The 87,939-nt window shown below is 56.9% G+C and carries 114 protein-coding genes, 2 tRNA genes and 2 pseudogenes (1 of these 118 cut by a window edge); 74 read left to right on the plus strand and 44 right to left on the minus strand.

Going from position 1 to position 87,939, the window contains the following annotated elements; all coding sequences use genetic code 11:
- The 5 genes from HNR55_RS07345 to HNR55_RS07365 all read left to right on the plus strand — a co-directional run.
- Positions 1 to 671: the 3' end of an FAD-binding oxidoreductase gene (locus HNR55_RS07345; protein WP_166113006.1), read on the plus strand. The gene continues 754 nt to the left of window position 1, outside the view; 671 of the gene's 1,425 nt are visible here — the last part of the coding sequence; its start codon lies off the left edge, out of view; its stop codon occupies positions 669 to 671.
- Positions 672 to 849: 178 nt separating this feature from the next.
- Positions 850 to 1,665: a MetQ/NlpA family ABC transporter substrate-binding protein gene (locus tag HNR55_RS07350; RefSeq protein WP_166113003.1), complete on the plus strand. Its 816-nt coding sequence runs from the start codon at positions 850 to 852 to the stop codon at positions 1,663 to 1,665.
- Entirely contained in the window at positions 1,662 to 2,642 is a 981-nt protein-coding gene (locus HNR55_RS07355) for a methionine ABC transporter ATP-binding protein (protein WP_166113000.1), read from the plus strand. The genes HNR55_RS07350 and HNR55_RS07355 overlap by 4 nt, the downstream gene beginning before the upstream one ends.
- Positions 2,623 to 3,294 (plus strand): methionine ABC transporter permease, encoded by a 672-nt coding sequence (locus tag HNR55_RS07360; RefSeq protein WP_166112997.1) that lies wholly within the window; start codon positions 2,623 to 2,625, stop codon positions 3,292 to 3,294. The genes HNR55_RS07355 and HNR55_RS07360 overlap by 20 nt, the downstream gene beginning before the upstream one ends.
- A gap of 483 nt (positions 3,295 to 3,777) precedes the next feature.
- Positions 3,778 to 4,146 carry a helix-turn-helix domain-containing protein gene (locus HNR55_RS07365; protein ID WP_166112994.1) on the plus strand — a complete coding sequence of 123 codons (369 nt, stop codon included), beginning with the start codon at positions 3,778 to 3,780 and terminating at the stop codon, positions 4,144 to 4,146.
- A 130-nt stretch (positions 4,147 to 4,276) separates the two neighbouring features.
- Here HNR55_RS07365 and HNR55_RS07370 read toward each other — a convergent pair whose 3' ends face one another.
- The 3 genes from HNR55_RS07370 to alkB all read right to left on the minus strand — a co-directional run bounded on the left by HNR55_RS07370 (position 4,277) and on the right by alkB (position 8,731).
- On the minus strand, positions 4,277 to 6,661 hold the full coding sequence (locus tag HNR55_RS07370; protein WP_166112991.1) for a TonB-dependent siderophore receptor: 2,385 nt from the start codon (positions 6,659 to 6,661) through the stop codon (positions 4,277 to 4,279).
- Between the two features lie 180 nt (positions 6,662 to 6,841).
- A complete protein-coding gene (locus HNR55_RS07375; RefSeq protein ID WP_166112988.1) occupies positions 6,842 to 8,023 on the minus strand; it encodes a serine hydrolase domain-containing protein in 1,182 nt (393 codons plus the stop codon).
- A gap of 27 nt (positions 8,024 to 8,050) precedes the next feature.
- Complete coding sequence (alkB, locus tag HNR55_RS07380; protein ID WP_184382633.1) at positions 8,051 to 8,731, minus strand: DNA oxidative demethylase AlkB; 681 nt, start codon at positions 8,729 to 8,731, stop codon at positions 8,051 to 8,053.
- A 114-nt stretch (positions 8,732 to 8,845) separates the two neighbouring features.
- Here alkB and HNR55_RS07385 point away from each other — a divergent pair, with 114 nt between their 5' ends.
- The gene (locus HNR55_RS07385; RefSeq protein ID WP_166112985.1) at positions 8,846 to 9,229 is read left to right on the plus strand and encodes a toxin-antitoxin system protein HicB; all 384 of its coding nucleotides are present in this window, start codon (positions 8,846 to 8,848) and stop codon (positions 9,227 to 9,229) included.
- A gap of 86 nt (positions 9,230 to 9,315) precedes the next feature.
- Here the strand turns inward: HNR55_RS07385 and HNR55_RS07390 are convergent, their stop codons facing one another.
- The 7 genes from HNR55_RS07390 to pdxA all read right to left on the minus strand — a co-directional run bounded on the left by HNR55_RS07390 (position 9,316) and on the right by pdxA (position 14,861).
- Positions 9,316 to 10,788 (minus strand): sodium:solute symporter family protein, encoded by a 1,473-nt coding sequence (locus HNR55_RS07390; RefSeq protein WP_166112982.1) that lies wholly within the window; start codon positions 10,786 to 10,788, stop codon positions 9,316 to 9,318.
- Positions 10,785 to 10,982 carry a DUF3311 domain-containing protein gene (locus HNR55_RS07395; protein WP_373318153.1) on the minus strand — a complete coding sequence of 66 codons (198 nt, stop codon included), beginning with the start codon at positions 10,980 to 10,982 and terminating at the stop codon, positions 10,785 to 10,787. The genes HNR55_RS07390 and HNR55_RS07395 overlap by 4 nt, the downstream gene beginning before the upstream one ends.
- 160 nt (positions 10,983 to 11,142) lie before the next feature.
- Positions 11,143 to 11,634 (minus strand): hypothetical protein, encoded by a 492-nt coding sequence (locus HNR55_RS07400; RefSeq protein WP_166112979.1) that lies wholly within the window; start codon positions 11,632 to 11,634, stop codon positions 11,143 to 11,145.
- A 17-nt stretch (positions 11,635 to 11,651) separates the two neighbouring features.
- Positions 11,652 to 12,830 (minus strand): anhydro-N-acetylmuramic acid kinase, encoded by a 1,179-nt coding sequence (locus tag HNR55_RS07405; protein WP_206752449.1) that lies wholly within the window; start codon positions 12,828 to 12,830, stop codon positions 11,652 to 11,654.
- A 7-nt stretch (positions 12,831 to 12,837) separates the two neighbouring features.
- Positions 12,838 to 13,170, minus strand: coding sequence for a hypothetical protein (locus HNR55_RS07410; RefSeq protein WP_166112977.1), 333 nt, complete (start codon positions 13,168 to 13,170; stop codon positions 12,838 to 12,840).
- Entirely contained in the window at positions 13,171 to 13,893 is a 723-nt protein-coding gene (locus tag HNR55_RS07415; protein WP_166112974.1) for a pyridoxine 5'-phosphate synthase, read from the minus strand.
- On the minus strand, positions 13,890 to 14,861 hold the full coding sequence (gene pdxA / locus HNR55_RS07420; RefSeq protein ID WP_166112971.1) for a 4-hydroxythreonine-4-phosphate dehydrogenase PdxA: 972 nt from the start codon (positions 14,859 to 14,861) through the stop codon (positions 13,890 to 13,892). The genes HNR55_RS07415 and pdxA overlap by 4 nt, the downstream gene beginning before the upstream one ends.
- 270 nt (positions 14,862 to 15,131) lie before the next feature.
- Here pdxA and HNR55_RS07425 point away from each other — a divergent pair, with 270 nt between their 5' ends.
- The 5 genes from HNR55_RS07425 (at position 15,132) to HNR55_RS07445 (ending at position 18,403) form a co-directional block, all read left to right on the plus strand.
- Positions 15,132 to 15,497: a lipopolysaccharide assembly protein LapA domain-containing protein gene (locus HNR55_RS07425; protein WP_166112967.1), complete on the plus strand. Its 366-nt coding sequence runs from the start codon at positions 15,132 to 15,134 to the stop codon at positions 15,495 to 15,497.
- Complete coding sequence (gene pyrF / locus HNR55_RS07430; protein WP_166112964.1) at positions 15,490 to 16,203, plus strand: orotidine-5'-phosphate decarboxylase; 714 nt, start codon at positions 15,490 to 15,492, stop codon at positions 16,201 to 16,203. The genes HNR55_RS07425 and pyrF overlap by 8 nt, the downstream gene beginning before the upstream one ends.
- Before the next feature lie 2 nt (positions 16,204 to 16,205).
- Positions 16,206 to 16,850 (plus strand): phosphoribosylanthranilate isomerase, encoded by a 645-nt coding sequence (locus HNR55_RS07435; protein ID WP_166112961.1) that lies wholly within the window; start codon positions 16,206 to 16,208, stop codon positions 16,848 to 16,850.
- 71 nt (positions 16,851 to 16,921) lie between these two features.
- A tRNA-Ser gene (locus tag HNR55_RS07440) sits at positions 16,922 to 17,012 on the plus strand.
- Positions 17,013 to 17,173: 161 nt separating this feature from the next.
- Positions 17,174 to 18,403, plus strand: coding sequence for a tyrosine-type recombinase/integrase (locus tag HNR55_RS07445; protein WP_166112959.1), 1,230 nt, complete (start codon positions 17,174 to 17,176; stop codon positions 18,401 to 18,403).
- Between the two features lie 6 nt (positions 18,404 to 18,409).
- Here the strand turns inward: HNR55_RS07445 and HNR55_RS07450 are convergent, their stop codons facing one another.
- From HNR55_RS07450 to HNR55_RS07535, 17 genes are all read right to left on the minus strand, one after another.
- Positions 18,410 to 18,664, minus strand: a complete 255-nt coding sequence (locus tag HNR55_RS07450; protein WP_166112956.1) for a hypothetical protein — start codon at positions 18,662 to 18,664, stop codon at positions 18,410 to 18,412.
- Positions 18,661 to 19,197: a DUF551 domain-containing protein gene (locus HNR55_RS07455; protein WP_166112953.1), complete on the minus strand. Its 537-nt coding sequence runs from the start codon at positions 19,195 to 19,197 to the stop codon at positions 18,661 to 18,663. Before HNR55_RS07455 ends, HNR55_RS07450 begins: the two co-directional genes overlap by 4 nt.
- A 211-nt stretch (positions 19,198 to 19,408) precedes the next feature.
- Positions 19,409 to 19,855 (minus strand): hypothetical protein, encoded by a 447-nt coding sequence (locus tag HNR55_RS07460; protein ID WP_166112950.1) that lies wholly within the window; start codon positions 19,853 to 19,855, stop codon positions 19,409 to 19,411.
- Positions 19,852 to 20,106 (minus strand): DUF3850 domain-containing protein, encoded by a 255-nt coding sequence (locus HNR55_RS07465; RefSeq protein WP_166112947.1) that lies wholly within the window; start codon positions 20,104 to 20,106, stop codon positions 19,852 to 19,854. Before HNR55_RS07465 ends, HNR55_RS07460 begins: the two co-directional genes overlap by 4 nt.
- The gene (locus HNR55_RS07470) at positions 20,103 to 20,669 is read right to left on the minus strand and encodes a hypothetical protein (protein ID WP_166112944.1); all 567 of its coding nucleotides are present in this window, start codon (positions 20,667 to 20,669) and stop codon (positions 20,103 to 20,105) included. Before HNR55_RS07470 ends, HNR55_RS07465 begins: the two co-directional genes overlap by 4 nt.
- Positions 20,670 to 20,895: 226 nt before the next feature.
- Positions 20,896 to 21,090 carry a Lar family restriction alleviation protein gene (locus HNR55_RS17265; protein ID WP_166112941.1) on the minus strand — a complete coding sequence of 65 codons (195 nt, stop codon included), beginning with the start codon at positions 21,088 to 21,090 and terminating at the stop codon, positions 20,896 to 20,898.
- Positions 21,087 to 21,575 carry a hypothetical protein gene (locus HNR55_RS07485; protein ID WP_166112938.1) on the minus strand — a complete coding sequence of 163 codons (489 nt, stop codon included), beginning with the start codon at positions 21,573 to 21,575 and terminating at the stop codon, positions 21,087 to 21,089. The genes HNR55_RS17265 and HNR55_RS07485 overlap by 4 nt, the downstream gene beginning before the upstream one ends.
- Positions 21,572 to 22,069 (minus strand): GIL1 family protein, encoded by a 498-nt coding sequence (locus tag HNR55_RS07490; protein ID WP_166112935.1) that lies wholly within the window; start codon positions 22,067 to 22,069, stop codon positions 21,572 to 21,574. Before HNR55_RS07490 ends, HNR55_RS07485 begins: the two co-directional genes overlap by 4 nt.
- Entirely contained in the window at positions 22,066 to 22,263 is a 198-nt protein-coding gene (locus HNR55_RS07495; RefSeq protein WP_166112932.1) for a helix-turn-helix transcriptional regulator, read from the minus strand. Before HNR55_RS07495 ends, HNR55_RS07490 begins: the two co-directional genes overlap by 4 nt.
- Positions 22,260 to 22,403 (minus strand): DUF2786 domain-containing protein, encoded by a 144-nt coding sequence (locus HNR55_RS16920; protein WP_242005469.1) that lies wholly within the window; start codon positions 22,401 to 22,403, stop codon positions 22,260 to 22,262. The genes HNR55_RS07495 and HNR55_RS16920 overlap by 4 nt, the downstream gene beginning before the upstream one ends.
- Entirely contained in the window at positions 22,400 to 22,825 is a 426-nt protein-coding gene (locus HNR55_RS07505; RefSeq protein WP_166112929.1) for a helix-turn-helix domain-containing protein, read from the minus strand. The genes HNR55_RS16920 and HNR55_RS07505 overlap by 4 nt, the downstream gene beginning before the upstream one ends.
- Complete coding sequence (locus tag HNR55_RS07510) at positions 22,789 to 23,130, minus strand: hypothetical protein (RefSeq protein WP_166112926.1); 342 nt, start codon at positions 23,128 to 23,130, stop codon at positions 22,789 to 22,791. The genes HNR55_RS07505 and HNR55_RS07510 overlap by 37 nt, the downstream gene beginning before the upstream one ends.
- The gene (locus HNR55_RS07515; protein ID WP_166112738.1) at positions 23,130 to 23,363 is read right to left on the minus strand and encodes a hypothetical protein; all 234 of its coding nucleotides are present in this window, start codon (positions 23,361 to 23,363) and stop codon (positions 23,130 to 23,132) included. Before HNR55_RS07515 ends, HNR55_RS07510 begins: the two co-directional genes overlap by 1 nt.
- Positions 23,360 to 23,617, minus strand: coding sequence for a hypothetical protein (locus tag HNR55_RS07520; protein WP_166112923.1), 258 nt, complete (start codon positions 23,615 to 23,617; stop codon positions 23,360 to 23,362). The genes HNR55_RS07515 and HNR55_RS07520 overlap by 4 nt, the downstream gene beginning before the upstream one ends.
- Positions 23,614 to 23,940, minus strand: a complete 327-nt coding sequence (locus tag HNR55_RS07525) for a hypothetical protein (RefSeq protein ID WP_166112920.1) — start codon at positions 23,938 to 23,940, stop codon at positions 23,614 to 23,616. The genes HNR55_RS07520 and HNR55_RS07525 overlap by 4 nt, the downstream gene beginning before the upstream one ends.
- A 175-nt stretch (positions 23,941 to 24,115) precedes the next feature.
- Entirely contained in the window at positions 24,116 to 24,646 is a 531-nt protein-coding gene (locus HNR55_RS07530) for a hypothetical protein (RefSeq protein ID WP_166112916.1), read from the minus strand.
- A gap of 191 nt (positions 24,647 to 24,837) precedes the next feature.
- Positions 24,838 to 25,215 (minus strand): helix-turn-helix domain-containing protein, encoded by a 378-nt coding sequence (locus HNR55_RS07535; RefSeq protein ID WP_311771609.1) that lies wholly within the window; start codon positions 25,213 to 25,215, stop codon positions 24,838 to 24,840.
- On the opposite strand from HNR55_RS07535, the gene HNR55_RS07540 reads away from it, so the two are divergent.
- The gene (locus HNR55_RS07540) at positions 25,141 to 25,482 is read left to right on the plus strand and encodes a helix-turn-helix domain-containing protein (RefSeq protein ID WP_166112910.1); all 342 of its coding nucleotides are present in this window, start codon (positions 25,141 to 25,143) and stop codon (positions 25,480 to 25,482) included. The two genes, HNR55_RS07535 and HNR55_RS07540, sit on opposite strands and share 75 nt — an antisense overlap.
- A gap of 101 nt (positions 25,483 to 25,583) precedes the next feature.
- Here HNR55_RS07540 and HNR55_RS07545 read toward each other — a convergent pair whose 3' ends face one another.
- Positions 25,584 to 25,883: a hypothetical protein gene (locus HNR55_RS07545; protein ID WP_166112908.1), complete on the minus strand. Its 300-nt coding sequence runs from the start codon at positions 25,881 to 25,883 to the stop codon at positions 25,584 to 25,586.
- A 104-nt stretch (positions 25,884 to 25,987) separates the two neighbouring features.
- Here HNR55_RS07545 and HNR55_RS07550 point away from each other — a divergent pair, with 104 nt between their 5' ends.
- The 5 genes from HNR55_RS07550 to HNR55_RS07570 all read left to right on the plus strand — a co-directional run bounded on the left by HNR55_RS07550 (position 25,988) and on the right by HNR55_RS07570 (position 30,285).
- A complete protein-coding gene (locus tag HNR55_RS07550) occupies positions 25,988 to 27,094 on the plus strand; it encodes a hypothetical protein (protein WP_166112906.1) in 1,107 nt (368 codons plus the stop codon).
- A complete protein-coding gene (locus HNR55_RS07555) occupies positions 27,084 to 27,551 on the plus strand; it encodes a hypothetical protein (RefSeq protein ID WP_166112904.1) in 468 nt (155 codons plus the stop codon). Before HNR55_RS07550 ends, HNR55_RS07555 begins: the two co-directional genes overlap by 11 nt.
- A gap of 292 nt (positions 27,552 to 27,843) precedes the next feature.
- Complete coding sequence (locus tag HNR55_RS07560) at positions 27,844 to 28,335, plus strand: phage regulatory CII family protein (RefSeq protein WP_166112902.1); 492 nt, start codon at positions 27,844 to 27,846, stop codon at positions 28,333 to 28,335.
- On the plus strand, positions 28,332 to 29,507 hold the full coding sequence (locus HNR55_RS07565) for a hypothetical protein (protein WP_166112901.1): 1,176 nt from the start codon (positions 28,332 to 28,334) through the stop codon (positions 29,505 to 29,507). Before HNR55_RS07560 ends, HNR55_RS07565 begins: the two co-directional genes overlap by 4 nt.
- A gap of 220 nt (positions 29,508 to 29,727) precedes the next feature.
- Positions 29,728 to 30,285, plus strand: a complete 558-nt coding sequence (locus tag HNR55_RS07570) for a hypothetical protein (protein WP_166112899.1) — start codon at positions 29,728 to 29,730, stop codon at positions 30,283 to 30,285.
- Here the strand turns inward: HNR55_RS07570 and HNR55_RS07575 are convergent.
- Together HNR55_RS07575 and HNR55_RS07580 are read right to left on the minus strand one after the other, a co-directional pair.
- The gene (locus HNR55_RS07575; protein ID WP_166112897.1) at positions 30,245 to 30,640 is read right to left on the minus strand and encodes a BRO-N domain-containing protein; all 396 of its coding nucleotides are present in this window, start codon (positions 30,638 to 30,640) and stop codon (positions 30,245 to 30,247) included. The two genes, HNR55_RS07570 and HNR55_RS07575, sit on opposite strands and share 41 nt — an antisense overlap.
- 52 nt (positions 30,641 to 30,692) lie before the next feature.
- Positions 30,693 to 31,121 (minus strand): hypothetical protein, encoded by a 429-nt coding sequence (locus HNR55_RS07580; protein ID WP_166112895.1) that lies wholly within the window; start codon positions 31,119 to 31,121, stop codon positions 30,693 to 30,695.
- A gap of 183 nt (positions 31,122 to 31,304) precedes the next feature.
- Between HNR55_RS07580 and HNR55_RS07585 the strand changes: the two genes are divergently transcribed.
- The 40 genes from HNR55_RS07585 to HNR55_RS07775 all read left to right on the plus strand — a co-directional run bounded on the left by HNR55_RS07585 (position 31,305) and on the right by HNR55_RS07775 (position 59,734).
- Positions 31,305 to 31,436, plus strand: coding sequence for a ribbon-helix-helix protein, CopG family (locus tag HNR55_RS07585; protein WP_166112735.1), 132 nt, complete (start codon positions 31,305 to 31,307; stop codon positions 31,434 to 31,436).
- Positions 31,437 to 31,673 (plus strand): DUF4160 domain-containing protein, encoded by a 237-nt coding sequence (locus HNR55_RS07590; protein WP_166112893.1) that lies wholly within the window; start codon positions 31,437 to 31,439, stop codon positions 31,671 to 31,673.
- A complete protein-coding gene (locus HNR55_RS07595; RefSeq protein WP_260400871.1) occupies positions 31,654 to 31,896 on the plus strand; it encodes a DUF2442 domain-containing protein in 243 nt (80 codons plus the stop codon). Before HNR55_RS07590 ends, HNR55_RS07595 begins: the two co-directional genes overlap by 20 nt.
- Before the next feature lie 125 nt (positions 31,897 to 32,021).
- Positions 32,022 to 32,429, plus strand: a complete 408-nt coding sequence (locus HNR55_RS07600) for a hypothetical protein (RefSeq protein WP_166112890.1) — start codon at positions 32,022 to 32,024, stop codon at positions 32,427 to 32,429.
- Between the two features lie 148 nt (positions 32,430 to 32,577).
- A complete protein-coding gene (locus tag HNR55_RS07605; protein ID WP_165926166.1) occupies positions 32,578 to 33,453 on the plus strand; it encodes a tyrosine-type recombinase/integrase in 876 nt (291 codons plus the stop codon).
- Between the two features lie 5 nt (positions 33,454 to 33,458).
- Positions 33,459 to 34,082, plus strand: a complete 624-nt coding sequence (locus tag HNR55_RS07610; RefSeq protein ID WP_166112887.1) for a DUF3164 family protein — start codon at positions 33,459 to 33,461, stop codon at positions 34,080 to 34,082.
- 608 nt (positions 34,083 to 34,690) lie between these two features.
- Complete coding sequence (locus HNR55_RS07615) at positions 34,691 to 35,443, plus strand: hypothetical protein (protein ID WP_166112884.1); 753 nt, start codon at positions 34,691 to 34,693, stop codon at positions 35,441 to 35,443.
- A gap of 126 nt (positions 35,444 to 35,569) precedes the next feature.
- Positions 35,570 to 36,118, plus strand: coding sequence for a hypothetical protein (locus HNR55_RS07620; RefSeq protein ID WP_166112881.1), 549 nt, complete (start codon positions 35,570 to 35,572; stop codon positions 36,116 to 36,118).
- Positions 36,078 to 38,084 carry a phage terminase large subunit family protein gene (locus HNR55_RS07625; protein ID WP_166112878.1) on the plus strand — a complete coding sequence of 669 codons (2,007 nt, stop codon included), beginning with the start codon at positions 36,078 to 36,080 and terminating at the stop codon, positions 38,082 to 38,084. Before HNR55_RS07620 ends, HNR55_RS07625 begins: the two co-directional genes overlap by 41 nt.
- Before the next feature lie 9 nt (positions 38,085 to 38,093).
- Positions 38,094 to 38,396 carry a gpW family head-tail joining protein gene (gpW, locus tag HNR55_RS07630; protein WP_166112875.1) on the plus strand — a complete coding sequence of 101 codons (303 nt, stop codon included), beginning with the start codon at positions 38,094 to 38,096 and terminating at the stop codon, positions 38,394 to 38,396.
- A gap of 41 nt (positions 38,397 to 38,437) precedes the next feature.
- Entirely contained in the window at positions 38,438 to 40,054 is a 1,617-nt protein-coding gene (locus tag HNR55_RS07635; protein ID WP_166112872.1) for a phage portal protein, read from the plus strand.
- On the plus strand, positions 40,051 to 40,878 hold the full coding sequence (locus tag HNR55_RS07640) for a S49 family peptidase (RefSeq protein ID WP_166112869.1): 828 nt from the start codon (positions 40,051 to 40,053) through the stop codon (positions 40,876 to 40,878). Before HNR55_RS07635 ends, HNR55_RS07640 begins: the two co-directional genes overlap by 4 nt.
- 27 nt (positions 40,879 to 40,905) lie before the next feature.
- Positions 40,906 to 41,502 (plus strand): hypothetical protein, encoded by a 597-nt coding sequence (locus tag HNR55_RS07645; protein ID WP_166112866.1) that lies wholly within the window; start codon positions 40,906 to 40,908, stop codon positions 41,500 to 41,502.
- On the plus strand, positions 41,499 to 41,888 hold the full coding sequence (locus HNR55_RS07650; RefSeq protein WP_166112863.1) for a head decoration protein: 390 nt from the start codon (positions 41,499 to 41,501) through the stop codon (positions 41,886 to 41,888). Before HNR55_RS07645 ends, HNR55_RS07650 begins: the two co-directional genes overlap by 4 nt.
- A gap of 26 nt (positions 41,889 to 41,914) precedes the next feature.
- Positions 41,915 to 43,024 (plus strand): major capsid protein, encoded by a 1,110-nt coding sequence (locus HNR55_RS07655; RefSeq protein ID WP_198911911.1) that lies wholly within the window; start codon positions 41,915 to 41,917, stop codon positions 43,022 to 43,024.
- A 3-nt stretch (positions 43,025 to 43,027) separates the two neighbouring features.
- A complete protein-coding gene (locus tag HNR55_RS07660; protein WP_166112860.1) occupies positions 43,028 to 43,264 on the plus strand; it encodes a hypothetical protein in 237 nt (78 codons plus the stop codon).
- Between the two features lie 15 nt (positions 43,265 to 43,279).
- The gene (locus HNR55_RS07665) at positions 43,280 to 43,672 is read left to right on the plus strand and encodes a head-tail joining protein (protein ID WP_166112857.1); all 393 of its coding nucleotides are present in this window, start codon (positions 43,280 to 43,282) and stop codon (positions 43,670 to 43,672) included.
- Positions 43,611 to 44,129: a hypothetical protein gene (locus HNR55_RS07670; protein WP_166112854.1), complete on the plus strand. Its 519-nt coding sequence runs from the start codon at positions 43,611 to 43,613 to the stop codon at positions 44,127 to 44,129. The genes HNR55_RS07665 and HNR55_RS07670 overlap by 62 nt, the downstream gene beginning before the upstream one ends.
- 6 nt (positions 44,130 to 44,135) lie before the next feature.
- A complete protein-coding gene (locus HNR55_RS07675) occupies positions 44,136 to 44,339 on the plus strand; it encodes a DUF2635 domain-containing protein (RefSeq protein ID WP_166112851.1) in 204 nt (67 codons plus the stop codon).
- Complete coding sequence (locus tag HNR55_RS07680; protein WP_166112848.1) at positions 44,336 to 45,814, plus strand: phage tail sheath subtilisin-like domain-containing protein; 1,479 nt, start codon at positions 44,336 to 44,338, stop codon at positions 45,812 to 45,814. Before HNR55_RS07675 ends, HNR55_RS07680 begins: the two co-directional genes overlap by 4 nt.
- Before the next feature lie 16 nt (positions 45,815 to 45,830).
- Positions 45,831 to 46,208, plus strand: a complete 378-nt coding sequence (locus tag HNR55_RS07685) for a phage tail tube protein (RefSeq protein WP_166112845.1) — start codon at positions 45,831 to 45,833, stop codon at positions 46,206 to 46,208.
- Positions 46,205 to 46,864 (plus strand): phage tail assembly protein, encoded by a 660-nt coding sequence (locus HNR55_RS07690; RefSeq protein WP_264813790.1) that lies wholly within the window; start codon positions 46,205 to 46,207, stop codon positions 46,862 to 46,864. Before HNR55_RS07685 ends, HNR55_RS07690 begins: the two co-directional genes overlap by 4 nt.
- Positions 46,864 to 46,998, plus strand: coding sequence for a hypothetical protein (locus tag HNR55_RS16925; RefSeq protein ID WP_260400872.1), 135 nt, complete (start codon positions 46,864 to 46,866; stop codon positions 46,996 to 46,998). Before HNR55_RS07690 ends, HNR55_RS16925 begins: the two co-directional genes overlap by 1 nt.
- A gap of 334 nt (positions 46,999 to 47,332) precedes the next feature.
- A complete protein-coding gene (locus HNR55_RS07695) occupies positions 47,333 to 48,961 on the plus strand; it encodes a phage tail tip lysozyme (RefSeq protein ID WP_166112842.1) in 1,629 nt (542 codons plus the stop codon).
- Between the two features lie 3 nt (positions 48,962 to 48,964).
- Positions 48,965 to 50,263 carry a DNA circularization protein gene (locus tag HNR55_RS07700; protein ID WP_166112839.1) on the plus strand — a complete coding sequence of 433 codons (1,299 nt, stop codon included), beginning with the start codon at positions 48,965 to 48,967 and terminating at the stop codon, positions 50,261 to 50,263.
- Between the two features lie 16 nt (positions 50,264 to 50,279).
- Positions 50,280 to 51,437: a phage baseplate assembly protein gene (locus HNR55_RS07705; protein WP_166112836.1), complete on the plus strand. Its 1,158-nt coding sequence runs from the start codon at positions 50,280 to 50,282 to the stop codon at positions 51,435 to 51,437.
- A complete protein-coding gene (locus HNR55_RS07710; RefSeq protein WP_166112833.1) occupies positions 51,437 to 51,961 on the plus strand; it encodes a phage baseplate assembly protein V in 525 nt (174 codons plus the stop codon). Before HNR55_RS07705 ends, HNR55_RS07710 begins: the two co-directional genes overlap by 1 nt.
- 1 nt (position 51,962) lies before the next feature.
- Positions 51,963 to 52,460 carry a phage GP46 family protein gene (locus HNR55_RS07715; protein WP_166112829.1) on the plus strand — a complete coding sequence of 166 codons (498 nt, stop codon included), beginning with the start codon at positions 51,963 to 51,965 and terminating at the stop codon, positions 52,458 to 52,460.
- Positions 52,460 to 53,575, plus strand: coding sequence for a baseplate J/gp47 family protein (locus HNR55_RS07720; protein WP_166112826.1), 1,116 nt, complete (start codon positions 52,460 to 52,462; stop codon positions 53,573 to 53,575). The genes HNR55_RS07715 and HNR55_RS07720 overlap by 1 nt, the downstream gene beginning before the upstream one ends.
- A gap of 43 nt (positions 53,576 to 53,618) precedes the next feature.
- Positions 53,619 to 54,167: a YmfQ family protein gene (locus HNR55_RS07725; protein ID WP_242005467.1), complete on the plus strand. Its 549-nt coding sequence runs from the start codon at positions 53,619 to 53,621 to the stop codon at positions 54,165 to 54,167.
- A 1-nt stretch (position 54,168) separates the two neighbouring features.
- Positions 54,169 to 55,125 carry a hypothetical protein gene (locus HNR55_RS07730; protein WP_184382638.1) on the plus strand — a complete coding sequence of 319 codons (957 nt, stop codon included), beginning with the start codon at positions 54,169 to 54,171 and terminating at the stop codon, positions 55,123 to 55,125.
- A complete protein-coding gene (locus HNR55_RS07735; protein ID WP_166112820.1) occupies positions 55,122 to 55,559 on the plus strand; it encodes a hypothetical protein in 438 nt (145 codons plus the stop codon). The genes HNR55_RS07730 and HNR55_RS07735 overlap by 4 nt, the downstream gene beginning before the upstream one ends.
- Before the next feature lie 68 nt (positions 55,560 to 55,627).
- Positions 55,628 to 56,125, plus strand: coding sequence for a hypothetical protein (locus tag HNR55_RS07740; protein WP_166112817.1), 498 nt, complete (start codon positions 55,628 to 55,630; stop codon positions 56,123 to 56,125).
- A complete protein-coding gene (locus HNR55_RS07745; RefSeq protein ID WP_166112814.1) occupies positions 56,112 to 56,585 on the plus strand; it encodes a hypothetical protein in 474 nt (157 codons plus the stop codon). Before HNR55_RS07740 ends, HNR55_RS07745 begins: the two co-directional genes overlap by 14 nt.
- A 15-nt stretch (positions 56,586 to 56,600) precedes the next feature.
- Positions 56,601 to 57,026 carry a hypothetical protein gene (locus HNR55_RS07750; protein ID WP_166112811.1) on the plus strand — a complete coding sequence of 142 codons (426 nt, stop codon included), beginning with the start codon at positions 56,601 to 56,603 and terminating at the stop codon, positions 57,024 to 57,026.
- A 65-nt stretch (positions 57,027 to 57,091) separates the two neighbouring features.
- Positions 57,092 to 57,385, plus strand: coding sequence for a hypothetical protein (locus HNR55_RS07755; protein ID WP_166112808.1), 294 nt, complete (start codon positions 57,092 to 57,094; stop codon positions 57,383 to 57,385).
- Between the two features lie 61 nt (positions 57,386 to 57,446).
- On the plus strand, positions 57,447 to 58,136 hold the full coding sequence (locus HNR55_RS07760) for a hypothetical protein (protein ID WP_166112805.1): 690 nt from the start codon (positions 57,447 to 57,449) through the stop codon (positions 58,134 to 58,136).
- A gap of 85 nt (positions 58,137 to 58,221) precedes the next feature.
- Complete coding sequence (locus tag HNR55_RS07765) at positions 58,222 to 59,010, plus strand: hypothetical protein (RefSeq protein WP_166113258.1); 789 nt, start codon at positions 58,222 to 58,224, stop codon at positions 59,008 to 59,010.
- A gap of 192 nt (positions 59,011 to 59,202) precedes the next feature.
- The gene (locus tag HNR55_RS07770) at positions 59,203 to 59,349 is read left to right on the plus strand and encodes a hypothetical protein (protein ID WP_166112732.1); all 147 of its coding nucleotides are present in this window, start codon (positions 59,203 to 59,205) and stop codon (positions 59,347 to 59,349) included.
- Positions 59,339 to 59,734: a hypothetical protein gene (locus tag HNR55_RS07775; protein WP_166112802.1), complete on the plus strand. Its 396-nt coding sequence runs from the start codon at positions 59,339 to 59,341 to the stop codon at positions 59,732 to 59,734. The genes HNR55_RS07770 and HNR55_RS07775 overlap by 11 nt, the downstream gene beginning before the upstream one ends.
- A 1,536-nt stretch (positions 59,735 to 61,270) precedes the next feature.
- Here the strand turns inward: HNR55_RS07775 and HNR55_RS07780 are convergent.
- Positions 61,271 to 61,426 (minus strand): hypothetical protein, encoded by a 156-nt coding sequence (locus HNR55_RS07780; protein WP_166112799.1) that lies wholly within the window; start codon positions 61,424 to 61,426, stop codon positions 61,271 to 61,273.
- A gap of 529 nt (positions 61,427 to 61,955) precedes the next feature.
- Between HNR55_RS07780 and HNR55_RS07785 the strand changes: the two genes are divergently transcribed.
- A complete protein-coding gene (locus HNR55_RS07785; protein ID WP_166112797.1) occupies positions 61,956 to 62,657 on the plus strand; it encodes an MgtC/SapB family protein in 702 nt (233 codons plus the stop codon).
- A gap of 263 nt (positions 62,658 to 62,920) precedes the next feature.
- A complete protein-coding gene (locus HNR55_RS07790) occupies positions 62,921 to 63,136 on the plus strand; it encodes a hypothetical protein (RefSeq protein ID WP_166112794.1) in 216 nt (71 codons plus the stop codon).
- Between the two features lie 425 nt (positions 63,137 to 63,561).
- Here the strand turns inward: HNR55_RS07790 and HNR55_RS07795 are convergent, their stop codons facing one another.
- The 4 genes from HNR55_RS07795 to HNR55_RS07810 form a co-directional block, all read right to left on the minus strand.
- Positions 63,562 to 65,019: an efflux transporter outer membrane subunit gene (locus tag HNR55_RS07795; RefSeq protein ID WP_166112791.1), complete on the minus strand. Its 1,458-nt coding sequence runs from the start codon at positions 65,017 to 65,019 to the stop codon at positions 63,562 to 63,564.
- Positions 65,016 to 68,114: an efflux RND transporter permease subunit gene (locus tag HNR55_RS07800; protein WP_166112788.1), complete on the minus strand. Its 3,099-nt coding sequence runs from the start codon at positions 68,112 to 68,114 to the stop codon at positions 65,016 to 65,018. Before HNR55_RS07800 ends, HNR55_RS07795 begins: the two co-directional genes overlap by 4 nt.
- On the minus strand, positions 68,107 to 69,246 hold the full coding sequence (locus HNR55_RS07805) for an efflux RND transporter periplasmic adaptor subunit (protein ID WP_166112785.1): 1,140 nt from the start codon (positions 69,244 to 69,246) through the stop codon (positions 68,107 to 68,109). The genes HNR55_RS07800 and HNR55_RS07805 overlap by 8 nt, the downstream gene beginning before the upstream one ends.
- A gap of 73 nt (positions 69,247 to 69,319) precedes the next feature.
- Positions 69,320 to 69,889, minus strand: coding sequence for a cytochrome b (locus tag HNR55_RS07810; RefSeq protein WP_166112782.1), 570 nt, complete (start codon positions 69,887 to 69,889; stop codon positions 69,320 to 69,322).
- Positions 69,890 to 70,085: 196 nt separating this feature from the next.
- Here HNR55_RS07810 and HNR55_RS07815 point away from each other — a divergent pair, with 196 nt between their 5' ends.
- Positions 70,086 to 70,781 (plus strand): VIT1/CCC1 transporter family protein, encoded by a 696-nt coding sequence (locus HNR55_RS07815; protein ID WP_166112779.1) that lies wholly within the window; start codon positions 70,086 to 70,088, stop codon positions 70,779 to 70,781.
- 145 nt (positions 70,782 to 70,926) lie between these two features.
- Here the strand turns inward: HNR55_RS07815 and HNR55_RS07820 are convergent, their stop codons facing one another.
- The 3 genes from HNR55_RS07820 to HNR55_RS07830 form a co-directional block, all read right to left on the minus strand.
- Positions 70,927 to 71,361, minus strand: a complete 435-nt coding sequence (locus HNR55_RS07820; RefSeq protein ID WP_166112776.1) for a ribbon-helix-helix domain-containing protein — start codon at positions 71,359 to 71,361, stop codon at positions 70,927 to 70,929.
- Positions 71,362 to 71,512: 151 nt separating this feature from the next.
- Positions 71,513 to 73,303, minus strand: a complete 1,791-nt coding sequence (locus HNR55_RS07825) for a DUF3363 domain-containing protein (RefSeq protein ID WP_264813786.1) — start codon at positions 73,301 to 73,303, stop codon at positions 71,513 to 71,515.
- 1,009 nt (positions 73,304 to 74,312) lie between these two features.
- Positions 74,313 to 74,795 (minus strand): DUF2840 domain-containing protein, encoded by a 483-nt coding sequence (locus HNR55_RS07830; protein WP_166112770.1) that lies wholly within the window; start codon positions 74,793 to 74,795, stop codon positions 74,313 to 74,315.
- Between the two features lie 82 nt (positions 74,796 to 74,877).
- Between HNR55_RS07830 and HNR55_RS07835 the strand changes: the two genes are divergently transcribed.
- From HNR55_RS07835 to HNR55_RS07855, 5 genes are all read left to right on the plus strand, one after another.
- A complete protein-coding gene (locus tag HNR55_RS07835; protein WP_166112767.1) occupies positions 74,878 to 75,450 on the plus strand; it encodes a hypothetical protein in 573 nt (190 codons plus the stop codon).
- 399 nt (positions 75,451 to 75,849) lie between these two features.
- On the plus strand, positions 75,850 to 76,119 hold the full coding sequence (locus HNR55_RS07840) for a helix-turn-helix domain-containing protein (RefSeq protein ID WP_166112764.1): 270 nt from the start codon (positions 75,850 to 75,852) through the stop codon (positions 76,117 to 76,119).
- 357 nt (positions 76,120 to 76,476) lie between these two features.
- Positions 76,477 to 76,827 (plus strand): hypothetical protein, encoded by a 351-nt coding sequence (locus tag HNR55_RS16930; RefSeq protein ID WP_228518517.1) that lies wholly within the window; start codon positions 76,477 to 76,479, stop codon positions 76,825 to 76,827.
- A complete protein-coding gene (locus tag HNR55_RS07850; protein WP_166112759.1) occupies positions 76,824 to 77,201 on the plus strand; it encodes a hypothetical protein in 378 nt (125 codons plus the stop codon). Before HNR55_RS16930 ends, HNR55_RS07850 begins: the two co-directional genes overlap by 4 nt.
- A gap of 67 nt (positions 77,202 to 77,268) precedes the next feature.
- Positions 77,269 to 77,826, plus strand: coding sequence for a phosphate-starvation-inducible PsiE family protein (locus HNR55_RS07855; protein ID WP_166112756.1), 558 nt, complete (start codon positions 77,269 to 77,271; stop codon positions 77,824 to 77,826).
- 465 nt (positions 77,827 to 78,291) lie between these two features.
- On the opposite strand, the gene HNR55_RS07860 is transcribed toward HNR55_RS07855, so the two are convergent.
- Entirely contained in the window at positions 78,292 to 78,774 is a 483-nt protein-coding gene (locus tag HNR55_RS07860; RefSeq protein WP_166112753.1) for an Hsp20 family protein, read from the minus strand.
- Positions 78,775 to 78,809: 35 nt separating this feature from the next.
- Positions 78,810 to 79,091, minus strand: coding sequence for a hypothetical protein (locus HNR55_RS07865; RefSeq protein ID WP_102324446.1), 282 nt, complete (start codon positions 79,089 to 79,091; stop codon positions 78,810 to 78,812).
- 160 nt (positions 79,092 to 79,251) lie between these two features.
- Here HNR55_RS07865 and HNR55_RS17270 point away from each other — a divergent pair, with 160 nt between their 5' ends.
- From HNR55_RS17270 to HNR55_RS07890, 5 genes are all read left to right on the plus strand, one after another.
- The gene (locus tag HNR55_RS17270; RefSeq protein ID WP_124296136.1) at positions 79,252 to 79,353 is read left to right on the plus strand and encodes a YXWGXW repeat-containing protein; all 102 of its coding nucleotides are present in this window, start codon (positions 79,252 to 79,254) and stop codon (positions 79,351 to 79,353) included.
- Between the two features lie 520 nt (positions 79,354 to 79,873).
- Positions 79,874 to 80,122: a hypothetical protein gene (locus HNR55_RS07875; RefSeq protein WP_010511782.1), complete on the plus strand. Its 249-nt coding sequence runs from the start codon at positions 79,874 to 79,876 to the stop codon at positions 80,120 to 80,122.
- A 108-nt stretch (positions 80,123 to 80,230) separates the two neighbouring features.
- A complete protein-coding gene (locus HNR55_RS07880; protein ID WP_010511780.1) occupies positions 80,231 to 80,494 on the plus strand; it encodes a type II toxin-antitoxin system RelB/DinJ family antitoxin in 264 nt (87 codons plus the stop codon).
- The gene (locus HNR55_RS07885; protein WP_006559873.1) at positions 80,487 to 80,831 is read left to right on the plus strand and encodes a type II toxin-antitoxin system RelE family toxin; all 345 of its coding nucleotides are present in this window, start codon (positions 80,487 to 80,489) and stop codon (positions 80,829 to 80,831) included. The genes HNR55_RS07880 and HNR55_RS07885 overlap by 8 nt, the downstream gene beginning before the upstream one ends.
- Positions 80,832 to 80,866: 35 nt before the next feature.
- Entirely contained in the window at positions 80,867 to 82,555 is a 1,689-nt protein-coding gene (locus HNR55_RS07890; RefSeq protein ID WP_166113255.1) for a recombinase family protein, read from the plus strand.
- Here the strand turns inward: HNR55_RS07890 and HNR55_RS07895 are convergent.
- Positions 82,515 to 82,588, minus strand: a tRNA-Met gene (locus HNR55_RS07895). The two genes, HNR55_RS07890 and HNR55_RS07895, sit on opposite strands and share 41 nt — an antisense overlap.
- A gap of 288 nt (positions 82,589 to 82,876) precedes the next feature.
- On the opposite strand from HNR55_RS07895, the gene HNR55_RS07900 reads away from it, so the two are divergent.
- Positions 82,877 to 83,248: a DUF2513 domain-containing protein gene (locus HNR55_RS07900; RefSeq protein WP_242005466.1), complete on the plus strand. Its 372-nt coding sequence runs from the start codon at positions 82,877 to 82,879 to the stop codon at positions 83,246 to 83,248.
- A gap of 98 nt (positions 83,249 to 83,346) precedes the next feature.
- Here the strand turns inward: HNR55_RS07900 and HNR55_RS07905 are convergent, their stop codons facing one another.
- Together HNR55_RS07905 and HNR55_RS07910 are read right to left on the minus strand one after the other, a co-directional pair.
- Positions 83,347 to 84,609 carry a Y-family DNA polymerase gene (locus HNR55_RS07905; RefSeq protein ID WP_242005465.1) on the minus strand — a complete coding sequence of 421 codons (1,263 nt, stop codon included), beginning with the start codon at positions 84,607 to 84,609 and terminating at the stop codon, positions 83,347 to 83,349.
- Positions 84,609 to 84,992, minus strand: a complete 384-nt coding sequence (locus HNR55_RS07910; protein WP_165924880.1) for a LexA family protein — start codon at positions 84,990 to 84,992, stop codon at positions 84,609 to 84,611. Before HNR55_RS07910 ends, HNR55_RS07905 begins: the two co-directional genes overlap by 1 nt.
- A 74-nt stretch (positions 84,993 to 85,066) precedes the next feature.
- Between HNR55_RS07910 and HNR55_RS07915 the strand changes: the two genes are divergently transcribed.
- From HNR55_RS07915 to HNR55_RS07920, 3 genes and pseudogenes are all read left to right on the plus strand, one after another.
- Positions 85,067 to 85,882: a DNA adenine methylase gene (locus HNR55_RS07915; RefSeq protein ID WP_166112744.1), complete on the plus strand. Its 816-nt coding sequence runs from the start codon at positions 85,067 to 85,069 to the stop codon at positions 85,880 to 85,882.
- 248 nt (positions 85,883 to 86,130) lie between these two features.
- Positions 86,131 to 86,286, plus strand: a pseudogene (locus HNR55_RS17275) (DUF6538 domain-containing protein); the annotation flags it as partial.
- Positions 86,287 to 86,295: 9 nt separating this feature from the next.
- Entirely contained in the window at positions 86,296 to 87,651 is a 1,356-nt protein-coding gene (locus HNR55_RS07920; RefSeq protein ID WP_166112741.1) for a site-specific integrase, read from the plus strand.
- Positions 87,652 to 87,655: 4 nt separating this feature from the next.
- Here HNR55_RS07920 and HNR55_RS16715 read toward each other — a convergent pair.
- Positions 87,656 to 87,939, minus strand: a pseudogene (locus HNR55_RS16715) (hypothetical protein); the annotation flags it as partial.

The following is an 87,939-nucleotide window of genomic DNA, read 5'->3' on the forward strand; positions in this document are numbered from 1 at the left end:
GGGTGCCGATTGCGCGCGTGGAACTGATGGACGACGTGCAGATGGCGGCCAGCATCCGCTATTCCGGGCTGGATGAACTGCGGCCGATGACGACCCTGTTTTTTGAATTTGCAGGGGCTCCTGCTTCCGTGCGGGAACAGGTGGACGTGACCGAAGTGCTGGCCCGGGACAATCATGGCCTTGGCTTTGCCTGGGCAGACACACCCGATGAACGCGCCCGGTTGTGGAAGGCGCGGCATAACGCGTTCTGGGCCGTTAAGGCACTTTATCCGGGTTTCAGAGTGATCAGCACGGATTGCATTGTGCCTATTTCTCAGCTGGCTCCCCTTATTGTGGGGGTTAAGGCCGATATTGAGGCATCCGGGTTACAGGTGGCCATTCTTGGCCATGTTGGGGATGGTAATTTTCATACACTGATCATGACGGAAGACACCCCCGAAGGGAGTGCAAAGGCGCTGGAGCTTGACCGTAAAATTGTTGGCCGCGCGCTGGCGCTTGATGGCTCATGCAGTGGAGAGCACGGTGTGGGGGTTGGTAAGCTGGAGTTTTTGGAACGGGAACACGGCGCGCAATCCCTTGGGGTGATGAGAACATTAAAAGTTGCTCTGGACCCACGGAATATTCTCAACCCCGGCAAGCTTTTGCCAGACGGTCTGGCTTATATCGGGTAGCGGGTCTGCAAAGGTCTGTACGGTGTGCTTGTGGGTAAAAACCATATTACCTTTGCGGATCCGGGGGCGGGACACCACAAATAAACTTGACAATCGGGTGCTATATTTTATTCAAGCAGAACCGATAGTGATTTATTGTGTTGTCTCTTCCCATTCCTTATAGCGGGGTTTGTCAGCGATGGTTTCTTTCCTTCTTTCCCGTCGGGCTGTACTGGCTGGGAGCATGGCTTTTGCATGTGCTCTGGCGGGCCAGACCGCCTATGCCGCGCCGCAGGTCCTGCGCGTAGGCATTATGGCAGGGGAAGATGAGGACGTGTGGCCTGTGGTGGCGGCCAATGCCGCCCGGGATGGGCTGGAACTCAAGCTGGTCACTTTTTCAGACTATAACGCCCCGAACGAGGCGCTGGCGGAGCATGAGCTGGATGCCAACGCCTTCCAGCACACTCCTTTTCTGGATGCCCAGAACAAGGCCAAGGGGTATGGGATTGTGTCGGTCGGGCATACCTATGTGGCACCGATCGGGCTTTACTCAACACGCTGGAAATCTGTTGCAGACCTGCCAGACAAAGCTGTGATTGGTGTGCCCAATGACCCGACAAACGAAGGGCGCGCCCTGCTTCTGCTGCAAAAACTGGGGTTGATCAAACTTGCGGCGGATGCAGGGAACACCCCAACAGCGCTCGATATTACGGAAAACCCCCACAACATCAGTATCCGCGAACTTGATGCCGGTGTGGTAGGGCGTGCCCTGACTGATCTGGATGGCGCGGTAATCAATACGGACTGGGCCAAAAAGGTTGGCGTGGATATTGAAAAAACACGTATTGCGCAGGAAACAGCCGATAATAACCCGTATATCTGCATTATAGCCGTGAACGCAGCCGATAAATCCGCTCCGTGGGTTGCCAAGCTGGTGCACGCCTATCAGCAGCCCAATGTGCGGCAGGCTCTGGACAAGGCGTTTCATGGCGCTGTGCTGCCCTCCTGGCCATGAATCTTTTAGAAGTCGAACGCCTTAACCGTTCCTTTGGTGGCCAGCCTGCCCTGCACGATATTTCGTTTACGGTGCCCAAAGGGCAGCGGCTGGGTATTATTGGCCGCTCAGGGGCAGGTAAATCCACGCTGTTGCGGTGCCTGAGCGGTCTGGACCGCCCCCAGTCTGGCAGAATACTGCTGGAAGGGGAGGATATGGCCATCCTGCCAGAGGCAAAGCTTGTTCTGCTGCGGCGCAGGATCGGGCTGGTTTTTCAGCACTTCAACCTGCTGAACGCGCGCACCATTGCCGCCAATGTGGCCCTGCCACTGCAAATTGCTGGTAGGCCCAAAGCCGAGCGCAACAAACGCGTGATGGAACTGCTGGAGCTTGTCGGTCTGGCGGACCACGCAGGCAAATACCCGGCCATGCTTTCTGGCGGCCAAAAGCAGCGTATTGGCATTGCACGGGCTCTGGCCGCACACCCGGCCCTGTTGCTGTGTGATGAAGCAACCTCGGCGCTGGACCCGGAGACAACCCAGACCATTCTGGCGCTTCTGGCCGATATTAACCGTGTGCTGGGCCTGACGGTTGTTTTTATCACGCATGAGATGGATGTGGTGCGCAGTCTGGCGCAACAGGTGCTTGTGCTGGAAAAAGGGCGCATTGTGAGCCGCGGCAAACCAGCCGATATTCTGGACGCCAACCAGTTAGCCGCCGTTCTACCGCCCAATCTCAGCCAGACCCCACAGGATGGCAGCCACGCCATTGTGCGCCTGACCGTGACCACACAGGCCGTGTTTACGCCTTTGCTCCATACGCTGGAGCAGCAGTGTCAGGCCAGTTTTGCCCTGCTGCATACTTTTCCCAACCCGGAAGGAGAGGGGCTGGTGGATGTGGTGGTGCAAACAGATGGTCTTTCCGTCGCAACCATGAACGCTCTTCAGGCGCATGCCTGTGCAGCCGAGGTAATTGGATATGTCCCGGCTCATTCTTGACCTGCTCTGGCGCGCTACGGCTGAAACACTGGAAATGGTTCTGGCCTCCGGAGCGCTGGCGGTTGCTGGTGGCCTGCCGCTGGCTGTGCTGCTTGTTCTTACGTCCCCTTCGGGGCTGTATCCTCTCCCGCTGTTATCCCGCTTGGTGGGTGGGGTCGTGGATGCGGTGCGGGCTGTACCGTTTATTATTTTGCTTGTGCTGCTTATTCCCTTCACCCGTATGGTGGTTGGCACGGCATTGGGTACAACGGCTGCTATTGTGCCTTTGTCCATAGCGGCTATTCCCTATTTTGCCCGTATTGCTGAAGTGTCTTTGCGGGAGGTGGATACCGGGCTGGTGGATGCCGTACGGGCCATGGGGGGCACACGGTGGATGGTCGTGCGCTACGTGCTGTTGCCAGAAAGTCTGCCGGGGCTGATCTCGGGCTTTACGGTTACGCTGGTAACGCTTGTGGGTGCATCGGCCATGGCGGGGGCCATAGGAGCCGGGGGACTGGGTGATCTGGCTATCCGGTATGGGTACCAGCGCTTCAACACCACTGTCATGTTCGGGGTTGTGGCCGTGCTGGTGGCTCTGGTTATGGTTTTGCAGGCAGTGGGTAATTTTCTTGCACACACCTTGCGGCATACAAATTCCGGGCGTGCCGAGTGAAGGGCAGGGCACTCTGCTCACCCTATGCAGATGCGAGAGGGCAGGGGGATGAAGCCGAGTCTTTACGTGCATTTATGTGTAGGAAATGGGCTGGAGTGATTTTATTTTTAAAGTTCAGGTAATGTCGGGGCAGGCATGGCCAGCGGGCTATGAGTCCTGATGCCTGATTTTATATCTTCTTTAGTATAGCAACAAATAAATAGAAAAATAACACTTATTTTTCTATTTTCCGGTGCAGGCGTACAACGTGCTGGCACAAGAATTCGATCATGGAAAGACATTTTAAAAATTAAGCGCCTGTAATTTGTTGCACATGATTTATCCCGTGTTATAATCATAACAGACATGCACCACCTTAATTGATTATCTGCTTCCCTCATGGGTTTGAGGAGGAGCAACGTACGCTCTGTGTATTTTGTAATGTGGTACGAATTTTTTCCGGAAAAGCATTCTGCCACAGCGTGGTAAAATGGAGGAATTAAGATGGCTCCACGGGACTATGTTATCTCGCCGAGTGTTGAACTTGGTCAGCGGATCAAAATTCTTCGTAAAACTGCGGGCCTTACGCAACAGCAGGTTGCTGATGCCCTAGGTGTGTCACGCCCTGCCATAGCATTCTGGGAAACGGGGCGTGAGGGAAGTGCGCGCAAGCATATTCCCAAGCTGGCGGCACTGTTGCATGTGGAGCCAGAAGTGTTTCTGACTGGTTATGTGCAGGAAGATATTGACCTGATCGTCTCGCCTGATGAGCGGGATATGGTCTCACTTTACCGGATGCTTGATGCCTCGCGCAAAGTCTCGGCCCAGAAGTGGATGGAGCGGCAGGCGAGAACAGTCAATCTGGAGGGGTAATTTTTTTCAGTTATTCTGGCAGTCCGGGAAAACGCTGTTTCCATCGCGTGGACGTTGCAGGTCTGGCGTATGCGCGTGCATCTGGAAACAGGGTTGAGAAGGGAAAAACCCCGACTCAACCCTAAATTATTCAGAATTCCATGGAAAGGGTGAAGTGGTAGATGCGCGGGAGACCTGCATAAAGTGTTTCGGGTGTGTTGGACACCGCGCCGGGCGAGCCTGCAAAAACCGACGCCCAGTACCGTTCGTTTGTGGCGTTGCTGACGCCAAAACGCACCACCCACGGGAACCGGACAACATTGAAGGCGTAACGCGTGCCAAGGTCCAGCGTGGTGTAGGAGCCTGTATGAAGCGTATTGGTCAGGTTTGCGGCACGGTTGCCCATGTAGTGCACATTGGCATTGAATGCCCAGCCAGAAGCAAAGGAGCCGAGGGATGCTGGCAGCCGGTAATCCAGCAGCATGTTAGCCTGTAGCGGGGCTGCTCCTATGATTTCCTTATTATTATATTTGCTTGTTTTACTATTGATGAGTTCCGCATCAAGCCAGGTTACACCTGCCAGAACAGACAGGTTAGGCAGTACCTCGCCAGAAATCTGAGCTTCCACACCATAGTTGCGCTGTGTTCCAACGTAACCATATTCCAGCGGCAACTGTGCTCCGGTACCGGGATTGGTGCAGGTAGAGCCGTTGGGGCAGTAGCTTGCCGCGTATTTTGATGTCATGCGGAAACCTGCAACGTTAAACTGCATTTTCCCGTAGCGGAGTTTGTATCCAACTTCATACTCTTCAGGGCGGATCAAAGGCTGTGTTTGGTACGCATTGGAATTGGAAGCATTGGCTACAGCGCCGGGCTCGACCGAGCGGGCATAAGTGAAATAAAGGGTCTGATTGTCAGTTGGTTTATAGAGCAGGCTGACAGTCGGGCTGAAAGCAGCACTGGCCTGAACGGATTTTTCCAAAGGACTGGGTACTGCTTTGTTTTTGGGGCTTCTCTGGTCTATCCAGCTCCAGCCCAGTGTGCCTAGAATTGACCAGTGTTTATTAAATGTCACTGTGTCACCAATAATAAAGGACTGTGTTGTGATCCGTCCTGATTCCCAACGTCCATGATAATAAGGCTGTTTGCCATCGACTTTGATGGGATTGTAGATGCTGGCATGATCGGCCGCCGTTACCGTATTTACGGTTGTGCCAGGTGTGGTCGGGTTATAGGTCCCTGACATGTAGCCATTTGTACCAATGACCAGATCATGCTTGATAGGGCCTGTATAAACACGCCCGTTAAAATACGCCATATTACTGCCGGTACGGAAGTCATTTGCTGTTGCAGCAGCCGTTACAGACTGGGTGTAGCCACCAATATTATTGATAAGCGTATCGTTTGAAGCGAAAGACTGGCGCGCGGCATCCTGATATAATCCGCCGAGTGTAAAGCTCCAGTCTTTGTTGATCTCGTGCTTGATCTTGGCCAGAAAAGTGTTGGTTTCCATATTATAGCCGCTCCAGTCCTGCCCCAGATAGGGTTTGCTCAGGTCCGGAGCAGTGGGGAGGGCGCTGACATAAGACGGAAGCGCTTTTGATGGTGTTTCCTGCACTGCAAAGCCAGGGGCTGTGCCGCGCTCAACGTAAGTATAATGGCTGGCGTCGAGTTCAATAACGGTTTTGTCATCCAGATGGATGTCAAAGTCACCGCTGACCATCTCACGCCGTATCCAACTGTCCTGTGTATAGGCCGTGCCATTGGCATGCAGCATGTTCAGCCGGTAACCAAACCAGCCATTCCTGCCTATCCGGCCTGAGATATCACCGTTAACCGTGGGTGTGCCGATGGAATCCACACCAACGGAAAGGCGTTCGGTTCGTCGGTCCGTGGGGCGTTTGAGCGTGTATTCAAACATGCCTGCAGGGTTCTGGGGGCCATACATTGCACCGGACAGACCATTGAGCACCTGCAGGTTATCCACCCATTCCCCTGCATAGGGGGTGGTGGAAACCACGTTCAACCCATCCAGACGGGAGTTGGACCAGACATCGGCCTCAAACCCGCGTGACTGCGGGCGGGAAGTATTGGGGTCCCCGCGAATTTCGAGCTGAACAGAGGGCAGATACTGCGCCATGTCATTAATGTTGCGGATCTGCTGGTTGACCACAACGTCATGCGGCACACCCATAACGGAGTAGGGCGTATCCAGTGTGTCCCGGTTTCCCAGTGGGCCAAGATAGACAATCTTGTTCATGTATCTGGCGCTGGTGCCGTCTGCGGCATGGTGACCATGTACATTGATGGTTTCACCGTTCGAGCCATCCAGAATCCCGGCAATAGGGGCCATGGTTTTGGCTGTTTGAGGGGCGGTGATTTTGGGGGGGGAGGAAGCGGATGCCTTAATGGAAGTCTGCTTGCCGGTGGTGCTCTGTTGCCCTGGGGTTACAGGTTCTGCCGCCAGTGCTGAAGTCGTGAGCAGTAGCGCGCTAAATGTTCCTGTGGCGAAAAATATATGGAAACGGTCGTGCATGGATCAGGCTCATCCGGGGTAGAGAGGGGCACAAGGGGGATGACTGTTTTGCCGGGCGCGTAAGGGGTCTGTCTATATACGCTCACACATAAACCTATATATGGGCGAATATAACCATCGGGTGGTGCAGGAATGACACACCCGCTCTACCTTCCTCGAAAATGGCGGAAAACCCGGATTTTAATGGTCCAGTGTGCGCAGAGCCAGTGCCGCGGCTGTGGCGACATCCCGACGTAGGGCGACCACATTGCCTTGCCCATGCGGGTGTACGCGGTTTGTCAGAATCATCACAAAACTACGGGTGTTGGGCACCAGCCAGAGGGACGTGCCGGTAAAACCGGTATGGCCAAAAGAGGAGGAAGGAAAGTAAGCCCCACGGGCCGTCGAGTAATGGGTTGCTATATCCCACCCCAACCCGCGCAGGTCGGTTTTGCCAGCGGGTTGCTGGGGGGTGGACATAAGGTAGAGGGTTTCTGCCTGTAGCGGAAAAGCCGAGGGCAGGCCCGCCAGCTTGTTCAGCATGGCCTGTGTGTAAGCGACTGTATCCTGCGCGCAGGAAAACAGCCCCGCATGCCCTGCGACCCCACCCATGCGCCGGGTTGTTGGGTCGTGTACAATGCCGCGCAGCATATGCCCGCTTTCATCATATTGTGTGGGCGCGATAATACTTAGGTATGATGGGGCAGGAAGAAAAAAAGAATTGTGTAAACCAAGGGGGTTAAGAACATGCTCCATGGCATATGTGGCAAGGGTCTGGCCAGACAGATGCTCCACAATCAGGCCCAGCGTGATAAAGTTGAGGTCGCTATATACAAACTGTTCGCCTGGCGGGGTTTGGGGCGCGCTGTTCATGAGCATCTGCACCCCTCTCTGCTTGCCCTGCCATGCAAAACTCAGGTCCAGATCGGGCGCAAGACCGGAATAGTGCGTGAGAAGCTGGCGGATGGTAATGTCCTGCTTGCCATTAGCCGCAAATGCGGGAAGGTAATGGCAGGCCGGTGTATCCAGCGCGATAAGGCCCCGCTCATAAAACTGCATGACCGAAGGAGCCGTTATCAGAACCTTGGTCAGGGAGGCCATGTCAAAAATGGTATCCCATGTCATGGCTTCCTCTTGGGGGAGCAGACTGCGCTGCCCAAAAACACCGCGCCACACCATGCGGCCTTCATGGCCTATGGCGGCAACGGCTCCGGGCATTTTGCCATTCTGTATGGCCTTGCGGAAAATCTCTTCCACCGGGGCAAAGGGGGCGGACGGGGTTTGCTGGGCATAAGCCGGGTGGTACAGACCCGCAAGGCAGGCGGCCTGCGCCAGCCCTGCATGCAGGGCTTTGCGGCGGGTCAGCAGGGTGCGCAAGGGCATGTCGGGTTCTCCGGGCCAGAAAAGGGATCAGGAAGGTGCCACAACATGGCGGAAGGTTATGTTGTAGCGCGTCAGCCCCGTGATCGGGTGCGGGGCAGGGGCAAGCCCTTTAATACCGTGGTAGTGCAGGCGGGCAGGGCCACCCCAGACCAGAACATCCCCATGCTCCAGGGCAAATGTGCGCACCCTGTCGCGCCGGTTTTGTCCACCCCACATAAAAATACCAGTCCGCCCGAGCGAGAGTGAAACAACAGGCTGCTTCATGTCCCCTTCATCCCTGTCCTGATGCAGCCCCATATGGGCACCATCCTGATAACAGTTGAGCAGGCAGGCATTGGGGGTAAAACCGGGATACCCGGCTGTTTGTGCGGCATTGCGTGCAAGGGCAAAAAGGCTGGCAGGCATGGCAGGCCATGGTTGCTGGCTCAGCGGATCCACTGGGGTGTAAGTGTAGCCCTGCGTGGAACTGACCCAGCCCAGTGCTCCGCAACTGGTCATGGCGGCAGACATGGTGCCCCCACCGGGAGTGTGCATGTGGCGGAAAGGTGCCTGTTCGGCTACCGCATGCAAAGCCTGTAAATAAATGGCGGCAGAAGACGCGACAAACTGGCGCAGGAGCAGGGCGCCGGGTTCGAGAACCTCTCGGTCGGGGCGGTTGTCTGGCAGCAGCAGGTCCAATTGTCTGGCGGGGTTCTGGGGGTGTGTCATGGCGGCTCCTGATGAAAACCGTTTGCGACCCCGCACACTCTTTGGCACAGGACAGAAGAATGCTATCAGCATTGCCAAACACTGCCCCCGCTTGCAAGGAGCCAGACAGTCCCCATGCCCCCATCAGCACAGGATATTATGCTTATTGGCGGTATTCCCGCTCTTATCAGTTATCAGGTGCCACACGCGGTTTTTCGGGGGGTATTTGTCGGGTTGAATGCGGAGGTGGATTTTTTTGCAAGCACCGTCGCCGGGCTGGAACCGCAGGGCGAGGCGGCATTACGGTCCTTTTTGCACCTGTGCCAGAGCAACCGGCGCTCCCCTTTGCTTTTGAGCGGTGATGCCCAGAAAACCTATCTGCTGGAAGAGATTTATGAGCAGATGGCCGAACCTGCCCGCCAGTGCGGCATAGATTTGTATGATGTCGTGCGTGAGCAGGTCAGGACTTTTCAGCCCGGTGAGGGAAAATCTGCTCCGGCTATTCTGCTTAGCCTGTAAGGCAGCGCCAGTTTCTGAGCCCATAAAAAAAGGGATGCGCCCTGCCGGGAGCATCCCTTTTTGCTGTGTAGCGTGTGGGCCGGTGTTTAGGCCGGTTCTTCCACATTGTCGTGGTCTGCCACGATGGCTGTCTTTTTGGCTGGATAAAGAGCCGAAACCACAACAACAATAATCACATTGACCCCAAGGGCCAGCAGACCCGTGGAAACATTGCCCGAGAACAGGCCAAAGTTAACCGGGTGAATGGGCTTAAGTCCATCCATCCAGCACAGGCTGACCCCAAACACGGTGCCAATCAGCCAGCCTGCCAGCATGGCCGTGGCGGAAAAGCGTATTTTGAGCAGACCCAGAATAAGTGCGGGAAAGGTCTGGAGAATGAACACGCCGCCAAGGAGCTGGAAGTCAATGGCGAACTGTGCATTCAAAAACAGCACGCACACCAGAGCGCCCAGTTTGACCACAAGCGAGGTCAGGCGGCTGGTGCGCACAGGGTTTTTCTGAGTAGGGAGCAGGTTGCTGGTTACAAGGTTTGCTGCCCCAATGGCCATAACGGCTGCGGGTACAAGTGCGCCAACAGCAATGGCTGCCAGACAGAAGCCCGCAAACCACGCGGGAAACACTTTCTGGAACAGCATGGGCACAACCATGGAATTATTGGTTGTGATAATTCCAGCGGCATGCGCCATAAAGCCCAGCATGGCAATCAGGCCCAGCACAATGGTGTAAACGGGCAGGAACACTGCATTCTGGCGAATGGTGTCCGCCGAGCGGGATGCCAGAATACCCGTAAGTGTGTGCGGGTACAAAAAGGCTGCCAGTGCAGAGGAAAGGGCAAGCGTTGCATAAGGCAGGCCCTGACCGGGTTTGAGCATGGTCTGGGCGTGTTCAACCGAGGTGAAAAGCGCTCCATACCCGCCTGTGTGCAGCGGAATGACCGTAACTGCCACAAGCACGGCAATATAGATCATGATATCCTTGATAAATGCGGTCAGGGCCGGGGCATGCAGCCCACCCAGCCACGTATAGGCGGCCAAGGACAGGAAGGCGATGATCAGGGGCAGGTCCCCCGGCAGCCCAAGTGCCTGAATAACGGTGCGGATCCCAATAAGCTGCAAGGCAATATAGGGCATGACGGCCACAAGCCCGGTGAGTGCGACAACAACTTCCAGCGCGCGGCTGTCAAAGCGGGCACGCACAATATCGGCGGCTGTGGCATGCCCGCCTTCACGCGCGATTTTCCACAGTTTGGGCATAACGATAAAAATGAACGGATACACGATAATGGTGTAGGGCAGCGCAAAAAAACCGTAAGCGCCCGCAGCATAAACCAGTGCAGGTACGGCAATAACGGTATAGGCCGTGTAAAAATCCCCGCCGACCAGAAACCACGTAACCCAGGGGCCAAACTCACGCCCGCCCAGTGACCATTCCTCATGCGAGGTGGCATTGTTTTTTTTGCTGAACAGCCCGCGTATCCACTGGATGGAAGACCCGATCACAATGGTTGCGGCAAAGAAAAGGATAAAGACGCCAAGCGCCCATGGATTGATCGTGCTCACGCGCGGTTTCCTTTTTTCCAGACCACCCAGATCAGGACGGATGTCACCGGAACCCAGGCGAACTGGTACCAGTAAAAGAAGGGAAACCCGAGCAGGACCGGATCGTGCCGATCATACAGCGGTGTCCAGAGCAAACCCAGAAAGGGTAGCAGAAGGAGGAGGTTGAGATATTTCATTTCGTGAAACCGGGTTATTTTGTTATTTTTGTTCGCAACCGACAGAACATGCCGATGGAAACCGGTCTATGTCAATTACGCCTGAAGCGATTTCAGGCGAGTATAATCAGAATTGTGTTTTTTGCGCATCAGATATGCCCCTGTTATAACGCGATTGTCATAGGCAGGGGCAGAAGGGTTAGCGCGTGGTGTTGATCTTGCGGTCCTGTATCACTTTGCTCAGGCTGTCTCCGTACTGGCGGTAACTGCCTTCTGGCACGCAGCCCAGTTCCTCCAGTTCCTCCAGATCAGCCCCCTGATTGATCCACTGCTTGGCTTCACGCGAGTCCAGTGTGGTGGGAATGGGTCGGGCTTCGTACACGACCGGCTGTTCCGAATCCTCCGCTGCTCCAAAGGACTGAAAACTATCTTCGGCGGGAGCCTTGTTTTCGCTCAGGCTGACCTGCCCGCAGACAACCTGTTTCTTGTCGCTGTTGGTATGCACACTCAGCCTGCGGAACTTGGGGTGTGCGCTGGAAAAACGCGTTGTCAGCGATTTAAGCGTTTCCTTGACAAAAGGTGATGCTTTTTGGGCGCTGTTATCCAGCATGGTCTGGGCTGCGGCAGTGTGTTGCACGGCGATGGAACCCAGGCTGGGCAAAATGATGCAAAGCGCGAAAAAACGTTTCATCAAGAAGGTCTTTCCTGTCAGTCTGAATGGGGTGGGGGAGGGCTGTTCGTGTGTGCTCCCGGCCAGAGCCGACGCGCCCACGGCGTAATGCTCATGCAGGTCAGCCGCCCACCTGTCTGGGGGGATGGTACACCCGTTGTCGTGGGGAGGGAAAGAGGCAACCCGGCCAGGCTGCGCACCGCCAGAAAGCCAAAACATTCCGCCTCCAGTGCATCCCCGTTCCAGCCAAGCTGTTCGGCCGGGTAGAGGGTGCCGGGCAGGGCCTGCGCCAGCGCCGCCATAAGAGCCGGGTTGTGCCTGCCTCCCCCGCAGACAAACCATTCCCGCGGCTGTTCTGGTAGCAGGGTGCGGGCGATGCTCTGCGCAGTAAAAGCGGTAAGCGTTGCCGCACCATCCGCCGCACCCAGTGCCCCGACCTGCGCCAGAGCGGAATGGAAGCTCATCCGGTCGAGCGATTTGGGGGCAGGTTTATGGAAGAAGGGATGCGCAAGGAGGCGGTCCACCAGAGCAGGGTCGGCGGTACCCTGACGCGCCAGTTGGCCATTGGTGTCGCACGGTATGCCGGTGTGCTGGTAGGCCCAGTCATCCAGCAGGGCGTTCCCCGGCCCGGTATCACACGCAAGAATGTGCCCATCACGGGTGACAAGGGTAAGATTGGCAACGCCACCAATATTGAGCGCTGCAACGGGGTAAGGTCGGTTACGGAGCAGGGCCGCGTGGTAAAGCGGGACCAGAGGCGCCCCTTCTCCCCCTGCGGCAACATCAGCGCTTCTAAAATCATGCACCACGGGCAGGTCAGTCTGGGCAGAGAGGCAGGCTGCATCCCCGATCTGCCATGTACGGCCGGGCTGATGCAGAATGGTCTGGCCATGAAAGCCCACAACATCCACCGTCCAGTCCGGGGCAAGTTCGCGCAGGCGTTGCACGGCCTGCACATGCACCAGTGTCAGGGCATGTTCCGCTTCCTTGAGTGCGGCATTATCGGGGGTAAGGGTAGGCGCACGATCAAGCAGTTGGCGCAGATTCTGGCGTATGTGCGCGGGGTAGGGCAACGTCAGCGATGGGCCGTGGGCGGTCACGGATATGCCATCCGTGCGGATGAGGGCTGCATCCACCCCGTCGAGCGATGTGCCGCTCATCAGGCCCAGTGCGTTCAGGTCGCCATCTGGCGCAAACAGGGGAGGGGATGCAGGCATTAGCGCATCAGGGCTGTGTGGTTTCCAGCCCGGGCTGAACCTGCCCGGTGGCCACATTCCACAGCATGATCCGCTCGTGCTCCCTGCTCGCAATCTGGATGGCCAGCAGGTCATCATGCACGCGGGTTATGGCCAGCATGTGCTCGTCCGGCCCGAGGGCAAGGTGGGCGTTGCGGGCGTCCGTTAGCGGGATGGCACTGGCAAGGGCAGGTTGGTGGGGGGCATTCATGCGGTGGATGACCACACCTACCAGAACAACCACACCGACAATAATCAGCACGCCCATGCCCACAACCGCAGCCATGAGCGCCTTTGGCGTCTTGTAGCCCTGCTCTTCCATTTAGTGTCCTGCTGCTTTGTCTATATGGGCGCGCATGGTCTGGATAACCGTTGGCAGCCCGTCAAAAATGGCCTGACCGATCAGAAAATGGCCGATATTCAGTTCCCGCACAGGGGCTAGGGCTGCAACAGGTCCGACATTCTCGTAAGTCAGGCCGTGACCTGCATGCACTTCCAACCCAAGGCTGGCTGCCTGTGCGGCGGCGTGTTGCAGGCGTTCAAGCTCCCTCGCCCGGCCCTGTGCATAAGCGCCGGTATGCAGTTCCACAACCTGTGCGCCTGTGGCGGCTGCCGCGGCAATCTGTGCGGGGTCGGGGTCTATGAACAGGGACACCCGGATCCCCCAGCCCTTGAGCGCGTGGACCTTGGGTGTCAGCACCGAGGACTGGCCAGCGACGTCCAGCCCGCCTTCGGTTGTCAGTTCCTCGCGGCGTTCGGGCACAAGGCAGCAGGCATGGGGGCGCAGGTTCTGGGCAATGCCGAGCATTTCCTGCGTTGCGGCCATTTCCATGTTCAGGGGGGCGTCTACCTCGGTGCGCAGGCGCTCAAGGTCTGTATCGCGGATATGGCGGCGGTCTTCGCGCAGGTGGGCTGTTATGCCATCTGCTCCGGACTGCACGGCCAGCAGGGCTGCGGCTACGGGGTCGGGGTGCTGGCCCCCACGGGCGTTACGGACGGTGGCAACATGGTCAATGTTGACGCCAAGCCTGATGGCCGGTCTCATGCATTTTTCCTTCTGTTCGCGGCCAGTGTTGCGGCCAGCCTTATGGCCGCTGCCAAGCTGCGTGGGTCTGCCTTGTTCTGGCCCGCTATGTCAAATGCCGTCCCGTGGTCTGGCGATGTGCGGATAATGGGCAGGCCAAGGGTTACGTTTACGCCTTCGGCCATATCCAGTGTCTTGAGCGGGATCAGCCCCTGATCATGGTACATGCACAGGGCAACATCGTATTGTGCGCGGGCATGGGGGGTGAACATGGTATCCGGCGGCAGGGGGCCGCTTACGTGCAGCCCTTCATTGCGCAGGGTATTTATGGCGGGGAGAATAATCTCCTGCTCCTCCTGCCCCATTAGCCCGTGTTCGCCTGCATGGGGGTTCAGGCCCGCAAAGGCCAGTCTGGGGTGGGACAGGCCAAAGTCACGTTGCAGACCGGCAGCAACCGTGCGGGCCGTGCGGATGATCAGTTCAGTGGAAAGCTGGGCAATGGCATCCCGCAGCGCCACATGCACGGTAATGGGCACGACCTTGAGCGAAGGGCCAGCCAGAAGCATGACCTCATCCCCCGGTGTCTGGCAGAGTTCTGCCAGATAGCTCGTATGCCCGGGGTGCCGGAAGCCCGATCCTTGCACAACTTCCTTGCTGATCGGGTTGGTGATCATGGCCGAGGCCTCCCCGCTCAGGGTGAGTTCCGTGGCAAGGCGAATGCTCTCAAGAACACTGGCGGCATTGCGACGGTCCGGCTCCCCCGGTGCGGGGGGCGTTGCCAGATGCAGGGGCAGCACCGGCAGGGCATGGCCAAACACATCCGCACCATCAGACAGGTACCGAATGGTCTGTACCGGCACGCGCCGCTCCAGCAGGGAAGGATCACCCACATACACAAAAGCAGGCCCGTTCTGGCGGAGGGCCTGCCAGACCGCGGCGGTAATTTCGGGCGCAATACTGGCCGGGTCACCCTGCGTCAGAACCAGCATGGCTGTGTCTTCCTTATCCGTTATTGTTGCTGTCTTTGCCTGAACCTCTGGCAGAGAAACGCAGAAAAGCCTGTGCGTAAAGGGGGGGGGGGAGAGTATTTGGCTGGGCATGAGAACAGGCAAAGACCATGCACGGCTGGTGGGGGCGTGAGGGATATGTGTTTATGCCAACACGCGGGTAAAAGACCGTGGTAGGGTGGTACAGGCTGCCTTGCGGCTGGTTTGTCTGCCATTCTTGTTCTTTGCGTAGGATAGGGCTACCACATCATCATGATCAGGCTCATAATTGTTGTACCGTTCCTGCTTGCACTTGTTGTGTTCAGTGCCAGTAATCAGGACCCGCTGGATATGTGGATGCTCACATATAGCTGGAAGTGCTCGCTGGGTGTGCTGGCACTGAGTGTGGGAGCTCTGGCTTTTCTGCTTGGAGCATTCTGCCTGTGGGTGGTGGAGTTCCGGCAGGGGCGCAGGGCGCGCAGGGCCGAACAGCAGGTCCGGGACCTGGAGGCACAACTGGCGCAGGTGCGGGCTATGCTGGCTAACCGTGCGCCCCCCGTCGTGCCTGTTCCTGATGGGCCGCCTGTTGTTACCCCACAGCTTAACCCCGCAGGGAGCGAAGAGCACTCCAATGTCTAATACACACCGGCGCACCGGCCTTATTGTTTCTCTGGATACGCAGGACCCTGCTCAGGCGCGCCAATGGGTGCGGGATGTGGCGCCCGTGTCCGGCATCATTAAACTGGGGCTTGAGTTCACTTACGCTGCGGGCTTTCAGGCTGTGGCAGATGTTGCCGGTGGGTCACCGCTGTTTCTGGACCTGAAGCTGCACGATATTCCCAATACGGTTGGTGCAGCGGTGCGCTCCCTGTCGCACCTGCGGCCGCGTATGCTTACCCTCCACGCCTCTGGCGGTCGCGCCATGATGGAGGCCGCCCGCACCGCCTGTGATGAGGCTTTTCCCCAAGGGCAGCGGCCTCTGCTACTGGGCGTTACGGTTCTGACCAGTCTGGATGATCAGGGATTGGCGGAAACCGGGGTTATGGATGGCGCGCGGGCACAGGTGCGTCGTCTGGCCAAACTGGCCGTTGAGTCTGGTATGGATGGTCTGGTCTGTTCCGCGCATGAACTGGATGTGCTGCGTGATGATCTGGGGAATGCCCCGGTTATTGTTACGCCCGGCATCCGCCCTGCTGGTGCAGCAAAAGGTGACCAGAAGCGGGTCATGACCCCCGCTCAGGCGCGGGATGCTGGTGCGGACTGGATTGTGGTTGGCCGCCCCATAACGCAGGCTGCACAACCGGCTGCGGCTGCTGCTGCCATTATGGCGGAACTGGAAAGCTGAACATGCCCCAGCGATTGCACACAGGTGTTAAAATCTGCGGCCTTACGGAGGAAGCGGGGTTTGATGCCTGCGTGGAACATGGGGCAGACTGGATTGGCTTTGTTTTTTTTGATCGCTCCCCACGTTGTGTAACGCCGCAGCAGGCCGCAAGGCTTGCCTCCCGTGGCGTGGGGCAGGCCAGAACCGTTGGCCTGTTTGTGCATCCACGGGATGAGGATATTGCGCGGGTTCTCGACCATGCAGCCCTCGATGTCCTGCAGATTTATGCCTCAGATGAGCGCGCACAGCAGGTTGCGCAAATATTCGGCTTACCTGTCTGGCTTTCGTTCCCTGTTGCGGGGGCTGCGGACCTGCCAGCATCCTGCCCTGTCCAGAAAATGCTCATAGAGCCGCGTCCTCCCAAGGAGGCAACCCGTCCCGGTGGAAACGCCCAGAAGCTGGACTGGTCCATGCTGGCAGGCTGGAAGCCTTTATTCCCGTGGATGCTCGCCGGAGGGCTCAGGGTAAATAACGTGGCAGAAGCGATCCGAATTACGGGCGCTCCCGATGTGGATGTATCGTCAGGGGTGGAGAGTGCTCCGGGCGTCAAGGACCCTGCTTTGATTGCGCAATTTGTGCGCAATGCACGGCAGGCGAACAGGGTTTAAGGAAAAAACGGCAAGAGAGGACTTTTCCCTCTTGCCTGTTCCGATAATCTTGCTATTACCGTCCTCGCGCTGGAGAGATGGCCGAGCGGCTTAAGGCGCACGCTTGGAAAGCGTGTGTACGTTAATAGCGTACCGAGGGTTCGAATCCCTCTCTCTCCGCCACAACCGATTCCCATAAATTCCCATATAGTGCCATAAGCCTTGATCTCTGGGGCTTTTTGCTGTTTTTGTTTTCCCATATGTTCCCATTACGTTCCATATAAGCCCGCAGCTTTGTGGGTAACGAGTGGGTAAAATTTTCCTGTGTGTGGGTAACGGAAAGCATGCTGACAGATACTGGGGTCAAAACAGCAAAGCCCAAGGACAAAGCCTATCGCTTGGCAGATAGTGAGGGACTGTTCATTCATGTCATGCCGACGGGGAAGAAGTTCTGGCGCATGCGTTATAGGTCGGGAGGCAAAGAACAGACCCTGACCTTTGGCCCTTACCCGTCTGTGTCTCTGCGGGAGGCTCGTGGCATGCGTGATAATGCCAAGGACATGATCCGCCAAGGCGTTGATCCAGCGCAGGCTGGAAAGCTCGCTCCGGTCCTGTCAGCCGCTCGTGAAGAAGATAGTTTCGAGAGTGTTGCGCGTGAATGGTATGAGCAGCGCAAGGATCTATGGAGGCCTCGGCATGCCCATGATGTGATCCATAGCCTTGAGCGGGATGTATTCCCCTTGATCGGTACATTGCCCCCTGGGCAAATGACTGCTCGTGTCGTCCTGCATGTCCTGAAGCAGATAGAGGACAGGGGGGCGGTTGAGACTGCGCACCGAGTCCGCCAACGGATGAGCGATGTGTTTGTCCATGCCATCGCTACAGGTCGGGCTGACAATGACCCTGCATCTGTGGTTAAGGCTGCATTGCGCCCTGTCCAGCGTGGCCGCCAACCCGCTATTACTGATCTTGAGCAGGCGCGCGAAATGATCGGCCGTGTTGAGGGTAGCGCTGCCCACCCTGTAACACTTCTTGCGTTCAGGCTTCTCTATCTCACGGCAGTCAGGCCGGGAGAAGTGCGTGGTGCATTATGGGAGGAGTTTTACGAACTGGATGGATCAGATCCGGTATGGGTGATTCCAAAGGAGCGGATGAAAATGGGAAGGGACCATATCGTTCCGCTCACACCGCACGTTGTTGCGGTGGTCAATGCGTTACGCCCATTCACAGAACGCTGGCCGCACCTTTTTCCTAATACACGGCGCCCCAAGACTGTGATGTGTGAGAATGCACTTGGATATTTACTGAATAGGGCTGGATATCATGGGCGGCATGTGCCTCATGGGTTCCGCTCCACGTTTTCTAGCACGATGAATGAGCGTTACCCGCAGGACCATGCTGTGATTGAGCTGATGCTGGCTCATGTATCGAGAGACAAGGTAGCAGGCGCTTACAACCGGGCATTGCATCTGCCCAGAAGGCGCGAGCTTGCCCAGTTGTGGAATGATCTGATTTTAGAGGGACAAGTGCCAGTTGAGGAATTAGTTTCTGGCAAACGAAAGCCCGTTAACTAATCGGGGTCATACTTCAATAGGCCGGTCGTTGCGCACCTCTGGGATGGTTATGGTTTCGGCATGCATGCCTTCCATTTTTACGGCCGAGCCGCGTCCTGCCGTCTGCTCAACCCGGATCTGTCCGGATGGCGTGACACGAATACTCAGCTTTGCGGCATCCGTTTTCAGTTCCATCGTGACGTGGCCGCCATGGTCATAAAGGCGCGAAACTTCACACGCGCCCCACTTGAATCCGTATTGCGTTGGAATTGCTCGGCTCATTCCTTCACCTCATCTTTCGGCGGGGCAGGTAGGGGTTGCCAGTGGGTTATATCGCCGTAAATCTGATGCCCAAATATTCCATCAACCCAGAAATCTCCTTCGTCTGGGCAGCTATCGCAATACTGACCGTATTCTCCGCATGTATGTGGGATGGGTCCATAATAAGCATCGGTAATTCTACGCCCCTCTCCATCTGAGTTAATCACCCAAAGATCAACATACGTCCTATCCCTCGGCGCACTCTCAATCGGCCTCCAAGCCGCCGCGTCTGCTGCTTCGATGGCCGCTGATATTTCCCGCCGGATACAGGCGCGGCGATACTCGCGCTCATATTCCTCATAATCATCTGTTTCAAACAGGATGACTGTTTTCCCCTCACGCGCTTCTGCTTCATGGTCACGTATGACGTGACGCTTTTTATTGTCGGTGCTGTAATCGAAGCCGCCTATGGCTCCGTCACCCCAGTGGCAATCCCTCCATCCACGGGCCTTAATGACGGCGTCAACAGCCGCCTCAATTCTTGGGTCAGTCATTTCTTCACCTCGTAAGGATCAAAGCCAAAACGCACACAAAGAAGGGCGCATACTGTAGAGCCATTGCCTGTGGCTCTCATGACCTGCTCCCATCGCATCTTGTTTCTCGTCGGCCGAGCATTGGCTACAACGCCCCAGAGAATTTTGTCATCTGCAACTATCTCTTTGAGCTTTGCGGATGCTGACGCTTGATGGTCTGACGTTGTAAGCATCACCCCACCTCCCGCGCTGCGTCGATGGCGGATCGGATTGTTTCAGCACTACCAATTGTGCGTTCATAAGGTTTAGCCATATGGTGCTGAATGATGTCGCAATAAACGTCTGCATCGCCTGTATCTGCTATTGGCTCAGACCTGAACCGCACATCACAGCATCCGCTCTCTAACCAATCCAACCGCTCACTATCCCGCCCAATCTCCGCCCGCGCGCGCTGTTCTGCACGGTGTTCGGCTTCGAGGATGTAGGGCGCAATGACCGAATCATATAATTCAGCGGCTAACTCTCCGCATTCAGCTTGCCCCACATCGATAGTTTTTCCATCTGGTGTTAGTGCATCTACAAGAGGGTATCCATGCCCATCATCGCCATAAGTGTGCAGAAGTGTGTAATCTTTCATTACTTCAATTATTTTCTCAATCTGCTCCTCTCTCGTCCTCATGGCGCGGCTCCAAAACTCAGCATGACATAGTTAGGCGCAAGTCCTTCAAACTCTTGATGATACAGAATATGCGTAATCTCCCGCACGATACCTTCGGACAGAAAACCAAGAGACTTGTTATATGGACGCAGGACGCAAATATCACCCACCTGATAGCATCGGTCATTAAGCCGGACTTCAGCCGTTTTTGTTCGATCCACCAAAGAGCCGTAATAAACTGGAGAAACCTTCAGCTCGTGTGTTGCCCTCATGGCGCGGCTCCTAGGCTGCGGATTATTCCGATAGCGTCTTGCAGGGCATTACTGCCATCACTGGCCCCAAAGTAATTTTCCTCGAAAAACTCAATGGCTTTCGCACACCGCCCCCGCTCCCCCGCCAGCATCTCGGCTATTTGTGCGGGGGTGAGGACGGGGATGGAATTGCGAGCGGCGATAACTTGCCTGTCGATCTCCGCCAGGAATGGGAAAACTGCCTTTGCCATCTTTCGCGCGCCAGATGCGGCCGCGATATTCTTCCTCGCCTGCTCCGTAAGGGTTGTGATGTTGTCGAGAGCGACGCAGCCAGTCTCATTTGCTGCGCTGGGGAATGGACACGGGCCATGATAATAAAGGGTCCGCATTTCATGGGCGTCTTCCTGTTCTTCTCCCATGTCCCAGAACCATTCTGTGTGACCGTCTGAATATTCCTCATGCGACCACTCAGCAGGGAAAGGAGTGTCATCCGGACGGTTTGATAGCCAGTGCCACCCATCCCGCTCAGGAAACAAAGGCACACCAGGCCGCTCGGGGTTGGGCCAGTTTGTGGGATTGGTCACGATTGTTCATCCTCATGTTCGGCAACCTGAAGCGCAACTGGCGGATGTGATCGTGTTCCAACGCACCACAACTCTACGCTGCCGCCTCGGTTGAGAATTGCCAGCTCATCAGGCGTTGGCTCCCAGCGGGTGACAAGGCATCCGTCTATGCGCCGCGCGAACAAGTCACGCACGCCGTCACGGCCGCCACGTAAAACCACATCAGAACCAACGATGTTTAATGGGATCACGCCTTCTCTCCTGCGCGGGTGTTCCATGCGGTGATGGCTTCTGATCTGGTTCTTTTTATTGGGCCTTCCGAATAACAGTTTTCACATGACACGTAAGACGAAAGCACCAATGTATCGTCTGTATTCGCTCCAAAAACCTTTAGGCCGCGAGTGTCCCCACAAAATGGGCAGCTTTTCAGTTCCTCGCTCATGCCGCCACCTCTGGCCACGCGAAGTCATCACCTCGGTAAAGCGGGCAAAGGGCGCGTGCCGCTATCTGTCCAAGCTGTGTGGCCTGAAAATAGCACTCGCCCTTTGCCCATCCGCTTCCCTTCGGGCGCATCAGCCCGGCGGTTACAAGCTCCGCCATGCCGGTATCGTTGTTCGAGCAATAGAAATGATCCCGGCTGCCACACTTTTCGGGCTGCTCACGGGTTGCCCCGCACGCATGCAGAAGCTTTTCCAGCGCCATTTTAGAGACGCCAGCGGCCTCTGGCGGAAGCTCTGGCATGCTCCTGTCCATTCCCCGGTGTCTCAGCACCCTAATGTCAGGGAACGATAGTCCGCCGTTCACGTCCGAAACGTCTAAAAAGACCTCATACCGGGCCTTCCCGGCGCTTGGAGCATAGACGGTGCTTTCAAAGTCATGGCCGCGCACTGTGACGCGCCATGCCTTGCGGGTACGGGTCGCGCTCATGCTGCACCGCCCTTCAGGGCTTCACGGGCACCTAATCGTGCTCTATCCAAGGCCTCAAGCAAGTCTTTGCATCCGTCACGTAGCATGCTCTGGTATGTGTCCTTGCTACGCATAAAGCATAAGTTATTGTTGGAATTTTCAAGAGCGTCCAGCGCCTCCCGCAACCGCATAATTTCAGCATCACGCGCGGCTATCTGGGCCTTGGCTTCGGATTGGCGGACGAGGCGAGTTTTTTCTCCAACGAGCACAATATCTGGGCGAAAAGAAATGACTTCCGGAACGTATCTTTCATTCTCGCGCTCGATGGTTGCGCAAACCTCTAACTTCTCACCATGAACAGACGTACCAATAGCAAGCAACGCAGCCTCAAACGTAGATGTCGTTGTGGGCTTGCCCTGCTCAATCCACGCTTTCGCGCGCGCATCACTGCATGCGGAGACTTGGGCTTCAGTCAGCGGGAACTGCACGAACACGCCGGTGGGTTTCTGGGTCATGCTGCCACCTGTCCATTCTGGTTGAGCCAGTTCTGGACATCACTCTGCCTCCAGCGGACGCAGCGGCTGGTGTACTTCACAGGGGAAGGAAACATGCCTTCGTCCATCCAGCGATAAAGAGTGGTGCATGAGATGCGGAGCATGTTCTGCACTTCCTGACGTGTGAGCATCGGATCTATGTGGGTGGCGTTCATGCTACTCTCCCTTCAATCGCCAGTTGTTCCTGCTTGAGCTGCGTGGCGCGCTCCATAGCGGCGGCAGCTTCATGCACGTTGGAGGATCTGGACAGCGCCATCAGCTTTTTGAGGCGCTCCATGATCGCTTTTTTGCTCATGCCTCTGAACTTTCGAAAAACCATGTGACTGGCACGGCCAGTGTTTCTGCCAGCACTGGCACCAGTGCGGCTTTGATTGCGTTGCGGCCCAGCTCGTATTTCTGGACCTGCTGGTAGGTGCAGCCTACGGCCTCGGCCACGCGCTCCATGCTCAGGCCAAGTTGCGTACGGCGGCGGCGGATGCGCTTGCCCAGAGTTTTGTCCCACCGGATGCGCTCTGGTTCCTGCCTGGGCATTGTGGCCCGCTTGGTACCAAGCAGATCCTCCAGATCAATCTGATCGTCCGCCATCAGGCTGACAGCAGGACAAGCAGGCTGGCGCAAAAGCTGATTGTGCCCAAAACGAGGAGTAGAAACGCGGGGTGCTGAGCGGGCTGGCGCATGGTTTAATGCTTCATGGTTGAGCACGGTGTTTGCTCCCATGGCTTTTGCTGTGGGTCTTGCCCTGCATTCATGTAGGTATTGACCAGCTTTGCTATCTGTACCGGGGTTCTTCCTGCCTGATAGCTGCGCATAGTCTCAGCAAAGGCTGCAGCAGCGCATGGAATGATAAATTCCATGCATCCAAAGACAGCCATTTTGTTTTCAACTTGCTCGCTACGTTCTTCAGAAATAATCAGGCTACTGACAAATGAAAAATCAGCGTCAGGCCCGGCATTATCAATATCGCTGCGTATTTTGGCATATACCTGTTCCAGTTCTGCCAAGGCGCGTTTTTTTCTGCTCATTATGCGACCCTCGCTTCACCCAGAATGAACTGGCGGATCCGCGCGGCCGGGGTGCGGTGCGCAGTGTGGGCGTGGTGGAGGCGGGTTGTGGCCTCGGCTTCCTCCGCCTGCATGGCTGCGGCCATATGCTTGATGTGTTGCAGCATGGCGCTGGCAACGTGGTCGCTGGGGGCGTGGGTGTGGACCAGCTGCTCCAGCTTGGCCCGGTGGGTGTTAAAGTTCTGGCTGTTCATCGCAGGTTCTCTTGCAGAAGGTCGATGCGGCGGACGTATTCGTGCGCCTCGTTCCGGGTATGGTTGGCCAGGCGCTGCCATGTGCCTGCGCCATCGGGGTTGTTGCTGGCTTCGCAGGCCTCCCGCCACCGCTCCTGCTCATCCGCACGGATGAATAGGGTATCGGCCATGGCCTGAAACAGGCCGATCTTGCGTTGGGTCGCGGCTTTGCGCTGGCGCGTAGCCACAACCTGCGCGCTTAAAGGGCAGGTCATGCTGCCTCCTGATTATGCTGCTGGAAGCGCAGGCGGATGGTCGGCGGGAAGTAGCCGGTGCCTACGTTCAGGTTTTTACGGAGTAGGGAGAGGTCAGACAGAACCTGCTCAATGCTGGCGCGCTCCATGGCGTCCAGATTGAGCGGGCGGGCGCGCAGATGGCACTCCCGCAACAGGGTTCCCGTTACGTCAAAAATGCGATTGCGGATATTCCGGTCCTGCCCACCGCGGGAATGGTTGGCAACGCGGATACAGATACGCCTTACGCGCTCGTTGTCCTCGTAGGACAGGCGCAGGGGCTGTGTGGGGGCGGTGCTGGTCATGGCCGCACCGCCAGTGTGTCTGAGGTGCGGGAGAGACGGTTGCCGTACTCTCCCGCTTTTTCCATTCTCGATATGCCAACAGAATCGAGGAGGAAAACTTTGGCAAAAGCACCGGCGCCACCGCGGCCACGTCCGCCGCCAAGCCCATCAGAGCAAGGCTCGTATAAGCCACTACCTAGATCGTAATCAGAACCACCCAAATTGCGGCCAAAAGAATTGACGCAATAAGGAGGGAGAAGGCGGCAAACAGAGCGCGGCCATAATACGTAAGTGTAAGGCTGTTGGCTGTTATGCCGTCTTCTACCCTGATTGCCAGTGCCTCTGTGGCTTCCAGTTCTGTGGTTATTGGATCCTTTGGATTTTCCATCATGTCCATGACATAGAGCGGCGTATCGCCCGGAATGTTCCATCGACGTGGCCAGAGGATTATACAGGCGCAGATTGCGGACATTGCCGCGAGCATGGCCGGTAGAGCCAGAAAGCGATACTGATATTGGGTTGAGATGGCAGCAAATGCCGAAGTGAGCGTGACCGCCCACCCAATGCAGGATGTGGCGCGTGTTACGAACTTGCCCCAGATATCGACCTGACTGGCTATACGTTTTTCGGCCTGTCTCTGTGCTTCGCGAGCTAGCCACAGGCGAAGATCGTCTGAGGCAATCGCTCCGACCTCGATTTGTTGTTGGTCCGCGTTCTGCTGCGTCATGCTGCAAGCCTGCTGCTGTTGTCTGTACGGGTGCTGCGCAAAGTGTAGCACGCGCAGGCTGATCTGCACGGGCATGGCCACTTTTTTGTGCTGTTGCGAGCATCGGGTTTCTCCATCACGGGTTGTGATGGAGGATTATTCGCACTATGCGAAATATCCTGTCAAACATTTTTTCGCGCTATGCGAAATAATTAGGTGGCCGGTTTTTTGGAAACAATAGCTTTTCCCAACTCAAGCCAAGCTTTGGCATGTTCTGGGGACATATCTTCGATTAGATTGCTGGCTTCCTTCATGGCTTCAAATTTTGGGCCACCGGGAGGTGCGAATAAGAGTGCAGCAGGGTCTACGCCGTAGGCATCAGCCAATTTTTTAAGATCGTCTAAATCCACCTTGCGGCCACCCGTCTCCCAGCCCGAAATAGTATTGGGCTTTGATCCGATCATGTTCGCAGTTTGTTCTAGTGTCAACCCGCGATGCTTACGCCATGCGCGAAGATGAATATGCAAGGTGAATTGAGTGCCAGCCATGGTTCTATTTTCGCGCATTGCGCAAAACTTATTCAGACCCATTTTGCGAAATTATGCTTGATTAAATTTTCGCACAGTGCGAAAAAATCCGACATGGATATACGAGCGTATCTCAGGGGCGAAAAAATTACCCTTTCTTCGATGGCGAAGGAATTGGGATGCTCCGTCACGACCTTGCACGGATACGCAAGTGGTCGGCGCAGTGTCCCTCTTCGCATTGTCCTCAAGGTTGAGGAGTTGTCCGGCGGCCAGGTTAAACCTGCCGACTGGCTGTTTGAGGCGGGGAAAAACAATGGAGTGGCAGCATGACGGTCTCTCATGTGATCAATCATGCTGCCCGTGGTAATCTCTGTCAGCCGAATGTGGTTCGGACTGATAGGTCGATGGGCATCAAAGAGGCTGACGTTTTGTCACTGCTCTTGCTCTCTAAACCATTTCAGAATGTCGGTGACCACTTCGCCGGTCTCAGGAACGATCAGTTCTTTGACACTGGATGCTTTGAAAGAGCGCGGGCTATTCCGTTCATGGCAAAAAGCTTTGATCGTAAGAATCCGGATTTCCCCATTGGGAAGCTGCTCTCCATTGAGGCCGTTAACTGTGATCCGTCGTTCACTTTCACCCTTCGTACCCGCGTAGCGCATAAGGAAATCCTGCTTGATTTCCGTAATGGATACTGGGGGCAGGGAAGGCTTACCAATTTCAATTTTCATATTTCAGTTCTCACGATGTTTCGGTCTAGCAACCCCATCGTGAGGCGTACGGGCCGGTGTGGCAATACACCGGCCCGTGTTGCGCCTATGCAGGGAGTGGCAGCATGAAGCCGGTAGATAACCGCCAATCGGCCCGTATTGTCGGGCTTGAATTTGGGCTTACTTCTTTGCCGGCTCATAGCGGAGACGGCCATCCCTCAAAGCCGCAAGCATTGGCTCAGCACCTTTCCGAAGCCGGTCAATTGCATGGAATCTGTCATCCCAACTTGGTTCGCCTGGCGCTGTTGGTCAGCGCTTCTTCCTGCATGATTGGTCTTGCAGGTCTTTGGCTACGTAAAAAGCAGTATGATCTTGAGGTATCGCAGGTTGCCCTTGCTTATGCGCAAGCGGCTGCAGAATGCCCAGATGACGAGAGTTGGGACGCTGAAGCTTCTCTGGTTAATGCATTTGCAGACCGCCTGCGGGAGATACCGCGAAAAAGACTAATCTGTTCAGCCCGCAATTTTCGCAGCAATCTTCTTACCTTTGTCAGCCGACAAATTGGGCGATTTCTTTTTGGGTGGCTCACGGTTGCCATCAACCGCCTTGGCAATTTCAGAGATCAGATCAAGCGCCTGGTCCTTGGTTTCCACAGGACCGCAGTAGGCATTGTAAAGGCGGACAATAAGCCCTTCACGCGTAAGGCGGTCTTCCGGATTTTTGAGAGACATAAAGGTTCATCCTCGGTTGTTGGTTTGGACGACTCAACCATGGATGAGGCTGGTGGCAGTGGCAATGCTGCCACCAGCAGAGTTGAAGTGCTACATGGGCAATGCGGCGAAAAAGGGTTTGTTGATCTCGGAGTGCCCTTTGCCCAGCGGGCGGCAGAAGCTGAGATGCTCGCGCCTAATGGTCCCCAAAAAGAAGAAAATTCCAGACAATCTCGCCTCTTCTTTGCCGCTTTGACTGTTCTTCTGGATTGGACGCCCGAAGGTAAAAGCATCTTGCGTGTGTCTGGGGCTTTTGCCCGGAATTACCTCAATGGCTTTTGGGTGCATATGGCTGGCCAACCGGGCGTTTACGCACACTTTTCCTTCTTGGGGTCCATTAGAGGTGAAATGTTGTTTTCAGTAGATGAATGGCGCCCGGAAACTGATCAACAGCTTTGCCCACCAAGTCCGCTGTTAAGGCTTCGAGGCCCTTTCCAGAAAGGGCCATCAGATGATCTTTGAGGGTTTTCTTTTCTGTTTCGCTAATGGTGGCCTGGTCAATTTTGGCGGCAAGCAACTGCTTGATAGTGCTTTCATCCAATCGGATAGTGACAGTGTTCAGTTTGGCGCTAAGGCCGCCGTCCTGACTGATGAAATCTGCACCCTTGGCCGTGATTCGGGATGGATAAACAAGCTCATCGCCCGACTGGTCATGCGCAACGCCGCTAGTGCAGAGGCCCAGATCGTCAAGATAGTTAAGGTTGGAAATGAGAGTTTGGGGATCAAGTTCTTCAAACTCTCCCATCCATGCACCGTCTGGCATGTTTTCCAGCATATGCTGGAGCATCCGGCGTTGCAGTTCTTCATTCAACATTTTTGGTTCTCCATGACTGACTTTGCGGGCGTCATGGTGAGGCGTACGGGCCGGTGTGGCAATACACCGGCCCGTGTTGCGCCTATGCAGGGAGTGGCAGCATGAAGCCGGGAGATAACCACCTATCAGATCATATCGCCCCCAGTCCGGCTGACCCTATGCAGGACTGGCCGCGATACTGCCTGGAACAGGGTCTTAGTACTCTGGAGGAGGCCTGTGGCCCATACGAGCCTCTCTCATCGCCACAAACATGTGGTTCGGCGTCATTCTGGATGCGGCTAATTACCAGACTGGTGGTTTTCTCCATGGTGTTTGTGGTGACTGCCATAGTGAAACTGGTAGCGGTCAAGGCCGCCAGTCGCCATGCCTCAGAGGCTGGTAAAGCGGGAGAAAAGGCATGAAACAGCCATTTTCCGCTGCTTGTGTTCCCGCCATAAAAACCGCCACCAAGCAGGCCATTGCCCATGTGGGCGGCATAGATGCCGCAGCCTGTATTGGCCGGGTAGGGCGCACGCAGTTCTCCGATTACTCCAACCGCGCGCGGGATGCGGTTATCCCACTGGATGTGGCGCTGGATCTGGACCACTGCGCGGAGCACCCGTTTTTGTTGCATGCCATGGCGCAGGCGTTGGGTTATGCGGCCATTCCATTGCATGTTGGCCCCGGTGACTTTGGGCAGGACATGAGCGAATACGCCATTGCCTCGGGCGACATAATGGCCACGGCCATGCGCATTCTGGATGATGGCGTTGTGGACCGGCAGGAGGCGCAGGAAATTGCCCCCAAAATGATGCACGCCAAGCAGTTGCTGGAGCGCGCACTGGCCTTTGTTCACAAGGTGCAGGAGCAAAGCCGCCCCAGCGTTGTTGCCGGTAAGGAGGCTGGATGATGCGGCCTGTTCTTGCTGAGTTTGACCCCTCAACCGTAACCCCGTTCAAAATGCTGCGCTCCATGCCAGCAGAACTACGTGGGGTTGTAACCAACCTGCACGATGCGCTGAAGGAACTGCGCTCAACCGTGTTCCGCGCCGGGCAACTGGTGCTGGAAGACGGGCAGGTGGCAACACAGGCATGGCTGGAAGGCGATGTGCTGGCCCGTACGCTGCCCACCATTCTCCAGTCTGGCTTTATGGCGCGGGATGATGAGGGGGCGCTGTTCAGCCCCCATTTGTACGCCAAACTGCTGCGCAAGGAAGAGCGCGAAGCCCGTAAGGCACAGGCGGATGCTCAGTGGGAGCAGTGGCAGGAAAATGGGGATGTGCCCGAAGGCATGAGCCGTAAAATGTTGACGGCCCGCGAGAATGGCAAAAAGGGTGGACGTACCCGCAAAGGCGAAAGTCCAGAGCAGGCCCGGGCACGCCGTGCGCGGGAAATGGAACAGCAGCAGGCCCAACGGCATATGCCTTTGGTAGCAACCGTTGCGGGTGGGAAAACCGAAACCCAAAACCCAAACAAAAAACCCAATGGGTTTTCGGTTATGGAAAATTCGGTTTCTTCGGTTTCCATAGATCTAGAATTAGAGAGAGATAAATATATTTCTTCTAGTTCTATTTCTGGTGAAATCGAAAAAACCAAAATCGAACTGGATGACGCTCTGGTGCGCCGGGTGGCGGCCCGGATGGTCTCGGTATCCGGCATGAGTGACCAGATTGGTTTTGCCGTATCGTTTGCTCGCAAATGGATCGGGATGGGAGCTACGGAGGCAACCATAATCTCCGCCATTCAGAAGCATCAGAGCGTTATGCCTAGCACAGAACCACCACGCAGGCTGAAGGTGTTTGAGGCGGCAGTGTTGCGCGGCATTGAAGCGCAGCAGGTTATGGATGCCATGCCCATAGGCCAGCCAGCAGAAGCACACAAAACCGAGGATATGCACCGGTTTGAGGACGCATGGAGCCGAGCCACGCAGGTCTGGCAAAAAGCCTTTGCTGACTGCCGTGACTTTGGCGCTGTTACCCGCCAGTGGCCAGATCTGGCGCAAGAGCATGGCCTGCCGGACGTGCCGTATGACAGGGCAGCTTATCAGCAGTTTTTCAGCAGAACGGAGGCGGTAGCGGCATGAGCCTGAGCAGACTCCTGCGAAACCTGAGGTTGCGGGCTGAAGGGAAGCCCAACCGGATAACTGATTTTGATGAGTTGCGGGCAACGCTGGCCCAGGAACAAAAACGGCGTGCAGAGGCTGAACTGGAAATCACCACTCTGCAACGCCGCTTGTCTGCACACGAAAACAATCGCCCCCGCGATGCAAAAAGAAGATATGCGCAAAAGAGCGGGGGCACAACATGCAAGAGATACCAGCCACACCAGAACGCCTAGAAAAGTGCGACGTTACAGAGGTAGCGGTTAAGCTGAGCCAGATATCTAAACCGCACTATAGTATGCGTGTTGGTGCCGTATATGCACTGCATAAGGTGGGAAGCATTTCTGATGCCCAGCTACACGCCGCAGAGGGTTGGGCACGGGACTATGAAACTGGCATTTTGGGCGGGAAAGACCCGGAAACATCCAGACAATGCGGTAAGCCAGATGCTGAATATGCTATTCTCTCCCGCATCGCGGCGGTAGATCGGTGCCGGTACGTTGAAAAATGTCTTGGTAAAATCAGCGAAAACATTCTGATCAAAATAATGATAGAATGCCTCTCGCTAAATGAAATGGCCTTAGCTATTACGGTTCCGAATAAAGATAATGCACCACAAAAAGAAGCCAAACGGCATGATAAACGCCGTTTGGCTGGTATGGTTGATCTACTATTGGAGCAGTTGGCAGAGGCTTACAGCAGAATGCCAGATAACCTGTTTATGGAGTGGTCTGCTGTTCCATCAGCTTTGGGTGAATGATAACCTTACATTCAGCCTTATCGATGTCAGATTTTTTTCTAATAAGCTTGAGAGTGTAAGGTAGAATATAATTCTTCACCCAATTGTAGAAATGTTCTGCATCATCTTTGTTAGGGCTTGTTAAAATCAGTCTTAATAAGCCCTTTTCATTAACCCCTTCATGATCATCAGGAGCATTTCCACCTTTGAAATGAAAATACGTGAAGTCACCATCTTCTAATCTTCCTGCTAAATCTGTCTGTGCAGATTCTTGCAGGGAGTAAAGAATATCTCCTATTTTAAAACAGGCTGTTTCTGCATTGTTGTAAACAACAAAAGATGAACCTTTATATGAAAATATTTCAGGTTTTGACATTTCAATATCCTAAATAGGCCAATTTTTTGCACTGTTGATACATAGCGCTTATTTACCGAGTAAGGTCCGTCAGTAACGAGACTTCCAGCCATGTCATACTGTCTCCCAGTTCCTCCTCACCCGGAGCAATTTGGTCGCGCAACATTGTTAGGGCCGCAACGGCTTTGGCACGCTGGCCATCCTGCGTTGTAGCGGGTAGGACGGCCATAGCAGCGACAAGCTCATCCTGTTCAATGACCAGCGTATTGAGTTTGTCCTCATGCAACTGTCCCTCTGGCGTCCCGAAGACATGGTTTGTTGCCATACAATGCGCATCTATTCGCTTGCGACAGTCCTGAAATTGACCGAACGCAGTCAGTAAGGCCGCATCGGCATGTAGGTATGCTTCTGCATGAGCCGTCGTAGCCAGAAATGGCACAGCTATGATTCCGGCAAGCAACGATCGGCGTGGTGTGGTAGATAAGGCATCAGCCATAGGCATGGGGTTCATTCCCTTGCATGAGGTTAGGCCGGGCAGGAAGGTTGTAGCTTCTGTCCGGCTGCTTACAATATATATGAAAGGTATGCCGGTTATGTCAATGTAATATATGCTGTTGACGTAACCGGCATATTTTTTCATACTGGTGTTATGGAAGAGCCAAATTCAGAGCGCATCATAACCCCGATGCCGAAGTCATTAGTCGAAGCATTGGATAACTATCGCTTTGAGACCCGCGCTCCTTCGCGAGCCGAAGCGATCCGTCGCCTGATCCAGCTTGGGCTGGAAGCTGCGAAATCTGACGATGGGAAGGACTAAATGCCTACAGTTCTTCGGGTTGGCGGCTACAGGTTCTTTTTCTACAGTATGGAAGGCAACGAACCGCCGCACATTCATGTTGAAGCAGGTGAGAACGTGGCCAAATACTGGCTGGACCCAGTTATGCTGGCCATGAATGATGGATTCAGGTCGCATGAGCTAACCAAGTTGCGTATGATGGTCATAGAACATCGAAACACGTTCAGGGAGGCATGGGATGCCCATTTTGGCAGCTAGATTTGACCCGACAGCAACTGATGTCCGGATGGATGCTGACCTTCTCCACATCGTGATGGCGGATGGTCGTGAGCTTTCTGTGCCCCTCGAGTGGTTCCCGCGTCTGCGTGATGCTTCCCCTGAGCAGCGCTCTCACTGGCGTTTTATCGGGCGTGGCAAGGGGATTCATTGGCCTGATGTAGACGAGGATATCTCAGTCGCGAGCCTTTTACGGTTGTCGTGATATGCGCTTGTGCTAAAAATATTGACGTGCCACCACTTATAGCATTATCTTTTTAAAATCTTCGGAGCCGTGTGCCCATTAGGGTTCACGGTTTTTTTGTAGCTATATCCTTAAATGGCGGTTGCATGGGCAAAGGGCAGGATTTCTGCCGTGGCCAGATTGCACTGCGCGGGAATAAACCTGTTCTGATACTGGCGTTGGATGGTGCGCTTTGCCTTGTAGCAAAGATGTATCCTCCGCGTACGGCACGGCATCGCTCCGATATTGATCTGAGCGAGACACCTCTTCTTTTACGCAACACAATCGTGCGGGCAGCTGATTTACTCCGCTGCCGCGTTGTGGACCTGCGGCCTATGGCTGACGGGGCGCTTGGCGTTGGAGAAGGCATTTTGCTGCGTGTGGAATCTGCTGCACGGCGTGAGATGGAATGCCAGGCGAGTGAACAGTTGCCCGCCGGTGCACTTCGGTCCACTTGGCGCGCTCCCCGATGGGGGAGTTGTGGTCGGAAAATCGGCGGTGTTCCGTCCGAATAAACCGCGATGATAACCCGGAGTTATCTGGCATCTGCCACTACGGCACCCGCAAGATAACCCGCAGACACCCCTATAAACCCGCAAGATAAGTGCAGTTATCACGCGGATTTTGAGGGGGCGAAATAGACCACTAATGTAGGAAAATCATATGGTTAGCGGAGATCGTGCAAGATCGCCCGCGCCGGGGGCTGCAAAAGCGGCCTCAGTTTCTGCTGATAATCTCGTGCTGAGAACGTGGCTCCACAACCGTGGGGAGAACACCCGGCGGGCTTATGAGCGTGATGCCCGCGAGCTGCTGGCGCATGCGGGTAAGCCACTGGCCGAGATTGTTCTGGCGGACCTGCAAGCATGGTACGACAGCATGGGCGATGCGTCCGATGCCACACGGCGGCGCAAGCTGTCCGCCGCAAAATCCCTGCTGGCTTACGCGGCGGGGACAGGCGTTCTCACGCACAATGCCGGGGCGGCGTTCCGGCTGGAGCGCGGGCGCGACACGTTGAATGAGCGCATTCTCACCCGCGAGCAGGTTCTGGCCATGATCGAGGCCGAGATGGAACCGCGCAAACGGGCGCTGCTGGATGTGCTCTATCGCATGGGGCTCCGCATCTCAGAGGCCTGCGCGCTGCGTTGGCGGGATGTTACGCGCCGCCAGCAGGGTGGCGTGGCCTCTGTGTTCGGCAAGGGCAACAAGACACGGGCCGTTCAGGTCCCTGCAAAGCTTTACAAGCAGCTCGTGGCGCTGCGGGTTGATAGCGGGCCGGATGCGCCCGTTGTCCCCGGCCACGATGGCCGCCCGCTTTCGCATGATGCGGCCCACCGCATCGTCAAGCGGGCGGCGCGGCGTGCCGGATTATCTGGGGCTGTTTCGGCCCACTGGCTCCGGCACGCCCATGCATCGCACGCGCTCGACAACAATGCCCCGGTGCATGTGGTGCAGGCCACGCTGGGGCACGCATCGCTCGCCACGACGACAAGATACAGCCACGTCCGAGAAGGGGATGGCTCCGCAAACTATTTGGATTGATCACCATGACGACTGCTTCCGATACCGTGCCTGAAGGCTACATGAAGGACGCCAAGGGGCGACTGGTGCCGCTTAAGGCCGTCAAACCCGAACACCTTCTGGAAGATGAGCTTGTGCGCCGTGTGCATGAAGCGGCGGCGCAGCTTGCGGAGCGGCTTGCCGCCTTCAAGCGCGCCGGGTTTGCTGATGTAGCTGCCCTGCAATCCCTCCTGCATGAAAAGTATGGGGTCCGCATGGGCGGCCAGAAGGGCAACATTTCGCTCAGCACCTATGACGGTCGCCTGCGTGTGACTGTTGCCATGGGCGAGAGCATTACGTTCGGCCCGGAAATCCATGTGGCCAAGACGCTGCTGGACCAACTCTTTGAACGCTGGACCGAGGGGGCAAATGCCAGTCTCCGGGTTGTCGTCATGGATGCGTTTGACGTGGGCAAGGAAGGGAAGATGCAGACCAGCAAAATCCTTGGTCTGCGCAGGCTTGATGTGCCTGATCCTGAGTGGAAAGAGGCCATGGAAGCGATTGCCAATAGCATCCGCTCCGACTGCACCAAGACCTACCTCAGGCTGCACACGCGGGAAACGCCGGACCAGGCATGGAACATGGTGCCGCTGGATCTGGCCAAGGCATAATGGCCGATTAGTGCTGAAAATAAACGAAGGTCGCTAACGTGTGGAGCGTTAGCGACCTTCTGGATCAACCCCTGATGCAAGCAGAGGAAGACTTTGGAAAGTATATTCCAAATTGCGGAGTGTGTACAGAAAATGGCCATAAAACTTCCTGCGTGGCGATTTATCACTTTATGTGGTGTGGCCGCTTTGTTCGCTATTGCGTATGCGCTCCAGTCACCATTCTTCGCGCATTGGCAGCACCCATGAGGTGCTGGCTCACGGACGTGCTTTCAGGCCGTCGGGACAACTTCAGGCTTAGGCGGGAGTTGGGGCGCAAAGATCGGCTTCTGCGGGACTGTTACGTGGAAATTCGTCGTTTGCATGAACTGATGATCAAGGCCGGTCGGTCTGTTGAGAGGAAGAAATGAAGCACCAAGGCAACAGTCATTCCAACAGACGCCCGAAGCGCAATCACCCGTTCCATGGAAGCAAGCAGGCGTCGGACCATTCTGTATGGATCCGGGCGGCCCAGCACTATGCTTACATGAGCCAGAATGACTGGCGTCCGGGCATTCGTGTTTGGGCCAAAGAGCGGGCGGCTGACTGTATGGAACGGGCGAACAAGGCCTGTGGTTGACTTTCGCATCAAGGTCGATGTGAAGGCTGTACAGAAACAGCTTTCAGATCTTTCCGCTCGTGGCATTAAAGATGCTATGGCGTTTGCTATTAATGCTACAGGCAAACGGTGTATTAGCGACCTTCAGTCTAATATGAAGGACGTATTTGATCGACCAACGCCCTTCACCCTTAAAGGGTTTTACTTCAAGCCAGCTAAAGCTTCAGATCTGACTGGTGTTATTCTTTCTCGTGATAAAGCTCCGAAGGGAACACCCGCCGGAAAATACCTAGCTCCACAGATTTTTGGTGGTCCACGACCAATGAAGAAGTTCGAGAAGGCACTCGCTTCTATATCTGGTGGACAATATGTGGTTCCTGCATCTCCGATAGCGCTGGATGCTAATGGCAACTTAAATCGCGGATTTCTTACACAAGTGCTCAGTCGGCTTGGCGTGATGAGTAATGAGAGTAAAAATCTCTCAGAAAAAACTCGGCGCCGTTTAGCTAAGCAGAAAAAAAATGCAAGAGGGCAGGCGTCTGAGTTTTTTGTTGCTCGTGAAAAAGGGAACGGGAGACCTCGTGGTATCTTCAAGCTCGTAGGGAAGGGCCATGTAGAGCCAGTGCTTTGGTTTCTTCCGAGGCCACCATCCTATCGAAAGCGGTTTGACCCAGAGCAAGTGGTGCAGCAAGCAGTTGATAAGTATGCCCCGGGAGCGATTGAAGCTGCGGTACGAGGAGCGATAACTAAAGGGCTCGGGCGGTAGGAATCGCTGACGCAGGGGGGGGGGCTTTTTGGGTCCTTCCTGTGGGAAAACGCACGCGGGGAATGTTCGCGCCCGATCGATTCCTAGCTAGAGCCGAAAAATCAGGTTGCAGGTGCAGGTGAGAACGTGACGACAATTAGCCAGAGCGAAGCCGCCCGTCGCGCTGGCGTTTCACGACCCGCAATTAAAAAAGCCATCGATACTGGCAAGATTATTTCTCAGAACGGGCAAGTCAATACTGCTTCGTTTGATGAGTGGTTGCGTCTCAGGATGGAGGTGCAACCTGACCCGCAACCTGAGGTGCAACCGGTTGCAGGGGATGATGCAACCACCTGCCAGCCGGATACGGTGTCCTTTCTCTCCGCTGGTATGATGTCGCGAGCTGAGGCGACGCGTGTCCGTGAGGTCTACAAGGCCCAGACGGCAAAGCTCGAATATGACCAGAAGGCTGGCAGGGTTGTTGAGGTCGAACTCATCGCTCGTGCCGTGGGTGCAGAATATGCCCGGGTCCGCACCAGTCTGCTGGCTATCCCAGCAGAGCATGCACCGGCACTGGCTCGGTGCAAAACGCCAGCAGAAGTCCGAGAACGGCTGGAAACTCTTATTAACCGTGTTCTGGAAGCCCTAACACTGGATGGACCAGACGGCACAAACAGCCTATCCGAGCGGCCTTGAGTTCTTTCTTTCCAGACTTGCACAGGCAAGGCAGGAAAACCTTAAGCCTCCGCCAAAGATAACGCTTTCCATATGGGCGGCAGAATACGCAGTCCTTTCCAAGGAGACGAGCGCGCAGACAGGCCGGTTTGAGGCCTATGCCTATCAGCCAGGCATCATGGACGCGATTACTGATCCAGTGGTCGAGAAGGTCTCGGTCATGAAGTCTGCTCGCGTGGGCTACACCAAGATTATCGATCACGCGATTGGTTATTATCTTGAGCGAGATCCCTCACCCGTTCTGGTTGTGCAGCCACGTGAGAGCGATGCGGAGGATTACAGCAAGACCGAAATCGCTCCCATGCTGCGTGACACACCTGTTCTCGCTGCCATAGCGCCGGACCCAAAGGCCAAGAGTGGCGATAATACCCTCCTCAGTAAGACGATGCGCAATGGTGCATCCCTGAAGTTGGTCGGAGCCAATAGTCCTGGCGGCTTTCGACGCATCACAGTACGGGTTGTGATTTTCGATGAGGTGGACGGCTATCCTGTAGGCGGGGCTGGTGCTGAAGGTGACCAGATATCTCTCGGCTCCAAACGGTCGGAGACTTTCTGGAACCGCAAGATTATCGCGGGCTCAACACCAACAGTTGCGGGCCTGAGCCGCATTGAAAAACTGTATGATGAGGGAGATTGCCGAAAATTCTACGTACCTTGCCCCCAATGTGGTGAACTTCAGGTTCTCGAATGGGGGGAGAAGGAGACAGCCTTTGGCATCAAGTGGGACAAGGATGAAAACGGCAAGCCGTTGCCGCAAACAGCGTATTATGTTTGCCGGCACAATGGCTGCATTATCACTGAAGCCGACAAGGCAGACATGGTTGCCAAAGGGCAGTGGATTGCCAGCAAGCCCTTTAATGGCCATGCCTCGTTCCATATCTGGTCAGGCTATTCTCTTTCACCGAATGCTACATGGGCAAAGCTGGTTGAAGAATGGCTTGAGGTCCATAGGGATCCACTACGGCGCCAGACGTTCATCAACACCACGCTGGGTCTACCATTTGAAGACAAGGGTGATGGAGCTCTCAATGAGCTCTCGCTGGCGGCCCGGGTCGAGATATGGGAGGGCGAGGTTCCCTATGGTGTTGTTCTTCTCACTGCCGGGGCCGACACACAGGATGACCGAATTGAAATCGAGATTGTGGGATGGGGCCGTAATGAAGAACGCTGGTCCATAGCTCTCATCATTATTGATGGAGATCCTGACCTGCCCGCGACATGGGATAGGGTGGACGCTGTTCTCAAGCGGATATGGTACCGAGCGGATGGTCGCCCCTATACTATCAGGGCAGCCTGCATTGATTCAGGCGGGCACCATACCCAGCGGGTTTATGAGTTCTGTCGCGCACGGCTAGGCCGACGGATATGGGCGATCAAAGGTGAATCGGCCAGGGGAGGTGCCCGTTCTCCTGTCTGGCCTACCAAAAAGCCCAGCGTACGCAACAAGGCCAGTTTCAGGCCGATTATTATCGGGGTCAATGCGGCCAAGGACGTTATCCGTAGCCGCCTGCACCTGCCTCCTCCAGAACCTGATCAGCCTGCACCTGGCTATATGCACTTCCCGCAAGATCGGGATGTCAACTACTTCGCTCAACTCCTGGCTGAGCGCTCAGTCAGGCGTAGCATCAAGGGTACGATTGTCAGGGTATGGGAAGCATTGCCCGGACGGCGGAATGAAGCACTTGACCTCGCTGTCTATAGCTACGCCGCATTATGTGGGCTGCTTTACATGGGGCTTTCCCTGAACAAGTTGGCCAGCAAAATAGAAGCAGAAACGACTGTGCATCCTCCTCCTCCAGAACCTCTTGAGGAAGAGATGGACCCACTGCGTGAAACTGCAAAAACAGAAACTCAAGAGGGCAGTCAGGGCGTTTCTGTTCCTGCTCAACAAACACGGATTGCCCGGCTTGTCTCGCGGCTTCCATGAGGACATCAGATGAGCATTTATGGACCATCAGGCTTTGGTCTGCCGCAAGCGCATTTTGACCCTTCCAGCAGCCTTCTGGCTGGCCTGACACGGCCTCAGTTGCAGGCAGCTCTGACAAGTTGCCAAATGGCACTTATCGCTCTCCAGTCCGGGCAAAGTGTAGCGTCAGTTTCATACGCTCAGGGCGATGGCAATAAAGCTGTTACCTATCGTCAGGCAAATGTGGGGGACCTGTCCGCCATGATCCGTACTTTACAGCGTCAGCTGGGTATGGCGGGCACGCGCCGCAGAGCCTTAAGACCTGTGTTCTGATGGGGGTTCGACAGTCATTGGTTCGTATGTTGGGTGGTTCCATGCCTCCAACAGCGTCTCCGCTTCAGGAGCGGCGCGAGCCCCGTGCCCTCACAGGCTGGCCCGGCCAGGCCTATGACGCGGCGGATATTTATGGTCAGCGCATGCAGGGGTGGATGCCGCCCTTATTTTCTGCGGATACGGAACGCAGCCCATATCGCAACCGTATTGTCAGCCGAGTTCGAGATCTTGTCCGTAATGATGGCTGGGCATCCGGTGCGGTTACACGTGTGCTGGACAATGCTGTGGGCGTTATGCTCAGGCCTGTCAGCAAACCTGACTATCGTTATCTGGCGCATTTGAGCGGCAATTCAGCATTTGACGCCCAATGGGCTCATGAGTTTGCTCGGGCAGTGGACAGCTACTGGCGCGCATGGGCGGATGACCCAGGTCGTTATAATGACGCGGAAAGGATGCTGACCTTTGCCCAGCAGATGCATCTCGGGTTCAGGCATCTGGTCGTCGACGGTGATGCTCTGGCTTACCTGCCCTGGCTTGAGGAGAATATCGGTCTTGGTCGTGCACGGTATGCCACGGCTTTGCAGATCATTGACCCGGACAGGCTGAGCAACCCGCAAAACCAGTATGACCTCAAGAACATGCGGAATGGGGTGGAAATTACAGATGCGGGCGTGCCCATTGCTTACCATATCCGGCGCGCTCATCAGGCTGACTGGTACAATATGAGCGAGACGGTAATCTGGGATCGGATAGACCGAGAAACCTCATGGGGTCGTCCCCAGATCGTGCACTTCTTCGAGCATCATCGTGGTGGTCAGCATATTGGGGGCACCGGCATGCTTACGCCGGTGCTGCAAAGGCTGAAAATGCTCATCAAATATGATGGCACGGAGCTGGATGCAGCCATCGTCAACGCGATCTTCGGAGCTTACATCGAAAGCCCGTACGATCATGACATGACGGCCGAAGCGATGGAGGGTGGGGATAATTCACTCGGGGCTTATCAGGAAGGGCGTGCCGCCTTCCATGAGCAGCGCAACATTTCCCTGCAGGGCTCACGCCTGCCAATTCTCTTTCCGGGCGAAAAGGTCAATACGGTTTCCGCGGCTCGCCCTGCAGGCAATTTTCGTGAGTTTGAGCGCGCTGTCTTGAACAACGTTGCCAGTGGAGCTGGAATGGCTCCCATGCAGGTCAGCAACGATTGGTCTGATGTCAATTATTCATCTGCTCGCGGCGCGCTGCTGGAAGCATGGAAGACGCTGAAGCGCAGGCGTGATGATTTTTCCATAGGTTTTGCGTCTCCCATTCGCATTGCCGTTCTGGAAGAAATCATGGAAGCGGATGACCTGCCTCTCCCCCGGAATGCACCACCTTTTTTAGCGGCACGTCATGCCTATGCCCGCTGCCGCTGGCTTGGTCCGGGTCGAGGATGGATTGACCCAGTGGCGGAAAGAGAAGGGGCCATTCTGGGTATGCAGGGCGGTATCTCGACGCTGGAAGACGAATGCGCCGAGAGTGAAGGGCGCGACTGGGAAGAAACGCTTGATCAACGTGAGGTTGAACAGAAAGCGTTTGATGACCGGGGGCTGGAACAGCCTGAGTGGCTGGGCAGCCGCAACCAGTATCCGGGGTATATCCCCCCCAAAGAGGACGCATGAAGCAGTATAGCCTGACCTCGCACCTGATGGATGCGCCCGTCGCACTGAAGAAGAACAGGTTGGAGATGGTGCGCGCCCTGCTGGCGGACAGAGCTGATGATATGATGGTTTTTGGCCCTGCCAGCCAGGAGGAGCGCTGGGGGGCAGAAGCGATTACCACCAACGTCAGCGGTGTTGCCATCATCGCTATCAAAGGCATCCTTTTACCTGGCTCAGGGGATGGATGGTGGTGGGGTGGTGTCACATTTTATGACGACATCAGTGCTGCCATTGATCTGGCGGCAGCTGACGAAACCATTCGGGCCATTGTCCTGCATATCAACAGCCCCGGGGGGACGGTTGCAGGATGCTTTGACACGGCAGACCGGATCTATGATGCCCGTTCTAAAAAACCTGTCGTGGCTATTGTGGACGAAATGGCCTGTTCAGCAGCCTATGCGCTGGCCTGTGCGGCACAGACCATAGTTCTGCCCAGAACGGGAGAGGTCGGGTCCATAGGTGTTGTCTGGCTTCATGCCGACATAACACAGGCCCTGACGGAATCCGGCATCAAGGTGACAACCTTTCAGACCGGTGAGCACAAGACGGATGGTTACCCGACCACGCCATTGACGGAGGAAGCTTCCAAGCTGATCCAGACGGACATAGACGCGCTGGGCAAGCTCTTTTTTAACACTGTTGCGCGCAACCGGGGCATTGCCGCCGATGCAGTGCAGGCCATGGAGGCAACGGTGTTCCGAGGGGACAAGGCAGTCGAGGCAGGTCTCGCTGATGCTGTCATGTCCCGCGATGCCGCCTTTACTGATCTTCTGGCGCATCTCTAAATTTTCATCACATGTGGAGCGAATATAATGGCTAAACGCGCCATCAGCCCTTTTGCGCACCTTGCCGGTGGCGTACGGGCTGCAGCTGACGATACCGAAGACGATAAAAATAAGTGCTGCCCTTCTGGAGAAGGTGAAGATACGGGCGAGGGCGAAGGGGGAGAAAATCCCGAAGACGACGCTGAAAAAGGCAAGAAGGGTAAGAAAGCCAACAAGGCAGAAGAAGGAACTGGCGGGGAAGGTGATGATCCCGACGGTACCGACGATGATGATGAAGATGACGACAAGGACCCTAAAGCCCGTGCCATCCGCATGCGTGAACGCGGGCGGTGCGCCGCCATCTTCCGCTCTGCAGCCGCAGGGCGCAATCCGGCCGCGGCTGCGGAACTGGCCTTTGGCACGCGCCTGCCCCGCAGTGAAGCCATTCGGGTACTCAGGGCAACGGCTCCTGTCTCTCCGGAAGGGCAGAACGCCACTACGCAGAGCAGCGGCTACGCAGCCTTGCGGGGGCGAATGGGCGTTGAAGGGCATGGTGCACTTCCGCAGCCCCAGGGGAACTCAGATGATCGTCCGGGTTCGCGTATGGTGAAAATGGCCAATAAACGGCGTGGAGTAGGCGCATGAGTTACGGGTTTTATCCCCAGTCCACGCAGGCTCTTTTTGTCCCTGATCAGCTGATCGCGGGCAACCTCAAGCTTGTGACTGAAACGGTTACCTTTGCCTCAGGGAATACTTTCTCCCGTGGTCAGGTTGTTGGTCGCGTTACAGCGACAGGCAAGTACATTCCCTCTGTTGCTACGGCGACCGATGGTTCTCAGGTTCCATGCGGTATTGTTGTGGACACTGTGGATGCGTCTGCAGCTGATGCGCAGGGGGGCGTCTATCAGATGGGCGAGTTCAACTCGAACTACATGACGTTCGATGCCAGTTGGACCTTGGATGCACTTAAAGCTGCACTGCGGCCGTACAGCATCTTCATCAAAACGGGTCTCTCCAACGCCATCGTATGATGGTGCTTTCCTGAAGGAAATTCTGAATGTCCGGAACAACCGGAGCTGCGGGCGTCAATCAGGCGCTCCTGCCGATGCTTGGCGCTTTTGATACAGCCGAGCTGGTTTATTTTGTGCGCAACCTCAAGCTCGCGCAAACCTTCCTGCTCGACAGTTTTTTCCCCAATATGGTCGAGGCAGACGTGCCGGAAGTCGCCATTGATGTGGATGTTGGTCTGCGTCGTATGGCCCCTTTTGTCTCTCCTCTTGTAGAGGGGAAGTTGGTTGAAAGCCGCCAGTGGGAAACCAATCTGTTCAAGCCTGCCTACATCAAGGACTGGCGCAACCCGGATCTGCTCAAGCCCGTACGTCGCAACATGGGCGAACGGCTCATGGGGGGCATGAGTCCGGCGGAAAGGCTGGAAGCCAACCTTGCATGGGAAATGGCGGATCAGATCGATATGATCAACCGTCGTCTGGAGTGGATGGCGGCAAGTGCCCTGACCAAAGGAACTGTTACCATCAAGGGCGAAGGCTATCCCACGCAGGTGGTCGATTTCCGGCGTGATGCTGCCCTTACCGTGGCCCTTACCGGCGCAGCACAATGGGGTCAGGCTGGTGTCTATCCTTCTGACTATCTTACGGATTGGGCAGCACTTGTCTTGCAGAAGTCTGGTGCCGCCCCGCTGGATATCATTTTCACCAACTCAACATGGAATGCATTCAAAAATGACATCAAGGTCCTGAATGCCATTATCTGGCCGGGCAAGGTTGGTGGTTCTGATGTGGAACTGGGTGGCCGCATGCAGGCTGGCGCCATCCTTATGGGCCGCTGGGGGCAGTTCCGGCTTTGGCTCTATAATGACTGGTACATCGATCCTGATACGGGGCTTGAAGCACCCATGATTCCGGATGGTACTGTTATTATGACCGGGCCTGATCTGGAAGGCACACGTGGCTTCGGCCTGATCCTTGATCCGGCATTTGCCTACGGGGCTTTGGCCTATGCGCCCAAGCTTTGGTACAAGGAAAATCCTGCGACCATTAATCTGCTTATGCAGTCTGCACCAATCGTCATTCCTTCGCGGGTGAATGCCTCTTTCTGCGCAACCGTGATGGAGGCCGGTGCCTCTGTCTCTGCTCCAACGGGAACCTAATCAATGGCTGAAGAAACAGTAAGCGTTGTCTCCCTTCGTCCGATTTACGAACAGGTCGGCAAGCTTCCACACCCGGTTGGGTCGCTTCTCAAGGTTCCTGCTGGCCGTGCCGAATTCTGGATTAAACGTGGCATAGCACGGGCCGCAGTCGCCGGAGAGAAGGGTGCGATTGATCCTCTGGCGGCTGCAAGCCTTCGTCCGGCTCCGGACATGAAGGCTCCGCCAGCCAATCCGTCCTGAGCCATGAATGGCCCTATGGATTTCGACGCGCTGGTTCTAGGGCCATGCCAGACAGCTTTTGGGGAAAGCGTGCAGTGGTTTCATGGGACCAGCACCTCCCCCGTTCTGGTAAGCTGTATTTTCGATAATGGCTGGAAGCCCATGGATATCGAAATAACCGATGGCCTTACGCCAACGCATGTTGTCAGTTCGGATGCCCGTATAGGTGTCCAGCTGTCCCAATTCATCACTGCTCCAGCCAAGGGAGACCACGCCATAATCCGCAATCAACGCTGGATTGTGCGTGAGGTCATGCCTGACAGCCACGGGGCAGCTGATGTTCTGCTTAACAGGGCCGATACTGAAGATGAGCCTGTACCGCAATCAACTGCGCGACAAAGTGGCTGGTCTGCTCCGGCAGACTACTGATGCACAGGATAATGTGCTGACCAGTACGCCATATCCGACTGAAATCGGTGAACTGCCCATAGTTTTTGTGACAGTGCCATCAGAAAGCGCTGCCAGTAATGGCCGACATGCCCCGGATTTTACACGGGTTGTTCAATTGGAAGTTGTGGCGCGGGTAACGGCACAGAGCCCGGCTACGGTGCAAGCTCTTCTGGATCGTATTGCTGAAGATATCGAGATGTCGATCATGTGCAGCCAGGACATCATGGGAATGGTTCAGCAGGTGTCGAGCATTGAGACGGAACAGCAGGTATCGGCAGAGGCTGCAGATATAATTGGCGCGGTCCGCCTGACATTCGGCATGGAATATACGCAGGAATATCCAGTCACGGAGCTAGGGCAGCTTACTGGTATTTCAGGTGCAATGACTGGCACCATTCAGGCGGGTTTCTCCCAGACGTTCCCTCAGGAGAACTAATCTCAAATGTTTGTAAAACCAGCTCCGGGCCGCACGGTCCGGTGGCCGGCATCCTTGCGTCTTCTGTCTGAACAGGGGGCCGAGGTGCCGTCCACGGCTTTCTGGCTGCGCGCTCTGGCGTGTGGTGATGTGCAGAAAGCTTCTCCAGTAGTGCAGGCCACGGCCACAGCACAGTCCGCCACAATTGAGCCAAAAGGGACCGCCGCATGAGCAGCATCATGGTTCCGGGGTATTCGACCAGCAACCGTGTGCCCGGCTTTTATCTGGCTCTGGACAACACCGGCGCCAATACCGCCAGTGCCGCCCGCCGCATTCTGCTGGTCGGTCAAATGCTGGCCACGGGCACAGGCACACCCGGTGCATTGGCAATTTCGGGTGGGGTCAGTGATGCCATCGCCAAATATGGCGAGGGCTCCCAGTGCCATATCATGGTCCGTGATTACCGGACGATTGATAGCTCTGGCGAAGTCTGGGTCCTGCCTCTTCTGGACGATGCGGCCTCCCAGGCCGCCGTGGGAAGTTTTACGCTGGCGGGCACAGCTACAGCGGCAGGCACTCTGGCGCTGTATGTTGCCGACCAGCTTGTGCCAGTGGGCGTGTCAGTGGGGGATACAGCGGCGGCTGTGGCAGCCAATGTGGTGATCGCGGCCAAGAGTGTGACAGGGCTGCCAGTCAGTGTAACGGCAGCCGCGGGTGTTGTCACGGTGACAGCCCTGAACAAAGGGCTGGCTGGTAATGCCATCCAGCTTGGCGTCTCCCTGCTGGGGACCGCAGCCGGCCAGAGCATTCCGTCCGGTCTGAGCGTGACCATTGCCCAACCGTCGGGTGGAACACAGAACCCCACCAGCCTTGCTACGGCTCTGGCCAGCATGGGCACCCGTGTTTATGATCTGGTGGCCCATCCTTATACCGACACGGCCAGCCTGACCGCGTTCAAGGACCTGTTCGATAACAGCATTGGCCGCTGGTCCCCCATGGAGCAACTCTATGGGCACCACATCACCGCCCTGCGTGGCACCTATGGTGAGGCCACTACGTTTGGTCTGGCGCAGAACGACCCGCACGGGACCGTTATGCCCATCTCGGATAGTCCATCGTCCCCCATGTCATGGGCAGCGCAGCTGACGGCTGTTACTGCCGTCTCCATGCGCGAAAATCCCGCATTGCCTGTGCGTGGTCTGGCGCTGACTGTCATGCCCCCCACCGATGCAGGGCGCTTTGCCTTTGATGAGCGCAATAGCTTCCTCCACGATGGTCTGGCCACCTTTACGGTGGATGACAGCGGAACGGTCCTGACCGAACGGCTGGTGACCACCTATCAGGAAAACGCCTCTGGCGTGCCTGACGACAGCTATCTGGACATTGAAACGCTGCTGACCGCCCAGGTCTGTATGCAGGACATGCGCACATATCTCGCGTCCCTGTATGCCCGCTACATCCTTGTGGCAGATGGAACCAAGATCCCAGCAGGCGCTCAGGCGACCACGGCCCAGCTGATCGCGGCATCTGCAGTTGCCCGTTACCGCTGGCAGGCAACACAGCTCTGGGTCCAGAACCCGGATACGTTCGCAGCCAAGATTGTCTACCAGAATGCGGGCGGCGGGCAGGTCATGCTGCAATTGCCCTATGACTTTGCCAACCAGCTCTGGGATCTGGCGGCGGACATCCGCTTCACCAAATCGTAAGGGATAGAAAGAAACCATGAGTGTTTATCGTGGCCCTCTCGCGGGGTCTGCCTCCCTTACGATTAACGGCGAGGCATGGAATGTGGTCGGGGAGCTTCAGTGGCAACCAGCCGGGGATGTAAACGAAACCCTTAAAGGGCAGTCCACGGTCGAAGGCTTTCAGTCCATGCCCGGGCAAGGTTTTATTCAGGTTACATTGCGTGACCGGCGCGACCGCAAGGTGTCTGACTTTCAGGGGGCTTCCGGTCTTGAGGTTATTGCCGTTCTGGCCAACGGCAAGGTGATTACCTGCGTGAATGGCTGGCAGGTTGAGCAGATCAACCTCAACACGCAGGAAGGCACCTTCGAACTGAAGGTCGAGAGTGATACCGTTACAGAGGATACCGTATCGTGAACACTCTGACTGATGCTGAAGTTCTGTGTGCCGTAGCCGGGCAGGACGATACCGAACAGGTTGAGGACGGCGTATTCTACCCTGAAAGCACGATCACGACCAAAGATGGTGCTGAATGGAAAGAGCTACGCCTGCGTGAGCCTACAGTTTTCCATAGCTTGCAGGCTGCCAAGGTAATTGGCAAGAAACCGAGCATTGAAAGTATTTATGACAGCCAGATCGATCTGGTTTGTCGTATTTCAGGTTGGCCAAAGGTCGCCGTAGATCAGCTCCCGACACGTATTCTGGATAAAGCCGTAGCCTACGCTTCTGCTTTTGAGGAAAATGCCAGGCGCAAACAGGATGAAGAGCCGGAGTGCCCTGAAAGCTTGACACTGCTGTTCTCTCCGTCAATTGAGGCCGTCAATCAATCGTTTTCAGAAATGACACTGCGCGAGCCAGTTGTTTCCGAGCGGCGTAAATATAAGGCAACGGAATCACGCGGCAGCTTTGCGGACTTCCTGCAGGCTGAGATTGATCTTGTCGGTTCCATAAGTGGCTGGCCACTGGCGGCAGTGCTCAAAATGCCGATCAGCAAGTTTGCCAAGGGTGCAGATTATCTGACCGGTTTTTTTATAGCTGGCCATCAAACTGGGAATCCCTCCCAGCCGATCTGATGGCCTACTTTTCCGGCATGTCCCTGACTGAAGCGGAAGGCCTGAGTGGGCAGATGCTGGTGCATTGGGTCGGGCAAGCCAACCGTATTGCTGAGCGGCAGCGCAAAGAGGCAAAAAATGGGCGCAACCGTTAGCATTGTTCTGGATGCGACCGACAGGGCCAGCAAAAAGCTGGATGCGTTTAACAACCGTATTGCCTCAATGCAGGCACCTATCAGGAACGCGTCCCGCTCTCTCTCACGTTTCTTTTCGGTCTCAGGGGTCAGCGGGCTGCGCAAGGGGATGCAGGACCTTTCCCGCGCAACCTTGAACACTTTCCGTTCGGTGGGGCGTCTAGTGCCTGAAATGGGCACGCTAACAGGGGCGGCCTCTATCGCTGGGGTGTATAAGCTGGCCAGTGCGTGGGCACAGGTCGGCACCAATTTGCGGACCTCTGCTCGGAGCATGGGTATGGCTCCGGGGCGGCTCATGGCATTACGCAATGCTGCGCGGCTATCTGGCGGGTCTGCCGATGCAATGTCAGGTGCCTTGGGTCAGCTCTCCACCCAGAAGTGGGAGGCGTTAAACGGATTTGCGCCCGAGGCAGCAGCTCAGTTTCAAGCTCATGGCATTTCCATGGAGGAACTGAAGAAGCTGTCCCCAGAGCAGCTGTTCGACCGGATTGCCAACAAAATCCGTGCCATCAAGGATCCTGCGGCTCAGAGTATTGCGGCTCTTAAATTGTTCGGGGAGGCCGGGCAGGGCCTGTTGCCTGTGTTTCAGCAATCAGCGCAGGAATATCAGCAGAACATCCGCCTTGCAGAGCGCTATGGCGTCATGAACCAGAAAGGGGCAGATGCTGCAGCCCGGATGCAGAATGCCCAACGCCAGCTTTCTCTGGCTGTGGAGGGGTTTGGCTACAGCGTGGCAGAAGCTGTTGAGCCCGCCATTACTCCCGTGCTCCAGCAAATGGCGGAATGGATAGCGGCTAACCGGCAGTGGATCGCACAGGATATTGCTGGGTATGTCCACCAGCTTGTTACATGGCTTAAAAACGGTGGATGGGACACGATCAAGAGCAAAGTCGCAGGTGTGTTCCAGACAATCTCATCGGTAGTGGACAAATTGGGGGGATGGAAAAGTGCCGCCAAGGATGCGGCAATTGCTTTGGCCGTGCTTTGGGGTGCTCCAGTTCTTACGGGCATTTTGAGTGTCACAACAGCCCTATTGGGCGTTGTCGGGACTATGAAAACCATCATTGGCCTTAAAGGGGGGCTGGCGGGGGCCCTCGCCGGCGGTGGCGCATACGTTGCTGATGAAGCGCTGAAAAAATATGATCCAAATGATAGCCTTGGGGCATGGATTGATAAAAACATTCCCGGCGCATCTGCTATTGATAATGCGGCCAGCTATTTAGGGCTGGGTCGCTCTTATGAAGAGCAGCGACAAGCACAGGCTACCATAGATCAGGCATCCGCAGGGCAGAAAGAAACAGCCCGCAATGTGCAGAAGTTTTTCATGCAGAATGGTTATTCTGCCCAGCAAGCTGCAGGTTTGGTGGCTAATATTGCGCAGGAGGATGGAAACTTTGACCCTTCAAAGGTTGGAGATCATGGAACAGCCTATGGCATCGGCCAATGGCATAAGGACAGACAGGATGATTTCCGCCGCATCATGGGGCGCGATATTCGTGGATCAAGCCGCGAAGATCAGCTCAAGTTCATGCAGTGGGAACTTGATCATCAGAATTACTTAGGTGGTGACGAAATACGTCATGCTCGCACTGCTTCACAAGCGGCGGCTCTGGCTTCTGTAAATTATTTTCGTCCCGGCCTTACGAGAGAAGACAAAATTCGTGAAATGAGGGATCGGGCAGAACTGGGGACGGATTGGTATAATAGTCTCTCAGCACCTCCTGCTCAGATGCCTCCGCCTACTCAGTCGGTAGGGAATAGTGGTTTAGATGGAACAACATCACGGCTGCGGGTTGAGATCAGTCATGACAATGCTCCCCCCGGCTCTTCAGTAAAAGTCACCTCAGCCAGTTCCAACCTGAAAGTAGCGTCCATTACCCAGCAACGGGCGATGGATCCAGCCAATACTGCTCTAGGCAATTGATACATGTCCGGTTCTCTCATCAACACAGCACTGGAATATCTCCAGTGCTCTTTCCGTGCGGTACCGTTTGCCGTTCTTGGAAGCGGGGGAGAGACGGGCCGCAAGCAAGCCGTGCATCAGTATCCTTACAGGGATGGCGTTTATGTAGAAGACCTCGGCAAGAGAGGGCGTGTTTATCATATCCGTGGTTTTGTAACTGGAGCCACGGCAGCTGTGCAACGAGACCTGTTGGTTCTGGCGGCTGAAACGGCAGGGCCGGGCTTGTTGATCCACCCGACTATTGGGGTCGTCAAAGCTGCATGCATGAATTTTGTCTGGGGCGAGCCAGACGGGATTACGGGCCGGATTGATGTTTCGTTCGATTTCCTCGAGCAGAAGGATCTGCTGGGCAGTACAATCAAGGTTGCCCTTGATGCTGCGGCCGCAGCCGCAGCTCTTGTGGCGCAGGCTGTATCCGCCAGCAGTTATGCCAAAACGGCCACCGCCGCTTTAGCTGTTGGCCAGCCTGTTGTTGCCGCAGCGCAGGCAGTAGCAACGGGGTGGGGGAGGGTTGCCAATCAAGCTGTTCGCTCACCTCGCGCTATGGCCTCCGCGATCAGTATCCTTCCTGGAAATAACGGTAGATACACCTCAGGAAACGCTGCGGTGGTCGATAATACGGCCACGGTGTCAACCGTTCTGGCTGATCTGACAACCTCCCGCGTAGCCATGGAAAGTGCCGTGGCGGATCTGGGGGCAGGTGGTACGGCGGATGCTTTATCCAGTGCTGCTCTGAACGTGGCGGAACTGGTACGCACGTCTCTGGCAGATCCCGGCGCACAAATGGCCGCTCTGCTCTCCCTCGCCAAATTCGATGTGGAAGCCAGCGCGACATTGGCCCCCATTGGCGCAGCTATTGCAACGGCCCGTTCTGCCACGGCGGCGATGTGCCGGCAGATGGCTTTGGCATCCATCGCTCTGGCCTGTGCGGACTGGAACCCAACATCATCCGATCAGGCAGAAGCGCTCCGTAAGCTGGTTGCCACGCAAATGGATACGGCAGCTACCGAAGCGGCGGATGAGGGCTACACGGATATCTGGCGGGTGTTACGGGATCTTCGTTCGTCCTTGACCACCTTTCTGGCCCAGCAGGCCAGCCAGTTGCCGGACCAGATTACCGTTGCCCGCAACGGGCCTTTGCCTGCGCTTGTGCTGGCACAACAGCTTTATGCGGATGGCTCCCGATCGGATGATCTAATCGGCAGGGCAAACCCCATTCATCCAGCCTTCATGCCTACAAATTTCCAAGCTTTGTCTTCCTGATCTTGCGGAGCCCCCAATGAGCCTTCTGAGCGATGCATCCACAGTGCTTGGGTATGATAGTCAAACGGCTCAGGGCGTTACAATCAGGATCGGCCAATACATCATTACTGGTTGGGAGCGGGTGTCCATTCGCATTGGGCTGGAGATCATGCCTTGGGCAGCCATGCTGGAAACGTCCAGTTGGCAACCCACTGCAACTGGAGGCAGCGACCTTTCAATCAACGAAGGGGATGCCTGCAGTATTCTGATCGGTAATGATCAGGTCCTGACCGGCTACGTCCAAAGCATTGCGGAGGACAATGGGACAGAAGAGCATTCCTTACGGATTATCGCCACCTCAAAGTCGGTTGATGCGGTGGAGTGCTCTGCCCTGTTTTCCACCTATCAGATGAACAATACGACCGTGCTGGGTATTGCCCAGCAGGTCTGCCAGCAGGCGGGTATACAGGTCAGGTCCATTGGCGGGGCTGGGGATACCAATATCCAGCAGTTCTCCGTCATTCTGACCGAAACCGCGTATGAGGTCATCGAGCGCGCTACGCGCTTGGCCGGGTGCCTGTTTTACGATCAGCCAGATGGCAGCATCGTACTGGCCCCACTGGGTACCAAAAATGTCGGGTGCCTGACGGTGGGGCAAAATATCGAGCGCATGTCCGTCCTTCGCTCGCTTAATGGCCGCTACAGTAATGTGCAGGCCATCATTCAGAATATGGCGGTGCTGTTCACTCCCCCCGATGACGGGAACAAGCAGACACAGCAGATGCAGGCACAGACCGCTCCCGTACAAGCATCTGCGAATGATAGCGGGGTAAAGCGACCGCGCACACTGCTCATTCCGGTTGAAACGGGGGATGCAGATTACGCTGTGGCTCGCCAGCGAGTGCAGTGGGAGGTCGCGCGCCGCTACGGGCGATCACAGGTGGTGGAAATAACCAGCGATAGCTGGCGGGACAGCAACGGGCACCTATGGCAACCCAACACGCTCTGTACGGTTTCGCGCCCCCAGACAGGCTTCAAAAAAGAGCTTCTGATAGCCGAAATTGAATTCGTGCAAGGCGAGAGCGGAACCCACGCCAATCTGGTTTTGATGCCACCTCAGGCTTTCAAGCCACAGCCTCTGGTGCTTCCTCTGGCCCAGAGTGAGGGTGTAGCAGCCGCAATAAGGAACACCTGATGTCCAACGCATTCAGTCGATTGGGCAGGCGCGTATCCATGGCGCTGGGGTTGGGGCGTCTGACATCCAATACGGATGAGCAAGCCTCTACTCACACCGTGCAGGCGGCACTGGCAGGCGGAGAACTCCGCAGTGATGTGCCGCTACTCCAGCAGGTTGGTTTCCACAGCCGCCCTCTGCCAGGGTCTGATGTCGTGGTGCTGTTCCAGGCGGGGGACAGATCGCGTGGTGTTGCCGTGGCAACCGGTGACCAGAGATATTATCCCCGTGACCTGCAGCCGGGTGATGCATGCCTTTACCATGTCAAAACAGGTGCGCGGGTGTGGCTCAAGGCGGATGGCAGTATTTCCATCTCTACATCAGGCCCCCTCAATATCACTGCATCTGAGGCGGCCTTTAACTGCCCCATAACCAGCACCGGAGATATTTCGGCAAAGGGGGACGTGCTGGCCGGCAAGATCAGCCTGACTAATCACAAGCATCCCGTGCAGGCTGCGCCAGGTACAACAGGAGCACCGGAATAAAATGGATATTGCTCTTTCGTGGAATGTCGCACGCGGCAAAGGGGAGTGGATTATCAGCGGTGGTGACCTACTGCTTGGTAGCGCTCTGGCCTCTGCCGTAATGGTCAGTCTGTTCTCGGATAGGGTGGCGCCGGAAACCATAACCGCGCTTGACGGTGCTGTTGGCATTTCTCCCGCAGCCGGCGCTTCTGGATCTCGCACCAACAACCGCCGTGGCTGGTGGGCCGATGCCTGGGCAGACAGCCCCATAGGCTCGCGGCTGTGGCAGATGGAGCGCGCCATAAAGGCCGGGCAGTCCAGCGTCCCGCGTGAGGTCGAGGCCATATGTCAGGAAGCCCTGCAATGGCTGGTAGATGATGGTGTGGCGCAAAGCGTGGTGGTGGCCGCCCAATGGAGTGCAACCAACAGGCAGGCGGTAGAATTCCGCGTGACTGTGCAGGAGCCCGGGCAGGTTGCCCCGCAGGTATTCCTGTTCTCTTGGGCATGGAAAGGGCTGTAATGCCATATGCAAGACCAACCCTGACTGACCTGCGCCAGCAGGCATTGCAGGATGTTCTGGACGGCGGGATAGCAGGTGTTTCCGCAGTGCTGCGCTTTTCAGTCCTCAGTGTGCTCTGTTACGCGCTAGCGGGTCTTACATACCTTCATTACGCCTATCTGGACTGGATATCCCAACAGGCTGTTCCTTGGACTGCAACGGACGAATATCTGGAAAGCTGGGGGGCTTTGAAAGGCGTTACCCGCAAGGCTCCGTCCGCTGCATCTGGTAGCGTTGCCTTCAATGTCACGGGGGATGGTACCATTCCGGCTGGCACCGGTATCGCGCTGGCTGGTGGTTTAATGGCCACAACAACGGCAGACAGCACAACCAGCAATAGTGTGGCTACGGCCCCGGCCACATGTAGCGTAACAGGAAGCGCTGGCAACATACCAGTAGGCAGCCTTGCAACATTATCCAGCCCTGTCCCTGGCATCCAGACAGTGGGGCAGGTGTCTTCAGCGTTTGGTGGTGGAGCTGATCTTGAGGAAGAGGAGGACTTCCGCTCCCGCGTCCTGCTTGCGTGGCAAGGGGATGGAGAAAACGGCAAAAAACAGGATTACATAGACTGGGCTCTGGCTATCCCCGGCGTAACCCGCGCATGGGTTAACCCTTTGGGTTTTGGGGCTGGAACAATGGTAGTTTATCCCATGCTGGATGCTGCCAACGCAGCTAGCGGTGGCTTCCCGAACGGGACTAATGGGGCCAGTGATTCGGATACACGGTATGCCACAGCGACAGGGGACCAACTGGTCATTGCCAATGCGCTTTATCAGTCTCAACCAGTCGATGCTCTTGTCATCGTCTGTGCCCCTGTCGCCCAACCCGTAGACTTTACAATAGTCGATCTGGGGACCGGGAATACGGTTGCGAACCAGGCCCTTATCAAGGCCGCATTGACCGATATGTTCCTGCGCCTGTCAGCTCCCGGTGGAACGATACACCCCAATAACTGGGATGAAGCCCTGTCAGCCCTTAATCTAAGCACCTTCAGCGTGTCTGAACCTACGGGGCCAGTTACGGGTGCCAATGCAGCGGCCATGCCGATGCTGGGTTCCATCACTTTCGAGAGCTGATATGCCGCCAGTCTTCACCAAAGATATGTTTCGGTCGGCCTTCATGAGCCTTCTTCCCACCGGGCCGATCTGGCCTCGGGGCGAGGGGAGTGTTCTTTACAAAATTAGTGGCGCATGGGCTGCCAGTTTTGCACGTAGCTCTGACCGGGCAGGTAATCTGCTGGTTGATGCGTTTCCCACCAGTACAACCGAACTGTTGCCTGAGTGGGAGGCAACACTTGGGCTGCCAGATCCATGCGCTGGGGTGAACCCCAGCATTGAGCAACGGCGGGCACAGGTTGTGGCCCGACTGACCGATACCAACGGGTGCTCTGTCCCGTATTTCATCGCTTTTGCTAAAGCCCTTGGCTACGACATCACCATAACGCAGTTTGCTCCCCGGCGCTTTGGGGCACGTTTTGGCACACCATTTGGAGGTGATGCCTGGGCCTACGCATGGCAGGTCAATGCCCCCCAGTTCACAATCAACCGGCTGAAGTTCGGTGACAGCTTCGGCCAGCCTTGGGCGCAGTGGAGCAATAATGTTCTTCAGTGCGAGCTGAAGGCCCGCGCCCCAGCCCATACAATCCTTTTATTCAATTACGGGAACTGACATGGATCTGCTGATAGCGACAAACACAGTCCCACAGGAGCAGGCGGATAAAGCACCCGCCTCCGGCACGCCCGGGTGGGCCACGGACGGGAACCCTGCTACCGGCCAAATGGCGACCGATGCACCTGCCTGGCACTACAATATGATGATGTCGGAATTGCTTGCCATCATCAAAGCCGCTGGCTTCACGCCCAGCAATTCTGATTGGTCACAGGTCCTCAAGGCCATGCAGACCATATTTTCTCCTGCGCAATATGGTGTTGCCCCGTATAGCGCACAACTCGCGCAACTGGTGGGCGGGTACCCTACAGGCGCTATCGTGTTTGACGCTGCAGGAAATTACTGGCGTTCGACCAAAGACAGTAACCTGAGTGTTCCCGGCGTAGATGGGGCAACGTGGGAAAGTCTGTTTAACGGGCTTGCTACCCAAGCCGCCCTGACTTCGGAGACGCAGCAGCGCAGCGATGCAGACCAGGCACTGGACAAGGCCATCACGGATGAAGCAGCAGCACGGATAGCAGCGCAGTACGTTCAGTCTGTTCCGGGAACAGGCCAGACACGCATTACGTCCCTTGTGGAAAATTCGGACGGGCGCGCGGTATTCGGAGATGGAACAAACACACCCGTTCTGGCGAACCTTGCCGATCTTCCGTTGTCCAGCCCATCTTTGCAAATACAGAATTTTACTGTGTCTGGCCCGAACAGCGGGGCTGTAATAACGACATTTCCTGTGGCGTTCAAAGCCGGGACTATTCCGCTAGTCTGGCTTCGAATAAATAACGAGCCAAACTCAAACGCATGTACTCGTGTGGCTCATCTTAGTATAGACTCCAATTATAATGAGATAATAAGTAATACCGGTTTCCAATGGTCAGCGACATACTTAGCTAATACAAGTAACGGCAACTCACTGGTACCATTTTCCCTATCTGTCCTCGCGATAGGAGAAAGACAATGAGCACTCTGGACGAACTGAAAACGGCGTATCCGGCTAGGTACTACGCCAGTCTGGATAAACCCTGCGCGTGGTACGATATGTGGTCGTGTATTTCTACGGACGGATTGCCACCGGCAAATACGCTGTACGCTATGACAGACGCGCAATGGGAGGCAAAGGGCGGCAATACAGGCACAACAAGCATGTATGTAGAGAATGGCAGACTGGTCGATTATACGCCGCCTGTTGTTGTCGTGCCGCTGAAAACACAGGCGGCCTCGGCAATGGTGTGGATACAGCAGCAGGCCAATCTGGCCTCTGCCATGGGCGAGGTCTTTACGGCGGATATGAAAGCGTATGTGAAAGCCATCGCCGCCATAGCTGGCGGCACGGACACCACCAGCACGGCGCTGCCTGTCCAGCCCACGGATGTGATGGAAGCAGCTACTGCCTGACCAGTATCGCCCCGTCTGCACCGACCTGCCGCCCCGTGAGGCGGTTTTTTTATGCCTGGATAAAATGAATGACCCAACCACAGTGCGCAGGCCCATGCGCGGCTGATGATGACCTGCGCGTGATCGTGGACAGCCACGCCCGCCGCCTTGATGGACTGGAGGACGATGTGGACACACTCAAGTCCGGCCAGTCCGCCATGATGGAGAAGCTGATCTCTGTTGAGGCACAGGGGCAGGAGCGCGAGCGCAACCGGGCTGTTGAAGCATCGGACACGCGCAAGGCGCTGACGGATCTGACCAAGCAGATTGCTGAACATACTGGCGCACAAAAGCGGCAGAATGAGCTGAAAGAGCAGGAACTGCGGGCGGTAAAAATCCGTGGTGAGAAAATCAAGATATGGGGGACAGTCATCGGCATAGTTGCCACGCTAGGTGGCATGGTCGGTGGAACGCTCCTTTCCAGCCAGACATGGGATGACTGGGCGTTTGGTGGCGTGCATTTCCTTCATCGCCACCCGCATAGCGATGAGGGGAAACAGGAGGCAGGTCAGCATGAGCGGCCTTAATCTTCCTCAGTTCAAGGCTCAAATTGTTCAGCCTGTTGTTATGGCTATGGGACAGGGTGGGGATGCCGCAGTTAACCTGCTGACGGGCACAGCTCTGGCAGAAAGCGGATTATGCTACTTGGAGCAGATACAGGGCCCGGCCCTTGGCCTGTTCCAGATGGAGCCTGCAACGCATGCTGATTGCTGGGCCAACTGGCTCCGTTACCAGCCCGACCTGGCTCAGCGTATTCTGCTGCTATGTGGGCTGACGGGTTCGCCAGACGCGGGCGCAATGGTTTGGAACCTGCGCTATGCATGCGCCATGGCCCGGGTGAAATACCTGCGCTCACCAGCCCTTCTACCTGTTGCCAACGATGCGGCCGCGCTGAGCGCCTATCACAAGCAGAATTACAATACGGCGTTTGGTGCGGCCAATGCGGCCTGCAACGTCGGGTTGTTCCAGCAGGCAATAGCAGCCTGAGGAAAGGAGCCAGCCATGCGGCTTGCTCTGTTGCGCCAGATAGCATGGCGTCTCTTGATCAGGGAAAAACTTATGGTGGATACACCGCCCCAGCCCGCCAGAACGGCTGCGCTGACAGCAAAAGCTGTGAGCAAGCCAACGGTTCTGGTCGGGATTGTTCTCAGTATTCCTGACCCCTACCGCGAATATGTGCTGCTGGCATGGATGGCCGTAGCACTAGCCTGCACGGATCTGACACCTCCTGTCGGCCATGGCCGCATGCAAGTTGTTCTGATGCTGGCCTACCGGACACTCAACTTTATTGCCTGCAACTGGGGGGCTGCGGCCAACGCGCTGACGACCCTCTGGATCAGCAAGGGGAGCGATCTTCGCCCCCCGGTTGTAGCCGGGCGGGCAATTGTTCCGTCCAGCCCTTTGGCGCGGGACAGTCCCCCGGAATAACCCCGCCTTTCTCCCCCAACCAACAGCCGCCCGAAGAGGCGGCTTTTTTTATGGAGCAATCCCATATGAACGAACTTCAGTCCGCCACGGCCCTGAATGGTCTGGTCTCCCAGATTGCTGGCAAACATGAGGATGCTGCGGTTAAGGCCGACCTCAATCTGGCCGGTACGGCAATCAGCTTGCTGGTGCAAACGCTGGTGCCCCGGCTGGATCCAGGGCTCGACCTGAATGGGGTGGATACCGCCCTGTCCGAAATTTTCTCCGGCATGACCAAACTGGCCGCTCTGACGGCGGGAGCCACGGCTGCCGCGCAGGTACCGCAGGCCCCTGCCACAGACCCCACTCAGGTTTCGGCCTGACCTACTCGCCCCGTTGCAAATGCAGCGGGGCTTTTTTTGCTTTCTGCCCAAAGGCTCAATGATGAAACCGAGTTCTCTGCGTAATATCCTGCGCTCCGGCACGCCCGAGAGTGTTCATCCCGTTCAGATTGAGGCTGTTGATCAGGGCAAGCGCCGCTTTATGGGGTGTGCCCTTATGTCAGTGGGCGCTCTGGTGGCCATTGCCACCACGTCCGGCTGCTCCGTCACAACCACAAATGGCGTAACAACCATCACGCTGGACGTGGCAAAAGTGAAAGCTTACGGGCAGGCAGGCCTGAATGCGGCCGCCACCGTAAGCAGCTTCCTGTCCGCATTTCCCACACTCGCGCCCTATGCCGCAGCTATCAGCGTTGCCGATACCGCGCTTTCCGGGGCACTGTCCGCGTTCTCGAATGCTGCCGGATCCACGCTGACCATCAATTATAATGATGCGACGTGGAAAACCCGTGTGAGCAGCATTCTTGCCGGTATGACCACGGTCTCCGGGGCGATCAACAGCGCCATTTCCGGGTCAGGCTCCATTCTGTCCGCCACGGTTATTGCCGATGCTAAAACGGCAGATAATGCCCTGATCACCATCATCAGTGTGTTTGAGGCGTTGCTGGGCATTTCCTCCACTCATGCGCCGGTTCGGGCGCGTATGACCCGCGATATGGTGTTTGTGGGGGCTACCAACCCTGCCACAGGCATGACCGAGGCGAAGGCTCTGGCCATTCTGGGGGCGAAGTAATGCGGCCATGCGCCTTGATCGCCTCGGCCGGGGCCATTCTGGCTGGAGCGTGGGTTGCAAGCGTCTGTGTGCGGGCATGGTATCTGTGAGCGGGCGCAAGCTTGGGTGCCGTCCGGCTGTTGTTCTGCCGGGGCAGCCCCGTTTGGGTGGCCTGCGCATGATGGCCCGCAAGGCTCCTTCCGTGCTGGACCGGTCGCATATTAATCCGGCTCCGCTCATGTTGGGAAACGACCAGATTGGAGATTGCACCAGCGTAGGGCTGGCTAATGCCCTGCGTGCCACGGCGGCCCTCGGCGGCTTCCAGATCGGTGTGGATGACGACAGCGTTATCCAGTTCTATGCCGAGAGCACCGGATACAGGCCGGGCTGTCCAGAAACAGATCAGGGCGGGATAGAAGTTGAGGTTCTGAGCTTTGCCGCAGGCGTTGGCTACCAGCTTGAAGCGGGTGCTTACTATCCCCTGTGGGGCACAACCGATGCACAGGATCGCAACGCTCTGGCTTTGATTATGGCCAGCCTCGGGACTGTCTATCTCGGCGTGCTGCTTTCCCAGTCTGACATGAATCAGATTGAATCGACCAATGGCGCATGCGTGCTGGAGGCGGACAACGGCGCATATGGGGATACCACGCCAGGCAGCGCTGGCGGCCATTGTCTGCTGGGCTGGAGTTATAGCGGCCTGTCCGATTCCGACACGGTAGACCTGCTGACGTGGGGCGCAATCCAGAAGGTCACATGGGGATGGCTGCGCAGCCGGATCATGGAGGCCCATGGTCTTGTCTGGCCGCAGCTCACATTGGCCAACGGCCTGTATCCAACTGGGCCAGATATTGATGCGCTCAAAGCGCAAAATGTGGAGTTTCTGACAGCATGACAGTCATTGCATTCACCGCCACCGCTATCGCCGGGGTAGCCGTAGGGCTCCTCGGTGGTTTTGTTTTTTATGCTTATGCCGCGAGTAATTCACAATGACCTATCTGATTTCCATCGGGTGTGGCGTAGCCGGTCTCGTGGTCGGTTTCTTCGCGGGCGTTTACTGGCTTGCTCTGTACAGCCGGACCATAGGATGACGGCCGACTTTGAGTGTGGCGCCATTGCCGGGGGCGCATTTGTTGGCCTCGGCACTCTCCTGCTGGCGCTCATATGGCGCTGGCGGGCAAGCGCTGGCAGCTTCTGGAGCCAGCTTACGAAGGGGCAGGACGATGCGGATTAAAGCGTTGGCCTGCCTTCTGGCTCTCTCTGCCTGCTCCACCGTTCCCATGCGGGCAAAGCATGACCTAATCGGCATGCCCCGCTCGGACCTTATCGCCTGCGCTGGCGTGCCGGATAACGCGACCACCCTGCCCGATGGTGAGGTGCTGCAATGGCGGCAGGACCAGCAGGTGCAAGGGCCGTTTACGATCAAGGGGCCGCTCTCGCTGGAGCTGGACCTGTCCGGTCATGGCACATGCCACTTTGTCGCCCGTTTGCGACAGGGGCGTGTAGCGCAGGTGGAATATACCGGGCCGAGCGGTACGTTGCTCGGCCCGTACTCGGCTTGTCGGCCTTTGGTGTTGGCTTGTGAGCGACAAGCTCGCTTGGCGTTAAAAAGTGAGTGACAAGACCATTTCCCTGACGCCGGGAAAATGGTCTGACCAACGGCGCTCACAGGCAGCGGAGAGCCGTTGGCTGTGGCGCTATGGCATGGGATTGCGGCGGAAGTGAGGGATGGGAACTATTGAGCATCCCCCAATGGTTGACGGGCTTCCACCGTCTGCTGGGGTTCTGCCCTATCTGTACCGCATGCAGGTTGCCAGCTACCCACGGCAGCGTATCTACTGGCATTCTGGTTGCAGGGGCAGGATCTGGCCGATACCAACATTCGATAGAGGTTTCTATTTGATCCTTTCCATATCTCCTCAATTCTCTGCTTTCCATTGAGGGAAGATCAACTTGAACCACAATGCCCTTCAAAGACTCATCTGGAAATGGGAAACGCTGCAAACTCGGCGGATCATGACCAGAAATGATTCTAGAGACGCCCCCCATTAGCCAACCGCATAAGTGTGTCGAAGCCGAAGATTACTTCACGCGGATCAGCAAACGCGCTGATCGGCGGGTAGTCGAAAAAATTTCTTTCATAGTGATATGTATCATTCGATAGAACGACCCAACCTCGGTCAGTTTTCAGGCTTACTATTACTGACCGGGCGTCTGACCGCCCCCATGATGCATGTTCGATGCGAGGAGCCCGCTCCGTAAATCCATTAAGGATATTTCCCCGCCCGGCAAAAATAAGGCCCACAACAGCGTGGACGTCACATTCCTCCCTCCAACCACTCACCTGTGGGATGGGGTTTGACAACATCGAACTGGTCAGGAACTCGATTTCGCGCCGCAAGATATGTATCTAAACGGAATCGAAACAACACATATTGCCGCGTGATCGTAATGCAGGTGATTCAGAATAATGTTATGAATCTATACAATATCGAAACCGCACATGGAAAGCTTTTCGACTGGGCATAACCGAAATATCCCTCATCTCTGATTTTTTCTCACAATTCCGTTCTTACCAATATTACCCGTGCATCACTCACAATCATCGATGCACAATAAATAGAATTTAATACCTTATCCAGAGGCGAGCGGTGAGACAATCGACGCAGGACTTCAGAAAATGCAATATATTTCCATAATTCCTTGCGTCATCTGGCTTTTATTCCCGGCCCCGTCGCTCATCAAACATCGACCATGGTGTTCGAGCCGTGGCAGTTTTAACTACCACACATGCTTTATCGATTTTCTCGAATGGCGCGTTCACCGTAGGAATTGGCACCCAACCGAGCAAACCTTCATTATAGATATTGTGCGGGGAAAAATCCCAGGGTGCGGAACGATACCGCCCCGAGTAACGCCCGACAAGGCGAGCCCTTGTCTTCATCCCATCGTTCATAACGACCAGTCCCAGAAAATAGCTTCCATCTCGCGGCGCTGTTTCCGGCCGCATCCATCGTGAATGGGTGACGCTGCCCTGCGAACTCGGGAGGGATAAGAAAATGGAAGACATATCTAATAGCACCTTCGTCACACATGAAGTTATATCCGCCAATTCTCTATTTCTATTTTTAAACCATCACGAAAACTCCCAAGATCTATCTACCGCCATATTCAACAAAGAAGTAGATATAAACAGCAACCAGACTCACCAAAGAAATGATCTGAGCAATAAATTTGGCTGACACTCCCATCCCCTCTTTTTGACAGGCATATTTTTCTTTCGGATATTCAGAATTAATATCACCATCCATAGTGAGAACGCCTCCTGACATGACGTACGATTCAAGAAACAGTGGAAATTTTTTCAATTTGAGGACTTGAATGCATTTTCTCGTCCGCGTTAGATTGCATATCCAATTTTATAGATTACGTTTATATTTCCAGAACCTGACAACAGCCTGAATACCAGCGTTGGGGACGCGTGTTTTTAAACACAAGCACGTTACTATATCAGATAGGGACAGGTCAGATTCTGATGTCGACAGCCAGTGTTTGCGAGCGCCCAATGAACTTGACGCCGTATTACAAAAGCACTATCGCCCGCTTCATAAGCCAACGGACTGACATGAATCCTCGATCTAGAAACACAAATGGCAGATGGGCAGAGGCGGCCGACTACACCTCCGCCAATCGTCTTGAGGCCTGGAAAACCATTCACCGGTAAAGATCGCCCATCAACGGACGGTTTCTCGATGTCTGGTTCTTCGGGCACGCCTATGCAACCCGGAGAAGCCCCATGTTTCACGTAATGCATACACACGCTGGCCCGTCCGGCACACCATGACCGCCGAGCACGGCTTCTGGGACACCGCGCTCGCGCTATCGGTTTCCTTTGTGCTCGGGGCCATCATTGGCCTGGAGCGCCAGTATCGCCAACGGACAGCCGGCTTGCGGACGAACGTACTCGTGGCCGTCGGGGCCGCCGCGTTCGTCGATCTCGGCATACGCATGGGTGGTGCCGATGGATCGGTCCGAGTCATCGCCTATGTCGTGTCAGGCATCGGCTTCCTGGGGGCTGGCGTCATCATGAAGGATGGCGGCCAGGTCCGGGGCCTGAACACCGCGGCGACACTCTGGTCAACGGCAGCTGTCGGCGCATTCTCCGGCTCGGGTCTGCCGGGCGAGGCGGCACTGGTCGCTCTGTTTATTCTCGCAGGCAACACCCTGTTGCGTCCGCTCGTTGCATTCGTTGATCGCCGCCCGCTGAGACCTGATACGACGGAAGCCTTGTATCGGATGCATGTGGTCTGCCGCCCGGAACATGTGTCCGCAGCACGCGACCTCCTGGCCGATGAACTGGAGCATCATCATTACCCCATACAGGACATCGAAACCTTGTCCGAGGGGGATGATTATGTCGAACTGGCGGCACTGCTCGTGCCCACATCCGCCGACCTGAAAGAACTGGATACCGTGAGCGAGCACATTGCCCAAAGTCCCGACGTCATTAGCGCCACATGGAGTGTCAGCACGACCAACTGAGGCACTCCGCATGCAGACAGTTATTCGTTACGGCGGGCGGAGCAGCCAGGCCCCATTCGTTCATTTTACGAGAGGATACAGAATTGCCGCCTGATCTCACACCCTGAGTGACAATCGGGAAATTTGGTAATCGTTCAGGATGAGGTCAGGTTTCTCGTATAACATGACAATTGGAACATGTGTTCCGAGCAGCTTCGTGTAACGAGAGTGTTAGATTTGCGATCGATTGTCTGCCACACTCGGCTTATCCAAGGAGAATCCAAATGATGTCACGGTTCCTCATAGGAACTCTGGTTATGACCTTGACCTTTGCGTCCATTGTTCCGGCCGCGATGGCTCAGAGCGGTCCGACACCAACCGCAACGGCCGATATTCCTTCTAGTGCCGGCAAGCCGGCCGATGCCCCGAAGGAAAAGGCGCACAAGGCGAAAAAGGGTCATAATAAGAAGGTTAAGGCGTCGCCTACCGACAAGCCCTGAGAAACGGTGGAACGCTCTTAATTGGTAATCATGCCCCGATTTCCTGATGTCGCATGTTATGTTTACATGACCCAGAAGATGAAGGAAATTGCGGGCATGATACATAATTCTTCGAACAGGATTGGTTATTTAAAATATTCCAGCGTATATTTTTAGTCGACAGATTAATAAATTGGTTCTATTTTCGATTGATTCCGCAGAATATCTGCTTGCTATATTTGGCCGACATTTAGAACTTTCTATTAACTGAAGCCACATTCGGCGTCGAATTAATGATGACCTTACCACCATAAACGAAACCGCACCCGCAACGCCTGCATCAATTCGTTAGCGCATCTGCTGGCGATCATGATCGGGGTAGCGGTGAATGCGGCTCGCCGGGCGGAGGTATCGACGATAGCCGCCGCCTTGATCGACCACCGCCGTCAGGGGGTGGCTGGCTTTCTGTTCCACCATCCCCCACCGAGGGCCTGGAAAAGTCCCACTGTATCGGACAACTGGGCCGATTGGGCCTGAACCATGGTCATGCGCGCCTGCGTTTCCCCCTGCTCGGCCATCAAGACAAGCAATGTGCTTTCATCCCCATATCGCTGCCCTGTCCGCGCAAAATTCAGCGCCTGCCGCGCCTGATCCTCAGCCTTCACGCTTGCGACAAGCGTATCCGCGTCGTTGTGGATCGCATGGAGCGCGTCCGAGACATTCTGCACCGCCAGGACAATGGTGCTGCGATAATCCTCCGCCGCCTTCTGGTATGTCGCACGCGCGCCACGTTCCTGGTGCAGTAGCGTAAAGCCGTCGAACAGCGGCTGCGTGATCATGGCCGCCAGGGTCCAGGTACCATAGCCGGGGGTCGCAAACTGGCTGAAGCGGTTGACCGCCAGTCCGGGCGTCGCAACCAGGTTGAGGTCCGGCAGGCGGGCGGCGACGGCGACCCCGATCTGCGCGCTCGCGGCGTGGACCGTTTCCTCGGCGGCGCGGATATCCGGGCGCTGGTCGATCAATTGCAGCGGCAGGGAAACCGGCAGGTCGGTTGGCAGATGGAAGTCGGCCAGGCGGAAATCGGGCACCGACACATCCGGCCCGTCTCCGGCAAGGGCCGCGATCAGGTCGTGCTGGACGGCCAGTTGCTGACGCAGGGGCGGCAGCGCCTGTTCCGCCTGGGCCAGCAGCAGGCGCTGCGGTGCCACGTCGCGTTCACCCATATCGCCGAAGCGCGCCTGTTGTTCATTAATGGCCAAAATCGCGCGGGCTGAGGCGATGGTCCCTTCCGTCGCCTCGATCTGCCCTCGGATCGCGGCGTACTGGATCGCCGCAGCCACCAGGTTGCTGGTCAGCGACAGGTAGGCCGCTTCCAACTGGAAGCGCGCCAGGGCACGTTGCGCGTCGCTGGCCTCGATCTGCCTGCGGATGCCGCCCCATACATCCGGCATGTAGGAAATATTCAGTTGCAATGTATGCAGGTTATACAGGTAACTGTTGAAGCCCTGAACGCCCATACCCTGCGAGATCTTGTTACGCGTCGGATTGAAGAATCCGCTGATGTTGGGCCATAGCGCGCCCTTCTGCGCCGCGACGCCCTCCTGTGCCGCCAGAAGGGCCTGATGCGCGGAGGCCAGGTTGGGACTATGGGCGATCGCGTGCGTCACCAGCCCGTTCAGCGCCGGACAGTGAAACAATTCCCACCACTGCGCCGGGATATCCTGTCCCGGCCGGAAGGATTGCATGGCCCCAGCGGTCGGGGCTGGCATCGTGCCATCAGGCGTATAGGCATTGTCCACGGACAATGCCGGGCGATGATAGTCGGGACCGACGGTACAGCCTGTAAGGGCCGCCAGCACGACCGCCGTCGCGGTGCGGCGCGGGATCGACAGGAACAGCCTCATGATCCACTTCCCGAACCAGCCGGGAGCGCCCGGCGTCTCTCCATCCGGGACTCCAGTTCGAAATAATAGGTGGGCAGGATGAACAGGGTCAGGATGGTCGCGATGCCCAGCCCTCCCACCACCACAGTGGCCAGCCCGCGCTGGACGTCGGTACCGATCCCCGTCGCCAGCGCTGCGGGCAGCATACCGACGCTGGCCACCGTCGCCGTCATCAGCACCGGCCGGAAGCGCTGCCCCGCGCCATCCAGGACGGCCACACGCAGGGGTTCACCCTCGGCCCGGAGCCGATTGAAATTCGACACCATGATGATGCCGTTCTGGATCGCGACGCCGAACAGGGCGATAAAGCCAACGGCGGTGGCAATGTTCAGGGTCTCGCCCCGCGCATGGAGCGCGATCAGCCCGCCCAGGGTCGCCATTGGCACCACGGCCAGGACCAGCGCCGCCTGGCGCAACCGACCGAACTGGCAGAACAGCAGCACGAGCATGACCGCGAACATCACCGCCAGCGCCACGGTCAGGCGCGCCTGGGCGCGCTGCGCCTGCTCGAACGTTCCGGCCCATTCCAGGCTGTAGGCGGACGGATCGTAATGCACCTGCGCCGCGATGCGGCTTTGGGCATCGGCCAGATATTGCGACAGCGGCCGCTGTCCGTTATCGAGCCGGATCGTGATCTGACGCTGGTTGCGTTCGTGCGCGATGGTGCCCTCGCCAGTACGCACGGACACATGGGCGACGACGCCCAGCGGCACGCGCGCGCCCGACGCGGTGCTCAACGGCAACTGGCGGATGATATCGAGGTTGCTGTTGATCGCACGCGGGATATGGACGGTCATGTTATAGACCCGGTCGGCGACATAGACCGACGAAACCGGTCCATCTCCGATCATGTTCTGCACCACGGCCAGGATGTCCGCGCCGGCCAGGCCATAGCGGGCGGCTTCCTTGCGGTCCACCTCCACGTCGAGTTCCGGCGATGGCGGTTCCTGGAAGATCGAGGCTGCGGCAGTGCCCGGAACCTGACGCATGATATCAACGACCTGGTTGCCGATCCGGCGCAGTTCGTGAAAATCGTCACCGTAGATGCGCAGGACCAGCGGCGAATGGGCACCGCCGACCAGGTCATTCATATTGTCGGCAATCGGCTGGCTGATGCCGAAGCTGATGCCGGGGATCGCGGCCAAACGCGCGCGCAGGCGGACGACGAATTGGGCCTTGGTCTCGCCATGCGGCCATTGGGCATAAGGACGCAGGCCAACCGGCACCTCGATGTGGGAAGGGGTCCAGGGATCGGTTCCGGAATCACTGCGGCCAAGCTGGGTGACGGCAAAGCTGGTTTCGGGGAACGAGCGGATCGCGGCGCGGATCTCGTCCGCCATCGCGCCCGCGCGCTCAAGCGACAGGCCCGAGGGCAACTGCACCTGAATCCATAGCGCGCCCTCATCGAGATCGGGCAGGAACTCCCGCCCCGCCGAGGCCCCGAGCCAGATCGTCAGGCCGAACGCGATGAGTCCGCCGGCATACGCCATCAGCGGTCGGTCCAGGCTGTATGCCAGCAGCCGGTGATAGGCATGATGCAACCATTCCAGCGGACGGTTGCGGAACAGGCGGTGCGGCTTGCGCAGCGCCAGAAACGCCAGCGAGGGCGTCAACGTCATCGCGCAGAGCAGCGCCCCCAGCAGTGCGAAACTGACGGTGAAGGCCATGGGGCGGAACAGCTTGCCCGACGCGCCATCGAAGGCGAACAGGGGGCCGTAGGCGATGATGATGATCAGCGTGGCAAAGAAGATCGCCCGCGCCAGGGTGTCCATGATTTCCAGGACATCGCCCGGAGCCAGGACCCTGTCCGGATGTTCCTCGCGCAGGCGCAGCACGGCTTCGACCACCACGATCGCACCGTCCACGATCACGCCGAAATCGATCGCGCCCAGCGAAAACAGGTTGGCAGGCATATGCAGCGCCGTCATCAGCACGAACAGCGTCGCCAGCGACAGCGGGATGGTGACGGCGGCGACAATCGCGCTGCGCGGGCTCCCCAGGAACAGTACCAGAACGACGAAGACCAGCCCCATGCCTTCCAGCACCGTATGGGCGACCTTGTCGGTGGTGGCATGGACCAGATTGTCGCGGTCGATATAGGGCACGATCCGCGCCCCCTGCCGCGCGAGCCGCTGATTGAGCCGATCGACCCGCGTGTGGACTGCCGCCAGCACCTGCGACGGGTTCTGTCCGGTCAGGGTCGCGACGATGCCTTCCAGCGTGTCTGAATTGCCGTCCATGCCCAGAATGCCCTGGCGAACCTGATGCCCGAACTGCATCTGGCCCAGATCGCGGATGGAAACCGGGCTGCCATTATGCTGCGTCACGCCGATATCGCCCATGTCGTCCAGGGTGTGGACCATGTCGATACCGCGCACGATATAGGACTGATCGCCCCGTGTGACGCGGTCGCCGCCGACATTGACATTGTTGTTCTTCAGGGCGTTCAGGACATCGTTGATCCCGATATTGTACCGGTTCAGCGCGTCGGGATCGAGCAGGAGCTGATATTCCTTGGTAAAGCCGCCGAAATTGCTGACCGAGGCCACACCGGGGATCTGCATCAACGCCGGAATGACGACCCAGTTCTGGATATCGGACAACTGCATCAGGTTCAGGCTGTCCGATTGCAGCGTGTAGCGATAGATCTCGCCGGCCGGCCCCGTGACCGGGCCGAGCATCGGCGTCACCCCTGTCGGCAGGTTAGTCTGCGCGATTTGCTCGGTCACGCGCTGCCGCGCGAAATAGACGTCCGTCCCATCACGGAAGATCAGCGTAATCAGGGACAGGCCGAACGTGCTGCTGGAGCGGCTATCCATCAGGCCGGGCACGGTCGCCAATTGGCGTTCCAACGGTGTCGTAATCTGTTGCTCGACCTCGGCCGCCGCCAGACCGGACACCTGGGTCGTGACCACGACAGTGATCGCACCAAGGTCTGGATATGCCTCGACGGCGATGTCTCGCCAAGCCAGCGCGCCAAAACATGCAAGGATAGCCATGACAGCAAAGACGATACGTCTTTGCCGCAGGCAGAGCGCGATCAGCCGGTCAATCATCGTTCAGCAACACCGCACCCTGGGTCACGATCCGATCACCGGCAGCAAGACCGCTAATTACCCGGCAGTCAGTCCCGTCATCGAGCACCACATCAACTGTCCGACGACGAAAAACGTGAGGCCGCACCTCGACGAACACAGTGGTCGCGTCGTTGTTCATCAGGATCGCTGTCTGCGGGACCGTGATGTCCGGCGGTCGGGGAACAGCGATTGCGACATGGGTATAAAGATGCGGCGTCAGCATGCCATCTGGGTTGGTGATCGTGAAATAGGCGCTGCGCCGCCTTGTTTCGGGCTGCAAGGATGGACGCAGCCCATCGATGATGCCAGCCAGGCGCAAATCGGGAAGCACCGGCACCGTTGCGTGCACGGCCATGCCGGCCCGGACCAGCATGGCCTGATTTTCGGCCAGATCGGCAACGACCCATAATTCACGCGTATCCACCAGGGTCATCATGACTGCAGTGGGATCGGTGACGTTCATACCCGCCGCGACCGACACCGTGTCGATCACGCCGTCGATCGGCGCGGTGAGCGCCATCCGCGCCCCCTCACGAGCACCGTCCTTCACCGGCGCGTCACGGCCCAGGGCCGCCAGGCGCGCGCTGGCCCGTTCCAGTTCGGACCGGGCCTGTTCATACGCAGCCCGTGCGGCCTGCAGATCCTTCATCGCGCCGCCCCCGGCTCCGACGACATGCTGCGATCGGTCATATTGCGCACGGGCCTGCACCAGAGCAGAGCGCGCCTTGTCCTCGTCCGCACTGGCCTGCGCCATGTCGCCGGACATGATGACGGCCAGCACCTGTCCCGCCCGGACATGTGCGCCGGGGGCGACATCCAGTTGCGTGATCCGTCCCGTCAGCGGCGGCAACAGGTTGATACTACGCGAGGGCTCCGCCGTGATTTCGCCTGGTGCGTCGATATCATGCGGGCGCGCCCGAACGGTGACTGTATCTACCCGCAGACGCGATATCAGCGGAGATGCGGCATCGACAGCCAGATCCCCATTCTGTTCACGATGCACGCCTTGCGCTTCGGATATTTCCGGACCTCCAACCGCGACGAGGACGATTATCGAGACAAGGGAAAGCCAGAGCAGCTTGTCGATGCGACGAAAGTGGCGGCGCTTCATGCGTTCTTCATTCAGGAATAGGTGAGATGATATGCGATACGACGACTGAAAAAATGCACATCGGCCCCTCTGATCATGGATTCACCGATCGCTCCGGCAGCATCCGTGACAGCACGCCATCCTTCAGAATGAACTGATGAAACAGCGCTGCGCCGGCGTGACCTACCGCCAAGGCAATGATGAGCCATGCATTCCAGGAATGGAGGTTTTCGACCCACTTCAGGGTTCCGGACGAAAACCTGGTGAAGGGAGGCGGGATCAGAAAACCGAAAAAACTCATGCTTTGTCCCGCCCCCCACCGCCAAGCGAAGCCGAGGCCGGCTTCCGTCACCAACAGGCCATAGAGCACGCTTTCCATGGCGACTGCGCAGAGACGATCCAGCGGAGAGAGCAGGAACGCAAGCCGACGTCCGCCTGTCAAACGCCAATAAAGACGCACAAAAACAACCACGGACAGGACGATCCCCGCCGTAAGATGCGCGACCACCATGAGGTGGTGAACGGGCTTGGTGGGAAGGCCCCATGTCTCGCCGAGCGCGAATTGGAACAGGACCAGCAAGGCCGTCGCCCAGTGCAGAAACATCGTGAGAGCGTCATAGTGACGAAACTGTTGCGTCTGGTCCGGCGCACTCGCCTGTTTCATACGTTTTTCTCTTACCGTAGCAATTAGAAAACTGAATTATAGGCGAACTACCTGACTGCAGCCTGAACGACAACGCATAAAAAATATGAAAAAAAGCCAATGATATTCACTTGCATTGTTCGAAGAAAATACCGATTGCCCCGAGAGGATTTCGATCATACTCAAGTATAGACGTTCTCCTTCGATGGATGCCCCCATGTCCCGACTTCGCTCACATACGGAACGCCACGCCACCGAGAAACTCGGATGGCTGCGCGCGGCTGTGCTCGGCGCCAATGACGGCACATTATCCACGGGTAGCCTCATCGTCGGCGTCGCCAGTGCCCATGCCTCGCAGGGAAACATCCTCATCGCCGGCCTTTCGGCGCTGGTCGCCGGTGCCCTGTCCATGGCGGCTGGAGAATATGTCTCGGTCAGTTCACAGGCGGATTCCGAACGTGCCGACCTTGCACGCGAGAAGAACGAACTCGCCCATGACTGGGACGGCGAGGTGAAGGAACTGGCCGGAATTTACCAGCAAAGAGGTCTCGACGCGACACTAGCCCGACAGGTGGCAGTCGAACTGATGAAACATGATGCGCTCGGTGCGCATGCCCGCGACGAGCTTGGCCTGTCCGAAGCAACGGCGGCCAGGCCTGTTCAGGCGGCCTTCGCCTCCGCTGCAGCGTTTTCCTGCGGAGCGGTATTCCCCGTAGTGACAGCCGTTCTTACCCCGCCATCATACGTGGCCGGGGGCGTGTCCATCGTCTCCGTTATCATGCTGGCCGTACTGGGCGCCATCGGCGCCATTGCCGGCGGAGCTGCTCCTTTGAAACCCGCGCTGCGGGTGACCTTCTGGGGAATCGTAGCGATGATCATCACGGCCGGAATAGGCCGGATTTTTCACATCTAATTTCCTCGCCTCCCGACTAGGTCAGTAACCATCGACTGATAGCCTCCGAGATATCGGGCGACTGGGGCACAACCCCCATTTGCGGTTCGACATGCAGCAGGTTCACATCTCAAAGCTGGTGCGAGGGTATCGAGTAATAGCTGCTCTATGTCCCGGTGTCCGGTTCCTTCCGTCCAGCGACATCCCTTACCCGCTCATTGAGGAACCGCTGTCCCTTCACCAGCCGCCGGACCAGCACCTCATTGAACCGGGCATACATCTTCGCCCCCCGATCCTTCGCGGCCTCGTTCTCATTCGCCGGGATGGGAAGCTGGCGCATCATCCAGGCATGAGTATAGAGCGCGAATGCCTCGCCCAGCACAGCGACGGCCTCATCCACATCGTCGATCCGTCGCCCGAGCCGGTCCAGACGCTTGGACAGCGCCGCATCCCGGCGTTCATCGTCTTCGCCGGACACCAGCGACAGCACCGCTGCCTCGATCACCGCCGATTTCGACACCTTCCGGCGCTCGGCCAGCGCCTCGACCTGCTTGAGCAGGCCCGGCTCGAAATACACATTCATCCGCTGCCGCCTGGTCATCGCCGTTCCCCTGGTCTGGAGGTTTGATGACAGAGTGAGCTGAAAATTCCCTGACGCAAGCCCTTATTCGATCGGGATGGTACAGGGGCGTAGCCTGGCGTAAAATTGGCGGCTTTTGTCGGCGCTCCGGAACGACTCGTGGGGCATCCCGCTACAAGCCAAGTCCCCTGCCCCGTCCCAGTGCCCAGGAGATACCACCATGCTCGTCCATGGAGATCGTCATCTCCTTCTGGCGCTGTTTCCCGATCTCCGGACGCCAGGGCACCAGCGAGAATTCATGCCCGCTCTCCATTACCGCAAACCGCCCGCTGGCCAGATCGACCGGGCCTTTCATCGTGCCCTGGATGGTCTCGAAGCGATCAAGCGGACGCCACAGCTTCCCCCGCTTCCCGGCCATGGCCTGTCCCACCCGTTCCACTTCCCGCCCTTCCAGCGACGCCAGCAGGTTCTTGCGATAGCGGACCATGCCCTCCGGGGTGAGACTGGCGTCCCCACGGTCGATCAGGGCCTGTTGCCGTCTGGCCAGGGCGTCACCCACCTCGCCCCCGAACCCGGCCTCCACCCGGTCGCCCTCACGCCTGGCTCCGGCCACCAGACGCCGGTCGAGCCAGGTCGCGCCATCGGACCCGATCTGCGCTTCCAGGTCGAAGGCGGACAGCAGCCGCACCGTCGCCTTCGGGGCACGGGCGGCGTCATAGGCGATGGAGCGTTGCTGGAAGTCTTCCGGGATGCGCCAGCGGTCGGCCTCCAGCCGCTCCACGATCCCAGCCCGCCGCAGAGCTTCCAGACGGCGGACATGCCCCTTGATCAGGTCTTCCGGCGTGCCTTTGAGGCTCCAGCGGTCGAGCTGCATCTGTTCCAGGTGGGCCGAAGGGCGATAGATCCCGCCCTCGGTATGGGCGAGGATCGCCCGATCGGATGGGCGCGGTTTGTCGGGAACCGAGGCAGCGGCGATTTCCACGATCGCGCCACCGGGAACGTCCTCCACCTGAGCCGGGTCGAAGCCGCGCAGATGATGCACCCGCCCATCGAGGCCATCGACCACCAGCGACAGTTTCTCCCCGAGTTCGTCGGTCAGGTGCCTGTCCACCAGTTGCCCGATGACCGATTTGTCTGGAACCTCGCCATGGAAGTGGAAATGCGCCGGGTCTCGGTTTGCGTGCTCAGTATCCTTGCCGCGCGCCTTCAGGGCGCGGTGCATCTGCTTCGTGATGTCGTCCCGCTCGCCGAGATTGCGCAGACGCTCCTCCAGCCGGTCGTCGAGCGTCCATCTGCCCGGTTCCGTCTGGCTGGCCAGTCCCATGCGTTCCAGCTTCGCGAGGCGCGACAGGCGCAGCCGCCGGTCCACCAGATCAGAGGTCGGTGTTTCGATACCGGGGCGCATGTCGAGGGTACCGTCCTTCATCGGATCCAGCAGGGCACGGTCGATGCGGGTGAAGCGGTCGCGGTCGATCTCGGTTTCCAGCTTTTGGCGCTGTTCGATCTCGGACACGGGACCGAGGTCCAGCGTCACGAATTCGGAGGCGCGTTCGCGGAGGCCATGGGTGATATAGCCGCCATCGATGACGAGGTCTTTGCCCTGGTCATCGCGACCGTTGATCACGACATGGACATGAGGATGCGCGGTGTTGAAATGATTCACCGCCACCCAGTCGAGCCGTGTGCCGAGGTCGGCTTCCATCCGCGTCATCAGGTCGCGGGTGAAGTCCGTCAGATCCTCCAGCCGGTCGGCGTCTTCCGGCGAGACGATGAAGCGGAACTGATGCCGGTCCTCCGCGCCGCGTTCGAGGAAGGCTCTTGCATCGGCGCGGTCAGTCTCCGCGTTGTAGAGGACACCACGCTCGCCGTCACGGGACGTGCCGTCACGCTGGACGTAACGCAGGTGGGCAGCAGCTCCCCCTCCCTTCCCGGCCTGACGCACCACACGCGCCTTCACGGTCACACGCCGGGCACCGGACACCTGATGCCGCCAGCCGGTGATCCCGCGTGCACGGACGAAGGACGCGCCCCGCCCGCGACCCACGCCACGGGTGGAACCGGAACGCGACGCGCTCCCCGCACGCGAAGACGCAACAGAGTCAGAAGAAAAGCGGCGGCCACTGCCGCCGCCCGACCCGCTGCCTCCCCTCTTTCCGGGGGACAGGGATTGCCGCCGAACCTGTGTGCGAATGCCGGTCAAAAAGTCCGCGTGACCACGCGCCAAGCCGCCCTTCGAGCGGAGGCGTCCAACTCTGGGGCGGAACGCGGTGTCGTCATCCTGCGCCATGGCCAGACCTCGCGGAAAACGGGCTTTTCGGGGAACAGTGCCGTCAGAAACGGCGGTAAACCCTCCCTCCTTAAAAATGACGACTCAGACGTCTAAAATCCAGAGTGCCACTTAAACTTTCCCTAACCCCATGTGCAGACAGAGAAAACCGCAGGGCTGGACCGGCAGGAGTGCCATGTCCTTTAATCTTGCCCTCACGTTTTTTCCTCTTTTCGTCCTCTGAATTAGACTTTTCCGAATCTGATGGCCACTTCCTGCCTGACCGAGGGGACTGGCAAAACCTGCCACAGATTGCCTCCCACCACCACGCGAACGGAACGTCGAAACCATGCGTCGGACGTGATCGGAATCGACATCTGCACATGACGGGGGACCGTCGAACGGATGACGCTCCCGGCGACGATGCATCATCCGTCAGCGTGCGTTTGTCGTGCATCCGGGCCGTCCGTCCGCCGCATGCGAATACTGTTTCGGATGCGGGAAAACTCGTGTCACTAAACGTCGGATTGTGCGCCGCAATGGCGTCCAAAGCAGCACCAAAGGCGACCCGAAAGAGACGCGGCGGCGCAGCCGGTGCCTTCCGCTCGCGGCGCAAAACGAACGCGACAGGAGGATGGAAAAGCTGACCGGAAAGAGAAGGGAAAGGCACGGGCAAACGTCGGTAAGCCAGACGCGGGAGGCACACTCAATGCAACGCGCGACGACGCAGCCATGCCCGATGCCGTGCTTTGGTATAGGGATCGGGCTGCTGCCGTGCCTCAAGCCGATGGTGCACATGCCGCCAGTAGTCGGGACTGACCTCTGTCGGGTCGATGTCCTGCGCCTCGACCGCGTCGATCGCTTCCAGCACACGCTGGACGCGCGGCCATGAACTCTGGTGCAGCAATACCTCGCCACCCTGCTGCACGTACGGGACGGTCTGGTAGTCTTCGCCGGAGCCGACCGTGCGCACGATGTCAATGTGCGATTCAACCGTGCCATACTCGTTGGCGGCCCAGCGAACGAAGGCGAACACGCTGCCGGGGGCGAAACTGAGCACGCGCCGCTGACGGTCGAGGATCGTGTCCGCGACCGGTCGCCCGAAGCGCAGCCAGCGTTCGACCTTCTTCTCGATCCACGTCAGTTCGACCGTCGTGAGCAGCACCGGAAGGTCTCTAGATATCACCATTTAACTCCTTGCGGGCTAATGCTTGGCGCTCCATATTTTCCGCGTCGTCCGACACTGCTTAACAGACACGGAGGATTCCAAAATGCATTTTTCTCGTATGATTCAGGCCGGCACCTTTGTTGCTACACTGGCCTGCGGCGCGGCTGCCCTGCCTGCGCAGGCTCAGGATACGTTGCGCGTCGTTGATCCACGGGGACACCAGGTCGGTATCCTGGTCCCGGTCCAGGGCATCGCGACGACAGCGGCAATGCCTGATATCGACATGTTCGAGGCCGTTGATCGCATGATGGCACGCAATATGGCTCTCATGGAGGCGGTCGATCGGACATTGGGCTCGCGGCTGGACGGCGTCCTGCGCGCCGTTCCGGCTGTTGGTCATGACCTCCCGAAACAGAGCATGTCCTGGCAGCGTTTCGAGGCGGTCAGCACCGGTGGACCCACCGCCTGTACGCAGACAATCACGATCACATCAAACGGTCAGGCGGCGCCAATCGTTCATGTGTCACGCACCGGAAGCAAGTCCTGTGCCGCGCTCCCCGCGTCGATGGCAGTTGACAATCCCGGAGGTCAAAAGACTGGTTCCACGGCTCTGACGCCCGCCGTCGAGACGCGGACGGAAGTCCCGACAAACGGATACGCTGGAAGCGCTCTCTAAGACAGGTGGTGGCCGGAAAACCCCGAGCCACCATCATAGAAGGAAAATATATTGATTTTCTGCGATCATCGCTATGACGGTTAACGAAAATCAACAAAACCCATGTAATTTCTGTCTGCAACACCGCCACAGAAAATAAATACAAATAAAAATAATAAACTTATTCATGAAAAAAATCTGCATTTCGTGCCCTCTTGACGAAGCAGGCATCTCTTCCAATCTTGCTTTCGCTGGACGCCATCGGGTCCGGCATAGGCTCTGTGAGCCAGACAACTGAAGTCCATGTTGCTTTAATCGGAGGATGTGGATGTCGACGCTGAAAGGACTTTATTCCCGCTATCGCCGCTCCCTGCGCACAGCCGCCCGGAGATGGCGCAACCGACTGGAGGGAGGCGTATCATGGTAACGCGCCCCCTTTTCGGAGACGATCCGCTCGCTCCGCGTGCCCTCTCCGTGCTCCGCCGCCTCGGTCATGACGGACGTGGCGTGACGCTGACGTCTCTGGTGGCTCATACCGGTATACCGGGGATCAGACTTCGCTCCACGCTGGAACGCCTGGTCCAGGCTGGCGCGGTCGCCCCTGCCGGGTGTGATCCCCTGGCTTCTGATCTCGCGTTCCGTCTCCCCATGCGGGCAAGAGCCGCACCGCCAGTTCCGGTCGCGGCGTAAGGCACTGACCGCGCCGGGTAGATCAGCAACGCCTTCTCCGAGCGGAAACGCCGTCTTTTCTGGAACGACCGCACGAATGAGAGGGTGGAGCGGGGCCTTCCATCGGAGCCCCGCGTCTCTGAAGGTGAGGTCGAAAGCAGAGAGAACAGGGAGATGTCGAGTTTTATCCATTTTCTCAACCTGAAGGCGCTTCAGGACTATTGGAATAACCATCCTCCCGTGCCCCGTTCACGGGGGACAATTCGGCCAGTTTGGTCGCACTCCGAGGGAGACACTGAGCAAGCGGAACAGACGGCCAAGCAACCTCTGCGCCTTCGGCAGAGGGAGAGACCACACGTCGCTGTCGGTCTCGTCCTCATGCTGCTGGTCGGAATGGCCTCGCAGGCATCGGCTCATGCGCCGCATGATGTGCTGTCGTGCGAGACAGAAAAGCAGCCGGTGAACATTCCATCCATGCCACTGGCCCGCGCCATCGAGATATTGGGCCGGCAGACCGGGTGCCCGGTCCTTGTCGACCCGATCCTTATGGACGGCCGGACCTCGGCAGCCGTCAAGGGCGCCTATACGCCTCAGGCCGCCCTCCTGCATCTGTTCGGGTCCGTGCATGTCGACGTCACCGCCACTGTTTCGGGCTTGAGCGTCAGCCCTCTGGATGCGACGGCTCTGATATCGGGCGACACGCGGGCCGGCCTGAGGACTGCATCATGACTCTTCGCGCGGACAGGCCGAACAGAATTATGTCGCTTCCGACCGTTCAGATCGACACAGAACTGGCGGTCCTGCTGGCCGACTATCTCGGCGACCAGGAAAAAAACCAGGGATATGACGGCCTCATGCGTCGGGCGGCTGACCACCGGATTTATGATCGGATTTCTCGCTGGAGAACCGCGTCTTATCCGGAAGTGACGACCGTCGCCGTGGTCCGAAAACTCCTGCCTGTCGCTGACCGCACGCACATGGCTAAGACCCTGGGTATGTCGTTGGGAGACCTCGAAAACCAGCTGACATTAGCCTTGCCAAAAGGCGTGCGAGACCATGCCAGAACATTGTCCTGTCGCCTGCCACGCTGGCAGCGGCTTTGAACCGGATGTGCGCCGGAAGGGCCACGACGTAGGAACTATAACTCAATTCATAGATGGGAAAACGGCTATGGAAGACCTCTCCATGAAACGTTCCTGGCAGAGCAGGGACTGGTCCCACTTCATCAAGCTGTTCAGGGGCCTGACATTCTACGAGCGTTTTGAACAGGCGATCATTCTGACCCTGATTGCGCTCATCATGCTGGTCACCGCCATCGCGACGATTCATCTCATCGGCGCGGTATGGCATCTGGTCGTCGATGTCGGAATCGATCCGATCAACCAGACGATCTTCCAGGCGATTTTTGGCGCGATCTTTACTGTTATCATCTCCCTTGAATTCAAACACTCCCTGCTGGTCGTTCTTGCCCAGCATGAGAACGTCATCCGAGTACGGACCATCGTCCTGATCGCCCTCCTGGCGATTGCCCGCAAATTCATCCTGCTGGATCTGCATGATGTGACTGCCATGGAACTGTTCGCTCTCTCGGCGGCTGTTCTGGCGCTGGGTGCCGTCTACTGGCTGGTCCGCGACCAGGATGCGCGTGTCGCGCGCGATGCCAGGGAACAGGCGCATCTCGAAGATAATCCTGCGGCCCGCTGTGAGCCTGAACGGTCTTCATCCTGAAGGATCGAAGTAAAGGCGGTCTATAACGCCGCCTTTACTCAATCCCCACTATGTCTCGTGCGATGAGGACGTCTTCTTCGCCGTCTCTGGCCCTGACGGTGCCAGATGATCTGTGTCGATGGGCCGGAAAGGCGGAATGGGTTGTCCGGGAGAGTAGACCGGCCCCTTGTAGTTCTGATCCAACTGGCTTGCGTTCAAGCTGTCGACCAGCATATCACCTGTGCCGTCTTCGTAATGAGTGCGAGCCCCGGTTTTGGGGATTGTGGACGTTCCCTCAGTCGCCCTTGCATCGAACGATGTTGCAGTCGTCCGGACAACATCACCAGCATGTGCGCCCGACTGGCTCAGTAGAGACAAGCTCAGAGCAGCGCACGACAGAGATATTTTCATCCTCTTCATGCTCATGACCTTTCGAGATTCTCCCCCGGCCGGATGAATGGTCGGGGGAGAGTTTTCGTCACGCCATCAGGCTGCCTCTTTCCGCGCCTCAATCTGGGGCACGGCTTCCTCCGCACGTGCTGTAGAGGACGTAATCGCGATACGACGCGGCTTCATCGCTTCGGGTATCTCACGTTTCAGAGTAATGGACAGAAGTCCGTTCTCGAAGTGCGCATCGGTGACTTTCATATGCTCGGCCAGATCGAAGCGGCGTTCGAATTCTCTGCCCGCAATACCCCGATGGAGATATTCGGCGGCGCTTTGCGGCTCCGGCGCCTTTCGTCCTGTCACGACAAGAGTATTGCGCTCCTGTGTGATCGTAAGGTCGGCCTCGGCAAGTCCGGCAACCGCCATGTCGATCCGGTAATCATCCTCACCGGTCTTGACGATATCGTAAGGCGGCCAGTTATCGACCGTCGGAATCCGGCTGGCGAGATCAAGGGCATTGAGCATTCTGTCAAAACCCACGCTCGAACGGAACAGGGGAGCAAAATCAACGGTGGCTCTCATAGCCATATCCTCCTTTGAGCAACATGGACACAAGATCAAAACTGATAGTTCTGTCTGCCGACCCCTTCGGCGGCCGGCAAATTCAATCTGGGAACTCCGTGCATGGTGTCAAGAGGCATCAAAAATGCAGAAAGGCTGGTTTGGGCGTCCTCTATCGTTCGCGTTTTCATTGCCTGCGCGTCTTCGCGAGTGAGACGGACCCATGCCCGTTTCACGAGCATCGTGCTATAAAGCATCATCGCGTGTTCAGAGTGGACCAGGAGAATGCCTGATAGCGTCAGATGGAAGTTGCGGGCCGCGGCTTTCGCCGCGACCATGCTGAGTACCGCTCCGGCGGAGGCCAGGCCGTGGATTTATGCTGGACCTCCAGTTGTCGTTCCACCACCAGTCGTGGTCGCGCCGCCACCTCCGCCTGTCGTGATTGCACCGCCTCCCCTCACGATCATTCGCCCCCCACCACCGGTGCCACCCTACGAAATGGTGCCATTGCCACGCCGAGGCTATGTCTGGGAGCCGGGCCGCTGGTTCTGGACTCCGCGCGGCTACATCTGGCGGAGAGGCTGGTGGCGGCGCTGGTGAACTCTGCCGTCTATGATGCCGCGAAGACCCGTTGAACTCTTGCATGCTTTCCGTGATAAAGAGCCTCGCGTAACGGAGGGGAACCTCTACCAACGCGAGCGACCACATCGCGTGCAAGTTGGGCCACGCCCAGCACGGCGCTCGGCTCACCTGGTCTCCAGGCGGCGTTTTGGGGCAGAAAAACCAAGGGGCTTACCTGCCCCGTCACGATCCGGCCCGATGGTAAAAGCAGGTGTAGCAACGCCGTGAATTACGCGGCGCTCAACTGACGATTCCGTGCTTCTGACGCCTCACCTCATTCACAAAACCCTCAGAATAATTAATAGTTATTCATCATATCACCGAATGTTCTGCTTTTGTCGTCCGCCGGATTACGCCCGGATACGCCAGAGTACGCACACGCCGACAATTGCCGACACCAGTACTATTGTCCCACCTCAAAAGTACAATGTGCTCGCCTTGAAGTATTCGTTTTTTATGCCCCATGATCTGGTTCTCTCCAGACGGAAAGGGCAGGACGATGACGGACAAGGATCGCACGGCGACGACTGGGCCGATCGCGCCGGCCAATGATAACAACCCATCGGGAACCTCATCCGATCCGGCGATGAAAGCGCGGATGGACGAACTGGTATTCATCCTCGCCAGGATGTTGGGACGCCAGATCGCCCGCGAGGAATTCGAACGGCGGCTGGGTGAGATTGACACCGCCAACGACAACGATCCGTCGGGCCGCAGTACGGCAAGTCGGGAGGAACCGGATGAATGATGCCCGTCCTATCCATGGGACCATTTCAGGGAGGCCGGTATCACCCACTTTTGCGCTTCCTCCATTCGTACAAATGTATTACGTTTGTCATGCAATCAGGAGGAAGCCATGTCCGCCGTGACGTTCCGTGTCGATGACGCCCTCAAATCCGCCGCTGTCGCCAAACTCTCCGCGCACGGCCTGTCTCTCTCCGACGTCCTGCGCGATACCCTGGCCTATATCGCCGAGACCGGCCAGCCACCGGTCAAGCGGCGGCTTGTGACCGACGAAGATGCAAGGCTGATCGAAATCGTCCGAGAACGCCTCGCCGATCCCGCCCCCCGCCACCGCATGACGCTGGCGGAACTCAAGGCCCGCCATCCGGATGACTGAATACGCGATCGAATTCGATGATCGCGCACTTCGGGAATGGGACGGGCTTGACGGCAGCATTCGCAGGAAGTTCGAGAAAAAGCTCGAAAAACTGGTTCTGAACCCGCATTCTCCCGGTAACGAACTGCATGGCGATCTCGCGGGATTCTACAAGATCAAACTGCGCCAGGACGGCTACCGCCTCGTCTATCAGGTCGTGGAACAGCGGATCGTCATTTTTGTCATCGCGGTCGGACGCCGTGAGGACAGCGAAATCTACACGACGGCAACCGGGCGCATCCCGGAGACGCCAGCCGACCGGATAAAACAGCCCAGCGGCAAAAGTCGCAAAAGGTAAAGCTTACGAAAAACCACCTGTGGGGAAAAGCCGCCATGACCCGTGTCGCACTCTATGCTCGCTATTCCTCGGACAACCAGCGGGCGGCTTCTATCGAGGACCAGTTCCGCCTCTGTGAAGAGCGCGCCGCGCGCGAGGGCTGGCAGGTGGTCGATTACTATCGCGACGCGGCCATCTCCGGGGCCAGCATGATCCTGCGTCCCGGCATCCAGACCCTGCTCCGCGACGCCCAGGCCGGGCAGTTCGACATCGTGCTCGCTGAAGCCCTCGATCGCGTGTCCCGCGACCAGGCCGATGTCGCCACCCTGTTCAAGCGTCTCCAGTTTGCGAGCGTCACCATCGTCACCCTGGCCGAGGGGGAAATCAGCGAGCTTCACGTCGGACTCAAAGGGACGATGAATGCCCTGTTCCTCAAGGACCTGGCGATGAAGACCCATCGCGGCCTGCGCGGCCGGGTCGAGGCGGGCAAGTCCGGCGGCGGGATCTGCTACGGCTATCGTGTCGTGCATCAGATGGACACGCGAGGGGAGTTGATCCGGGGTGATCGCGAGATCGACCCGGTGCAAGCGGAGATCGTCCGCCGCATCTTCCGTGAGTTCGCCACCGGGCGCAGCCCGCTGTCCATCGCCAGCCGCCTGAATGACGAAGGCATCGCCAGTCCTGCGGGCGGTAAGTGGAACAACACCACCCTGCGCGGCAACGCCCTGCGCGGCACCGGCATCCTCAACAACGAGCTGTATATCGGACGCCTCGTCTGGAATCGCCTGCGCTACCTGAAAGACCCGCAGACCGGCAAGCGCGTGTCCCGACTCAATCCGCAATCGGAGTGGATCGTCACCGAGGTGCCGGACCTACGGATCATGGATGATGATCTCTGGCAGGCCGTCCGTGCCCGGCAGGCGCTGATCGCGGAGAAGAGCGTGAACATCAGCGCCGGTATCCGGGCGTCGATCAACAAGCTGAATGGCCAGCGTCGCCCGAAATCCCTGCTCTCCGGCCTGGTGTTCTGTGGCGTGTGCGGCGGCCCCTGCTCGATCCGGGGTGGCGACCGCTTCGCCTGCTCCACCCACATGGACAACCGTTCCTGCACCAACAGGACCACCATCCGCCGCCCGGAACTGGAAGACCGCGTGCTGTCGGGTCTCAAGGACCGGCTGATGACACCCGAAGCGGCAGCGGAGGCCATGCGCGCCTATGTCGAGGAAACGAACCGCGCCAACCATGAGCGCCGCGCCAGCACAGCGGGGAGGCAGGCGGAACTGGCCAAACTGCGCAAGGGGCTGAAACAGATGCTCCAGGTGATCGAGGATGGCGGCTATACGCGCGGCATGGTCGAGCGGATGCGCGAGATGGAAGCCCGCGAGGATGAACTGGTCGCCCTGCTTGCCGCCCAGCCCCAAGACGTGCCCGATATCCATCCCAACGTCGCCGGAATCTTCAAACACAAGGTCGAGCGGCTGGCGGAAACCCTGAACCATCCCGAGGACCGGCAGGAAGCGTCCGAGGCCATCCGCGCGCTGATCGAGAAGATCGTGCTCCATCCCGGCAAAGGTCGGGGCGAGATGCACGCCACGCTCCATGGCGAGCTTGGCACTCTGCTGGAGTTCGCCGCCTCACGCGACGCAGGGTCCAAAAACACGAACACTCCCGCAGCCAAGGCTTCGGGAGTGTCGGTATCGGGTATTGCGGGGGCAGGATTTGAACCTGCGGCCTCTTGGTTATGAGCCAAGCGAGCTACCGTACTGCTCCACCCTACGTCATGTTGCTACGGGCCGGACTTGATACCGGCTTTCTCTGCGAAGGGAGAGCTTTCCTTGGCCGCCGAAACAGGCTGAGCCGGTAAGTTCCCGCGTGTCCATCCACGCCGCCGTAGCCCGGTTAGGGATAGTACAGGTTTGGGGTGTTGTACAAGGGGAATTATCACGTTCCATATCCGTGCCAGTACATATGGAAGTCAGATATTTTTAATTATTGTCTCACTGCCAAAGGAATGTCAGGATCATCAAATACGGAGCGTCAACAGAGGGGCAAAAATGAGACGCGATATGGATTTGGTTCGCCAATTACTTCTGAAGCTGGAAGGCATTGAGAAGGGGCCTCACGATGTTCTCCTTATCGCTGGAAACTCTGAAGAGATCGCCGTCGAAGGTCGAACATCTGATGAGATTTACTTCCATCTCACCAAAATTGAAGAAGCTGGTTTTTTAGAGCATGTTGGAAGCGGATCGATGACGGCAGTCACGTTCCGATCCCTGTCGTGGAAAGGGCAGGAGTTTCTGGATACCATTCGGGACGATAGCATCTGGAAAAAAACGAAAGAAAAAGCCGGTAGCGCCTCCTACGATATCCTCGCGGCCGTTGCAAAGGCAGTTCTCAAAAACAGAATAAAGTCTCTTACAGGATTGGATATAGGCTGAAAGGTTATGCGGCCGGTAAGTAACTGTTTAGGGCGTGTCGGCTTACGGGTAACTGTGACAACCGCTTCCATGTCTGGAGAGAGGCGATAGCAGACATTTCACCATGTCTGGGCCTCCATGATTTCTTCCAGTCTTGTGGTGTAACGCGCCGAGAGCATGGCCTGTCGTGGTTTCCAATCCCGTTTGATCCCTGCCGAGAGTGGGAAGAGTGTGCCGCTACCAAACTTCTGGTTGATCCCGTCCATGGCGGCCAGCAGGGTCTCGTGATCTGGTTTTGCGCTAGCCATGCTGAACAGGGTACTTTGCTGTCCGTGTGGGGCCAGATCATTCAGCATGACGCCAGCTTTGGCGTAGCGGTACCCTTTGAGCCATATCTGTTTCAGCAGGCGGGACGCATGCCTGCAGATGGTAAAGGTGTCGTTGGTCGGCTCGCAACTAATGCTGAACTGGTTGGCGTACCAGCCATCATCCCGCTTGTGCCGGTTGGTCTGGATGAACACGGCGATATGGGCTGCATCCAGACCTTCTGCCCTAAGCTTCTCCGCCGCTCTGGTGGCAAAGCCGGTTATGGCCTCGTGCATCTCTTCATAGGTGGTAATGGGGCGGCCAAAGGAACGGGTGCAGGCCATGCCTTTGCGGGCCTCTGCTATTTCCGAAATCTGAATGCAGCTTTCTCCCTGCAATTCGGCCTGCAACCGTAAGCCGGTGACGGCCATGATCTTGCGGATATGCGCGGGCTTGGCCTCCACAAACTGCTCTATGGTGCGGATACCGGCATAATGCAGCTTCGGGAGTAGCCTTCGGCCCACGCCCCAGACCTCCCCCACGGAGACGTTGCGGTAAAATCTTTGGCGCGTCTGTGGGTCTGTCAGGTCGCACAGTCCTTCCAGCTCCGGCCTGTCCTTGGCCAGTCCGTTGGCCAGCTTGGCGATGGTTTTGGTTGGCCCCCAGCCCACGCAGGTTGGAACCTTGGTAATCTGCTGAACAGCCTGGCGCATAGCCCCACAATGGGCATGTAGTGTGTTTGAGAAGCCGGACAGATCAAGAAACATCTCATCAATGGAATACGGCTCTACCCTTGGACTGTAATCCAGCAGAACCTGATAGACCCTACGGCTCATATCTGCATAGAGCGGGTAGTTGCTGGAGAACCAGCGCACGTCCGAGAGCTTTCGTTCATGGCGGACCAGATGCCACGCCTCCCCCATTTTGATACCGAGCTGCTTGGCTTCTGCAGTGCGGGCAATGGCGCAGCCATCATTGTTGGACAGGACGACAACGGGGCGATGCTTCAGGTCCGGGTCAAAGGCCCGCTGGCAGGAGCAGTAAAAGCTGTTGCAGTCGATTAGTCCGTACAGCATCAGGCTTTCTCGCGCACCACACTGGTGACGTTGGCCCAGATTTCCACATCACGCGCAGGATCAACCTGAAGTGGTGGATGCGTGTCATCACCCGATAACAGCCACCATGTCTTGTCGCGCTTCTGCAACTCCGCCAGCAGCACGCGCCCGGCTGCCCAGGCAATGACCAGTTGGCCTGCCTGCGGAGAGCCCGCGGTATCGGCTATCAGAATATCCCCATCCAGAATACCGCGCCCTGCAAAGGTCGCGCCACGTACGCGCACCGGGTAGCGGCTGGGGTTTTTGAGGTCCAGAATCTGGGAAAGGTCTATCGGCCCTTCAACAGCATCTGCTGCCGGGCTGGCAAAACCGGTCGTACGATCTCCCGCATAGCGTGCGCTCATGCTTGTACCCTCCATTGAGAACGTATAGAGAACATATGAGGCATGAGAGTCAAGATTATTGGAGGGCAAAAGGTATGGATGAGAATTTCTGTGGGAATGAGAGCGATCTGAGAGATTGCACGCCTGTCTCGCCCGTAGCCCCATACCTGGGCGGCAAAAAGCTGCTGGCCAAAAAGATTGTTCCATTGCTCAGGAGCATACCGCACCGGGCTTATGTCGAGCCATTTGTAGGGATGGGTGGTGTATTTTTCCGCCGGAATTTTGTGTCGCCCTGCGAGGTAATCAATGACCTGAATGGGGATGTGGCCAATCTGTTCCGGGTATTGAAGTGGCATTATGTACCGCTGATGGATGTGTTGCGGTGGCAGATCACCAGCAGGGAAGACTTTGAACGCCTGCGAAAGAGCGATCCCATCATGCTGACAGACCTGCACAAAGCGGCCCGCTTTCTTTACCTCCAGCGCTTAGCGTTTGGCGGGAAGGTCAACGGGGCATTCGGAGTGGCCATCAATCCGGCTCGCTTTGATGTGCATAAGCTGGGGCAGATACTGGATGAGGCCCACCAGAGGTTAAGTCGCGTGGTGGTCGAGTGCCTGCCATATGCAGATATAATTGCTCGGTATGACCGCCCGGATACGCTGTTCTATCTGGACCCGCCCTATTATGGGAACGAGAAGGACTATAATGCGCCGTTTACCAGGAGCGAGTTTGTGGCGATGGCGGAGCAGTTGTCCCAGATCAAGGGGCGTTTTGTGCTGTCATTGAACGATAGGCCAGAAGTGCGGGAGATATTCTCTGCGTTCCATATAGAATCGGTTGAGGTAAACTATTCGATCAGTCGAGCAGAGAAGGGCAGGGGCAAGCGCGGAGAGGTGATTATTACAAAATGACAGATTGCTGTTTAGGCCCGGAATTCTGCGGATTTTAGGGGGTTTTTATGTGGGTATGAAAGCGGGTAATTTAGACCATATAAAATAAGAAAATCGTTATTTACCAATATATTATGCCAATATTATAGATTCCTCTCTCTCCGCCACGCCACTTAAGTGGTTGATTTTACAGCACAAAATTTTTGTCTTCCCGCTGTGTGATACAGTCATGTGTTACAGAGGCGACAAAGATTTTGGCTACTCCCTACATGCTTCGAAGACACCAAAACTGGTATCTCCGGTTGAGGGTTCCTGCTGACCTCAGACCTGTCCTTGGGCAACATTTTGTCCGGACTCTGAAAACCCATGATAGAATGACAGCCAGAAACAGGGCTGTAGCTCTGGTCGCTACACTGTCAAATATCTGGAACGACATGAGTCAGAAGCTCGCTCAAGCCATTACAGCCTACAGAGATGAACAGATTACGGCTTCTGACCTGAAAGACTTCCTGACACGTCATCAGGAGGAAATCAGCCAGCTACCGGAAAATGACATCAAGGCTGTTGCTGAGTGGATGAAAGCCCGCATTGGCCTGCTGGAACATGATGTTCGCAAAGACAGGGAGCATCTGGAACACCTGACAATCCTGACTGACGCATGGCAGGAAGCACACAGCAAAGGTGTTACCGAAGGGCTGGAAAGAGCCATCAAACTTGGTGGTGTGGCAAGTCCTGCTCCTGTTGCTTCTGTGACTGAGGAAACAGCAGAATCAGACACCTATTCCATGACACCATGGCCGGACCTTGTTGAAGAATTTTTTCGTGACCATCCCGGCTACAGCAGAAAAACCATCTCAGCCTATAACACCACGATGAAGCAGGTGCTTGCTGTCATTGGTCGCAAACCCATGCGGGATATGACCAAGGCTGACGTGAAACGCTATGCAGACCATCTGCGCGACACTCCGGGTCGGGATGGACAGGTTCGCAAGACGAAAACCATTGAACGTCAGATGTCAGAAATCCGCACCTTTATGGCTTGGGCTGTGTCCTGTGGGTATGTTGCGGACAGGGGCTTTGCTGATGTCAAAGGTCGAGGAAGAACCCTGGAGGAAAAACAGCTACGTCAGGAGGATATTCGCAGGGCTTTCACCTCTGATGAATTGAAGCGATTCTTCAACACGCCTCTGTTCCTTGGAAGCAAGTCTTCGACCATGCGAGCTTCACCAGGGAATTATAGACACAGGGATCATGATTTCTGGTTTATGATGATTATGGCCCTGACAGGTGCGCGAGATGCTGAAATTGCTTACGCATCGTCTGACCTCTATTACCTGAAAGATATTCCCTGCATCGATTTGCGGAAGTCTGGCACCAAGACCCAGAACAGCCCCCGTCTGATTCCAGTCCTCCCCCAACTGCAACAGGTCGGGTTTCTGGAATGGGCTAAAAGACAGCAAGCCAAAGGCCGGAGTCTTGTGGAAAGCCCCACTGGTGTCATTTCAGTGGATGCGTGGTCCAAACGTGGGAATCGTTATCTCCGGCAGGTAGGATATACTGATAAAGCGTTGGTCTTGTATTCCTTCAGACATACCTTCCGGCAGGTTCTCCGCACGTCTGGCTTACATCCGGAAATTGTAAATCGAATTTTTGGGCATGAAACGGGAGAGGTAGGGTCTGGCTATGGTTCCAACCTCTCATATGAAGAAGCTAAACTGTTTATGGACAAGGTGAAATACCCTGTCTTCCTTGACCATCTGGCTGACCGGAACGGAACATTCCTCTGGTAGCAGGTTACTTCAGTGTCTCAAAAATACTGGTCTGGCGTGTAAACTGGTTTTTCTGTTGCATGGTCTGAACACGTCTGACCAATGTGGCTAAAGACACACCAGCAATGGAAGACGCATGTCTGTAGCTTTTTCCTGATGCTAAAAGGTCAAGAGCATGTTGCACCTTTGCAGAACTGGCTTTGGGTCTGCCTAGCACTACAGTTGCATTTTGTGTTGTGAGTGAGAGCGGATAGCGCTGGCTTGATGTTTTCGTCGAAAGACAGACCATCTGAGGATGTGGGCGACGGG

It is taken from the genome of Acetobacter lovaniensis, from assembly GCF_014207635.1.
In the GTDB taxonomy this organism is placed as follows: Bacteria; Pseudomonadota; Alphaproteobacteria; order Acetobacterales; family Acetobacteraceae; genus Acetobacter; species Acetobacter lovaniensis.

Excerpts from the sequence above, each read along its gene's own strand:
- HNR55_RS07350 (WP_166113003.1), top strand. The coding sequence starts at position 850 with ATGGTTTCTTTCCTTCTTTCCCGTCGGGCTGTACTGGCTGGGAGCATG.
- HNR55_RS07355 (WP_166113000.1), top strand. The coding sequence starts at position 1,662 with ATGAATCTTTTAGAAGTCGAACGCCTTAACCGTTCCTTTGGTGGCCAG.
- HNR55_RS07360 (WP_166112997.1), top strand. The coding sequence starts at position 2,623 with ATGTCCCGGCTCATTCTTGACCTGCTCTGGCGCGCTACGGCTGAAACA.
- HNR55_RS07365 (WP_166112994.1), top strand. The coding sequence starts at position 3,778 with ATGGCTCCACGGGACTATGTTATCTCGCCGAGTGTTGAACTTGGTCAG.
- HNR55_RS07370 (WP_166112991.1), bottom strand. The coding sequence starts at position 6,661 with ATGCACGACCGTTTCCATATATTTTTCGCCACAGGAACATTTAGCGCG.
- HNR55_RS07375 (WP_166112988.1), bottom strand. The coding sequence starts at position 8,023 with ATGCCCTTGCGCACCCTGCTGACCCGCCGCAAAGCCCTGCATGCAGGG.
- alkB (WP_184382633.1), bottom strand. The coding sequence starts at position 8,731 with ATGACACACCCCCAGAACCCCGCCAGACAATTGGACCTGCTGCTGCCA.
- HNR55_RS07385 (WP_166112985.1), top strand. The coding sequence starts at position 8,846 with ATGCCCCCATCAGCACAGGATATTATGCTTATTGGCGGTATTCCCGCT.
- HNR55_RS07400 (WP_166112979.1), bottom strand. The coding sequence starts at position 11,634 with ATGAAACGTTTTTTCGCGCTTTGCATCATTTTGCCCAGCCTGGGTTCC.
- HNR55_RS07405 (WP_206752449.1), bottom strand. The coding sequence starts at position 12,830 with ATGCCTGCATCCCCTCCCCTGTTTGCGCCAGATGGCGACCTGAACGCA.
- HNR55_RS07410 (WP_166112977.1), bottom strand. The coding sequence starts at position 13,170 with ATGGAAGAGCAGGGCTACAAGACGCCAAAGGCGCTCATGGCTGCGGTT.
- HNR55_RS07415 (WP_166112974.1), bottom strand. The coding sequence starts at position 13,893 with ATGAGACCGGCCATCAGGCTTGGCGTCAACATTGACCATGTTGCCACC.
- pdxA (WP_166112971.1), bottom strand. The coding sequence starts at position 14,861 with ATGCTGGTTCTGACGCAGGGTGACCCGGCCAGTATTGCGCCCGAAATT.
- HNR55_RS07425 (WP_166112967.1), top strand. The coding sequence starts at position 15,132 with ATGATCAGGCTCATAATTGTTGTACCGTTCCTGCTTGCACTTGTTGTG.
- pyrF (WP_166112964.1), top strand. The coding sequence starts at position 15,490 with ATGTCTAATACACACCGGCGCACCGGCCTTATTGTTTCTCTGGATACG.
- HNR55_RS07435 (WP_166112961.1), top strand. The coding sequence starts at position 16,206 with ATGCCCCAGCGATTGCACACAGGTGTTAAAATCTGCGGCCTTACGGAG.
- HNR55_RS07445 (WP_166112959.1), top strand. The coding sequence starts at position 17,174 with ATGCTGACAGATACTGGGGTCAAAACAGCAAAGCCCAAGGACAAAGCC.
- HNR55_RS07450 (WP_166112956.1), bottom strand. The coding sequence starts at position 18,664 with ATGAGCCGAGCAATTCCAACGCAATACGGATTCAAGTGGGGCGCGTGT.
- HNR55_RS07455 (WP_166112953.1), bottom strand. The coding sequence starts at position 19,197 with ATGACTGACCCAAGAATTGAGGCGGCTGTTGACGCCGTCATTAAGGCC.
- HNR55_RS07460 (WP_166112950.1), bottom strand. The coding sequence starts at position 19,855 with ATGAGGACGAGAGAGGAGCAGATTGAGAAAATAATTGAAGTAATGAAA.
- HNR55_RS07465 (WP_166112947.1), bottom strand. The coding sequence starts at position 20,106 with ATGAGGGCAACACACGAGCTGAAGGTTTCTCCAGTTTATTACGGCTCT.
- HNR55_RS17265 (WP_166112941.1), bottom strand. The coding sequence starts at position 21,090 with ATGAGCGAGGAACTGAAAAGCTGCCCATTTTGTGGGGACACTCGCGGC.
- HNR55_RS07485 (WP_166112938.1), bottom strand. The coding sequence starts at position 21,575 with ATGAGCGCGACCCGTACCCGCAAGGCATGGCGCGTCACAGTGCGCGGC.
- HNR55_RS07490 (WP_166112935.1), bottom strand. The coding sequence starts at position 22,069 with ATGACCCAGAAACCCACCGGCGTGTTCGTGCAGTTCCCGCTGACTGAA.
- HNR55_RS07495 (WP_166112932.1), bottom strand. The coding sequence starts at position 22,263 with ATGAACGCCACCCACATAGATCCGATGCTCACACGTCAGGAAGTGCAG.
- HNR55_RS16920 (WP_242005469.1), bottom strand. The coding sequence starts at position 22,403 with ATGAGCAAAAAAGCGATCATGGAGCGCCTCAAAAAGCTGATGGCGCTG.
- HNR55_RS07505 (WP_166112929.1), bottom strand. The coding sequence starts at position 22,825 with ATGGGAGCAAACACCGTGCTCAACCATGAAGCATTAAACCATGCGCCA.
- HNR55_RS07510 (WP_166112926.1), bottom strand. The coding sequence starts at position 23,130 with ATGAGCAGAAAAAAACGCGCCTTGGCAGAACTGGAACAGGTATATGCC.
- HNR55_RS07515 (WP_166112738.1), bottom strand. The coding sequence starts at position 23,363 with ATGAACAGCCAGAACTTTAACACCCACCGGGCCAAGCTGGAGCAGCTG.
- HNR55_RS07520 (WP_166112923.1), bottom strand. The coding sequence starts at position 23,617 with ATGACCTGCCCTTTAAGCGCGCAGGTTGTGGCTACGCGCCAGCGCAAA.
- HNR55_RS07525 (WP_166112920.1), bottom strand. The coding sequence starts at position 23,940 with ATGACCAGCACCGCCCCCACACAGCCCCTGCGCCTGTCCTACGAGGAC.
- HNR55_RS07530 (WP_166112916.1), bottom strand. The coding sequence starts at position 24,646 with ATGACGCAGCAGAACGCGGACCAACAACAAATCGAGGTCGGAGCGATT.
- HNR55_RS07540 (WP_166112910.1), top strand. The coding sequence starts at position 25,141 with ATGAATATGCAAGGTGAATTGAGTGCCAGCCATGGTTCTATTTTCGCG.
- HNR55_RS07535 (WP_311771609.1), bottom strand. The coding sequence starts at position 25,215 with ATGGGTCTGAATAAGTTTTGCGCAATGCGCGAAAATAGAACCATGGCT.
- HNR55_RS07545 (WP_166112908.1), bottom strand. The coding sequence starts at position 25,883 with ATGAAAATTGAAATTGGTAAGCCTTCCCTGCCCCCAGTATCCATTACG.
- HNR55_RS07550 (WP_166112906.1), top strand. The coding sequence starts at position 25,988 with ATGAAGCCGGTAGATAACCGCCAATCGGCCCGTATTGTCGGGCTTGAA.
- HNR55_RS07555 (WP_166112904.1), top strand. The coding sequence starts at position 27,084 with ATGATCTTTGAGGGTTTTCTTTTCTGTTTCGCTAATGGTGGCCTGGTC.
- HNR55_RS07560 (WP_166112902.1), top strand. The coding sequence starts at position 27,844 with ATGAAACAGCCATTTTCCGCTGCTTGTGTTCCCGCCATAAAAACCGCC.
- HNR55_RS07565 (WP_166112901.1), top strand. The coding sequence starts at position 28,332 with ATGATGCGGCCTGTTCTTGCTGAGTTTGACCCCTCAACCGTAACCCCG.
- HNR55_RS07570 (WP_166112899.1), top strand. The coding sequence starts at position 29,728 with ATGCAAGAGATACCAGCCACACCAGAACGCCTAGAAAAGTGCGACGTT.
- HNR55_RS07575 (WP_166112897.1), bottom strand. The coding sequence starts at position 30,640 with ATGTCAAAACCTGAAATATTTTCATATAAAGGTTCATCTTTTGTTGTT.
- HNR55_RS07580 (WP_166112895.1), bottom strand. The coding sequence starts at position 31,121 with ATGCCTATGGCTGATGCCTTATCTACCACACCACGCCGATCGTTGCTT.
- HNR55_RS07585 (WP_166112735.1), top strand. The coding sequence starts at position 31,305 with ATGCCGAAGTCATTAGTCGAAGCATTGGATAACTATCGCTTTGAGACC.
- HNR55_RS07590 (WP_166112893.1), top strand. The coding sequence starts at position 31,437 with ATGCCTACAGTTCTTCGGGTTGGCGGCTACAGGTTCTTTTTCTACAGT.
- HNR55_RS07595 (WP_260400871.1), top strand. The coding sequence starts at position 31,654 with ATGCCCATTTTGGCAGCTAGATTTGACCCGACAGCAACTGATGTCCGG.
- HNR55_RS07600 (WP_166112890.1), top strand. The coding sequence starts at position 32,022 with ATGGGCAAAGGGCAGGATTTCTGCCGTGGCCAGATTGCACTGCGCGGG.
- HNR55_RS07605 (WP_165926166.1), top strand. The coding sequence starts at position 32,578 with ATGGTTAGCGGAGATCGTGCAAGATCGCCCGCGCCGGGGGCTGCAAAA.
- HNR55_RS07610 (WP_166112887.1), top strand. The coding sequence starts at position 33,459 with ATGACGACTGCTTCCGATACCGTGCCTGAAGGCTACATGAAGGACGCC.
- HNR55_RS07625 (WP_166112878.1), top strand. The coding sequence starts at position 36,078 with ATGGACCAGACGGCACAAACAGCCTATCCGAGCGGCCTTGAGTTCTTT.
- gpW (WP_166112875.1), top strand. The coding sequence starts at position 38,094 with ATGAGCATTTATGGACCATCAGGCTTTGGTCTGCCGCAAGCGCATTTT.
- HNR55_RS07635 (WP_166112872.1), top strand. The coding sequence starts at position 38,438 with ATGCCTCCAACAGCGTCTCCGCTTCAGGAGCGGCGCGAGCCCCGTGCC.
- HNR55_RS07640 (WP_166112869.1), top strand. The coding sequence starts at position 40,051 with ATGAAGCAGTATAGCCTGACCTCGCACCTGATGGATGCGCCCGTCGCA.
- HNR55_RS07645 (WP_166112866.1), top strand. The coding sequence starts at position 40,906 with ATGGCTAAACGCGCCATCAGCCCTTTTGCGCACCTTGCCGGTGGCGTA.
- HNR55_RS07650 (WP_166112863.1), top strand. The coding sequence starts at position 41,499 with ATGAGTTACGGGTTTTATCCCCAGTCCACGCAGGCTCTTTTTGTCCCT.
- HNR55_RS07655 (WP_198911911.1), top strand. The coding sequence starts at position 41,915 with ATGTCCGGAACAACCGGAGCTGCGGGCGTCAATCAGGCGCTCCTGCCG.
- HNR55_RS07660 (WP_166112860.1), top strand. The coding sequence starts at position 43,028 with ATGGCTGAAGAAACAGTAAGCGTTGTCTCCCTTCGTCCGATTTACGAA.
- HNR55_RS07665 (WP_166112857.1), top strand. The coding sequence starts at position 43,280 with ATGGATTTCGACGCGCTGGTTCTAGGGCCATGCCAGACAGCTTTTGGG.
- HNR55_RS07670 (WP_166112854.1), top strand. The coding sequence starts at position 43,611 with ATGAGCCTGTACCGCAATCAACTGCGCGACAAAGTGGCTGGTCTGCTC.
- HNR55_RS07675 (WP_166112851.1), top strand. The coding sequence starts at position 44,136 with ATGTTTGTAAAACCAGCTCCGGGCCGCACGGTCCGGTGGCCGGCATCC.
- HNR55_RS07680 (WP_166112848.1), top strand. The coding sequence starts at position 44,336 with ATGAGCAGCATCATGGTTCCGGGGTATTCGACCAGCAACCGTGTGCCC.
- HNR55_RS07685 (WP_166112845.1), top strand. The coding sequence starts at position 45,831 with ATGAGTGTTTATCGTGGCCCTCTCGCGGGGTCTGCCTCCCTTACGATT.
- HNR55_RS16925 (WP_260400872.1), top strand. The coding sequence starts at position 46,864 with ATGGCCTACTTTTCCGGCATGTCCCTGACTGAAGCGGAAGGCCTGAGT.
- HNR55_RS07695 (WP_166112842.1), top strand. The coding sequence starts at position 47,333 with ATGGCATTACGCAATGCTGCGCGGCTATCTGGCGGGTCTGCCGATGCA.
- HNR55_RS07700 (WP_166112839.1), top strand. The coding sequence starts at position 48,965 with ATGTCCGGTTCTCTCATCAACACAGCACTGGAATATCTCCAGTGCTCT.
- HNR55_RS07705 (WP_166112836.1), top strand. The coding sequence starts at position 50,280 with ATGAGCCTTCTGAGCGATGCATCCACAGTGCTTGGGTATGATAGTCAA.
- HNR55_RS07710 (WP_166112833.1), top strand. The coding sequence starts at position 51,437 with ATGTCCAACGCATTCAGTCGATTGGGCAGGCGCGTATCCATGGCGCTG.
- HNR55_RS07715 (WP_166112829.1), top strand. The coding sequence starts at position 51,963 with ATGGATATTGCTCTTTCGTGGAATGTCGCACGCGGCAAAGGGGAGTGG.
- HNR55_RS07720 (WP_166112826.1), top strand. The coding sequence starts at position 52,460 with ATGCCATATGCAAGACCAACCCTGACTGACCTGCGCCAGCAGGCATTG.
- HNR55_RS07725 (WP_242005467.1), top strand. The coding sequence starts at position 53,619 with ATGAGCCTTCTTCCCACCGGGCCGATCTGGCCTCGGGGCGAGGGGAGT.
- HNR55_RS07730 (WP_184382638.1), top strand. The coding sequence starts at position 54,169 with ATGGATCTGCTGATAGCGACAAACACAGTCCCACAGGAGCAGGCGGAT.
- HNR55_RS07735 (WP_166112820.1), top strand. The coding sequence starts at position 55,122 with ATGAGCACTCTGGACGAACTGAAAACGGCGTATCCGGCTAGGTACTAC.
- HNR55_RS07740 (WP_166112817.1), top strand. The coding sequence starts at position 55,628 with ATGACCCAACCACAGTGCGCAGGCCCATGCGCGGCTGATGATGACCTG.
- HNR55_RS07745 (WP_166112814.1), top strand. The coding sequence starts at position 56,112 with ATGAGCGGCCTTAATCTTCCTCAGTTCAAGGCTCAAATTGTTCAGCCT.
- HNR55_RS07750 (WP_166112811.1), top strand. The coding sequence starts at position 56,601 with ATGCGGCTTGCTCTGTTGCGCCAGATAGCATGGCGTCTCTTGATCAGG.
- HNR55_RS07755 (WP_166112808.1), top strand. The coding sequence starts at position 57,092 with ATGAACGAACTTCAGTCCGCCACGGCCCTGAATGGTCTGGTCTCCCAG.
- HNR55_RS07760 (WP_166112805.1), top strand. The coding sequence starts at position 57,447 with ATGAAACCGAGTTCTCTGCGTAATATCCTGCGCTCCGGCACGCCCGAG.
- HNR55_RS07770 (WP_166112732.1), top strand. The coding sequence starts at position 59,203 with ATGACGGCCGACTTTGAGTGTGGCGCCATTGCCGGGGGCGCATTTGTT.
- HNR55_RS07775 (WP_166112802.1), top strand. The coding sequence starts at position 59,339 with ATGCGGATTAAAGCGTTGGCCTGCCTTCTGGCTCTCTCTGCCTGCTCC.
- HNR55_RS07780 (WP_166112799.1), bottom strand. The coding sequence starts at position 61,426 with ATGGATGGTGATATTAATTCTGAATATCCGAAAGAAAAATATGCCTGT.
- HNR55_RS07785 (WP_166112797.1), top strand. The coding sequence starts at position 61,956 with ATGACCGCCGAGCACGGCTTCTGGGACACCGCGCTCGCGCTATCGGTT.
- HNR55_RS07790 (WP_166112794.1), top strand. The coding sequence starts at position 62,921 with ATGATGTCACGGTTCCTCATAGGAACTCTGGTTATGACCTTGACCTTT.
- HNR55_RS07795 (WP_166112791.1), bottom strand. The coding sequence starts at position 65,019 with ATGAGGCTGTTCCTGTCGATCCCGCGCCGCACCGCGACGGCGGTCGTG.
- HNR55_RS07800 (WP_166112788.1), bottom strand. The coding sequence starts at position 68,114 with ATGATTGACCGGCTGATCGCGCTCTGCCTGCGGCAAAGACGTATCGTC.
- HNR55_RS07805 (WP_166112785.1), bottom strand. The coding sequence starts at position 69,246 with ATGAAGCGCCGCCACTTTCGTCGCATCGACAAGCTGCTCTGGCTTTCC.
- HNR55_RS07810 (WP_166112782.1), bottom strand. The coding sequence starts at position 69,889 with ATGAAACAGGCGAGTGCGCCGGACCAGACGCAACAGTTTCGTCACTAT.
- HNR55_RS07815 (WP_166112779.1), top strand. The coding sequence starts at position 70,086 with ATGTCCCGACTTCGCTCACATACGGAACGCCACGCCACCGAGAAACTC.
- HNR55_RS07820 (WP_166112776.1), bottom strand. The coding sequence starts at position 71,361 with ATGACCAGGCGGCAGCGGATGAATGTGTATTTCGAGCCGGGCCTGCTC.
- HNR55_RS07830 (WP_166112770.1), bottom strand. The coding sequence starts at position 74,795 with ATGGTGATATCTAGAGACCTTCCGGTGCTGCTCACGACGGTCGAACTG.
- HNR55_RS07835 (WP_166112767.1), top strand. The coding sequence starts at position 74,878 with ATGCATTTTTCTCGTATGATTCAGGCCGGCACCTTTGTTGCTACACTG.
- HNR55_RS07840 (WP_166112764.1), top strand. The coding sequence starts at position 75,850 with ATGGTAACGCGCCCCCTTTTCGGAGACGATCCGCTCGCTCCGCGTGCC.
- HNR55_RS16930 (WP_228518517.1), top strand. The coding sequence starts at position 76,477 with ATGCTGCTGGTCGGAATGGCCTCGCAGGCATCGGCTCATGCGCCGCAT.
- HNR55_RS07850 (WP_166112759.1), top strand. The coding sequence starts at position 76,824 with ATGACTCTTCGCGCGGACAGGCCGAACAGAATTATGTCGCTTCCGACC.
- HNR55_RS07855 (WP_166112756.1), top strand. The coding sequence starts at position 77,269 with ATGGAAGACCTCTCCATGAAACGTTCCTGGCAGAGCAGGGACTGGTCC.
- HNR55_RS07860 (WP_166112753.1), bottom strand. The coding sequence starts at position 78,774 with ATGAGAGCCACCGTTGATTTTGCTCCCCTGTTCCGTTCGAGCGTGGGT.
- HNR55_RS07865 (WP_102324446.1), bottom strand. The coding sequence starts at position 79,091 with ATGGTCGCGGCGAAAGCCGCGGCCCGCAACTTCCATCTGACGCTATCA.
- HNR55_RS17270 (WP_124296136.1), top strand. The coding sequence starts at position 79,252 with ATGGTGCCATTGCCACGCCGAGGCTATGTCTGGGAGCCGGGCCGCTGG.
- HNR55_RS07875 (WP_010511782.1), top strand. The coding sequence starts at position 79,874 with ATGACGGACAAGGATCGCACGGCGACGACTGGGCCGATCGCGCCGGCC.
- HNR55_RS07880 (WP_010511780.1), top strand. The coding sequence starts at position 80,231 with ATGTCCGCCGTGACGTTCCGTGTCGATGACGCCCTCAAATCCGCCGCT.
- HNR55_RS07885 (WP_006559873.1), top strand. The coding sequence starts at position 80,487 with ATGACTGAATACGCGATCGAATTCGATGATCGCGCACTTCGGGAATGG.
- HNR55_RS07890 (WP_166113255.1), top strand. The coding sequence starts at position 80,867 with ATGACCCGTGTCGCACTCTATGCTCGCTATTCCTCGGACAACCAGCGG.
- HNR55_RS07900 (WP_242005466.1), top strand. The coding sequence starts at position 82,877 with ATGGATTTGGTTCGCCAATTACTTCTGAAGCTGGAAGGCATTGAGAAG.
- HNR55_RS07905 (WP_242005465.1), bottom strand. The coding sequence starts at position 84,609 with ATGCTGTACGGACTAATCGACTGCAACAGCTTTTACTGCTCCTGCCAG.
- HNR55_RS07910 (WP_165924880.1), bottom strand. The coding sequence starts at position 84,992 with ATGAGCGCACGCTATGCGGGAGATCGTACGACCGGTTTTGCCAGCCCG.
- HNR55_RS07915 (WP_166112744.1), top strand. The coding sequence starts at position 85,067 with ATGGATGAGAATTTCTGTGGGAATGAGAGCGATCTGAGAGATTGCACG.
- HNR55_RS07920 (WP_166112741.1), top strand. The coding sequence starts at position 86,296 with ATGAGTCAGAAGCTCGCTCAAGCCATTACAGCCTACAGAGATGAACAG.